Source organism: Streptomyces sp. C1-1 (genome assembly GCF_050214755.1).
Classification (GTDB): domain Bacteria; phylum Actinomycetota; class Actinomycetes; order Streptomycetales; family Streptomycetaceae; genus Streptomyces.
Genome location: NZ_CP189826.1, coordinates 7,550,787 through 7,662,006 on the forward strand (window position 1 = coordinate 7,550,787; position 111,220 = coordinate 7,662,006).

General features: G+C 70.9%; 109 protein-coding genes and 2 pseudogenes (2 of these 111 only partly in view). 64 read left to right on the forward strand and 47 right to left on the reverse strand.

Annotated elements, in window-relative coordinates; genetic code table 11:
- The 3 genes in view from ACQF4J_RS34250 to ACQF4J_RS34260 are tightly spaced (at most 39 nt apart) and all read right to left on the reverse strand, a layout consistent with a single transcriptional unit that may run on beyond the window.
- Positions 1 to 90 carry the beginning of an FtsX-like permease family protein gene (locus ACQF4J_RS34250; protein ID WP_427167571.1) on the reverse strand. Its footprint begins 2,235 nt before the window's first position, so the window shows 90 of its 2,325 coding nt (coding positions 1-90); the start codon lies at positions 88 to 90; its stop codon lies off the left edge, out of view.
- Positions 91 to 129: 39 nt separating this feature from the next.
- Positions 130 to 882, reverse strand: a complete 753-nt coding sequence (locus ACQF4J_RS34255; RefSeq protein ID WP_351561691.1) for an ABC transporter ATP-binding protein — start codon at positions 880 to 882, stop codon at positions 130 to 132.
- Positions 879 to 1,394, reverse strand: a complete 516-nt coding sequence (locus tag ACQF4J_RS34260; RefSeq protein ID WP_058926010.1) for a PadR family transcriptional regulator — start codon at positions 1,392 to 1,394, stop codon at positions 879 to 881. The genes ACQF4J_RS34255 and ACQF4J_RS34260 overlap by 4 nt, the downstream gene beginning before the upstream one ends.
- Before the next feature lie 122 nt (positions 1,395 to 1,516).
- On the opposite strand from ACQF4J_RS34260, the gene ACQF4J_RS34265 reads away from it, so the two are divergent.
- From ACQF4J_RS34265 to ACQF4J_RS34285, 5 genes are all read left to right on the forward strand, one after another.
- Complete coding sequence (locus tag ACQF4J_RS34265) at positions 1,517 to 2,788, forward strand: ABC transporter substrate-binding protein (protein WP_427167572.1); 1,272 nt, start codon at positions 1,517 to 1,519, stop codon at positions 2,786 to 2,788.
- Positions 2,789 to 2,952: 164 nt separating this feature from the next.
- Complete coding sequence (locus tag ACQF4J_RS34270; protein WP_351798547.1) at positions 2,953 to 4,563, forward strand: glycoside hydrolase family 13 protein; 1,611 nt, start codon at positions 2,953 to 2,955, stop codon at positions 4,561 to 4,563.
- Positions 4,564 to 4,626: 63 nt separating this feature from the next.
- The gene (locus ACQF4J_RS34275) at positions 4,627 to 5,952 is read left to right on the forward strand and encodes an ABC transporter substrate-binding protein (RefSeq protein WP_427167573.1); all 1,326 of its coding nucleotides are present in this window, start codon (positions 4,627 to 4,629) and stop codon (positions 5,950 to 5,952) included.
- A gap of 6 nt (positions 5,953 to 5,958) precedes the next feature.
- Complete coding sequence (locus ACQF4J_RS34280) at positions 5,959 to 7,320, forward strand: carbohydrate ABC transporter permease (protein WP_351561679.1); 1,362 nt, start codon at positions 5,959 to 5,961, stop codon at positions 7,318 to 7,320.
- Positions 7,317 to 8,156, forward strand: coding sequence for a carbohydrate ABC transporter permease (locus tag ACQF4J_RS34285; RefSeq protein WP_351798541.1), 840 nt, complete (start codon positions 7,317 to 7,319; stop codon positions 8,154 to 8,156). The genes ACQF4J_RS34280 and ACQF4J_RS34285 overlap by 4 nt, the downstream gene beginning before the upstream one ends.
- Before the next feature lie 38 nt (positions 8,157 to 8,194).
- Here ACQF4J_RS34285 and pgl read toward each other — a convergent pair whose 3' ends face one another.
- Genes pgl through tkt form a run of 5 tightly spaced genes read right to left on the reverse strand, consistent with a single transcriptional unit; the run spans position 8,195 to position 14,874 of the window.
- On the reverse strand, positions 8,195 to 8,977 hold the full coding sequence (pgl, locus tag ACQF4J_RS34290) for a 6-phosphogluconolactonase (protein WP_351561673.1): 783 nt from the start codon (positions 8,975 to 8,977) through the stop codon (positions 8,195 to 8,197).
- A complete protein-coding gene (gene opcA, locus ACQF4J_RS34295; RefSeq protein ID WP_351561670.1) occupies positions 8,974 to 10,095 on the reverse strand; it encodes a glucose-6-phosphate dehydrogenase assembly protein OpcA in 1,122 nt (373 codons plus the stop codon). Before opcA ends, pgl begins: the two co-directional genes overlap by 4 nt.
- Complete coding sequence (gene zwf / locus ACQF4J_RS34300; protein ID WP_351561667.1) at positions 10,092 to 11,630, reverse strand: glucose-6-phosphate dehydrogenase; 1,539 nt, start codon at positions 11,628 to 11,630, stop codon at positions 10,092 to 10,094. Before zwf ends, opcA begins: the two co-directional genes overlap by 4 nt.
- A gap of 4 nt (positions 11,631 to 11,634) precedes the next feature.
- Positions 11,635 to 12,753, reverse strand: a complete 1,119-nt coding sequence (gene tal / locus ACQF4J_RS34305) for a transaldolase (RefSeq protein ID WP_351561665.1) — start codon at positions 12,751 to 12,753, stop codon at positions 11,635 to 11,637.
- 33 nt (positions 12,754 to 12,786) lie between these two features.
- Positions 12,787 to 14,874 carry a transketolase gene (gene tkt, locus ACQF4J_RS34310; RefSeq protein WP_351798538.1) on the reverse strand — a complete coding sequence of 696 codons (2,088 nt, stop codon included), beginning with the start codon at positions 14,872 to 14,874 and terminating at the stop codon, positions 12,787 to 12,789.
- Positions 14,875 to 15,230: 356 nt separating this feature from the next.
- On the opposite strand from tkt, the gene ACQF4J_RS34315 reads away from it, so the two are divergent.
- The 3 genes from ACQF4J_RS34315 (at position 15,231) to ACQF4J_RS34325 (ending at position 17,821) form a co-directional block, all read left to right on the forward strand.
- Positions 15,231 to 16,184 carry a heme o synthase gene (locus tag ACQF4J_RS34315; protein ID WP_351561658.1) on the forward strand — a complete coding sequence of 318 codons (954 nt, stop codon included), beginning with the start codon at positions 15,231 to 15,233 and terminating at the stop codon, positions 16,182 to 16,184.
- 92 nt (positions 16,185 to 16,276) lie between these two features.
- Entirely contained in the window at positions 16,277 to 16,609 is a 333-nt protein-coding gene (locus tag ACQF4J_RS34320) for a hypothetical protein (protein ID WP_427167575.1), read from the forward strand.
- Between the two features lie 105 nt (positions 16,610 to 16,714).
- Complete coding sequence (locus ACQF4J_RS34325) at positions 16,715 to 17,821, forward strand: amidohydrolase family protein (protein WP_351584571.1); 1,107 nt, start codon at positions 16,715 to 16,717, stop codon at positions 17,819 to 17,821.
- Between the two features lie 10 nt (positions 17,822 to 17,831).
- Here the strand turns inward: ACQF4J_RS34325 and ACQF4J_RS34330 are convergent, their stop codons facing one another.
- From ACQF4J_RS34330 to ACQF4J_RS34345, 4 genes are all read right to left on the reverse strand, one after another.
- Entirely contained in the window at positions 17,832 to 18,842 is a 1,011-nt protein-coding gene (locus ACQF4J_RS34330; RefSeq protein WP_351584573.1) for a COX15/CtaA family protein, read from the reverse strand.
- A gap of 56 nt (positions 18,843 to 18,898) precedes the next feature.
- Positions 18,899 to 19,615 (reverse strand): ABC transporter permease, encoded by a 717-nt coding sequence (locus ACQF4J_RS34335; RefSeq protein ID WP_351584588.1) that lies wholly within the window; start codon positions 19,613 to 19,615, stop codon positions 18,899 to 18,901.
- Between the two features lie 148 nt (positions 19,616 to 19,763).
- Positions 19,764 to 20,687, reverse strand: a complete 924-nt coding sequence (locus tag ACQF4J_RS34340) for an ABC transporter ATP-binding protein (RefSeq protein WP_351584575.1) — start codon at positions 20,685 to 20,687, stop codon at positions 19,764 to 19,766.
- Positions 20,688 to 20,697: 10 nt separating this feature from the next.
- Positions 20,698 to 21,549, reverse strand: a complete 852-nt coding sequence (locus ACQF4J_RS34345; protein WP_427167576.1) for an aminoglycoside N(3)-acetyltransferase — start codon at positions 21,547 to 21,549, stop codon at positions 20,698 to 20,700.
- 159 nt (positions 21,550 to 21,708) lie between these two features.
- On the opposite strand from ACQF4J_RS34345, the gene ACQF4J_RS34350 reads away from it, so the two are divergent.
- Genes ACQF4J_RS34350 through ACQF4J_RS34385 form a run of 8 tightly spaced genes read left to right on the forward strand, consistent with a single transcriptional unit; the run spans position 21,709 to position 28,267 of the window.
- On the forward strand, positions 21,709 to 22,452 hold the full coding sequence (locus ACQF4J_RS34350; protein ID WP_351584579.1) for a helix-turn-helix transcriptional regulator: 744 nt from the start codon (positions 21,709 to 21,711) through the stop codon (positions 22,450 to 22,452).
- Complete coding sequence (sufB, locus tag ACQF4J_RS34355; RefSeq protein ID WP_351584581.1) at positions 22,449 to 23,873, forward strand: Fe-S cluster assembly protein SufB; 1,425 nt, start codon at positions 22,449 to 22,451, stop codon at positions 23,871 to 23,873. The genes ACQF4J_RS34350 and sufB overlap by 4 nt, the downstream gene beginning before the upstream one ends.
- Positions 23,874 to 23,930: 57 nt before the next feature.
- Positions 23,931 to 25,112 carry a Fe-S cluster assembly protein SufD gene (sufD, locus tag ACQF4J_RS34360; protein ID WP_351584583.1) on the forward strand — a complete coding sequence of 394 codons (1,182 nt, stop codon included), beginning with the start codon at positions 23,931 to 23,933 and terminating at the stop codon, positions 25,110 to 25,112.
- Positions 25,112 to 25,432: a non-heme iron oxygenase ferredoxin subunit gene (locus ACQF4J_RS34365; protein WP_058926031.1), complete on the forward strand. Its 321-nt coding sequence runs from the start codon at positions 25,112 to 25,114 to the stop codon at positions 25,430 to 25,432. Before sufD ends, ACQF4J_RS34365 begins: the two co-directional genes overlap by 1 nt.
- Positions 25,433 to 25,439: 7 nt before the next feature.
- A complete protein-coding gene (gene sufC, locus ACQF4J_RS34370; protein WP_351584585.1) occupies positions 25,440 to 26,204 on the forward strand; it encodes a Fe-S cluster assembly ATPase SufC in 765 nt (254 codons plus the stop codon).
- Entirely contained in the window at positions 26,201 to 27,457 is a 1,257-nt protein-coding gene (locus ACQF4J_RS34375; protein WP_427167577.1) for a cysteine desulfurase, read from the forward strand. The genes sufC and ACQF4J_RS34375 overlap by 4 nt, the downstream gene beginning before the upstream one ends.
- Positions 27,458 to 27,473: 16 nt before the next feature.
- Positions 27,474 to 27,938 carry a Fe-S cluster assembly sulfur transfer protein SufU gene (gene sufU, locus ACQF4J_RS34380; protein WP_272175543.1) on the forward strand — a complete coding sequence of 155 codons (465 nt, stop codon included), beginning with the start codon at positions 27,474 to 27,476 and terminating at the stop codon, positions 27,936 to 27,938.
- Positions 27,935 to 28,267, forward strand: a complete 333-nt coding sequence (locus ACQF4J_RS34385) for a metal-sulfur cluster assembly factor (protein WP_037743875.1) — start codon at positions 27,935 to 27,937, stop codon at positions 28,265 to 28,267. Before sufU ends, ACQF4J_RS34385 begins: the two co-directional genes overlap by 4 nt.
- Before the next feature lie 78 nt (positions 28,268 to 28,345).
- Here ACQF4J_RS34385 and ACQF4J_RS34390 read toward each other — a convergent pair whose 3' ends face one another.
- Positions 28,346 to 29,173 carry an AbfB domain-containing protein gene (locus ACQF4J_RS34390; RefSeq protein ID WP_351582408.1) on the reverse strand — a complete coding sequence of 276 codons (828 nt, stop codon included), beginning with the start codon at positions 29,171 to 29,173 and terminating at the stop codon, positions 28,346 to 28,348.
- A gap of 276 nt (positions 29,174 to 29,449) precedes the next feature.
- Here ACQF4J_RS34390 and ACQF4J_RS34395 point away from each other — a divergent pair, with 276 nt between their 5' ends.
- Positions 29,450 to 29,770 carry a DMT family transporter gene (locus ACQF4J_RS34395; RefSeq protein ID WP_351582406.1) on the forward strand — a complete coding sequence of 107 codons (321 nt, stop codon included), beginning with the start codon at positions 29,450 to 29,452 and terminating at the stop codon, positions 29,768 to 29,770.
- Positions 29,770 to 30,306 carry a TetR/AcrR family transcriptional regulator gene (locus ACQF4J_RS34400; protein WP_351582404.1) on the forward strand — a complete coding sequence of 179 codons (537 nt, stop codon included), beginning with the start codon at positions 29,770 to 29,772 and terminating at the stop codon, positions 30,304 to 30,306. Before ACQF4J_RS34395 ends, ACQF4J_RS34400 begins: the two co-directional genes overlap by 1 nt.
- Before the next feature lie 61 nt (positions 30,307 to 30,367).
- Here ACQF4J_RS34400 and ACQF4J_RS34405 read toward each other — a convergent pair whose 3' ends face one another.
- Entirely contained in the window at positions 30,368 to 31,249 is an 882-nt protein-coding gene (locus ACQF4J_RS34405) for a winged helix-turn-helix transcriptional regulator (protein ID WP_351582403.1), read from the reverse strand.
- Positions 31,250 to 31,377: 128 nt separating this feature from the next.
- Here ACQF4J_RS34405 and ACQF4J_RS34410 point away from each other — a divergent pair, with 128 nt between their 5' ends.
- The 3 genes from ACQF4J_RS34410 to ACQF4J_RS34420 all read left to right on the forward strand — a co-directional run bounded on the left by ACQF4J_RS34410 (position 31,378) and on the right by ACQF4J_RS34420 (position 34,822).
- Positions 31,378 to 32,598, forward strand: a complete 1,221-nt coding sequence (locus tag ACQF4J_RS34410; protein ID WP_427167578.1) for an MFS transporter — start codon at positions 31,378 to 31,380, stop codon at positions 32,596 to 32,598.
- A gap of 133 nt (positions 32,599 to 32,731) precedes the next feature.
- Positions 32,732 to 33,721 carry a 2,3,4,5-tetrahydropyridine-2,6-dicarboxylate N-succinyltransferase gene (gene dapD / locus ACQF4J_RS34415; protein WP_427167579.1) on the forward strand — a complete coding sequence of 330 codons (990 nt, stop codon included), beginning with the start codon at positions 32,732 to 32,734 and terminating at the stop codon, positions 33,719 to 33,721.
- Between the two features lie 102 nt (positions 33,722 to 33,823).
- Complete coding sequence (locus ACQF4J_RS34420; RefSeq protein WP_427167580.1) at positions 33,824 to 34,822, forward strand: DUF4365 domain-containing protein; 999 nt, start codon at positions 33,824 to 33,826, stop codon at positions 34,820 to 34,822.
- A gap of 22 nt (positions 34,823 to 34,844) precedes the next feature.
- Here the strand turns inward: ACQF4J_RS34420 and ACQF4J_RS34425 are convergent, their stop codons facing one another.
- Complete coding sequence (locus tag ACQF4J_RS34425; protein WP_351582395.1) at positions 34,845 to 35,348, reverse strand: hypothetical protein; 504 nt, start codon at positions 35,346 to 35,348, stop codon at positions 34,845 to 34,847.
- A gap of 137 nt (positions 35,349 to 35,485) precedes the next feature.
- Here ACQF4J_RS34425 and ACQF4J_RS34430 point away from each other — a divergent pair, with 137 nt between their 5' ends.
- Together ACQF4J_RS34430 and ACQF4J_RS34435 are read left to right on the forward strand one after the other, a co-directional pair.
- The gene (locus ACQF4J_RS34430) at positions 35,486 to 36,043 is read left to right on the forward strand and encodes a SigE family RNA polymerase sigma factor (RefSeq protein ID WP_351582415.1); all 558 of its coding nucleotides are present in this window, start codon (positions 35,486 to 35,488) and stop codon (positions 36,041 to 36,043) included.
- A complete protein-coding gene (locus ACQF4J_RS34435; RefSeq protein ID WP_351798521.1) occupies positions 36,040 to 37,266 on the forward strand; it encodes a WD40 repeat domain-containing protein in 1,227 nt (408 codons plus the stop codon). The genes ACQF4J_RS34430 and ACQF4J_RS34435 overlap by 4 nt, the downstream gene beginning before the upstream one ends.
- 13 nt (positions 37,267 to 37,279) lie before the next feature.
- On the opposite strand, the gene dapA is transcribed toward ACQF4J_RS34435, so the two are convergent.
- The gene (gene dapA, locus ACQF4J_RS34440; protein ID WP_427167581.1) at positions 37,280 to 38,182 is read right to left on the reverse strand and encodes a 4-hydroxy-tetrahydrodipicolinate synthase; all 903 of its coding nucleotides are present in this window, start codon (positions 38,180 to 38,182) and stop codon (positions 37,280 to 37,282) included.
- Between the two features lie 162 nt (positions 38,183 to 38,344).
- Here dapA and ACQF4J_RS34445 point away from each other — a divergent pair, with 162 nt between their 5' ends.
- From ACQF4J_RS34445 to ACQF4J_RS34460, 4 genes are all read left to right on the forward strand, one after another.
- On the forward strand, positions 38,345 to 38,476 hold the full coding sequence (locus ACQF4J_RS34445) for a hypothetical protein (RefSeq protein ID WP_267955905.1): 132 nt from the start codon (positions 38,345 to 38,347) through the stop codon (positions 38,474 to 38,476).
- On the forward strand, positions 38,473 to 39,168 hold the full coding sequence (locus ACQF4J_RS34450; protein ID WP_427167582.1) for a hypothetical protein: 696 nt from the start codon (positions 38,473 to 38,475) through the stop codon (positions 39,166 to 39,168). Before ACQF4J_RS34445 ends, ACQF4J_RS34450 begins: the two co-directional genes overlap by 4 nt.
- A 68-nt stretch (positions 39,169 to 39,236) precedes the next feature.
- The gene (locus ACQF4J_RS34455) at positions 39,237 to 39,656 is read left to right on the forward strand and encodes a phage holin family protein (protein ID WP_351582386.1); all 420 of its coding nucleotides are present in this window, start codon (positions 39,237 to 39,239) and stop codon (positions 39,654 to 39,656) included.
- Positions 39,653 to 40,147, forward strand: a complete 495-nt coding sequence (locus ACQF4J_RS34460) for a DUF3618 domain-containing protein (protein WP_351582382.1) — start codon at positions 39,653 to 39,655, stop codon at positions 40,145 to 40,147. The genes ACQF4J_RS34455 and ACQF4J_RS34460 overlap by 4 nt, the downstream gene beginning before the upstream one ends.
- Positions 40,148 to 40,306: 159 nt before the next feature.
- On the opposite strand, the pseudogene ACQF4J_RS34465 reads toward ACQF4J_RS34460, so the two are convergent.
- Positions 40,307 to 40,625: pseudogene (locus tag ACQF4J_RS34465) on the reverse strand (hypothetical protein); the annotation flags it as partial.
- A 61-nt stretch (positions 40,626 to 40,686) separates the two neighbouring features.
- Here ACQF4J_RS34465 and ACQF4J_RS34470 point away from each other — a divergent pair.
- Entirely contained in the window at positions 40,687 to 41,295 is a 609-nt protein-coding gene (locus ACQF4J_RS34470; protein ID WP_427167583.1) for an ArsR/SmtB family transcription factor, read from the forward strand.
- Between the two features lie 13 nt (positions 41,296 to 41,308).
- The gene (locus ACQF4J_RS34475) at positions 41,309 to 42,043 is read left to right on the forward strand and encodes an SRPBCC domain-containing protein (RefSeq protein WP_351582378.1); all 735 of its coding nucleotides are present in this window, start codon (positions 41,309 to 41,311) and stop codon (positions 42,041 to 42,043) included.
- Positions 42,044 to 42,056: 13 nt separating this feature from the next.
- Here the strand turns inward: ACQF4J_RS34475 and ACQF4J_RS34480 are convergent, their stop codons facing one another.
- The gene (locus ACQF4J_RS34480; protein WP_351582376.1) at positions 42,057 to 43,883 is read right to left on the reverse strand and encodes an endonuclease/exonuclease/phosphatase family protein; all 1,827 of its coding nucleotides are present in this window, start codon (positions 43,881 to 43,883) and stop codon (positions 42,057 to 42,059) included.
- Between the two features lie 277 nt (positions 43,884 to 44,160).
- Here ACQF4J_RS34480 and ACQF4J_RS34485 point away from each other — a divergent pair, with 277 nt between their 5' ends.
- Positions 44,161 to 45,588 (forward strand): hypothetical protein, encoded by a 1,428-nt coding sequence (locus tag ACQF4J_RS34485; protein ID WP_351798513.1) that lies wholly within the window; start codon positions 44,161 to 44,163, stop codon positions 45,586 to 45,588.
- A gap of 82 nt (positions 45,589 to 45,670) precedes the next feature.
- Here ACQF4J_RS34485 and ACQF4J_RS34490 read toward each other — a convergent pair whose 3' ends face one another.
- Genes ACQF4J_RS34490 through ACQF4J_RS34500 form a run of 3 tightly spaced genes read right to left on the reverse strand, consistent with a single transcriptional unit; the run spans position 45,671 to position 47,582 of the window.
- Positions 45,671 to 46,111: a hypothetical protein gene (locus ACQF4J_RS34490; RefSeq protein WP_351582372.1), complete on the reverse strand. Its 441-nt coding sequence runs from the start codon at positions 46,109 to 46,111 to the stop codon at positions 45,671 to 45,673.
- A 37-nt stretch (positions 46,112 to 46,148) separates the two neighbouring features.
- Entirely contained in the window at positions 46,149 to 47,303 is a 1,155-nt protein-coding gene (locus ACQF4J_RS34495) for a hypothetical protein (protein WP_351798511.1), read from the reverse strand.
- Positions 47,304 to 47,351: 48 nt separating this feature from the next.
- Positions 47,352 to 47,582 carry a hypothetical protein gene (locus ACQF4J_RS34500; protein ID WP_351582368.1) on the reverse strand — a complete coding sequence of 77 codons (231 nt, stop codon included), beginning with the start codon at positions 47,580 to 47,582 and terminating at the stop codon, positions 47,352 to 47,354.
- Between the two features lie 314 nt (positions 47,583 to 47,896).
- Between ACQF4J_RS34500 and ACQF4J_RS34505 the strand changes: the two genes are divergently transcribed.
- The 4 genes from ACQF4J_RS34505 to ACQF4J_RS34520 all read left to right on the forward strand — a co-directional run bounded on the left by ACQF4J_RS34505 (position 47,897) and on the right by ACQF4J_RS34520 (position 53,232).
- On the forward strand, positions 47,897 to 49,342 hold the full coding sequence (locus ACQF4J_RS34505) for an alkaline phosphatase PhoX (protein WP_351582366.1): 1,446 nt from the start codon (positions 47,897 to 47,899) through the stop codon (positions 49,340 to 49,342).
- 510 nt (positions 49,343 to 49,852) lie between these two features.
- Positions 49,853 to 51,430 carry a TROVE domain-containing protein gene (locus ACQF4J_RS34510; RefSeq protein WP_427167584.1) on the forward strand — a complete coding sequence of 526 codons (1,578 nt, stop codon included), beginning with the start codon at positions 49,853 to 49,855 and terminating at the stop codon, positions 51,428 to 51,430.
- Positions 51,431 to 51,532: 102 nt separating this feature from the next.
- Positions 51,533 to 52,186 (forward strand): GntR family transcriptional regulator, encoded by a 654-nt coding sequence (locus tag ACQF4J_RS34515; protein ID WP_351798506.1) that lies wholly within the window; start codon positions 51,533 to 51,535, stop codon positions 52,184 to 52,186.
- A gap of 29 nt (positions 52,187 to 52,215) precedes the next feature.
- The gene (locus ACQF4J_RS34520; RefSeq protein ID WP_427168655.1) at positions 52,216 to 53,232 is read left to right on the forward strand and encodes a 1-aminocyclopropane-1-carboxylate deaminase; all 1,017 of its coding nucleotides are present in this window, start codon (positions 52,216 to 52,218) and stop codon (positions 53,230 to 53,232) included.
- A gap of 15 nt (positions 53,233 to 53,247) precedes the next feature.
- Here the strand turns inward: ACQF4J_RS34520 and ACQF4J_RS34525 are convergent, their stop codons facing one another.
- From ACQF4J_RS34525 to ACQF4J_RS34560, 8 genes are all read right to left on the reverse strand, one after another.
- A complete protein-coding gene (locus ACQF4J_RS34525) occupies positions 53,248 to 53,340 on the reverse strand; it encodes a DUF6879 family protein (RefSeq protein ID WP_427168656.1) in 93 nt (30 codons plus the stop codon).
- A 133-nt stretch (positions 53,341 to 53,473) separates the two neighbouring features.
- A complete protein-coding gene (locus ACQF4J_RS34530; protein WP_351582410.1) occupies positions 53,474 to 54,643 on the reverse strand; it encodes a TerD family protein in 1,170 nt (389 codons plus the stop codon).
- 52 nt (positions 54,644 to 54,695) lie between these two features.
- Positions 54,696 to 55,685: a zinc-dependent alcohol dehydrogenase family protein gene (locus tag ACQF4J_RS34535; RefSeq protein WP_427167585.1), complete on the reverse strand. Its 990-nt coding sequence runs from the start codon at positions 55,683 to 55,685 to the stop codon at positions 54,696 to 54,698.
- Positions 55,682 to 56,530 carry a carbohydrate ABC transporter permease gene (locus ACQF4J_RS34540; protein WP_351582358.1) on the reverse strand — a complete coding sequence of 283 codons (849 nt, stop codon included), beginning with the start codon at positions 56,528 to 56,530 and terminating at the stop codon, positions 55,682 to 55,684. The genes ACQF4J_RS34535 and ACQF4J_RS34540 overlap by 4 nt, the downstream gene beginning before the upstream one ends.
- Entirely contained in the window at positions 56,527 to 57,465 is a 939-nt protein-coding gene (locus ACQF4J_RS34545; RefSeq protein WP_351582356.1) for a carbohydrate ABC transporter permease, read from the reverse strand. The genes ACQF4J_RS34540 and ACQF4J_RS34545 overlap by 4 nt, the downstream gene beginning before the upstream one ends.
- Positions 57,462 to 58,835, reverse strand: coding sequence for an ABC transporter substrate-binding protein (locus tag ACQF4J_RS34550; protein ID WP_351582354.1), 1,374 nt, complete (start codon positions 58,833 to 58,835; stop codon positions 57,462 to 57,464). The genes ACQF4J_RS34545 and ACQF4J_RS34550 overlap by 4 nt, the downstream gene beginning before the upstream one ends.
- Positions 58,836 to 58,912: 77 nt before the next feature.
- On the reverse strand, positions 58,913 to 59,692 hold the full coding sequence (locus ACQF4J_RS34555; protein ID WP_351582352.1) for a DeoR/GlpR family DNA-binding transcription regulator: 780 nt from the start codon (positions 59,690 to 59,692) through the stop codon (positions 58,913 to 58,915).
- A 274-nt stretch (positions 59,693 to 59,966) separates the two neighbouring features.
- Positions 59,967 to 60,776: an NAD-dependent epimerase/dehydratase family protein gene (locus tag ACQF4J_RS34560; protein ID WP_351569497.1), complete on the reverse strand. Its 810-nt coding sequence runs from the start codon at positions 60,774 to 60,776 to the stop codon at positions 59,967 to 59,969.
- Positions 60,777 to 61,019: 243 nt separating this feature from the next.
- Here ACQF4J_RS34560 and ACQF4J_RS34565 point away from each other — a divergent pair, with 243 nt between their 5' ends.
- Complete coding sequence (locus ACQF4J_RS34565) at positions 61,020 to 61,961, forward strand: 5-dehydro-4-deoxyglucarate dehydratase (RefSeq protein WP_351569500.1); 942 nt, start codon at positions 61,020 to 61,022, stop codon at positions 61,959 to 61,961.
- On the forward strand, positions 61,958 to 63,121 hold the full coding sequence (locus ACQF4J_RS34570; RefSeq protein ID WP_427167586.1) for a hypothetical protein: 1,164 nt from the start codon (positions 61,958 to 61,960) through the stop codon (positions 63,119 to 63,121). Before ACQF4J_RS34565 ends, ACQF4J_RS34570 begins: the two co-directional genes overlap by 4 nt.
- 330 nt (positions 63,122 to 63,451) lie before the next feature.
- On the opposite strand, the pseudogene ACQF4J_RS34575 reads toward ACQF4J_RS34570, so the two are convergent.
- Positions 63,452 to 63,701, reverse strand: a pseudogene (locus ACQF4J_RS34575) (MFS transporter); the annotation flags it as partial.
- A gap of 148 nt (positions 63,702 to 63,849) precedes the next feature.
- On the opposite strand from ACQF4J_RS34575, the gene ACQF4J_RS34580 reads away from it, so the two are divergent.
- The 16 genes from ACQF4J_RS34580 to ACQF4J_RS34655 all read left to right on the forward strand — a co-directional run bounded on the left by ACQF4J_RS34580 (position 63,850) and on the right by ACQF4J_RS34655 (position 81,656).
- A complete protein-coding gene (locus ACQF4J_RS34580) occupies positions 63,850 to 64,443 on the forward strand; it encodes a TIGR03086 family metal-binding protein (RefSeq protein WP_351798494.1) in 594 nt (197 codons plus the stop codon).
- A gap of 269 nt (positions 64,444 to 64,712) precedes the next feature.
- Entirely contained in the window at positions 64,713 to 65,387 is a 675-nt protein-coding gene (locus ACQF4J_RS34585; protein ID WP_351569509.1) for a GntR family transcriptional regulator, read from the forward strand.
- Positions 65,384 to 66,295 (forward strand): dihydrodipicolinate synthase family protein, encoded by a 912-nt coding sequence (locus ACQF4J_RS34590; RefSeq protein ID WP_351569512.1) that lies wholly within the window; start codon positions 65,384 to 65,386, stop codon positions 66,293 to 66,295. The genes ACQF4J_RS34585 and ACQF4J_RS34590 overlap by 4 nt, the downstream gene beginning before the upstream one ends.
- Positions 66,292 to 68,028 (forward strand): L-arabinonate dehydratase, encoded by a 1,737-nt coding sequence (araD, locus tag ACQF4J_RS34595; protein WP_351798492.1) that lies wholly within the window; start codon positions 66,292 to 66,294, stop codon positions 68,026 to 68,028. The genes ACQF4J_RS34590 and araD overlap by 4 nt, the downstream gene beginning before the upstream one ends.
- Positions 68,029 to 68,109: 81 nt before the next feature.
- Positions 68,110 to 69,045, forward strand: a complete 936-nt coding sequence (locus ACQF4J_RS34600; RefSeq protein ID WP_351569518.1) for a carbohydrate ABC transporter permease — start codon at positions 68,110 to 68,112, stop codon at positions 69,043 to 69,045.
- On the forward strand, positions 69,042 to 69,929 hold the full coding sequence (locus tag ACQF4J_RS34605) for a carbohydrate ABC transporter permease (RefSeq protein ID WP_351569521.1): 888 nt from the start codon (positions 69,042 to 69,044) through the stop codon (positions 69,927 to 69,929). The genes ACQF4J_RS34600 and ACQF4J_RS34605 overlap by 4 nt, the downstream gene beginning before the upstream one ends.
- Before the next feature lie 52 nt (positions 69,930 to 69,981).
- On the forward strand, positions 69,982 to 71,127 hold the full coding sequence (locus ACQF4J_RS34610; protein ID WP_351569524.1) for a Gfo/Idh/MocA family protein: 1,146 nt from the start codon (positions 69,982 to 69,984) through the stop codon (positions 71,125 to 71,127).
- Positions 71,127 to 71,972: a PmoA family protein gene (locus tag ACQF4J_RS34615; RefSeq protein ID WP_351569527.1), complete on the forward strand. Its 846-nt coding sequence runs from the start codon at positions 71,127 to 71,129 to the stop codon at positions 71,970 to 71,972. Before ACQF4J_RS34610 ends, ACQF4J_RS34615 begins: the two co-directional genes overlap by 1 nt.
- Entirely contained in the window at positions 71,969 to 73,471 is a 1,503-nt protein-coding gene (locus ACQF4J_RS34620) for a family 43 glycosylhydrolase (protein WP_427167587.1), read from the forward strand. Before ACQF4J_RS34615 ends, ACQF4J_RS34620 begins: the two co-directional genes overlap by 4 nt.
- A 243-nt stretch (positions 73,472 to 73,714) precedes the next feature.
- Positions 73,715 to 75,052: an ABC transporter substrate-binding protein gene (locus ACQF4J_RS34625; RefSeq protein ID WP_427167588.1), complete on the forward strand. Its 1,338-nt coding sequence runs from the start codon at positions 73,715 to 73,717 to the stop codon at positions 75,050 to 75,052.
- Between the two features lie 94 nt (positions 75,053 to 75,146).
- On the forward strand, positions 75,147 to 75,941 hold the full coding sequence (locus ACQF4J_RS34630) for a rhamnogalacturonan acetylesterase (RefSeq protein ID WP_351569541.1): 795 nt from the start codon (positions 75,147 to 75,149) through the stop codon (positions 75,939 to 75,941).
- A gap of 13 nt (positions 75,942 to 75,954) precedes the next feature.
- On the forward strand, positions 75,955 to 77,265 hold the full coding sequence (locus ACQF4J_RS34635; RefSeq protein WP_351798481.1) for a pectate lyase family protein: 1,311 nt from the start codon (positions 75,955 to 75,957) through the stop codon (positions 77,263 to 77,265).
- Between the two features lie 69 nt (positions 77,266 to 77,334).
- The gene (locus tag ACQF4J_RS34640) at positions 77,335 to 78,459 is read left to right on the forward strand and encodes a pectinesterase family protein (protein WP_427167589.1); all 1,125 of its coding nucleotides are present in this window, start codon (positions 77,335 to 77,337) and stop codon (positions 78,457 to 78,459) included.
- Position 78,460: 1 nt separating this feature from the next.
- Positions 78,461 to 79,483 carry a pectinesterase family protein gene (locus tag ACQF4J_RS34645; protein ID WP_427167590.1) on the forward strand — a complete coding sequence of 341 codons (1,023 nt, stop codon included), beginning with the start codon at positions 78,461 to 78,463 and terminating at the stop codon, positions 79,481 to 79,483.
- 153 nt (positions 79,484 to 79,636) lie between these two features.
- Complete coding sequence (locus ACQF4J_RS34650) at positions 79,637 to 80,749, forward strand: right-handed parallel beta-helix repeat-containing protein (RefSeq protein ID WP_427167591.1); 1,113 nt, start codon at positions 79,637 to 79,639, stop codon at positions 80,747 to 80,749.
- 109 nt (positions 80,750 to 80,858) lie between these two features.
- Positions 80,859 to 81,656, forward strand: coding sequence for an HAD family acid phosphatase (locus ACQF4J_RS34655; protein ID WP_427167592.1), 798 nt, complete (start codon positions 80,859 to 80,861; stop codon positions 81,654 to 81,656).
- Here the strand turns inward: ACQF4J_RS34655 and ACQF4J_RS34660 are convergent.
- The 3 genes from ACQF4J_RS34660 to ACQF4J_RS34670 form a co-directional block, all read right to left on the reverse strand.
- The gene (locus ACQF4J_RS34660; protein ID WP_427167593.1) at positions 81,649 to 83,850 is read right to left on the reverse strand and encodes a family 43 glycosylhydrolase; all 2,202 of its coding nucleotides are present in this window, start codon (positions 83,848 to 83,850) and stop codon (positions 81,649 to 81,651) included. The genes ACQF4J_RS34655 and ACQF4J_RS34660 overlap by 8 nt on opposite strands.
- 342 nt (positions 83,851 to 84,192) lie before the next feature.
- Positions 84,193 to 85,044 carry a hypothetical protein gene (locus ACQF4J_RS34665; RefSeq protein ID WP_351569559.1) on the reverse strand — a complete coding sequence of 284 codons (852 nt, stop codon included), beginning with the start codon at positions 85,042 to 85,044 and terminating at the stop codon, positions 84,193 to 84,195.
- Positions 85,041 to 85,607, reverse strand: a complete 567-nt coding sequence (locus ACQF4J_RS34670) for a SigE family RNA polymerase sigma factor (RefSeq protein WP_427167594.1) — start codon at positions 85,605 to 85,607, stop codon at positions 85,041 to 85,043. The genes ACQF4J_RS34665 and ACQF4J_RS34670 overlap by 4 nt, the downstream gene beginning before the upstream one ends.
- Before the next feature lie 231 nt (positions 85,608 to 85,838).
- On the opposite strand from ACQF4J_RS34670, the gene ACQF4J_RS34675 reads away from it, so the two are divergent.
- The gene (locus ACQF4J_RS34675; RefSeq protein ID WP_351798468.1) at positions 85,839 to 87,299 is read left to right on the forward strand and encodes an NCS2 family permease; all 1,461 of its coding nucleotides are present in this window, start codon (positions 85,839 to 85,841) and stop codon (positions 87,297 to 87,299) included.
- Positions 87,300 to 87,392: 93 nt separating this feature from the next.
- Here ACQF4J_RS34675 and ACQF4J_RS34680 read toward each other — a convergent pair whose 3' ends face one another.
- The 3 genes from ACQF4J_RS34680 to ACQF4J_RS34690 all read right to left on the reverse strand — a co-directional run bounded on the left by ACQF4J_RS34680 (position 87,393) and on the right by ACQF4J_RS34690 (position 90,178).
- Positions 87,393 to 88,841, reverse strand: a complete 1,449-nt coding sequence (locus tag ACQF4J_RS34680; protein WP_427167595.1) for a peptidoglycan D,D-transpeptidase FtsI family protein — start codon at positions 88,839 to 88,841, stop codon at positions 87,393 to 87,395.
- A gap of 74 nt (positions 88,842 to 88,915) precedes the next feature.
- Positions 88,916 to 89,386 carry a GNAT family N-acetyltransferase gene (locus tag ACQF4J_RS34685; protein WP_351569570.1) on the reverse strand — a complete coding sequence of 157 codons (471 nt, stop codon included), beginning with the start codon at positions 89,384 to 89,386 and terminating at the stop codon, positions 88,916 to 88,918.
- A gap of 18 nt (positions 89,387 to 89,404) precedes the next feature.
- Positions 89,405 to 90,178 (reverse strand): IclR family transcriptional regulator, encoded by a 774-nt coding sequence (locus tag ACQF4J_RS34690; protein WP_249836852.1) that lies wholly within the window; start codon positions 90,176 to 90,178, stop codon positions 89,405 to 89,407.
- A gap of 130 nt (positions 90,179 to 90,308) precedes the next feature.
- Here ACQF4J_RS34690 and ACQF4J_RS34695 point away from each other — a divergent pair, with 130 nt between their 5' ends.
- Positions 90,309 to 91,838, forward strand: a complete 1,530-nt coding sequence (locus ACQF4J_RS34695) for an aldehyde dehydrogenase (NADP(+)) (protein WP_351798463.1) — start codon at positions 90,309 to 90,311, stop codon at positions 91,836 to 91,838.
- 26 nt (positions 91,839 to 91,864) lie between these two features.
- Positions 91,865 to 92,473 (forward strand): DUF1349 domain-containing protein, encoded by a 609-nt coding sequence (locus tag ACQF4J_RS34700; RefSeq protein WP_351569576.1) that lies wholly within the window; start codon positions 91,865 to 91,867, stop codon positions 92,471 to 92,473.
- Positions 92,474 to 92,494: 21 nt separating this feature from the next.
- Here the strand turns inward: ACQF4J_RS34700 and ACQF4J_RS34705 are convergent, their stop codons facing one another.
- Positions 92,495 to 93,868: an MFS transporter gene (locus ACQF4J_RS34705; protein ID WP_427167598.1), complete on the reverse strand. Its 1,374-nt coding sequence runs from the start codon at positions 93,866 to 93,868 to the stop codon at positions 92,495 to 92,497.
- 70 nt (positions 93,869 to 93,938) lie between these two features.
- Between ACQF4J_RS34705 and ACQF4J_RS34710 the strand changes: the two genes are divergently transcribed.
- From ACQF4J_RS34710 to ACQF4J_RS34725, 4 genes are all read left to right on the forward strand, one after another.
- Positions 93,939 to 94,934, forward strand: a complete 996-nt coding sequence (locus ACQF4J_RS34710) for a GlxA family transcriptional regulator (RefSeq protein WP_351569582.1) — start codon at positions 93,939 to 93,941, stop codon at positions 94,932 to 94,934.
- Entirely contained in the window at positions 94,931 to 95,434 is a 504-nt protein-coding gene (locus tag ACQF4J_RS34715; protein ID WP_351569585.1) for a GNAT family N-acetyltransferase, read from the forward strand. Before ACQF4J_RS34710 ends, ACQF4J_RS34715 begins: the two co-directional genes overlap by 4 nt.
- Before the next feature lie 68 nt (positions 95,435 to 95,502).
- A complete protein-coding gene (locus ACQF4J_RS34720) occupies positions 95,503 to 96,219 on the forward strand; it encodes a DsbA family oxidoreductase (protein WP_351798455.1) in 717 nt (238 codons plus the stop codon).
- 95 nt (positions 96,220 to 96,314) lie between these two features.
- Positions 96,315 to 97,367 (forward strand): aminotransferase class V-fold PLP-dependent enzyme, encoded by a 1,053-nt coding sequence (locus tag ACQF4J_RS34725; protein ID WP_351569591.1) that lies wholly within the window; start codon positions 96,315 to 96,317, stop codon positions 97,365 to 97,367.
- 74 nt (positions 97,368 to 97,441) lie between these two features.
- Here ACQF4J_RS34725 and thpD read toward each other — a convergent pair whose 3' ends face one another.
- From thpD to ACQF4J_RS34755, 6 genes are all read right to left on the reverse strand, one after another.
- The gene (thpD, locus tag ACQF4J_RS34730; RefSeq protein WP_351569594.1) at positions 97,442 to 98,329 is read right to left on the reverse strand and encodes an ectoine hydroxylase; all 888 of its coding nucleotides are present in this window, start codon (positions 98,327 to 98,329) and stop codon (positions 97,442 to 97,444) included.
- A gap of 7 nt (positions 98,330 to 98,336) precedes the next feature.
- Entirely contained in the window at positions 98,337 to 98,741 is a 405-nt protein-coding gene (locus ACQF4J_RS34735; protein WP_200700469.1) for an ectoine synthase, read from the reverse strand.
- Positions 98,742 to 98,773: 32 nt separating this feature from the next.
- The gene (gene ectB / locus ACQF4J_RS34740; RefSeq protein WP_427167599.1) at positions 98,774 to 100,045 is read right to left on the reverse strand and encodes a diaminobutyrate--2-oxoglutarate transaminase; all 1,272 of its coding nucleotides are present in this window, start codon (positions 100,043 to 100,045) and stop codon (positions 98,774 to 98,776) included.
- A gap of 85 nt (positions 100,046 to 100,130) precedes the next feature.
- Complete coding sequence (gene ectA / locus ACQF4J_RS34745; RefSeq protein ID WP_351569601.1) at positions 100,131 to 100,646, reverse strand: diaminobutyrate acetyltransferase; 516 nt, start codon at positions 100,644 to 100,646, stop codon at positions 100,131 to 100,133.
- A 305-nt stretch (positions 100,647 to 100,951) separates the two neighbouring features.
- Positions 100,952 to 101,485, reverse strand: a complete 534-nt coding sequence (locus ACQF4J_RS34750) for a DinB family protein (protein WP_427167600.1) — start codon at positions 101,483 to 101,485, stop codon at positions 100,952 to 100,954.
- Positions 101,486 to 101,536: 51 nt separating this feature from the next.
- Positions 101,537 to 102,637 (reverse strand): pyridoxal-phosphate-dependent aminotransferase family protein, encoded by a 1,101-nt coding sequence (locus ACQF4J_RS34755; protein ID WP_427168657.1) that lies wholly within the window; start codon positions 102,635 to 102,637, stop codon positions 101,537 to 101,539.
- Positions 102,638 to 102,824: 187 nt separating this feature from the next.
- On the opposite strand from ACQF4J_RS34755, the gene ACQF4J_RS34760 reads away from it, so the two are divergent.
- The 5 genes from ACQF4J_RS34760 (at position 102,825) to ACQF4J_RS34780 (ending at position 107,290) form a co-directional block, all read left to right on the forward strand.
- Positions 102,825 to 103,676 (forward strand): transporter substrate-binding domain-containing protein, encoded by an 852-nt coding sequence (locus ACQF4J_RS34760; protein ID WP_351569607.1) that lies wholly within the window; start codon positions 102,825 to 102,827, stop codon positions 103,674 to 103,676.
- A complete protein-coding gene (locus ACQF4J_RS34765) occupies positions 103,673 to 104,506 on the forward strand; it encodes an amino acid ABC transporter permease (RefSeq protein WP_427167601.1) in 834 nt (277 codons plus the stop codon). Before ACQF4J_RS34760 ends, ACQF4J_RS34765 begins: the two co-directional genes overlap by 4 nt.
- Positions 104,503 to 105,312 carry an amino acid ABC transporter ATP-binding protein gene (locus tag ACQF4J_RS34770; RefSeq protein ID WP_351798444.1) on the forward strand — a complete coding sequence of 270 codons (810 nt, stop codon included), beginning with the start codon at positions 104,503 to 104,505 and terminating at the stop codon, positions 105,310 to 105,312. The genes ACQF4J_RS34765 and ACQF4J_RS34770 overlap by 4 nt, the downstream gene beginning before the upstream one ends.
- A gap of 70 nt (positions 105,313 to 105,382) precedes the next feature.
- Positions 105,383 to 106,174, forward strand: coding sequence for a PIG-L deacetylase family protein (locus ACQF4J_RS34775; protein WP_427167602.1), 792 nt, complete (start codon positions 105,383 to 105,385; stop codon positions 106,172 to 106,174).
- A gap of 24 nt (positions 106,175 to 106,198) precedes the next feature.
- Positions 106,199 to 107,290 (forward strand): amidohydrolase family protein, encoded by a 1,092-nt coding sequence (locus ACQF4J_RS34780; protein ID WP_427167603.1) that lies wholly within the window; start codon positions 106,199 to 106,201, stop codon positions 107,288 to 107,290.
- Positions 107,291 to 107,528: 238 nt separating this feature from the next.
- Here the strand turns inward: ACQF4J_RS34780 and cobC are convergent, their stop codons facing one another.
- The 4 genes in view from cobC to cobJ are tightly spaced (each overlapping or abutting the next) and all read right to left on the reverse strand, a layout consistent with a single transcriptional unit that may run on beyond the window.
- Positions 107,529 to 108,599: an Rv2231c family pyridoxal phosphate-dependent protein CobC gene (gene cobC, locus ACQF4J_RS34785; protein WP_427167604.1), complete on the reverse strand. Its 1,071-nt coding sequence runs from the start codon at positions 108,597 to 108,599 to the stop codon at positions 107,529 to 107,531.
- Positions 108,589 to 109,515, reverse strand: a complete 927-nt coding sequence (locus tag ACQF4J_RS34790) for a sirohydrochlorin chelatase (protein WP_351569624.1) — start codon at positions 109,513 to 109,515, stop codon at positions 108,589 to 108,591. The genes cobC and ACQF4J_RS34790 overlap by 11 nt, the downstream gene beginning before the upstream one ends.
- On the reverse strand, positions 109,512 to 110,102 hold the full coding sequence (locus ACQF4J_RS34795) for a precorrin-8X methylmutase (protein ID WP_351798430.1): 591 nt from the start codon (positions 110,100 to 110,102) through the stop codon (positions 109,512 to 109,514). Before ACQF4J_RS34795 ends, ACQF4J_RS34790 begins: the two co-directional genes overlap by 4 nt.
- On the reverse strand, positions 110,099 to 111,220 hold the 3' portion of the coding sequence (gene cobJ, locus ACQF4J_RS34800; protein WP_427167605.1) for a precorrin-3B C(17)-methyltransferase. The gene runs 561 nt beyond the window's last position; the window shows 1,122 of its 1,683 coding nt (coding positions 562-1,683); its start codon lies beyond the right edge, outside the window — the gene reads right to left on this strand; its stop codon occupies positions 110,099 to 110,101. The genes ACQF4J_RS34795 and cobJ overlap by 4 nt, the downstream gene beginning before the upstream one ends.

Genomic DNA, 111,220 nt, shown 5'->3' on the forward strand with positions numbered 1-111,220 from the left:
GACGATCCCGGCGGTGGCCAGAACCAGGAACAGCGCCTCGCCTCGGTGCGTGCGCAGATCGGAGTGTGCCCAGCGCAGGGTGGCTCGCATGCGGCTCAGTGCCTCCGGGGAGCGTCGTACGTCCGCATGTCAGTCCCTGAGCTCCAGTACCCCGGATATGCCGCTCTTGCCGGACTTCGGGGCGGCGTCCAGTTCCGCGTCGTCGGCTATGCGGCCGTCGAAGAAGGAGATCACGCGGTCCGCGGCGCTCGCCAGCCGCGCGTCATGGGTGACCAGCACGATCGTCTGGCCGCGTCCGTGGAAGCGGGACAGCAGCCGCATCACCTCGCGGGTGCCCTTGCTGTCGAGGCTGCCGGCGGGTTCGTCGGCGAGCAGCAGGGGAGGGTGGTTGACCAGGGCGCGGGCCAGCGCGACCCGCTGCTGCTCACCGCCGGACAGCTCGCCCGGCAGGCTGCGGTCCTTGCCGTCGAGGCCCAGCTCGGCCAGCAGTTCCTCCCGCTCGGCGCGCGCCCGCTTGGGCGGCACCCCGGCGAGCAGTGCGGGCAGCTCCACGTTGTCGGCGACGGACAGGTTCGAGACCAGGTTGAAGAACTGGAAGACGATCCCGATCCGCTTGCGGCGCTCCACCGCCCAGCGCGCCTCGCTCCAGGCGTCCGCGCACTTGCCGTCCAGCCAGATGCGGCCGCCGTCGGGCCGTTGCAGGCCGCCCAGCAGATGCAGCAGTGTCGACTTCCCGGCACCGGACGGGCCGGTGACGGCCACGAACTCGCCGGGGCGTACACACAGGTCGACCCCGCGCACGGCATGCGCCGGGGCACCCTCGCCGTAATGCGTCTTGACCAGGCCCTCGGCGCGCAGCACGGGAGCGGGACCGTCGCTCACTCCAGCTCCTCCAGCTCTTCCTGGCACCGCTCCAGCCAGTCGAGGTCGGCCTGCAGGTGCAGCATCGCGCCCTCGATCAGCAGATGGGCGACGCGGTTGTCCCGGTCTTCCGCGGCCGCCAGTTTCGACAGCTGCCGCATGGTGTTCAGATACTGGCGCCGCTGCTTGTTGATCAGCGCGATCCGGTCGGCGAGACCGGTCTGCGGAGCGAGTGCCAGCTTCATGAAGAACTCGTCCCGCACCCGCGGCTCGTCCTCGGGATCCTCGAACCAGACGCGCAGCGCCTGCCGCCCGGCTTCGGTGAGGTGGTAGACCTTTTTGTTGGGTCGGCTCGACTGCTCGACGTCCTCGCCCTCGATCAGGCCTTGCTTCTCGAGGCGGCCGAGGGTTACGTAGATCTGGCCGACGTTCGGCTGAGGGTACGCGGAGCCCAGCGTCTGCTCAAGGTGTTGCTTGAGCTCGTAGCCGTGGGCCGGGCCGCGCGCCAGGAGAGCCAGGAGGGGCAGGCGCACGTGTGCAGTCCTCCTGTCGGGTCAATGTGCTCCAGGCCCTAGTATCGCCCATACCTAACAGGTATACATGGCCTCTGACTCCGGGCGAAGACGCCCGGCGCCGGGTGTGCAAGGAGGAACCTATGCGGTGGATGCGTGCCGCGGGTAGGGGCCTCCTCGTTCTGGTCGTGGTCATGGCCGGTTACGTCGCCGCGGGCGCCCGGGACGAAGCGGGCCCGGCCGACGGCCGGGGGCCCCTGACCCTGGCCACCGCGGGCGACCTCACCGGCTATCTCCGTCCCCTTCTCCAGGGCTGGAACCGTACCCACCCCGGCGAGCGGGTCAGGCTCGTGGAACTCCCGGACTCCGCCGACGAGACCCACGCGCAGATGGTCACCGACCTGCGCGGCGGCGACCGCAGCCGGTTCGACGTCCTCAACATCGACGTCAACTGGACCTCGGAGTTCGCGGCCGCGGGCTGGATCCGTCCGCTGCCCCGCGACCGCTTCCCGCTCGGCACCTTCCTCAAGCCCGTCGAGAGCACGGCGACCTACGACGGTCACCTGTACGCCGTCCCGTACGTCACCAACGCCGGCCTGCTCCTGTACCGCAAGGACATCCTCGACAAGGAGGGTGTCCCGCCCCCGCGCACCTGGGCCGAACTGGAGCACGACGCCAGGACCATCGCGCCCAAGTACGGGCTCGACGGCTACGCGGGCCAGTTCCTGCCGTACGAGGGCCTGACGGTGAACGCGGCCGAGGCCGTCTACTCGGCGCACGGCACGATCCTCGGCGACGAGGGCGCGCGGGTCACCGTGGACTCGGCGGCCGCCAGGGAGGGGATCGGCTTCCTCGCACGCGGGGTCCGCGAGGGCTGGATCCCGAAGGCCGCGCTGACGTACAAGGAGGAGGAGTCCAAGCAGGCCTTCAAGAGCGGCAGGCTGCTCTTCCTGCGCAACTGGCCCTACGCCTACGTCCTCGCCTCGGCCAAGGGCTCCCCGGTCGCCGGGAAGATCGGCGCCGTGCCGCTGCCCGGCCCGGACGGCCCGGGGACGAGCGTCCTCGGCGGCTCCAACCTGGCCGTCAACACCCATGCGCGGCACCCCGACTCGGCCTCGCGTCTGATCGCCTATCTCACGAGCGAGCCCGTGCAGCGCCAGGTCCTCACCCGCGGCGCGCTGCCGCCCGTACGTGCCGCGCTGTACGAGGATCCCGATCTGATCCGGCGCTTTCCGTACCTCCCCACCCTGCGCAAGAGCGTGCTGTCGGCCATGCCGCGCCCCAAGAGCCCGCGTTACGACCAGGTCAGCCTGGTGGTGCAGGCGGTCGTCCAGGACGCGCTGACGGGGCACGAGACGCCCGCGGCGGCGGTGCGCCGGCTCGCGCGGGAGCTGGCCGCGATCCCCGGCCGCTAGTCACCTCCTCTTGCCTTTCCGGCCGATAGTTACTTGTTAGGTAACGCGCACATCTCATCTCTGTTCACTCTGTCCTGGTTCATCCATATTTTTCAGGCGAACTCGGCAGTAGCTTCTGTTCTTTTCGTTGACACCCGTGTGACGCACCTACATAACATGCATGCATGTTGAGTAAGTACCGCTGGTGGCGTGACGCGGTGATCTATCAGGTGTACGTCCGCAGCTTCCTGGACAGCACCGGCGACGGCGTCGGCGATCTCGCCGGGGTCAGGGCGGGGCTGCCGTACCTGAAGAAGCTGGGCGTCGACGGGATCTGGCTGAGCCCCTTCTTCCCGTCCCCGCAGCACGACCACGGCTACGACGTGGCCGACTACTGCGACGTCGACCCGCTCTTCGGCGACCTCGCCGAGTTCGACCTGCTGATGGCGGACGCCCGGCGGCTCGGCATCAGGGTGCTGCTCGACATCGTGCCCAACCACTGCTCCAGCGAGCACCCGTGGTTCCGCGAGGCGCTGGCGGCCGAGCCCGGCAGCGCGGCCCGCGCCCGCTTCCACTTCGCCGACGGCCGTGGCCCAGAGGGCGCCGAGCCGCCCAACAACTGGCACTCCATGTTCGGCGGCCCCGCCTGGACCAGGGTCGGCGACGGCCAGTGGTACCTGCACATGTTCGCCTCCGAGCAGCCCGACTGGAACTGGCGCGACCCCGAGGTCGGCGCCGAGTTCGACCGGGTGCTGCGCTTCTGGCTGGACCGGGGCGTCGACGGCTTCCGCATCGACGTGGCCGCGGGCCTCTTCAAGCACCCCGCCCTGCCCGACTCGGACGACCCCGAGGCCGACGCCCGCACCCGTGACTCGGTCAACCCGCTGGCCTGGAACCAGCCCGAGGTGCACGAGGTGTGGCGGCACTGGCGGTCGGTGTGCGAGGAGTACACCGCCCGGGACGGCCGCGAGCGGCTGCTGGTCGGCGAGGTGTCGGTGCCGACGGCCCGCGAGCACGCCCTGTACGTCCGGCCGGACGAGCTCCACCAGGCCTTCTTCTTCGACCTGCTCAGCGCCCCCTGGGACCCGGGCGCCTTCCGCAAGGTCATCTCCGAGGCCATGCAGGACATCGCCGGCACCGGCTCGACGGTCACCTGGGTCCTCAACAACCACGACCAGGTCCGCACCGTCACCCGCTACGGCGAACCCGCCACCGAGGGCAGCGGCCTCGGCGCCGCCCGCGCCCGCGCCGCCGCGCTGCTGATGCTGGCCCTGCCCGGAGCCGCGTACATCTACCAGGGCGAGGAGCTCGGTCTGCCCGAGGTCGTCGACCTGCCCGACGACGTGCTCACCGACCCGATCTTCCGGCGCACGGGCAGCCGGGCCCGCATCCGTGACGGCTGCCGGGTCCCGCTGCCGTGGTCCGGACAGGCCTCGCCCTTCGGCTTCACCTCCGGCGCCGAGAGCGCCCGCCCGTGGCTTCCGCAGCCCTCCTACTTCGCCGAGTACGCCACCGACCGCGCCCTCGCCGACACCCGCTCCTTCTGGCACCTGTACCGCGACGGCCTGCAACTGCGGGCGTCCCTGCCCCAGTTGGGCGAGGGCACCCTCCGCTGGCTGGACACCCCGCCCGGCGTCCTCGCCTTCGAGCGCGGCGACGGCCTGGTCTGCGCCGTCAACTTCGGTACGGCGCCCACCCCCGCGCCGGTCTCCGGCACCCCGCTGCTGTCCAGCGGCCCCTGCACGGCCGGCGTGCTGCCCGGCTCCACGGCCGCCTGGTGGCTCGGCGACCTCTGACCGGGCACGGCCCACCTCTACCTGACCGCTCGTCAGTTACCCACCCCTGAAGGGACATCAACGATGATGCGACGACGTACGACCCTGCTCACCGGCTGCACCGCCCTCGCCCTTGCCCTGGGCGCGACCGCCTGCGGAGGCGGCCCGGCCGCCGCGGGCGGCGGCGACAAGGCCCTCGGCGGCCAGACGGTCACCGTGGCCGGTGTGTGGACCGGCAGCGAGCAGAAGAACTTCCAGAAGGTCCTCGACGCGTTCAGCGCGAAGACCGGCGCCAAGACCCAGTTCATCTCCACCGGGGACAACGTCTCCACCGTCGTCGGCAGCAAGATCGAGGGCGGCAACGCGCCCGACGTGGTGATGGTCCCGCAGGTCGGCGTGTTGCAGCAGTTCGCCAAGAAGGGCTGGCTCACCCCGCTGTCGGCCACCACCGAGAAGGCGGTGGACGCCGGCTACGCCCCCGTCTGGAAGAAGTACGGCAGCGTCGACGGCCGCCTCTACGGCCTCTACTTCAAGGCCGCCCACAAGTCCACGGTCTGGTACAGCCCCGACGCCCTCGACCAGGCCGGCGTCAAGCCGCCGAAGACGTACGACGAGATGCTGAAGGCCGGCCGCACCGTCTCCGACTCGGGGCTCTCCGCGTTCTCGGTGGCCGGGGAGGATGGCTGGACCCTCACCGACTGGTTCGAGAACATCTACCTCTCCCAGGCCGGACCCGAGAAGTACGACGCCCTCGCCGCCCACAAGCTGAAGTGGACCGACGCCAGCGTCGTCAAGGCGCTCGGCACGCTGGGCAAGCTCTTCAAGGACAAGCGGCTGGTGGCCGGCGGCCAGAAGGAGGCCCTCAACACCGACTTCCCCGGCTCGGTGGAGAAGGTGTTCGGACCCAAGCCCGAGGCCGGCATGGTCTACGAGGGCGACTTCGTCGCCGGCGTCGCGCACGACCAGTTCGGCAAGACCATCGGCACCGACGCGAACTTCTTCCCCTTCCCCGCGGTCGACGGCGGCAAGGCGCCCGTCGTCAGCGGCGGCGACGCGGCCGTCGTGCTCAAGGACGGCAAGAACGCCAAGGCCGGCATGAAGCTCCTGGAGTACCTGGCCACCCCGGAGGCAGCGGCCGTGTGGGCGAAGGCGGGCGGCTTCCTGTCCCCGAACAGGAAGCTCGACCTCGCCCAGTACGGCGACGACGTCACCCGCGCCACCGCCAAGTCCCTCGTCGCGGCCGGGGACACGGTCCGCTTCGACATGTCCGACCAGGCACCGGCGGCCTTCGGCGGCACCAAGGGCGCCGGCGAGTGGAAGCTGCTGCAGGACTTCCTGCGCGACCCGTCCGACCCGAAGGGCACCGCGGCCCGCCTGGAGTCCGCGGCGGCCAAGGCCTACCAGGGCTGACGCGCCATGACCGCGACCCTGGTGAAAGAGACGAGCCCACCCGCCGCCGGCCTGGTCGAGCGCGCCCGGCGCTCCCGGCGGCGGGCCCGGATCGTCGCCCTGCTCTTCGTCTTCCCGGCGCTGCTCCTGCTCGGCGCGCTGGTCGTCTACCCGGTGCTGTTCTCGGTCGGCCGCAGCTTCTTCGACGCCTCCGGCACCCGCTTCGTCGGCGGCGACAACTACACCGAGATGTTCCGCGACCCGGCCACCCTCAAGGCCGTCCGCAACACGGCCATCTGGGTCGTGGTGGCCCCGGCGGTGCTGACCGGCCTCGGCCTGATCCTCGCCGTGCTGGTGGAGAAGGTGCGCTGGGCCACGGCCTTCAAACTGCTGCTGTTCATGCCGATGGCGGTGTCCTTCCTGGCCGCCGGCATCATCTTCCGCCTCGCCTACGACGAGGACCCGAACAAGGGCGTGCTGAACGCGGCCGTGGTCGGCGTGCACGACACCTTCGCGGGGACGTCGCACTACCCGACCGCACGGGCCCGCCCCGACCAGGGCCTGACGGCGGGCAAGGACGGCTCGTACCGCACGAGCGCGACCGCGAGGCCCGGCGACTCGGTCACCCTCGGGCTGGTCGGCGTCGCGCCCAAGGACCTGCCGGGCGGAGCCCGGCCCGCCTACCCGGCCGCCCACCGCGCGGCGGCCGCCGGCGAACTGCGCGGTGTCGTCTACCTGGACTTCACGCCCGGCGGAGGAGGCAGACCGGGGGCGGTCGACCGGCGGGAGAGCGGGCTGCCGGAGATGAAGGTCGAGGCGGTGCGGGACGACGGCGGGACCGCCGCTGCGACGACCACCGCGGCCGACGGCTCCTTCCGCTTCACCGGCCTCAAGTCGGGGGCGTACACGGTGAAGCTGCCGGCCTCGAACTTCGCCCCGCCCTACCAGGGCGTCTCCTGGCTCGGGCCGGCGCTCGTGACGCCGGCGATCATCGGGGCCTACGTGTGGATCTGGACGGGATTCGCGATGGTGCTGATCGGGGCGGGGCTCGCCACCCTGCCCCGGGACGCGCTGGAGGCGGCGCGGATGGACGGGGCCAACGAGTGGCAGATCTTCCGTCGCATCACCGTTCCGCTCCTCGCCCCCGTCCTCACCGTGGTCTTCGTGACGCTGCTGATCAACGTGATGAAGGTCTTCGACCTCGTCTACATCATCGCGCCCGGCGACGTGCAGGAGGACGCGACCGTGCTCGCCACGCAGATGTGGCTGGTGTCCTTCGGCGGCGGCAACAACCAGGGCCTGGGCAGTGCGCTGGGCGTCCTGCTCCTCCTCCTGGTCGTCCCCGCCATGGTCTTCAACGTCCGTCGATTCCGAAGGAGTCAGCGATGAACGCGGTGCGGCGCGGTCTGTCCAGCGGTCTGGTGCAGGCCTTCCTCGTCCTGATCGGCCTGGTGTGGCTGACACCGCTCGCGGGGCTGTTCATGTCCTCGCTGCGGTCGTCCGAGGACTCGGCGAGCAGCGGCTGGTGGACGGCGTTCACCCGTCCCGGCCAGCTGTCCTTCGACAACTACTCGGCGCTGCTGAAGAACGCGGGCATCACGCAGGCGTTCTGGAACACCGTGCTGATCTCGGTCCCGGCCACCGTCCTGGTCGTGGTCCTCGCGGCGCTCGCCGGATACGCCTTCGCCTGGCTGGACTTCCCCGGGCGCGAGGCCGTCTTCCTGGTCGTGGTGGCCCTGTTGGTGGTGCCGGTGCAGATCGGCCTGCTTCCGGTCGCCAAACTCTTCGGCGAACTGGGGCTGTTCGGCACCATCCCCGGCGTCGTCCTCTTCCACGTGGCGTACGGGCTGCCCTTCGCCGTCTTCCTGCTCCGCAACTACTTCGCCGAGATGCCGAAGGAGATGCTGGAGGCGGCCCGGATGGACGGCGGGAGCGAGTGGCGCATCTTCACCCGCCTGGTGTTGCCGGTCGGCCGCCCCGCGATCGCCTCGCTGGCCATCTTCCAGTTCCTGTGGGTGTGGAACGACATGCTGGTCGCCCTGCTGTTCGCGGACCCCTCGTCCCAGCCGTTGACCGTGGAACTCCAGTCCCAGATACGGCAGTTCGGCAGCAACATCGACGTCCTGGCGCCGGGCGCGTTCGTGTCGCTCGTGGTGCCGTTGGTGGTGTTCTTCGCCTTCCAGCGGCACTTCGTGCAGGGCGTGATGGCCGGGTCCGTGAAGTGAGGCGGTGGGGGCTCCCGCCGGCAGCCCCCACCGCGTGCTCACGGCGACGCCGGTGGGTACAGCGACCGCGGGAGCTGTGAGGCGGCCGCCGCGTCCAGCAGCCACAGCGTGCGCTGCCTGCCGCGCGCGCCCGCCGCCGGTGCCTGGATCTCGCCCGCGCCGGACAGGGCGATCGCCGCGGCCTCCGCCTTGTCCTCACCGGCCGCCAGCAGCCACACCTCGCGGGCCGCCCGGATCGCCGGCAGCGTCAGCGTCACCCGGGTCGGCGGCGGCTTCGGGGAGCCGTGGACGCCCACCACCGTGCGGTCCGTCTCCCGGACCGCCGGCAGCTCCGGGAACAGCGACGCCACATGCGTGTCCGGGCCGACGCCCAGCATCAGCACGTCGAAGGTGGGGACGGCGCCGTGGTTCTCCGGGCCCGCCGCTCGGGCCAGTTCCTCCGCGTAGCCCGCCGCCGCCGCGTCGACGTCGGAACCGAACGGGCCGTCCGACGCGGGCATGGCGTGCACGCGCTTCGGGTCCAGCGGGACCGCGTCCAGCAGGGCCTCGCGGGCCTGCGTGACATTGCGGTCCGGGTCGCCCTCGGGCAGGAAGCGCTCGTCTCCCCACCACAGGTCCAGCCGGCCCCAGTCGATCGCGTCCCGGGCCGGCGCGGCGGCGAGGGCGGCCAGCAGGCCGTTGCCGTTGCGGCCGCCCGTGAGGACCACCGACGCCGAGCCCCGGGAGGACTGCGCGTCCACGATCTTCGTGATCAGCCGGGCCGCGGCGGCCTGCGCCATCAGGTCCTTGTCGTGGTGCACGACCAGCTGCGGGGTGCTCACTTCGCGGCCGCCTTCTTCGACTCCTGCTTCACCGGCTCCTCCGCCGCCGCTTCCCGTGCGGGAGCTTTCGCAGACTCCTCGACGGGCGTTTCGACGGCGAGGGATTCCCCGGTGCCGGACTCGGGCTCTCCGGCGACATCGGCGACCGGCTCTCCTTTGGCAGCCGGTTCCCGAAAGGGAGCTGCCGACGCCGGCGCGTTCAGCCGCTCCACCCCGAACCGCAGAGCCGACGCGTACGTGTCGTCCGGGTCGAGCCGCCGCAGTTCCTCGGCGATCAGCTCGGCCGTCTCCCGCCGCTTCAGCGCAACCGCACGGTCCGGCTGGCCCTGGATGGAGAGGGTGGCGAGCGAACCGTCCGCCCGGTCCAGGACGATCGGCCCGCTGTCGGTGTGCATCCGCACCGCCGTCAGACCGGGCCCGCCGGACAGCGACCGCTTCACGGGCACGTCCAGCCGGTCCGCCAGCCACATCGCCAGCAGCTCGCAGCTCGGGTTGAACTCCTCGCCCTCCACCTCGACGGCCTCCACCTCACAGGTGACCTGGTCGAGAGCGGCGGCCAGCATCGAACGCCACGGCGTGATGCGGGTCCAGGACAGGTCGGTGTCGCCGGGCGTGTAGGTGTCGGCGCGGGCCGTCAGCTCCCGCACCGGCTGCTCGGCGGCATAGGTGTCGGTCACCCGGCGCTGGCCGAGGGCGCCCAGCGGGTCGCTGGCCGGGTCGAGCGGTGCGTTCACCGGCCACCACACGACGACGGGCGCGTCCGGCAGCAGCAGCGGCAGGACGACGGACTGCGCGTGGTCGGCGATCTCCCCGTACAGCCGCAGCACGACCGTCTCGCCGGTGCCCGCGTCCGCGCCCACCCGCACCTCGGCGTCCAGCCGGGACGACGTGCGGTCCCGGGGGGTGCGCGAGACGCGCTTGATGACCACGAGCGTGCGCGAGGGGTGCTCGCGCGAAGCGTCGTTCGCGGCCTTCAGCGCGTCGTACGCGTTCTCCTCGTCCGTCACGATGACCAGCGTCAGCACCATGCCGACGGCGGGCGTGCCGATGGCCCGCCGCCCCTGCACCAGCGCCTTGTTGACCTTGCCGGCCGTGGTGTCCGTGAGGTCTATCTTCATGGCCGGCGCCAGCTCCGTCCGTCTCGCTCGAGCATGTCGTCCGCCTCGACGGGACCCCAGGTGCCGGACGGGTACTGCGCGGGCTTGCCGTTCTTGTCCCAGTACTGCTCGATCGGATCGAGGATCTTCCAGGACAGCTCGACCTCCTCGGTGCGCGGGAAGAGGTTCGAGTCGCCCAGCAGCACGTCCAGGATCAGGCGCTCGTACGCCTCCGGGGAGGACTCGGTGAAGGACTCGCCGTAGGCGAAGTCCATCGACACGTCCCGGATCTCCATGGAGGTGCCCGGCACCTTCGAGCCGAAGCGGACCGTCACGCCCTCGTCCGGCTGGACGCGGATGACGATCGCGTTCTTGCCGAGCTCCTCCGTCGCCGTGTGGTCGAAGGGGGAGTGCGGCGCCCGCTGGAAGACGACCGCGATCTCGGTGACGCGACGGCCAAGACGCTTGCCGGTACGCAGGTAGAAGGGGACGCCCGCCCAGCGGCGGTTGTCGATCCCGAGCCTGATGGCGGCGTAGGTGTCGGTCTTGGAGTTGACGTCGATGCCCTCCTCCTGGAGGTAACCGACGGCCTTCTCGCCGCCCTGCCAGCCCGCCGCGTACTGCCCGCGCACGGTGTCCCGGCCCAGGTCCTTCGGCAGCCGCACGGCCCCGAGCACCTTGGTCTTCTCCGCGGCCAGCGCGTCCGCGTCGAAGGAGGCCGGCTCCTCCATGGCCGTCAGGGCCATGAGCTGCAGGAGGTGGTTCTGGATGACGTCACGTGCGGCGCCGATGCCGTCGTAGTAGCCGGCGCGGCCGCCGATGCCGATGTCCTCGGCCATCGTGATCTGCACGTGGTCCACGAAGGACCGGTTCCAGATCGGCTCGAACATCGTGTTGGCGAAGCGCAGCGCCAGGATGTTCTGGACGGTCTCCTTGCCCAGGTAGTGGTCGATGCGGAAGACCTGGTCCGGGGCGAAGACCTCGTGCACGACCTTGTTGAGCTCCTCGGCCGACTTCAGGTCGTGGCCGAAGGGCTTCTCAATGACCGCGCGCCGCCAGGAGCCGCCGGTCTGGTCCGCCAGACCGTGCTTCTTCAGCTGCTGGATGACCACCGGGAAGGAGCGCGGCGGCACCGACAGGTAGAAGGCGAAGTTGCCGCCCGTGCCCTGTGCCTTGTCGAGCTCCTCGATGGTGGAGCGCAGCCGCTCGAACGCGTCGTCGTCGTCGAAGGTGCCCTGGACGAAGCGCATCCCCTGGATGAGCTGCTGCCAGACCTCCTCGCGGAACGGTGTGCGGGCATGGGCCTTGACCGCGTCGTGGACCTCGGCGGCGAAGTCCTCGTTCTCCCACTCGCGGCGGGCGAAGCCCACCAGGGAGAAGCCCGGCGGGAGCAGACCCCGGTTGGCGAGGTCGTACACGGCGGGCATCAGCTTCTTGCGCGACAGGTCGCCCGTGACGCCGAAGATGACCAGGCCCGACGGCCCCGCGATACGCGGGAGCCGCCGGTCCGCGGGGTCACGAAGCGGGTTCGCTCCGGAACCGGAAAGAGGAGCCAAGGTCTCAGCCCTCCGCGGGTGCGAGGCGCTCCAGCTCCGCCTCGGTCGACTTCAGCAGGTCGTTCCAGGACGCCTCGAACTTCTCGACGCCCTCGTCCTCCAGCAGCTGCACGACCTCGTCGTACGAGATCCCGAGCTTCTCGACGGCGTCGATGTCGGCACGGGCCTGCTCGTACGTCCCGGCGATCGTGTTGCCGGTGATGGAGCCGCTCTCCTCGGTGGCGTGCAGGGTGGCCTCCGGCATGGTGTTCACCGTGTTCGGCGCCACCAGGTCGTCGACGTACAGGGTCGGCTTGTAGGCCTTGTCCTTCACGCCGGTGGAGGCCCACAGCGGGCGCTGCTTGCGGGCGCCCGCGTTCTCCAGCGCCTGCCAGCGGTCGGAGGAGAAGACCTCCTCGTAGGCCTGGTACGCCAGACGCGCGTTGGCGACGGCGGCCTTGCCGCGTACCGCCTTGGCCTCGTCGGTGCCCAGCGCGTCGAGCCGCTTGTCGATCTCGGTGTCCACACGGGAGACGAAGAAGGAAGCCACGGAGTGGATCTTCGACAGGTCCAGGCCGCGCTCCTTGGCCTTCTCCAGGCCGGACAGGTAGGCGTCCATGACCTTGCGGTAGCGCTCCAGGGAGAAGATCAGCGTGACGTTGACGCTGATGCCGAGGCCGATGGTCTCGGTGATCGCCGGGAGGCCCGCCTCGGTGGCCGGGATCTTGATGAGCGTGTTCGGCCGGTCCACCAGCCAGGCGAGCTGCTTGGCCTCGGCGACGGTGGCCTTGGTGTCGTGGGCGAGACGCGGGTCGACCTCGATCGACACGCGGCCGTCCTGGCCGTCGGTGGCGTCGAAGACCGGGCGCAGGATGTCGGCGGCGTCGCGGACGTCCGCCGTCGTGATCATGCGGATGGCCTCTTCGACGGTGACCTTGCGGGCGGCGAGGTCGGACAGCTGCTGGTCGTAGCCGTCGCCCTCGGAGATCGCCTTCTGGAAGATCGTCGGGTTGGTGGTGACGCCCACGACGTGCTGCTGGTCGATCAGCTCGGCGAGGTTGCCGGACGTGATCCGCTTGCGCGACAGGTCGTCCAGCCAGATCGCGACGCCTTCTTCGGAGAGGCGCTTGAGTGCGTCTGTCATGGAATTACATCTCCTACGTGTCGTATGTGGGCGTCAGCGCTGGGCGGCGGCGAGGGATTCCCGGGCCTGGGCGGCCACGTTCTCGGCGGTGAAGCCGTACTCCTGGAAGAGCACCTTGCCGTCGGCGGAGGCACCGAAGTGCTCCAGGGAAACGATGCGGCCGGCGTCCCCCACGTACTTGTGCCAGGTCAGACCGATACCGGCCTCGACCGCGACCCGCGCCTTCACGTGCGGCGGCAGAACGCTGTCCCGGTACCCCTGGTCCTGCTCCTCGAACCACTCCACGGACGGCATGGACACGACCCGCGTCGGCACCCCGTCGGCCTGCAGCGCCTCGCGCGCCCCGACCGCGACGTGCACCTCGGAACCGGTGGCGATCAGGATGACCTGCGCCTCGCCGCCCTCGGCCTCGAACAGGACGTAACCGCCCTTGGCGGCGTCGTCGTTGGGCTCGTACGTCGGCACGCCCTGACGCGTGAGCGCCAGTCCGTGCGGAGCGCCCTTGCCGTACTCCTTGGTGTAGCGCTTGAGGATCTCGCGCCAGGCGATCGCGGTCTCGTTGGCGTCGGCCGGACGCACGACGTTGAGGCCGGGGATGGCGCGCAGGGAGGCGAGGTGCTCGACCGGCTGGTGGGTCGGGCCGTCCTCGCCGAGGCCGATGGAGTCGTGCGTCCACACGTACGTCACCGGCAGGTGCATCAGGGCCGACAGGCGTACGGCGTTGCGCATGTAGTCGGAGAACACCAGGAAGGTGCCGCCGTAGACACGGGTGTTGCCGTGCAGGGTGATGCCGTTCATCTCCGCGGCCATGGAGTGCTCGCGGATGCCGAAGTGCAGGGTGCGGCCGTAGGGGCTCGCCTCCGGCAGCGGGTTGTCCGCCGGCAGGAAGGACGACGTCTTGTCGATGGTGGTGTTGTTGGAGCCGGCCAGGTCGGCCGAGCCGCCCCACAGCTCCGGGATCACCGCGCCGAGCGCCTGCAGCACCTTGCCGGAGGCGGCACGCGTCGCGACGCCCTTGCCGGGCTCGAAGACCGGGATCCTGTCCTCCCAGCCGGCCGGCAGCTCGCCCTTGCTGATGCGGTCGAAGTCGGCGGCCCGCTCGGCGTTGTTCTCACGCCACAGCTGGAACGACTTCTCCCACTCGGCCTTCGCCTCGCGGCCCCGCTCCAGCGCCTGCCGGGTGTGCTTGATGACGTCGTCGGAGACCTCGAAGGTCTTCTCCGGGTCGAAGCCCAGGACGCGCTTGGTGGCGGCCACCTCGTCGTCGCCGAGCGCCGAGCCGTGGGCGGCCTCGGTGTTCTGCGCGTTCGGGGCGGGCCAGGCGATGATCGAGCGCATCGCGATGAAGGACGGCCGGTCCGTGACCTGCTTGGCGGCCTCGATCGCGTTGTAGATGGCGTGCGGGTCCAGGTCGCCGTCCGGCTTCGGGGCGATCCGCTGCACGTGCCAGCCGTACGCCTCGTAGCGCTTGACGGTGTCCTCGGAGACGGCCGTCTCGGTGTCGCCCTCGATCGAGATGTGGTTGTCGTCCCACAGCAGGATCAGGTTGCCGAGCCTCTGGTGGCCGGCCAGCGAGGAGGCCTCGGCGGAGATGCCCTCCTGCAGACAGCCGTCACCGGCGATGCAGTAGACGAAGTGGTCGAAGGGGGACTCGCCCTGCGGGGTCTCCGGGTCGAACAGACCGCGCTCGTAGCGGGCGGCCATCGCCATGCCCACGGCGTTGGCGACACCCTGGCCCAGCGGGCCGGTCGTCGTCTCGACGCCCTTGGTGTGGCCGTACTCAGGGTGGCCGGGGGTCTTCGAGCCCCAGGTCCGGAAGGCCTTCAGGTCGTCCAGCTCCAGGCCGAAGCCGGCCAGGTAGAGCTGCGTGTAGAGGGTCAGGGACGAATGGCCGGCGGACAGCACGAAGCGGTCGCGGGCAACCCAGTCCGGGTCGGCCGGGTCATGCCGCATCACCTTCTGGAAGAGGGTGTAGGCGGCGGGGGCCAGGCTCATCGCCGTACCCGGATGGCCGTTGCCGACCTTCTGTACGGCGTCGGCGGCCAGGACGCGGGCGGTGTCGACCGCCCGCTGGTCCAACTCGGTCCACTCGAGGTCTGTGGTGGTCGGCTTGGTGCTCACCCTGAGTCAGGGCTCCTCTCCACATGTCACGCATGTCGAATGCCGGCGCACTGGACGCCCACCGGCCGTTGTCGAGCCTACCCCTGTAAGAACGTGCATTTTTTCGAGTCATTCCAGACTGCCGGGACTGCGCGGCATCCGCCTCCCGACTGGCCTGTACGGCATTCGGCAACTGAATACGCAGCCGCTCATCTGACTGCTCAATCGAGCTTGCGTACGACCTTCTGTGGGCCCCGTCCAACACGACCCCACCCCCGCGAAGGCCGGGGTATGGGCAACGTCTACAGTGGCGTGGTACGCGCGGGCCTTTACTCGTACTTCACACGGGGAAGGCTCGCTGGGATGTCTCTGTAGGGGTGTGCGTGACGGCCGTCGAATCCCGTCCAGCGGGGGTAATCGGTGCGAGCGAGAGCCCGCGTCACCGGCCGTTCGGGGCCCGTGTCAAGGCGTTCGTGGCGCTGACCAAGCCGCGGATCATCGAGCTCCTGCTCATCACCACCGTTCCGGTGATGTTCCTCGCCCAGCAGGGTGTACCGGACCTGACGCTGGTGCTGCTCACCTGCGTGGGCGGCTACCTCTCGGCGGGCGGCGCCAACGCGCTGAACATGTACATCGACCGCGACATCGACGCGCTGATGGACCGCACCTCGCAGCGCCCGCTGGTCACCGGCATGGTGAGCCCGCGCGAGTGCCTGGCCTTCGGCATCACCCTGGCGGTCGTCTCCACGCTGCTGTTCGGTCTCACCGTCAACTGGCTGTCGGCCTGGCTGTCCCTCGGCGCGCTCCTCTTCTACGTCGTCGTCTACACGATGATCCTCAAGCGCCGTACCTCGCAGAACATCGTGTGGGGCGGCATCGCGGGCTGCATGCCCGTGCTGATCGGCTGGTCGGCCGTGACCGACTCCCTCTCCTGGGCCCCGGTCGTCCTGTTCCTGGTGATCTTCTTCTGGACGCCGCCGCACTACTGGCCGCTGTCGATGAAGGTGAAGGACGACTACGCGCGCGTGGGCGTGCCGATGCTCCCGGTCATCGCCTCCAACAAGGTCGTCGCCAAGCAGATCGTGATCTACAGCTGGGTGATGGTGGCGGTCTCCCTGCTGCTGACCCCCCTCGGCTACACCGGCTGGTTCTACACCCTGGTCGCCCTGGCGGCGGGCGGCTGGTGGCTGTGGGAGGCACACGCGCTGCAGACCCGCGCGAAGGCGGAGACGACGGGCGCCAAGCTGAAGGAGATGCGCCTGTTCCACTGGTCCATCACCTATGTGTCGCTGCTGTTCGTGGCGATCGCGGTGGACCCCTTCCTGCGCTGACGCCCCTCGACCGCCCGACGGGCGGGGTGCGTGGTCAAGGCCACGCACCCCGCCCGTCGCCGTTTGATCTACTCGTCGGTAGCATCCTGGCCATGGCAGACACGCAGCAGGTTGACGCGAAGACCGAGCGCAAGGTGGCGAGGCTCGCCAAGCGGATCAGCGCCTTCTCCAAGGCGCACGGCGGAGCCGAGGGCCAGGTGGCCAACATCGGCGAGCGCGGCGCGCGCATCGTCCTCGTCGGCGAGGACGGCGGCTGGGGCGACCTGGTGGCGCCCTCCTACGAACTCGCCGAGAAGGCCGTCCAGAAGGCCGGCATCACCGTCCACGAGGACTTCGACGGGGAGTTCGCCGCGAAGGTGCGCACCGGGCGGTACGAGTGGACGCGGATGGCGGGGATCCAGCTGGGCGGCCCGGCGAACGCCTGACCCCTTCCGGCGATTTCGCACGGGGTGTGTCCCGCCAACACCTCATGACCGGTTCACCCGTTAGGACCTGTTAAGGAGCAACGGTCCAGTAGACGGAGAGCCCGGATGATCGAAACGCCGTCCCTCGTGGACCAGTACTGCCACGGCGTACTGAGAACCGAACTGGGCCTCGGCACCTTCGAGGCCCAGCTGGCCCGCACCGAGGGCCCGCCCGCTCCGGGCACCACGCTCTTCGACACCCAGACGGGTTTCGCCGTACGGCGCTGGTGCCCGCCCCTGCTGGGCATGGAACCGCACTGCCATCCCGCCCGCTACCTCGCCCGCCGTCGTGAACTCGGCGTGCTGGAGGCGGGCCGCAGACTCCTGCGCGGCAGCGGGATCACGACCTACCTGGTCGACACGGGCCTGCCCGGCGACCTCACCGGGCCGGACGAACTGGCCTCCGCGAGCGCGGCCGAGGCCCGTGAGATCGTCCGCCTGGAACTTCTGGCCGAGCAGGTCGCCGACACCTCCGGCACCGTCGAGTCCTTCCTCGCCAACCTCGCCGAGTCGGTGCACGGCGCCGCCGCGGGCGCGGTCGCCTTCACCTCGGTCGCCGGCACCCGCCACGGCCTGGCCCTGGCACCCGAGCCGCCGGGACCGGGGGAGGTGCGGGGCGCGGCGGCCCGCTGGCTGACCGGCCGCCGGGTCGGCGGCCAGCTGACCGACCCCGTCCTGCTGCGGCACCTGCTGTGGATCGCGGTCGCCTCCGGCCTGCCGCTCCAGCTCCACGCGGGGCTCGGCGAACCGGGCCAGCGCATCGACCGCACCGACCCCGTGCTGCTCACCGACTTCGTCCGTGCCACGGCCGGCCTCGGCACCGACCTGGTCCTGCTGCACGGCTACCCCTACCACCGGCACGCCGCCCACCTCGCGGGTGCCTTCCCGCACGTCTACGCCGACTCGGGCGCCGCCCTGGTGCGCACCGGCGCGCGCGCCGCGACCGTACTCGCCGAGATCCTGGAACTGGCCCCCTTCGGCAAGATCCTCTTCTCCAGCGGGGCGCACGGCCTGCCCGAACTGCACGTGGTGGGCGCCCGGCTGTTCCGGGAGGCGCTCGGACGGGTGCTGGGCCGCTGGGTGGCCGAGGGGGCGTGGTCGCTGGCGGACGCGCAGCGGGTCGCGGGGCTGGTGGCGGCGGGGAACGCCCGGCGGGTGTACGGGCTGGAGTGAGCCGTACGGCCTACGCGCGCGTGCCGATCGTCATCTCGGCCGAGGGCCCCGGCAGGTCGGCCACGACCTCCGGCCGCTCGCGCAGCGCCAGCAGCACCCGCAGCACGCCGATCCACACCAGGCAGGAGCCGAACATGTGCAGGCCGACCAGGGCCTCGGGGAGCTTGGTGAAGTACTGGACGTAACCGATGACGCCCTGGGCGAGCAGGATCACGAAGAGCTCGCGGGTGCGGGCGAGGGGGGCGGCGGGCGCGTCGACCGCCTTGAGCACGAACCACAGGGCGAACGTCAGCGTGACCACGATCCAGGCCAGTACGGCGTGCAGCTTGCTGACCGTCTCCCAGTCCAGCGGCATCCGCTCGACCTCGCGGGAGTCACCGGCGTGCGGGCCCGCGCCGGTGACCACCGTGCCGACCGCGATGAGCAGTGTGGCGGCCAGCACCAGGAACCACACCATCTGCTGCACGGGCTTGCCGACCAGCGGCCGGGGCGTCCCGTCGCCCTCGCGGGTGCGCTGCCACATGACGGTGGCCACGGCGATCAGGGCGGAGGAGAGCAGGAAGTGCGCCGCGACCGTGTACGGGTTGAGGCCGACCAGCACCACGATGCCGCCCAGGATCGCGTTGCCCATCACGATCCAGAACTGTGCCCAGCCCAGCCGGGTCAGACTGCGCCGGTACGGCTTCTCCGAGCGCGCGGCGACGATCGCCCAGCCGACGGCCGCGCAGAGCACGTAGGTCAGCATGCGGTTGCCGAACTCGATGATGCCGTGGAAGCCCATCGCGCTGGTCGTGGTGAGCGAGTCGGCGGTGCACTTCGGCCAGGTCGGGCAGCCGAGCCCGGAACCGGTGAGGCGTACCGCGCCGCCGGTGACCACGATGACCACCGACATGACGAGCGCGGAGAGGGCCGCCCGCCGAACCGTCCGGGGTGTCGGGGTCCAGCGTGCGGCGATGAAGGCGAGCGGGTTGCGCACGGCCGCGAGGGCGTCGGCGCGGGTCACGTTTGGCACGGGCACCATCGTAGGCCGCCGCTTGTGCACGCTTTCACGAGGGTCCATGACCGCTCACTTCCCTGCTACTCCCAGCGGAAGAACTTCCCCGCCGCGGCCAGCCCCACGACCGCCCACACGGCCAGGATCCCCAGGTCGCCCCACGGCATGCCGGCGCCGTGCTGCAGCACGTCCCGCAGGCCGTCCGACAGGGCCGAGATCGGCAGCAGGCCCAGGACGTCCTGCGCTCCCTGCGGGAACTTGTCCAGCGGCACGATCACCCCGCCGCCCACGAGCAGCAGCAGGAAGACCAGGTTGGCGGCGGCCAGGGTCGCCTCGGCCTTCAGGGTGCCCGCCATGAGGAGGCCCAGCCCCGAGAAGGCCGCCGTGCCCAGGACGAGCAGAAGGGCGACCGCGAGCGGGTTCCCGTGCGGGGACCAGCCGAGGGTGACGGCGATCACCGTCAGCAGGATCACCTGCAGGACCTCCGTGACCAGCACCGACGCCGTCTTCGCCGTCATCAGGCCCCAGCGGGGGAGCGGGGAGGAGGCGAGGCGCTTGAGGACGCCGTAGCGGCGCTCGAAGCCCGTGGCGATCGCCTGGCCGGTGAAGGCCGTGGACATCACCGCCAGCGCGAGGATGCCGGGGGTGAGGAAGTCGACGGCCTCGCCCGCGCCCGTGTCCACGATGTCCACCGAGCTGAACAGGACCAGCAGCAGGGTCGGGATCACGACCGTCAGCAGCAGCTGCTCGCCGTTGCGCAGCAGCATCTTCGTCTCCAGCGCCGCCTGCGCCGCGATCATGCGGGGCAGGGGGGCCGCGCCCGGCTTCGGTGTGTAGACACCGGTGCCCACGGTCGTCACGAGCGCAGCTCCTTGCCGGTGAGTTCCAGGCTGTGTCTTCCCTGGGGACAACCCCCGGACCCCCGGCAGGTCCCTGTGCGACCCGGAATCATGCGCGCAACTCCTTGCCCGTGAGCTCCAAGAAAACGTCTTCGAGGGTGTGCCGTTCCACCGAGATCCTGTCCGGCATCACGCCGTGCTGCGCGCACCAGGACGCCACCGTCGCGAGCAGCTGCGGGTCGACCTTGCCGACGACCCGGTACGAGCCCGGCGTCAGCTCGGCGGCCGAGCAGTCCGCCGGGAGCGCCTTGAGCAGCGACCCCACGTCGAGGCCGGGGCGGCCGACGAAGCGCAGGGTGTTCTCCGCCCCGCCCCGGCACAGCTCCTCGGGGGAGCCGTGGGCGATGACCCGGCCCGCGTCGATGATCGCGACGTCGTCGGCGAGCTGCTCGGCCTCCTCCATGTAGTGCGTGGTGAGGATCACCGAGACGCCGTCGGCGCGCAGGTCGCGGACCAGGTCCCAGGTGGCGTGCCGGGCCTGCGGGTCGAGGCCGGCCGTGGGCTCGTCGAGGAACACCAGCTCGGGGCGGCCGACCACCGCCATCGCGAGGGCCAGGCGCTGCTGCTGGCCGCCGGAGAGGCGGCGGTAGGCCGTACGGCCGCAGGAGCCGAGGCCGAGGCGATCGATCAGGGCGTCCACGTCCAGCGGGTTCGCGTGCAGCTTCGCCACGTGCCGGAGCATCTCGTCGGCCCGCGCGCCCGAGTACACGCCTCCGGACTGGAGCATCACCCCGATGCGGGGGTGCAGTTCACGGGACTGGCGCACCGGGTCGAGGCCGAGGACGCGCACCGTGCCGGAGTCCGGTCTGCGGTATCCCTCGCAGGTCTCGACCGTCGTCGTCTTGCCCGCGCCGTTCGGACCGAGTACGGCGGTCACGCCCGCCTGGGCCACCAGGTCGAGGCCGTCCACGGCGGTTTTCGTGCCGTACCGCTTCACCAGGGCCTGAACCTGGACCACGGGCTCACTTCGCATGGGCCCGAGTCTAGGTACGGGGCGAGTGGCTCCGACGGGCGGGTGCGGGATCTGCACCCGTCGCCATCTCCTCCTCGCGTGAGCGGTGCAGCGGCAGCCACCGCTCGGCGTACGCCACCGCGTCCGCCACGGGGAACAGCCGCACGTCGGCCGCGCCCGCCTTTCCCCGTACGACCTGACGGTCCCGTTCGAAGTCGTGGCCCAGCTCGTCGAAGCGGGCCGAGGTGATCGACACCTCGATCACCGTCTCCCAGCCGCCGCCCGGCACGGGACGGCCCACGCCGACGAGCGGCGAGGGGATGCGGTACTCGGCCAGGTGGAAGCTCGTGCACGACGCGTAGCCGGCGCCCAGGAGAAGCACCCGGGCGCCCGTCTCCTCCAGCCTGGCCAGTGGGCTGTCCTCGCCCAGCCGGCAGTCCGTCGCGTGCCCGTCGACGATCCGCGCCGCGTCCGGGCCGACGGCGGCGAAGGACGTCTGGGGGTGCGCGCTGCGCAGGGCCCCCGGCCAGGTGCGCAAGGTCTCCGGGACGACGCCGACCCCGCGCGTGGGGGTGACCAGGGGGTCGTACGCGGGCATCGTGGCCCGGATCCGCGCCCACCACTCCTCGGGCACCGGCGGGCTGTTCCACAGCGCCGGGTCGGAGATGTCGCCGGTCTGGGTGGGGACGACGATCGTGCCGTCCGGGCCGACCGCGTCCAGCAGGGCCCGGACCACCGCGACGGCTCCTCCGCAGACCCAGCCGAGACTGCTCAGGGAGGAGTGCACGAGGAGGGTCTCACCGCTCTGGACGCCGAGCCGGCGCAGCTGTGCGGCCAGTGTGTCGCGCGTGACAAGTGGGCCGGTCGGAGGGGGTGTCGCCATGGTCGGGAGTCTTACCCACGGGTCCGCCGGATGCCACCTGTTTGATCGATCAAAGATCGTTTTCGCAGGTCGGATTAGGTGAGCCTAAGTGACGCAGGGCACCGTCCGGTGGCCGGACGCCGCTTGCCCGGTCCTGAGGAATTACGCAACAATGGCGTTGTGAAAAACGTCGGCGAAGCTCGGGAGACCCCCACGGGGACCCCTCAGGAGGAGCTCGCGACCGGTGAGCGCTCGACGCGCAACCGCGTCGCGCGGTCCATCCTGGACCACGGGCCGTCGACCGTCACCGAGCTGGCCGGCCGGCTGGGCCTGACCCCGGCCGCCGTACGACGGCATCTGGACGCGCTGGTCGCCGACGACGTCGTCGAGGCGCGGGAGCAGCGGGTGTACGGCACACGCACGCGCGGCCGTCCCGCCAAGGTGTTCGCGCTCACCGACTGCGGCCGCGACGCCTTCGACCAGTCGTACGACAAGCTCGCCGCGGACGCCCTGCGCTTCATCCAGGAGCGGTTCGGCGGGGACGAGGCGGTCGTCGCCTTCGCACGCGCGAGGATCGCCGAGCAGGCCGACGCCTACCGCAGGGCGATCGAGGCCGCCGCCCCCGAAGAGCGCACGGAAGCCCTGGCCAGGGCCCTGAGCGCGGACGGGTACGCTGCTACGGCGCGCAGCGCACCGGTCGGCGAGCAGCTGTGCCAGCACCACTGCCCCGTCGCCCATGTCGCGGAAAAGTTCCCGCAGCTATGCGAGGCGGAGACCGAGATCTTCTCCCAGCTGCTGGGTACCCACGTCCAGCGACTGGCGACCATCGCGCACGGCGACGGCGTCTGCACGACGTTCATCCCAAAGATTTCCGAGATCACTCACAACGCATCTGCAAGCACGGCCGGGAGGAACCCCGCATGACTCTCCCCATCGAGGAGACTGCCCACCCCGAGCTCGAGGGGCTGGGTAAGTACGAATACGGCTGGGCCGACTCCGACGAGGCCGGTGCCTCTGCCAAGCGCGGTCTGGGCGAGGACGTCGTCCGGGACATCTCCGCCAAGAAGAACGAGCCGGAGTGGATGACCAAGCTCCGTCTCAAGGGGCTGCGCCTGTTCGAGAAGAAGCCCATGCCGAACTGGGGCTCGGACCTGTCGGGCATCGACTTCGACAACATCAAGTACTTCGTGCGTTCCACGGAGAAGCAGGCGGAGTCCTGGGAGGACCTGCCCGAGGACATCAAGAACACGTACGACAAGCTCGGCATCCCCGAGGCGGAGAAGCAGCGCCTCGTCGCCGGTGTCGCCGCCCAGTACGAGTCGGAGGTCGTCTACCACCAGATCCGCGAGGACCTGGAGGAGCAGGGCGTCATCTTCCTGGACACCGACACCGCGCTCAAGGAGCACCCGGAGCTCTTCAAGGAGTACTTCGGCACGGTCATCCCGGTCGGCGACAACAAGTTCGCGTCGCTGAACACCGCGGTGTGGTCCGGCGGCTCCTTCATCTACGTCCCGCCGGGCGTCCACGTGGAGATCCCGCTCCAGGCCTACTTCCGCATCAACACGGAGAACATGGGCCAGTTCGAGCGGACCCTGATCATCGTCGACGAGGGCGCCTACGTGCACTACGTCGAGGGCTGCACCGCCCCGATCTACAAGTCGGACTCGCTGCACTCCGCGGTCGTCGAGATCATCGTCAAGAAGAACGCCCGCTGCCGCTACACGACCATCCAGAACTGGTCGAACAACGTCTACAACCTGGTCACCAAGCGCGCCGTCGCCTACGAGGGCGCCACCATGGAGTGGATCGACGGCAACATCGGCTCCAAGGTGACGATGAAGTACCCGGCCGTCTACCTGATGGGCGAGCACGCCAAGGGCGAGACCCTGTCCATCGCCTTCGCGGGCGAGGGCCAGCACCAGGACGCCGGCTCCAAGATGGTCCACATGGCGCCGAACACCTCCTCCAACATCGTCTCCAAGTCGGTGGCGCGCGGCGGCGGCCGTACCTCCTACCGCGGTCTGGTCGAGATCGGCGAGGGCGCCCACGGCTCCAAGTCGAACGTGCTGTGCGACGCGCTGCTCGTCGACACCATCTCCCGCTCCGACACGTACCCCTACGTGGACGTCCGCGAGGACGACGTGTCCATGGGCCACGAGGCGACCGTCTCCAAGGTCTCCGAGGACCAGCTCTTCTACCTGATGAGCCGCGGCCTCAGCGAGTTCGAGGCGATGGCGATGATCGTGCGCGGCTTCGTCGAGCCCATCGCGAAGGAGCTGCCCATGGAGTACGCGCTGGAACTCAACCGGCTGATCGAGCTTCAGATGGAAGGCGCGGTCGGCTGACGCCCACCGCTGTCACCATCAAGCCACTCACGTAAGAAAGCGAGCAGACCGACAGCCATGGCTGAGGTTCAGAACATCCCGGTGGGCAGCACGACCGCCGGCCAGATCGCGGTGGCCGCCGAGTCGACCGTCGCCACGCGCATGAGCGCGCCCCCCTCCTTCGACGTGGCGGACTTCCCGGTCCCGCACGGCCGCGAGGAGGAGTGGCGGTTCACCCCGCTGGAGCGCCTGCGCGGCCTGCACGACGGCACCGCCGTCGCCACCGGCGAGGGCGTGAAGGTCGCGGTCGAGGCCCCCGAGGGCGTCACCGTCGAGACCGTCGACCGCGGCGACGCCCGGATCGGCAAGGCCGGCACCCCGGTGGACCGCATCGCCGCCCAGGCGTACTCGGCGTTCGAGAAGGCCGGCGTGGTCACCGTCCCCAAGGAGACGGTGCTCACCGAGCCCATCCGCATCGCCGTGCACGGCGAGGGCGGGGTCGCCTACGGCCACCAGGTCGTCGAGCTCGGAGCCTTCGCCGAGGCCGTCGTCGTCATCGACCACACCGGTGACGCCGTGCTCGCCGCCAACGTCGACTACATCCTGGGCGACGGCGCCAAGCTGACCGTCGTCTCCGTCCAGGACTGGGACGACAAGGCCGTCCACGTCGGCCAGCACAACGCGCTGATCGGCCGCGACGCCACCTTCAAGTCCTTCGTGGTCACCTTCGGCGGCGACCTCGTACGCCTGCACCCGCGCGTCGCCTACGCGGGCCCCGGCGGCGAGGCCGAACTGTTCGGCCTCTACTTCACCGACGCCGGCCAGCACCAGGAGCACCGCCTCCTCGTCGACCACAACACCCCGCACTGCAAGTCGAACGTCGCCTACAAGGGCGCGCTCCAGGGCGAGGGCGCCCACGCGGTGTGGATCGGCGATGTGCTCATCGAGGCCAAGGCCGAGGGCACGGACACGTACGAGATGAACCGCAACCTGGTGCTGACCGACGGCGCCCGCGTCGACTCGGTGCCGAACCTCGAGATCGAGACCGGCGAGATCGTCGGCGCCGGCCACGCCTCCGCCACCGGCCGCTTCGACGACGAGCAGCTCTTCTACCTGATGGCCCGCGGCATCCCCGCCGACGAGGCCCGTCGCCTGGTGGTCCGCGGCTTCTTCGCCGAGCTGGTCCAGCAGATCGGCGTCGACGACATCCAGGCGCGACTGCTGGAGAAGATCGACGAGGAGCTGGAGGCGTCGGTCTGATGTCAGCGTTCGTACGCGCCTGTGGGCTGAGCGAGCTGGAGGAGGACACCCCGAAGCGGGTGGAACTCGACGGCACGCCGGTCTCGGTCGTCAAGACCGAGGGCGAGGTGTTCGCGATCCACGACATCTGCTCGCACGCGAACGTCTCCCTCTCCGAGGGCGAGGTGGAGGACTGCCAGATCGAGTGCTGGCTGCACGGCTCCAGCTTCGACCTCCGTACCGGCAAGCCGTCCGGCCTCCCCGCGACGCGCCCCGTCCCCGTATACCCCGTAAAGATCGAAGGGGACGACGTTCTCGTCTCCCTCAACCAGGAGTCCTGAGGCACCCATGGCAACGCTTGAAATCCGAGACCTGCGCGTCACCGTCGAGGCCGACAACGCCACGAAGGAGATCCTCAAGGGCGTCGACCTGACCGTGAAGCAGGGCGAGACGCACGCCATCATGGGCCCCAACGGCTCCGGCAAGTCGACCCTCGCCTACTCCCTCGCGGGCCACCCGAAGTACACGATCACCGGCGGCACCGTCACCCTCGACGGCGAGGACGTCCTGGAGATGTCCGTCGACGAGCGCGCCCGGGCCGGCCTGTTCCTGGCGATGCAGTACCCGGTCGAGGTCCCCGGCGTCTCGGTCTCCAACTTCCTGCGCACCTCCGCCACCGCGATCCGCGGCGAGGCCCCCAAGCTGCGCACCTGGGTGAAGGAGGTCAAGGAGGCCATGGAGCGCCTGCACATGGACTCCTCCTTCGCCGAGCGCAACGTCAACGAGGGCTTCTCCGGCGGTGAGAAGAAGCGCCACGAGATCCTCCAGCTCGAACTGCTCAAGCCGAAGATCGCGATCCTCGACGAGACGGACTCCGGCCTGGACGTCGACGCGCTCCGGGTCGTCTCCGAGGGCGTCAACCGCGTCCGCGAGTCCGGCGAGGTCGGCACCCTGCTGATCACGCACTACACGCGCATCCTGCGCTACATCAAGCCCGACTTCGTCCACGTCTTCTCCGGCGGTCGCATCGTCGAGTCCGGCGGCGCCGAGCTCGCCGACAAGCTGGAGAACGAGGGCTACGAGGTTTACACGAAGGGTGGCGTATCCGCGTGACACAGCTGCCGGGCCTCCTCGACACCGAGGCGATCCGCAAGGACTTCCCCATCCTGGACCGTCAGGTCCACGACGGGCAGAAGCTCGTGTACCTGGACAACGCGGCGACCTCGCAGAAGCCGCGCCAGGTGCTGGACGCCCTCTCCGAGTACTACGAGCGCTACAACGCCAACGTCCACCGCGGTGTGCATGTGCTCGCCGAGGAGGCCACGGCGTTGTACGAGGGCGCGCGCGACAAGGTCGCCGCGTTCATCAACGCGCCGAGCCGCGACGAGGTGATCTTCACCAAGAACGCCTCCGAGTCGCTCAACCTCGTGGCGAACATGCTGGGCTGGGCCGACGAGCCCTACCGCGTGGACCACGAGACCGAGATCGTCATCACGGAGATGGAGCACCACTCCAACATCGTGCCGTGGCAGCTGCTCGCGCAGCGCACGGGCGCGAAGCTGAAGTGGTTCGGCCTGACCGACGACGGCCGCCTCGACCTGTCCAACATCGACGAGATCATCACCGAGAAGACGAAGATCGTCTCCTTCGTGCTGGTGTCGAACATCCTGGGCACGGTCAACCCGGTCGAGACGATCATCCGGCGTGCGCAGGAGGTCGGTGCCCTCGTCTGCATCGACGCCTCGCAGGCCGCCCCGCACATGCCGGTCGACGTGCAGGCCCTGCAGGCCGACTTCGTGGCCTTCACCGGCCACAAGATGTGCGGCCCGACCGGCATCGGCGTGCTCTGGGGCCGCCAGGAGCTGCTGGAGGACCTGCCTCCGTTCCTGGGCGGCGGCGAGATGATCGAGACGGTGTCGATGCACTCCTCGACCTACGCCCCGGCGCCGCACAAGTTCGAGGCGGGCACCCCGCCGATCGCGCAGGCCGTGGGCCTGGGCGCGGCGATCGACTACCTCGACGCGATCGGCATGGACAAGATCCTCGCCCATGAGCACGCGCTGACCGAGTACGCCGTCAAGCGGCTGGCGGAGGTCCCCGACCTCAGGATCATCGGCCCGACCACGGCCGAGGACCGGGGCGCGGCGATCTCCTTCACGCTCGGCGACATCCACCCGCACGACGTGGGTCAGGTACTGGACGAGCAGGGCATCGCGGTCCGCGTGGGACACCACTGCGCCCGCCCCGTCTGCCTCCGGTACGGAATTCCCGCGACCACGCGAGCGTCGTTCTATCTGTACTCCACGCCGGCCGAGATCGACGCACTGGTCGAGGGGCTGGAGCACGTACTGAACTTCTTCGGCTGATGGGACGAGCGATCGCATGAAGCTGGACTCGATGTACCAGGAAGTCATCCTGGACCACTACAAGCACCCGCACGGGCGTGGTCTGAGGGACGGCGACGCCGAGGTGCACCACGTGAACCCGACGTGCGGCGACGAGATCACCCTTCGCGTGAAGTACGACGGCGAGCGGATCGAGGACGTCTCGTACGAGGGCCAGGGCTGTTCGATCAGCCAGGCCTCCGCCTCGGTGCTGAACGAACTGCTGGTCGGCAAGGACCTGACGGACGCGCAGAAGATCCAGGAGACCTTCCTGGAGCTGATGCAGTCCAAGGGCCGGATCGAGCCGGACGACGCGATGGAGGAGGTGCTGGAGGACGCGGTCGCGTTCGCCGGCGTCTCCAAGTACCCGGCGCGGGTCAAGTGCGCCCTCCTCAGCTGGATGGCGTGGAAGGACGCGACGGCCCAGGCGCTGGGCGCCGACGCCGAAAGGAAGACGGCATGAGCGAGACCGTTGAGATGAAGCCGGCCTCGGAGGAGGAACTCCGCGAGGCGCTGTACGACGTCGTCGACCCCGAGCTGGGCATCGACGTCGTCAATCTCGGCCTGATCTACGGCATCCACATCGACGACGCGAACATCGCGACGATCGACATGACCCTGACGTCGGCGGCCTGCCCGCTGACGGACGTCATCGAGGACCAGGCCAAGTCCGCCACGGACGGCCTCGTCAACGAGCTGCGCATCAACTGGGTCTGGATGCCGCCGTGGGGCCCGGACAAGATCACGGACGACGGGCGGGAGCAGTTGCGGGCGCTCGGCTTCAACGTCTGAGACCTCCCCCGGACAGCAAGCGGCGGCACCCTTCGCGGGTGCCGCCGCTTCGTGCTGTGGTGCCGCCGCTGCGCCGTGTCAGGCCACGCCGCCCACCAGCCGGAACGCCGAATCCGAGAGATAGAGCGAGCTGTTCTGGAACGGATCGAGCTTCAGCTGGAAGTTCTGGTGGCGCAGGAAGCGGCCCGGGTAGTTGACCGACTCCAGCATGACCGCGCCCGAGTAGGCGGAGGCGCGGGGGCAGAAGGTCGCGTCCTGCCGGAACACGGCCGAGCCGTCGTTCGGTTCGTCGCGCAGCAGGAAGTTGCGGTGGCGCAGGTAGCTGCCGTCGTGCGTGGCGAACGAGTAACAGGAGCTGTCGGCCAGGCCCTTGACCAGTTTGAACGTGGAGTCTTGACGGGACTCCGAGCCGCCGAGGGGGTCGAGCTTCACGTAGTCGCCGCTCACGTGCCAGTAGCGGTCGGGGTAGTTGACCGAGTCGACGGACCGCCAGCTGACCGACGGCTTCGGCTTGGAGGGTGAACTCGCGTGCGAGCCGGGGGACTTGGGGGGCTTGGTGCTCCGCGCCGCGGACGGTGAGCCGTTCTCCTGGGGCTCGGGGGAGGTGCTGGGATGCGTCGACGACATGCCGCTCTTGCCGCCCGGCGGTGCCGCGTTCTTGACGGAGGGTGAGGCGAAGGAGATCAGGCCGGGGACGGTCTCGGTGGACGACGGGTCCTGCGACGCCTTCGAGGCACGGTCGGCGCCCGTGTCCATGACGGCCACCGCCATCACGCAGGTGATGACGGTGGCTATGGCGAGCCCGCCGGCCAGCCACAGTCTTCGGGTGCCCGGCGCGCGGGACGTGTCGGGGGCCCAGCCGTTCTCCCAGGGTTCGCGAGAGGGCTCGGGCGTGAATTCTGGCATGCGCAGTTCCTCCAGCGGCGCCCATGGCGGCGGCCGGGGGTGTGAGGGTGGGGTGATTGAGCGGTGAAACACTAGTGGAGCCAGGGCGAGTTGGGGGAGATGTTTCGGCAAGCGATTTCCGCGAATGTTCAACGTCCCTGGAAAAACCTGCTTACGGGATAGTGAAGCGCCTCCCGTCGCGCACGGGACTTCACAGCCCCTCCTCGGCGCCTTCCCGGTCTCGCCGCGACTCCTCCTTGTGTACGCCCGTACGCATTGTTGTGTACGCTCGTACACATGGGATACCTGTTGCTCGGCGCGGCCATCGCCGCCGAGGTCGGCGCCACGACCGCCATGAAGTTCAGCGAAGGCTTCAGCCGGCTCGTGCCGTCGCTGGTGACCGTGGTCGGATACGTCGTCTCCTTCGTCCTGCTCGCGCAGACCCTTAAGGCCATCTCCGTCGGCACGGCCTATGCCATCTGGTCGGGCGTCGGCACCGCGGCCATCGCCACCATCGGCCTGTTCTTCTTCGGTGAGGGGATGACGGCGACCAAGGCCGCTGGGATGGCCCTGATCATCGTCGGAGTGGTGGTGCTCAACCTCGGGGGCGCGCACTGATGCCCCGCCGCTACGATCCCGACCGGCGCCAGCGGATCATCGACGCCGCGATCCGGGTGGTCGCGGACAAGGGCCTCGCCGGGCTGACCCACCGCACGGTCGCCGCCGAGGCCGACGTGCCGCTCGGTTCGACGACGTACCACTTCAAGACCCTGGACGAGCTGATGGTCGCCGCACTGCGCCAGGCCGACGAGGGCTTCGCCAAGGCCGTCGCCTCCCGCGGCGGCCTGACGGCCCCGGGCGGCGACCTGGCCGCCGAACTCGCCGGCCTGCTCGGCGACTGGCTCGCGGGCGAACGCACCGGCGTCGAGCTGGAGTACGAGCTCTACCTCGCCGCCCTGCGCCGCCCCGCCCTGCGCCCCGTCGTCGCCGAGCAGATGACGGCCCTCGCCGACCGCCTCGCCCGCCGCACGGACCCCGTCACGGCCCGCGCCCTGGTCGCGCTCATGGACGGCATCTGCCTGCAGGTGCTGCTGACGGGGACGCCGTACGACGAGGGGTACGCGCGCGAGGTGCTGGCGCGGATGATTCCCTGACACGTGGGCTTCCTCCGGAGACCGTGAACCCGCCGGGTTCCTCCGGGAACCGTGCACTCATTCACGCCCTGTCCCCGCGTACCGCCGCGAGGGCCGCCGTGACGCTCCCCGCGATGTCCGTCACCGGATACAGCACCTCGCGCACCACGCGCTCGCGGTCCACGACCAGCGTGAGCCGCTTCAGCCGGCCGGCTCCCGCGGCACGGAACGTCGGCAGCCGCAGCGCGGCGACCAGCGACAGCTCGGAGTCCGACAGCAGCGGAAAGCGCAGCCCCTCCTTCTCGGCGAACGCCCGCTGCTCGTCCGGGCGTTGGGTGGAGACCCCGTGCACGGCGGCGCCTGCCGCGGTGAACTCCGCCAGCCGGTCGCGGTAGGTGCAGGACTCCAGGGTGCAGCCGGCCGTGCCGGGGATGTCCGTCCAGCCCGGCGGATAGGAGTCGGCGCGGGCGTAGGCACCGGGAAAGCAGTAGAGGACGGTGTACGGGCTGTCGGCGGCGACGGGATCGCGCAACTCGCCCCGGTCGTCGAGGAGCCGGAGCTCGGGCACCCGCGTGCCCACCAGTTCGTGCACCCGCCGCGCCTCCGCCGAGGCCTCCTCGGCCGTGGCCGTCGTGCTCCCGTCGCCCAGGACCCAGGTGTCGCCCCAGTCCTGGAGCGCGACCAGGACGGGAAGCAGGGCCCGCCCGCGCGGGGTGAGGCGGTACTCGTACCGCGGCGGGTGCTCCTGGTAAGGCACGCGGGTCAGCACGTCCGCCTCGACGAGGAGGCGCAGCCGCTCGGTCAACACCTTGCGGGACACGCCGAGTTCGGCCCGCAGGGCGTCGAAGCGATGCACTCCGCGGGCCGTGTCCCGCACGATCAGCAGGGTCCACCAGTCGCCGACGACGTCCAGGGCCTGGGCGATGGCGCAGGTGGCGTCCTCGAGGCTCGTCCTGCGGGCCATGGTCTGCCGTCCCTTCGTGCACAGGTCGTCGTTGACCTGAGGCTGTCATGCGTCCATAGTAAGTTCCCAAAAGGAACTGACTTGGCTGTCGGCCGGTGACGGGGGAACGGGTGCGAGGTCTGCGAGAGGTGCCGAGGCCGGTCTGGCTGCTGGCCTGCGGGACGTTCGTGAACATGGTCGTGAGCGTGAGCTTCGCCTTCACGTTCCTGTACCTGACCGGGCCGCGCGGGCTGGACGCGGGCGCGGCGGGACTGCTGAGCGGCATCGCGGGGACCGGGCTCGTCGCGGGCAACTTCACGGGCGGCTGGTACGGCGACCGGTTCGGCCATCGCCGCGTCCTGCTCGCGGCGGCCGCGGCCTCCGGCCTGCTGCTGGCCGCCGTGCCACTGCTGCCGACGGCCGCGCTGTTCGCCGCGCTGCCGACGGCCCAGTACGTGTCCGGGGTCCAGCGTGCCGCGGCGTCCGCCCTGGTCGCGGCCGTCGTGCCGGGCGGAGCGCGGCGGCAGGCGTTCGCGGTGATGCGGGCCGCGTCCAACGGGGGGTTCACGCTCGGACCGCTGCTCGGGGCCCTGGTCGCGACCCGCTTCTCCTACGACTGGCTGTACCTGGCGGAGGGGCTCGCAAGCCTGGCACTGGCACTCTGGACGGCCCGGGTGGTGCCCCCGTCGGCGGTCTCGGCCGGCCGGCCGCCGGCCCACGGTGAACGGCGGGGCGGGGTGTGGGCGGCGCTCCGGGCGCGGCCGGCGGTGCTGGTGCTGCTGCCGGCGATCGTCATCATCGACGTCGTGTACCGGCAGCAGTACTCCACCTTCCCCGTCTTCCTGGCCGACCACGGGATGGACGCGCGGGTGTACGGGGCACTGCTCGCCGTCAACGGGGGCCTGCTGCTGTGCCTGGAACTGCCGGTGGCGCTGGCGCTCAGGCGGCGGTCGCCGCTGCGGATCGTGGGGACCGGCCTGCTGCTGGTCGCCGCGGGATACGGCGCGCTGCTGCTCGGGGCGGGCGTCGGTACGGCCGTGGTGATGATGGCGGCGCTGACGCTCGGCGAGGCGCTGTACAAGACCACCGCCACGGCGTACGTCGCCGACCAGGCGCCGGAGCATGTGCTCGGGCGGTTCCAGTCGCTGTACGCGGGTGCGTCGATCAGCGGGGTGGTGCTGGCGGCACCGCTGGGCGGGGCGGTGTACGAGGCGGCGCCGGGGCTGTTGTGGCCGCTGTGCGCGGGCCTGGGGGCGATGGCCGGCGGGGCGGTCCTGCTGGCCGCGGGTTCGCGCGCCTCCCGCACCCCGCCCGACGCCACACCACCGGAACCCCGGACGACCCGCCCGCCCGCGGTGAGCGCTCCCTGAAGTCGGACCGACGCGAGCCGTCGGCGATGCGGCACAGGGGTGGGATGGCCGGTCGGTCGAGTGGGGCGTTCGGCACCTGAGATGTCGGGGCGCTGGTTGGCCTGGGCGCCCCTCGGGCGGTTAGGTTGCCCTCATGACCGACACGACTGCTCCTCGTACGACCGGCGCCGCGGCCGCCGGGCTTGCCACGATCGCCGCCGACGGCACCGTCCTCGACACCTGGTTCCCCGCGCCCGAGCTGACCGCCGAGCCCGGCCCGTCCGGGACCGAGCGGCTGACCGCGCAGCAGGCCGTCGAACTGCTGGGCGAGGGCGCGGCGAAGGCGATCGGCCCGGACGCCCGGCGCGGCGTCGAGGTGGTCGCGGTCCGTACGGTCATCTCCTCGCTGGACGAGAAGCCGATCGACGCGCACGACGTCTACCTGCGCCTCCACCTCCTGTCGCACCGGCTCGTCAGGCCGCACGGCCAGAACCTGGACGGCATCTTCGGCTTCCTCGCCAACGTCGCCTGGACCTCCCTCGGCCCCGTCGCCGTCGAGGGCGTGGAGAAGGTGCGGCTCAACGCCCGTGCCGAGGGCCTGCACCTGCAGGTGACCTCGATCGACAAGTTCCCGCGCATGACCGACTACGTGGCCCCCAAGGGTGTCCGGATCGCCGACGCCGACCGCGTCCGCCTCGGCGCCCACCTCGCCGAGGGCACCACCGTCATGCACGAGGGCTTCGTCAACTTCAACGCCGGCACCCTCGGCACCTCCATGGTCGAGGGCCGCATCTCGGCGGGCGTCGTCATCGGCGACGGCTCCGACATCGGCGGCGGCGCCTCCACCATGGGCACCCTCTCCGGCGGCGGCAACGTCATCATCTCCGTCGGCGAGCGCTGCCTCATCGGCGCCGAGGCCGGCGTCGGCATCGCGCTCGGCGACGAGTGCGTGGTCGAGGCGGGGCTGTACATCACCGCCGGCACCCGCGTCACCATGCCCGACGGCCAGATCGTCAAGGCGCGTGAACTCTCCGGCGCCTCCAACATCCTCTTCCGCCGCAACTCGGTCACCGGCACGGTCGAGGCCCGCCCGAACAACGCGGTCTGGGGCGGCCTGAACGAGATCCTGCACAGCCACAACTGACCATCGGCGACCGTGCACCACGGTCGCCCACATGGACAACGCCCTTCGGCGGCCGAGGACGGCCCGGAAGGGCGTTCGTGTGAGAAGGACTGAACTGAACGCATGGCCCACAGGAAGCGCCGCAACTTCCGGCATGTGATGGAAGAGGACTCGGGTGCCCTCCTGCGCTCCGACCTGCCCAGGGAGTGGGTGATCCACGAGTACGCGCCCGACTACGGAATCGACGGAACCGTCGAGATCTTCGAGCCCGTCGGCGACGACGGCGAGAGTTTCGAGACCCTCGGCGAGCACATCTTCTTCCAGCTGAAGTCGATCAACAAGAGCAACGTGGTCTCCAGGGTCGCGGTCGAGCGGTCCAACCCGCTGCTGGCCCGGACGGCACCGAACGGCCCGCGGGACGCGGCCCGGCGGGACTCCGTGCGCTTCGACGTCCTCACGTACGACATGGAGGTCGACGAGTTCCTCACCGTCGAGGCCATGGGGGCCAGTGTCGCGGTGGTCCTCTTCCTCGTGCCGCTGGACCGGGGCGAGGTCTACGCCGTCAGCCTCACCGACTACATCGACAGGGTCCTCGACTTCGAGGACCCGGACTGGCGCGGCAAGTCGACGAAGCGGATGTACGTCCCGCTGGTCAACCGCGTGCCGACTCCGCCGGCCATGACGCTGCTCAGGCAGTACGGGAAGCGGGCCAAGCTGATGCACCTGTTCAACATGGCGGTGTACCAGTCGAATGCCCTGGAATGGTTCACCGGCGGAGAGGACGAGTTCACGGCGCTGACCGGCCGCTTCGTCGACCGCCTGCTCGCTCTCGACGTCTGGAACGAGAACAGCTGGTCGATCCTCCAGCGCTACCACGACACGCTCCTCGGCTATCGGGAGCTGCTCGCCGGAGACGAGAGCCCCGCCGACAGCCTCGGAGCCGGACGGGACACGGACATCCGGTTCACCTGGCGCGGGCTCGCCGCCCTCGGCGTGACCTACGAGGACCTCGTCCGCGAGTGGGGCCTGCCCACCTTCAACGGGATCATGAACCTCTCGCTGCCCGACTTCGGCCCCGAGTACGGTGCCATGATCGAGCACACGCCCGCTCCCGAGGGATGACGGCGCGGCCGCGCGGTCGCCGTCAGGTCCGCAGCCCCGCCGCGAACCTCCCCAGTGCCGTGAAGTCCTCCTCGCGCAGGCCGACGCGCGGGTCGACGTGGTGCAGCAGCGCGGCGCCCGGGTGGGCGCGGCCCACGTACTCCTCGTCCGCCCGGCTCTGTTCGTCGTCCACCCAGGCGAACGGGCGCCCGGCGGCGTACGCCACGATCGCCTCCGTCTTCCAGTGGACCCCGTCGGGGCGCAGGGCGAACAGGCCCGCGCCGAAGTCGACGTACGGCAGCTCGGGCAGCCCCACGACGGGGGCGATCCAGCGGTTGGCCGCATCCATCCACGTGGTGGCCCAGCACAGTTCGTAGTCGAGGGCGAGAAGGGCCTCGCCGTGCCCGGGGTTCAGATACACGGGCAGGGCCCGGCCGGGCTGGAGGGCGACGACGATCGTCGTGTAGCCCTCGGGACGCCCGTACGGCTGGGCCGCCCACGGGTTGAGGGGACCGTCGACGTCGAGGAACAGCAGTGGACGGCGCACACGGACAACGTACGGCAGATCCCGGCGCGACCGGCGGAGAATCTTCCGGAGCGCAGGCATAGCTCCCGGCGGCCGGACGCGTCACAAGGGGCACAGGGGCGGACGACCGGTCCGCCCGGGGGAAGGCGAAGGTGACGATGGATGCCGAGGCGCAGGACAGCTTCCGGGAGTTCGTGGAACACCGGTCGTCCGCGCTGCTGAAGACGGCGGTGCTGCTGAGCGGAGGCGACCGGCACGCCGCCGAGGACCTCCTGCAGAACGCGCTGATCAAGGCCGCGGGGCGGTGGCGCCGGATCGAGGAACCGGAGGCGTACGTACGGCAGGTCCTCTACCGGCAGCAGATCAGTCGCTGGCGGCTGAAGTGGCGCAGACGGGAGCTGACGGTCGCCGAACCACCGGACACCGGGGCCGGCCGGGACGGCGCCGCCGACGCCGACCTGCGGCTGCTGATGCGCGGCGCGCTCGCCCGTCTCACCGCCCGGCAGCGCACCGTCCTGGTACTGCGTTACTTCGAGGACCTGCCGGAGGCCGACGTGGCCCGCATCCTCGGCTGCTCGGTGGGCACCGTACGGTCCACCACCCACCGCTCGCTCGCCCGGCTGCGCGCCCTCGCGCCGGAGCTGGCCGCGCTCGGCCCGCCGGACGCCGCGGAAGCGCCGTCCCGTGACTACTCACCCGTGGAGGTGCGTCCGTGAACGTCGAGGAACTGCTGCGCGACTCCCTGCGCGAACTGGCCGCCGAACAGCCGCCTGCGGGAGGCGGGTTCGGCGATCGGGTGCTGGCCGTCCGCCGGCGCCGCCGCGCCCGCAGGCTCGCGTCCGTCGCCGCGGCCACGGCCGCCGTGGTCGCCGTCGCGGTCGGGGTGCCGCTGCTGGAGTCCGGCAAGAGCGACGTGCGTCCGTCGGGCGTCGTGCAGAAGGACGGCATCACCGGTCACCCGGACCAGTCGCCGCCGCGCGAGCTGGTCGCGGCCGGGAACGCGGTACTGGCCGCGTACTACACGGTCCGCAACCAGCCGAAGACCGAGCACACAGCCGTCCAGGAGCGCACCTACCGGCTGCTCGACCCGAGGACCGGGAGGTACGAGAAGGACACCCGGTGGTCGATCGTCGCCATCGCCCCGGGACTGAGGACCGCCGCCGTGCTGGAGCGGAACCTTCCCGCCCAGCGGATCGGTCTGCTCGATCTCGCCACGGGCAGGGTGGAGCGGTGGATCCCGGTCGCGCACGGGGTCGGCGGGCTCGCGTTCTCGTACGACGGGCGCAGGCTCGTGGCCACGACGTACGACGCGAATCCCGATCTGCGCACCAAGGTGAAGGTACGCAACAGCAAGAACCAGGAGGTGTGGGACTGGATGTCCGGGTTCGGCGACTCCAGCCGGTCCGGTTTCTACGACCTCGACGTGCTGTCCGGCAAGGGTGCCTGGACGCCGGTCGCGTTCGACCGCAACACCAACTCCCGCCAGGACTTCGCGTTCAGCCGCGCCGGCGACCTGATGTACGCGCAGGTCATCGGCGGCCGGGACGGCATGCAGCAGTTCTACGACCACCAGGGCGCCAAGGTCGCCGCCCCGGCGGACGAGAGGTACCTGCGCTCGGACGTCCCCGCCAGGCTGTCCCCGAACGGCCGGCTCGCCGCCCTCGGCCTGACCAAGGAGGTGTCGCCCGGGAAGTCGTACTCCTCGATCCGTGACCCCCGCACCGGCAAGGAGATCACCAAGATCCGCGGCGCCCAGCTGCTCGCCTGGGCCGACGACAGGCGGCTCGTCGCCTGGGAGCGGGTGACGACCCTGGACGAGCCGTACCGGGCGCGGCTGGTGCTGGTCACTCTCGGCAGCGACAGGGTCGTACCCCTGAGCGGAGCCCGCGACGACCACTACGACCAGCAGGAGTGGGAGCCCGTCTTCGCCCGGCGCTGACCCAACCACCGGTTCAGCCGTCGATCAGCTCCCGGTACGCCGCCAGCAGCCCGTCGACCGCCTCGCGGCCGGCGGGCCGCAGCGGGGCGCGGACCGGGCCCGCGGGCAGGCCGAGTTCGCCCAGGAGGGCCTTGGCGGTGACCGCGCCGGGCAGGCCCGCCGACATCATCGACTCGATGAGCGGCGTCGCGCGTTGCTGGAGGCGGGCGGACACGGGGGTGTCGCCCGCCTCGAACGCGTCCAGGACCGCGCGGAGCCGGTCGGGGACGACGTTGGCGACCGTGCTGATGTAACCGGCGCCGCCCACCGCGTACAGCGCGAGGTTGTGCTCGTCGCAGCCCGCGTAGTACGCCAGGTCCGTGCGGGCCAGTACCTTCTGGGCGGCGAGGAAGTCGTAGGAGCAGTCCTTGACCGCCACGATCCGCGGGTGCTCGGCGAGCCGGAGCATCGTGTCCGGCTCGATACGGGTGCCGGTGCGGCCCGGGATGTCGTAGAGGACGACCGGCAGTCCCGAGGCGTCGGCGACCGTCCGGAAGTGTTCCTCCAGCGCGTCCTGCGGAGGCCTGCTGTAGTACGGGCTGACCACCAGCACGCCGTCGGCGCCCGCCTTCTCGGCCTCCAGCGCGAGCTCCACGGTGTGCCGCGTGTCGAAGGTGCCGACCCCCGCCACGATCGACGCCCGGCCGCCCACCGCCTCCCGCACCGCCTCGACGAGCGCCGCCTTCTCGGCGTCCGTGGTGGTCGGCGACTCGCCCGTCGTACCGGAAAGCACCAGGCCGTCGCAGCCGAGGGAGACCAGACGGTCGGCGAGCAGCTGGGCCCCGCCGAGGTCGAGCGCGCCGCCCTCGGTGAACGGCGTGATCATGGCGCAGAGGGCGCGGCCGAAGGGCGGGGCGGAGCGTGCGGTGGTCGTCATGGCATCAGTCTTCGACAGAACGACAGTGAAGCTCCACTTAAATCTTCTACGAGATATGGATAAGGCTTCCTACGTCGTTCGGCTTTTGGGCCCTATGTCCATCCCGGCCCTCTTGAGTCACCATGGCAGGACGGTGACAGAGCGCTGGTCATGGGAGGCGTCATGAAGCTCGGCAAGGCACTGGCGACCGGAGTCGCGGAGGAACGGCCGCAGATCCATGAGGAAGAGCCCGAACTGCCCGAGGAGATCACCGAGGAACTGAAGGCCCCCGAAGAGGTCCCGGCCGCCCGATGAGACTGCGGCTTCCGGAGGAACGCCCGACGGAGCCGCCGACCGGATACAAGATCGCCCACCCGGTGCTGTCCCAGGACGGCACCCGGGCCGGGTTCACCGGTGTGTCGCTGGGCGGCGCGCTGCCGTACGGAGTCCTGGCCGACGCCTCCTGCGTCTACGGACTGCGGCACGGCGCACCGCACCGCCGCTGCGACTGCGGCTTCCACTGCGTGCACGACCGTACGACGGCCGAGGCACTGCTGTGCACGGCCGAGCACCGGACCGCCGTCCTGCTCGAGGTGGTGGTCCTCGGCCGCTACATCCGTTTCGAGCGCGGCTTCCGCTACGCCCGTCAGCGGGTGCGCACCGCCACGGTGGGCCCCTGTGCCTGCGGCGCCGTCGCGGTGGCCCTGGCCGACGCGGGCCGGGGGCGCCCCGGCTGGCGCGTCCTCGCCCCCTCCTGCGCGGGCTGCGTCCGCGGCCGTACGTCCGTCTCGCTCGCCGCGTTCGCCCGGCTGGCCGGAGAGGGCCTGCGCGTCGTCGCCGGAGCCGAGGGCGCCCGGCGGACGGCCGGGACCGGTCCGTCCGTCGACCACCTCGGCGTGCCCGAACTGGTCGCGGAGGCGGCGCTGTTGCAGGCCCGCCTGGACTGGTTCCAGACCCAGCTGGCCAGGCTCGGCGAGCCCGGCGGCCGCGGCGGGCGACAGGGGTAGCCGGGGACGGGACGGGTACCCGCAGTGTTCCGAACGTTTCGAACAAAGGGACACGAGAGGAGGCGACCGTGACCGGGACCATGCAGCCCGGGCCGGTGCGCGACGACCACCGCTCCGTGGGTGAACTCGTCAACCAGGCCACCGAACAGCTCTCCCGGCTCCTTCGACAGGAAGTGGCCCTCGCCAAGGAAGAGCTCGCCGCCAAGGGCCGGCGCGCCGGACGTGGTGGCGGACTGCTCGGGGCGGCCGGCGCGTTCGCCTACGCCGGCCTGCTCGCCGCGGCCGGAACGGCGATCGCCGCTCTCTCGCTGGTGCTGTCCGTGTGGGCCGCGGCGCTCATCGTCACCGCGCTGCTGTTCGTGATCGCCGCCGTCCTCGGTGCGACGGGCCGCGCCCAGCTGCGCAAGGCCACACCGCCCACGCCGGAGGAGGCCTTCGGCAGCGTCAAGGCCGATGTCGAGGAGATCAAGGAAAGGGCACACCGATGACGGACAAGGCGGCCGGGGATACGGGCGTCGAGGGGCCCGAGCAGCTGCGGCGGCAGATCGAGCAGACCCGCAGTGAGCTCGGCGACACGGTCGAGGAGTTGGCAGGCAAGATGGATGTCAAGGGCCGCGCACAGGCACGCGCGGCGGACCTCAGGGACAAGGCGGGCGCGATGACCGTGCAGCTGCGCAGCACGGCGGCCCAGGCGGGTCACACCGTGCAGGAGCGGGCCACGAAGGCGGGCCACAAGGTCCAGGACACGGCCACCAGGGCCGGTCACCAGGCCCACGACCGGGCCCTGAAGGCGGGCCACACCGCCCAGGACAGGACGACGCGGACCCGGCACACCCTGGAGGACAGGGCCGAACACGACATGCCGTGGCCGGCCGGCCCCGTAGTGAAGGCGGCGGTGCGCAACCCGCGACCGGCGCTGCTCATCGGCGCGGCTGTGCTGGCGATCGCGGTGGTGTCGTGGAGGTACCCCAAGAAGTAGCCGGCAGTGCGAGGCAGCCGGCACAGGAATACGACGGCCGGACTCCGGACGGGCTCTGAAGCCGCCCGGCGTCCGGCCGGTTCCTTTCAGGGCCGCACCGGTCCGGCGTCCGGCCGGTTCCTTTCGGGCCGTACCGGTCCGGCGTCCGGCCGGTTCCATTCAGGGCCGCACCGGCGGCTCGGCGGCGGTCGTGGTCCGCGCCGTGGCCCGCAGCGACGCCCGCAGCTTCGGCGGCCACTTCCGGGTGTCGCGGGGCTCGACGTACGGCTCCTGGGCCGGCGACTGCCCATGGAACGCGGCCCGCTCGCGGGACAGCTCCGCGTCGAACTCCAGCCCCAGCAGGATCGCCAGGTTCGACAGCCACAGCCACACCAGGACACAGCCACAGCCACACCAGGCACACGATGGCTCCGGACAGGGTGCCGTACGTCCTGTAATTCCCGCCCCGAACGGCCGAGTTGATGTGAGCCGTGATCCAGGGCCCCACCGAACACCCGAATCGTCTGGACAAAAAAAGTTTTCGGTGAGACGGTGGGGGCATGCTGGACGTCACCGTGATCGAGGACCCCGAGGCCGCCGCCGTGTCCCTGGACCCCATACGGGCCCGGCTGCTCGCCGAGCTGGCCGCCGGGCCCGCCTCGGCGGCCATGCTCGCCGGCCAGGTCGGGCTGCCGCGGCAGAAGGTGAACTACCACCTCAAGGCGCTGGAGCGGCACGGCCTGGTCGAGCTGGCCGGCGAGCGCCGCAAGGGAAACGTCACCGAGCGGCTGATGCGGGCGACCGCGGCGTCGTACGTCATCTCGCCGCTCGCCCTCGCCGCCGTGCAGCCGGACCCGGACCGTTTCCGCGACCAGCTCTCCGCACGCTGGCTGCTGGCCCTCGGCGCCCGGCTGGTGCGCGACGTCGGATCGTTGATCACCGGTGCGGCCAAGGCCCGCAAACGGCTGGCCACCTACGCCCTGGACGGCGAGGTGCGCTTCGCCTCGGCCGCCGAACGGGCCGCGTTCATCGAGGAGTTGACGGCCGGGGTCAGTGCCCTGATCCGCAAGTACGACGCCCCGGACGCCGAGGGCGGCCGTGACCACCGGATCGTCGTGGCCGTCCACCCCACGCTCAAGCAGACCGAGCCGCCACAGGCATCGCAGTAGTCAGGAGACCGCCATGTCCAAAGAGTTCGAGATCGCCCGGGAGTTCGAGGTCGACGCCACTCCCGAGGAGGTGTGGGAGGCGGTCACCACCGGCACCGGAGGATATCTGTGGCCGATGGACCCGCCGGAGCCCAAGGTCGGCGGCACGGGGCCCTTCGGGTCCACGGTCACCGCCTGGGACCCGCCGCACCGGTACACCAACCGCGTCGCGGACGTCGAGGGCATCGCCGAGCAGACGATGAACCAGCTCGACTACACGATCGAACCCCGCGACGAGGGACGCCGGGCCTGGGTGCGGTACGTGCACAGCGGCATCTTCGTCGACGACTGGGACAACCAGTACGACGGCGCCGCCAAGCACACCGACTTCTATCTGCACACCCTGCGCGAGTACCTGGTCCACTTCGCGCCCCGGCCGGCCGCGTTCGCCACCTTCGACGGGCCCGAGGCCTCGAAGGCCGCCGACGCCCTGGCCGTCGTCGGACGGGCGCTCGGCGTCGGCGAGGACGTCACGGCCGGCACCCGGGTGACGGTCCACGGGCCGGACGACTTCGACGCCGTGGTCGACTTCCGCAACCCGTACTTCATCGGGCTGCGCACCGACCGGGGCCTGACCCGCGTCTTCGGCCGCAACCACTGGGGCCACCCGGTCGGCATCTCGCTGCACGACTTCACCCCGGGCACCGACATCAAGGAGTGCGAGAGCGCCTGGCAGGGCTGGCTGAACGGCGTGTTCGACCAGCCCTGACCGGGCGGGGGAGTCACGGACGGAAGCGCAGCACCTGCGGGTCGTGGTCGCTGATCTGGTCGTGGAACTCCGAGTTGATGTGCACGGAGTCGTAGTCCAGGTCGCAGCCGCGGCGGATCGACGGGCTGACCAGGATCTGGTCCAGGACCTGCTGGTTGCCCTGGTAGTCGTAGGTGTAACGCTCGCTCTTCGGCAGGGACTTGATCGCCGACCACAGCTCGCCGTCGCCCTCGAGGATCTGGGCGGTGCCGGAGAAGTCGAAGTCGTTCATGTCGCCGAGCGCGATGACGTCCGCGTTCTTCTGGACGTCGAGGATGCTCTTGACGAACGCGTTGACCAGCGTCGCCTGCGCGTGGCGCTGGGTCTCCGAACTGCGCGTCGGAGGCTGGTACTGCGAGGTCAGGCCCTGGTCGCCGCCCTTGGAGTTGAGGTGGTTGGCGATCACGAAGACCGTGCGGCCGCGGAAGACGAACTCGCCGGCCAGCGGCTTGCGGCTGGACTTCCAGGCGTCGTTCGTCGGCTCGACGCGGCCGGGGGAGGCCGTCAGCTGCGCCTTGCCGTGCACCTTGGTGACACCGACGGCCGTCGTGGAGTCGCCGCCCGCGCGGTCCGTGAAGGACACCCGCTCCGGGTTGAACAGGAACACCTGGCGGATGTTGCCGCCGGGCTCGCCGCCGTCCTGGTCGTTGACCGGGTCGATCGAGCGCCAGTCGTACTTCGGGCCGCCCGCCGCGACGATCGCGTCGATCAGCTTGTTCACGGTCGCGCTCGCGTCGACGACACCGTCGTCCGTCGCGCCGTCGTTGTCCTGGATCTCCTCCAGGGACACGATGTCGGGCGACTGCAGGTTGTTCACGATCGCGGCGGCGTGCGCGGCGAACGTGGCGTCGGACGGGTCGAGGTTCTCGACGTTGTACGTCGCCACCGCCAGCTCGCCCCGCGACTGCTTGCGGGTGGTCTCGCGCTGCAGCCCGCCGCTCTTCAGCGTGCCCAACTGGCTCGCGACCAGGGTGTAGCCGCCGAACTGGTTGTAGTCCATCGGGCCGGTCGTGGTGCCGGTCAGGGTGTCGCCGACGTTCGCCACCGGGAAGTCGGCGGTCGCGCCCAGCGACTGGATCTGCAGCCGGCCGGTGTTCTGGGAGTCGTAGGAGCCGTAGAGCGCGCCGCCGCGGCGGGTGCGGTTCTCGTGCGGCTTCACCGTGACCCACAGCTCGCTGTAGGGGTCGGTGGCGGTGACCACGCGGGCGTCGGCGACCTGGACGTTCATGCCCTCGAGGGACTCGTAGTAGTCCAGGGCGTACTTCGACGGCTCCAGCGGCAGGCCGTTGACCGAGCCGTTCGCGGCGCTGTCGCCGGCCGGGGTGTACTCACCTGGCACCGACTTCGCGTCGATCACCGTGGGCGCCGGGACCGCGTTGCCGGTGGAGACGGTGGTGACCGTCGGCTTGGTGATCTCGGTGACCGACTGGTTGCCGGACGAGGCACCGCCCGGGACGTACTCCGAGACCGTGCCGGAGACCGTCACCGAGTCGCCGACCGCGACCTTCGGCGTGGAGCTGGTGAAGACGAAGACGCCCTCGCTGGTGGCCGGGTCGCCGTCCGGGGTGGGGTCCTGGATCCAGAAACCTCTGGAGGAGCCGTAGGTGCGCGTGCCCGTGACGATGCCGGGCACGTCGGCCACCTTCTGGCCTGCGTACGGGGATATTCGGGTCGTGCCCTGGACGTCGTGGATGCGCACGGAGTCGGCGTGCGCCGGCGAGGTCAGGGCGACGGCGGACGCCGCGGAGCACACGGCGGCGACGGTGAGCGCGGCGAGACGCGCGGAAGACTTGCTCGGCAACGGAATCCCTCCGGGGATGTTCGTGAGTGCCGGGACGAGGGTGGTCTGTGGGGGGAGAGTGACGCGCGTAGAAACCAGTGAACAGTTGTCCCCCGACTTTCTACGCGCGTCAATCTCCTGCCTGCTCCGGCCAGTTGTCAAGGTTTCGGCCATGTACGGGCGCCGACGAGGAGATGAACCGGGCGGCATGGGTGGATATCCGTCTAGGCTGAGCCACTGAGTCGTACGTCGTCCAGGTGGTCGTACGGTCCAGAGGCGCCCGAGGAGAACCGAGCCGATGTCAGACAGCTCCCCCCTGCCGCCCGTGCGGCTGCACCCCGAAGCGGAGCTGGCGCGAGACGCGCTGTCCACGCCCCTGCTGTCCCGGGCCGCGAGGCTGGCCCGCTGGGCCGGTCCGGACACCCGAGTCGACGCCGGGGGAGAACTCGTCGACGAGCAACTGCCGGCCGCCGCCGAGGTGCTGGGACTGACCGGGGACGACGCCGCGGCCGACGCGAGTGAGGCCTGGCGGGCCGCCGTGGACACCGGTCTTGTGGAGATCGTCGACGAGGACGCGGGCACCGTCACGGCCGGACAGGAGCTGACCCTGCTCACCGCCGGCTCCCCGCACGACGTGCTCGCCGTGTGGCAGGGCGCGCTGGAGACGGTGCTCGCCGACGCCAGTGTCCCGGACATCGAGGGCCTGGAGGAGGCCCTGGCCGAGGACGGCGAACTCGACCTCTCCGGGGTGGAGTGGGACCCGGAGGCGGAGGCCGAGTTCCTCGACGGCGTCCTCGGCAACCTCTACCTGCTCACCGTCAGCGAGGACGGCCCCGGCGACGCGCCCGTGCCGCTGCCGGCGCTCGCCGCGTCGATGATCGTGCCCTCCGACATGGGGGAGCCCACCAACGACGTCCTGGAACAGGTCTCCGACGCGATGATGCGGCTGGACGACCAGTTCCGGCTGCTGGAGCCGGTCGGGCTCGTCGAGTACCAGCCCGTCGACGAGGCGCTGATGGCCGACGCAGACGAGGAGCCCGCCGCACCGGTCGACGACACGGACGTCTCCCGCTACGGCATGGTGCGGCTGACCCCGCTCGGGCTGTACGGGCTGCGCGCGCGGCTGCTGGAGGCCGGGTTCACCGCCCCGGCCGTGGGCGACCTCGCCGACAAGGGGGCCGACGCGTTGCTGGACGGCACGGCGACGTTCCCCGCGGGCGCCGCGCAGGCCGAGACCGAGCAGTGGCTCGCCCGGCGTGAACCCCTCGCCGCGGCACGGGAGTTGCTGGCGGCGGCCCGCGGCGCGGACCCCGGCGCCCCCTTGCGGCGGCTGCGCTGCCAGCAGGCGCTGTCCCTGGTCGGCGTCGAGGCCGAACCCGCTCTGCGCGAGGTCCTCGACGACGCCGAACTGGGCGGGCTGGCCCGCGTGTGGCTGGCCGAGCGGGGCGTGCCCGACGTGCCGGCCCCCTCGGAGGCGATGATCTTCTGGCTCACCATCGACACGGTCGCCGCACAGCTCGCCGCCGAGGGCAACTCCGAGGAACTGCGCGAGCTCGTCCAGGGACTGGCCGCACAGCACGGCGAGTTCTTCGCCACGGCGTGGCGGGTGGACCACCCGGCCACCGCCGACGTCCTGGAGGCGATGGGCCGGCTGCACCCGGACAAGCGGGTGGCCAAGGAGGCACGCAAGGCGGCCTTCAAGGCGCGGTCGCAGCAGGGCGGTTGAGCATGCGGCCGTCCGGAGCGCGTCGACGTCGGTGACGGCCGTGGCCCCCGCCCCCGGCGGGGGCCACGGACTGTCCCGGCCTTCAGCAGTGATAGACCGTCGTGTGCTTGAACGACGACGTCGCCCCGTTGAAGCCGTACGTGCCCCGGTAGGCCGGCGGGTTCTGGAACTCGCCCACGACGGTGACCGTCGCGGTGTTGTCGTGGCGTGTGGCGTCCAGGCGGATGCTCTCACCCATGAAGCCGCCCGTGATGTTCCACGGCGGCCCGGAGATGGTGCCCGTGATCTGGCCGCCCGTGATGACGTACGGGTAGGTGTTGGGGTTGTACCTCACCTCCAGCTCCCAGGTGACCGTCGCCCCGTTGTGCAGCTCGAGCTTCGCCGTCGCGGCCACCGCCTCCGGCGACACCCCCGCCTGCGGGGCGAACGCCTCGTCGCGGGTCTTGACCTCGGCGCCCTGCGCGTTGTGGAAGCGGTGCTCCACGTTCTGCGCGCCCTTCTGCCTGCGTGCCTGTGTGGTCATGGGAACGGGCCTCCCCTCGTGCGGAATCGGATGACCGTCAGGCCAGCTGTTCGGCGATCTCGACGCGCAGCAGCGCGCGGACGTTCTCGATGTGGTTGGCGATCGTGACGACCGAGGACCCCGCGAAGAGCAGGCCCAACGCCACGTTGTCGAGCGAGGTGACCAGTGAGCCCGAGTCACCGCCCGCCGAGATGTTCGTGGTGAGGATCTGGTCCTTGAAGCGGGCGGTGCCCGCCGTGCCGTAGTTGACGTCGATCGTCGCGTCGATCGCGATGATCCGGCCGAAGCTGATGTTGGTCGTCCGCCCGGTCTTCTTCACCAGGTCGCCGACCGCCACATTGGCCTTGCGCCGCCAGGCCCGCGGCGCCCCGCTGAAGTACTGCTCACGGGTGGCGTCCTGGAACTCCACCGCCCCCAGCGCGCAGTCCACCACGTTGTTGTGCCGCTCCAGCGGAATCTGCGGGGCGAACTGGATGGTGATGAAGCGGTCCAGGGTCGCGATCCGGTCGGCGGGGTCCGTGCCGCCGTCGAACACACCGGGCTGCACGATCGCGCTGCCCGACTGGGCCCGGTTGGAGTCGGCCAGGACATGGTTGTTGGACAGGACGTAGAACTTCGCCGGCACGCCCAGACCGGCGCCCGGCGGGTCGATCGTCGCACCCGGCAGGAAGTCGTACACCACCGTGCCCAGCGTGCCCGCCGTCACCCGCACGTTGCCGATCGAGAAGCCCGAAGGGCACGGTCGCATACGGCGCTTGAGGATCTGCGGCTCGAACACACCGGCCGCCAAGGGTTCTTCCAGCATCGGCTGCGACAGGCGCGCCAACTGCTCCTGGATCCCGTCCTCGGCGCCGTAGGACAGCTCCCGCCGGGACCCCGGCGAGCGCTGCTGCTGCCGCTGCGCGGCCACATGGCCGACCGCCACCACGTCCGTGGGCGTGCCGTCGTCCATCCGGTACGGGATCACGTCCCGCTCCGGCAGCATCGACTCCGGCACTTTCTGCGTCACGAACACCAACACGGCCTCCTGGCCGGTCGGCTCACCCCCGCTCCACTTCACGCCGTGGCCGAAGCCGACGACGTTCGACAGCGGCTGCTCGCGGCGCAGGAAGTCCGACAGCGCCTGCTGCCGGGAGGAGTCGCTGAGCTGTCCGCCGGTCGGTCCTCGCATCAGTTCGGGCTGGCTCGTCACGGCCAGACCACCTTCTTCCCCGGTCTCACCGTGGTTCCGGAACCCCGGCTACTCCTGCGCCGACACCTCGCCGATCGCGAGCACGCGCACGGGTACACCGTCGAGTTCGTCCGGAACCACGTCCTCGTCCCTGAGCCGGTCCCTGGGCACCTTGCGGGTCACGAAGACGACGATGACGTCCCGACCCGTGGCCTCGTCCCTCCCGGTCCCGACCCCCGTCACATTGGGCAGGCCCATCAGCCGGCCCTCATGGAGGCTGCGCGCACGACGTGCGTCCACTTCGGCTCGCCTCCCCCGGGTTCTCCAGGCATGAGGGTGTCTATTGCCCCGAACACCGCCGGTCAAGGTGGTCTGCGGTAAATCATGGGATTGGGGAAGTTTATCGCCGGTCGACCTTGTTTACGAAGATTCGTCCGACCAATTACCCGGGCACGAGGGACTTTTGCTTCCCGTGGGCCGCCGCGTACGGATTCATGGAACTGCGTCCGGTGGCGTCGCCCGGTGTTCAACTCCCGTTCAGGCGTGGGCGGGACGGTGTCGCCGACCCGAGGTCCGCCACCCTCCACGGCACGCCCACCGTCACAGGAGACACCATGTCGCTCACCCGCAGGGACTTCGCCAGGAAATCCGCGATCACCGGTGCCGGTGTCGCGCTGGCGGGCAGCGTCGGCGCCCTCGCCACCGCCCCCAACGCCCTCGCGTCCACCGACACCGAGACCGCCGAGGAAGGCGCGGCGCACGGACACGGCGGCGTCGGCTACGGCCCGCTGGTCTCCGACCCCCACGGCATCCTCGCCCTGCCCGCCGGCTTCACGTACCGGATCATCACCTACAGCGGCCGGACCAAGCTGGAGTCGGGTGAGTTCACCCCGTCCAACCACGACGGCACCTCCACCTTCGACGGTCCCCGCGGCGCGACCCTCCTCGTCAACAACCACGAGCTCAAGGGCCCGCGTTCGAGCTGGAAGTACCCCGTCCCGCTCACCGAGGGCCTGGTCTACGACCCCGCCGCCTCCGGCGGCTGCACGGTCGTAGAGGTCCGCCGCGACCACGTCGCCGAGTGGGTCGGCATCGCCGGCACCTCCACCAACTGCGCGGGCGGCAACACGCCTTGGGGCACCTGGCTGACCTGCGAGGAGACCGAGGACAAGGCCGGCCAGAACGGCATGACCAAGGACCACGGCTACGTCTTCGAGGTCGACCCCGCCGACCGCCGGGCCAACCGGAACCCCAAGCCCGTCAAGGCGCTGGGCCGTTACGCCCATGAGGCCGTCGTCGTCGACCCCAAGCGCGGCCACCTCTACCTCACCGAGGACGCCTCCGGCCCCAACGGCCTGCTCTACCGCTGGACCCCGCCCGCCGGCTTCCGCCACGGCCGCGGCAGGCTGCGCACCCTCGCCGACGACGCCGGCGTCCTCCAGGCCTTCAAGTGCTTCGACTCCGGCGGCAGGTTCGTCGACGACCTCTCCCGCGCCACGAAAATCGGCACGGTCTACGGCGTCGACTGGGTGGACGTACCCGACCGCGACGCGAGGACCACCTCGGTCCGCAAGCAGTTCACCGAAGGACAGGTCACCCGCGCCCGCAAGCTGGAGGGCATGTGGTGGGGCGACGGCGGCACCTACATCGTCTCCTCCTACGCCCGTGACGAGAGCCCCGTCCAGCACGACGGCGCGGTCTGGTTCTACGACCCCAAGCGCCGCACCCTGACCCTCAAGGTCCTGCTCGGCGTCAACCCCGACCCGTCGAAGGAAGGCCGCTTCGACGGCCCCGACAACATCACCGTCTCCCCGTACGGCGGCCTCGTCATCGCCGAGGACGGCGAGGGCCTGCAGCACCTGTTCGGCGCCACCGACAGCGGCCGCACCTACCCCATCGCCCGCAACGAACTGAACATCGGCACCGAGGAGGAGCCGGAGTACAGCGAGTTCACCGGCGTCACCTTCTCGCCCGACGGCGCCACCCTGTTCGCCAACATCCAGGAACCGGGCATCATGCTCGCGATCACGGGGCCCTGGAAGCGCCAGAAGCGCGGCTGAAATCCCTTCATGAATTAATTCGTTCGCTCGTCCCGCGACTCCCCTCCTACAGTGATGAACGTCCAGGTGCGAAGGCAGGACCTACTTCCACTGATAATGGGGCGGTCGCGGGTTCGAGTCCCGCCACCGGTACAACGCGCCGGTGTAGCTCAGGGGTTGGAGCACCTACGTCGGTTCCGCCGACCTTGTTCTCTGGACACCACAACTTCATGCACCTCCCGGTGCGCAGGCTGCGGCTACTTCCCTTTCTCAGAGAATCAGTGCCGCCGCCGACCTTGATCTCGGGAGGCGCAGCTCATGGTGGGTGCCCGGTGCGAAGGCAGCGGATACTTCAGGGACCTGGTGCTCCACGCGAGCGTGCGGGTTCGAATCCCGTCGCCGGCCGAGGGCCGGCGTGGCGGAAATGGAAGACGCGCCAGGTGATAAGGCCGTCGCCGATTTCCGACCTCGGGCACCCTCCTTCTGCCGCGCCTCCCTTCGGAACGGAACCAGAATTCGGGGGAATTCCTCATGGCGCGATTCAACACCAAGGGCGCGAAGGCGCAGCCCACTTCGCGTGTCACCTCCACGGGCCGAGTGCTCCGCACCTACGAGGGCGGCCGCGGCCGGGAGCGGGACGCGCGCTCCGAGCTCTTCCTCGCGGTCGCGAACTTCGTGTCGCAGCAGACCTTCTACGAGACCGGTGCCGACCGTGACGACCGCTTCGCGCGGCTCGTCCGCCGGCTCGCCGTCGAGGACCCGGCGTGGACCGCGGGGCTCCTCGGCTGGCTGCGCGGTGAGGGAAACCTCCGTACCGCCTCCGTGGTGGGTGCCGCCGAGTACGTGAAGGCGCGCCTCGACGCGGGCGCCACCGACGGCCCGTCCAACCGCCAGGTCGTGGCCTCCGTACTGCGGCGCCCGGACGAGCCCGGCGAGCTGCTCGGCTACTGGACGGCGGTGTACGGCCGCAGCATTCCCAAGCCCGTCAAGCGCGGTGTCGCCGACGCCGTACGACGTCTCTACAGCGGCAAGTCGCTGCTGAAGTACGACACCGCGTCCAAGGGCTACCGCTTCGGCGACATCCTCAACCTGGTGCACGCGGCGCCCGACCCGGACAAGCCGTGGCAGGGCGCGCTGTTCCAGTACGCCCTCGACCGCCGGCACAACCCGGACACGGCGGTGCCGCCCGCGTCCGACCGTGTCCTGACCGCGCACCGCGAGTTGATGGCGCTGCCGGTGGCCGAGCGGCGCGCGGTGGTCACCGCACCCGACGGCGCCGAGCGGCTGGCCGCGGCCGGCATCACGTGGGAGGCGCTGGCGGGCTGGCTGCAGGGCCCCATGGACAAGGCGGCGTGGGAGGCAGTGATCCCGTCGATGGGCCCGATGGCGCTGGTGCGCAACCTGCGCAACTTCGACCAGGCCGGTGTGTCCGACGAGGTCGCGGCCCGGGTGGCGGCGAAGATCAGCGACCCGGCGGAGGTCGCGCGCTCGCGGCAGTTCCCCTTCCGGTACCTCGCCGCGTACCAGCACGCGCCCTCGCTGCGCTGGTCGTACCCGCTGGAGCAGGCGCTCGGCCACTCGCTGGCCAACGTGCCCGCGCTGCCGGGCCGCACGCTGGTCCTCGTCGACCGTTCGGGTTCGATGTGGGCGCGGCTGTCGGACCGCTCCGAGCTGAACCGGGCGGACGCGGCGGCGATCTTCGGCACCGCGCTCGCGCTGCGGGCGGAGAAGGCGGACCTGGTCCAGTTCGGCACCACGAGCCGTCGGCTGTCCTTCCGCAAGGGCGAGTCGGTGCTGAAGATCCTGGAGCGCTTCGGCGACCTGGGCGGCACCGACACCACCGGGGCGGTCCGGGCCCACTACCGGGGCCAGGACCGGGTGCTGATCGTCACCGACGAGCAGTACGCCTTCAGTCACTACGGCGACCCGACCGAGCAGGTCCCGGCGAACGTGCCGGTCTACACCTGGAACCTGGCCGGGTACCGGGCGGGCCACGGCCCGTCGGGCAAGGCGAACCGGCACACCTTCGGTGGCCTGAGCGACGCGGCCTTCCGTATGGTGCCGCTGCTCGAGGCGGCCCGGGACGCCGACTGGCCCTGGGCCGCCTGAGCCACCAGGCCGCCTGAGCCACCCGATCGTGGCCCGCACTTCTACGGGGGGTGCGGGCCACACCCTTGCCCTCCGACTGGACTGACATCTAACATTTCAGTTGTGGAAGCCATACAGCCGATCGGCCGCACCCTCCTCAGGGACCGCGCCTACGAGGCCATCCGGGACGCCATCGTGAGCGGGGAGATCGAGCCCGGCGCCGTCGTGCGGGACGCCGAGCTCGCCGAGCGGCTCGGGCTGTCCCGGGCCCCGGTGCGCGAGGCGTTCTCACGGCTGGTGGACGAGGGGCTGCTGGAGAGCAAGCCGCAGAGCTACACGCGGGTCACCCCGTTGGTCGCCGCCGACGTCCGGGACGCCGCCGCCGTGGTCGGCGCCATGCACGAGCTGGTCACCCGGACGGCCGTGCCCCGTCTCTTCGCCGCCGACGTCCAGGCGATGCGCACGGCCAACGAACGGTTCGCCGCGGCCGTCGGCGCGGGCGACGTCGACGGCGCCCTGGCGGCCGACGACGCCCTGCACGACGTCCTGGTCCGCGTCGCCGGCAACCGTGCGGCGGCCGCCACCATCATCCGCTACACCCCTCTCGTCCGCCGCCTCGAACGCCGCCGCTTCGGTGAGAGCACCTGTCGTTCGGCCGGACTGCACGAGCAGCTGATCGAGACCTGCGCGTCCGGTGACGCGGAGGCGGCGGTGCGTGTCACCGCCGAGATCTGGCGCAGCCTCGCCGACCTCGTCGATCTCACCGACGGCGACTGATCCCGACCCCTCCGGGAGGACCCGTGTCCGTGTCCCTTTCCTCGTACGACCGTTACCCCCTCCTCTTCGGCCCCTCCCCGGTGCACCCCCTGGAGCGCCTCACCGCCCACCTCGGCGGCGCCTCCCTCTGGGCCAAGCGCGAGGACTGCAACTCCGGGATCGCCTACGGCGGCAACAAGACCCGCAAGCTGGAGTACCTGGTCGCCGACGCGCTCGCGCAGGGCTGCGACACGTTGGTGTCGATCGGCGGCGTGCAGTCCAACCACACCCGCCAGGTGGCCGCCGTGGCCGCCCGTGCCGGGCTCAAGTGCGTGCTGATCCAGGAGAGTTGGGTGGACTGGCCCGACTCCGTCTACGACAAGGTCGGCAACATCCTCCTCAGCCGCCTCGCCGGGGCCGACGTCCGCCTGGTCAGGGCCGGCTTCGGCATCGGCTTCAAGGAGAGCTGGGAGCAGGCGCTCAGGGAGGTCGAGGAGGCGGGCGGGAAACCGTACGCCATTCCGGCCGGCGCCTCCGACCATCCCCTCGGCGGCCTCGGCTTCGCCGGCTGGGCCCACGAGGTGGCCGAGCAGGAACGGCAACTGGGCGTCTTCTTCGACACGGTGGTCGTCTGCTCGGTGACCGGCTCGACCCAGGCGGGCATGGTCGCCGGTTTCGCCGCCCTGGAGCAGGCCGGGGGGCGCCCCCGCCGGGTGATCGGCATCGACGCCTCGGCCAAGCCGGCCACCACCCGGGAACAGATCGCCAGGATCGCCCGCAACACGGCCCAACTAATCGGTGTCAAAAGGGAGTTGACGGGCCCGGACATCGAGCTGGACGAGCGATACCACGCGGGGACGTACGGCATCCCCGACGACACCACCCTGGAGGCGATGCGCCTGGCGGCCCGCACGGAGGGCATGATCACCGACCCCGTCTACGAGGGCAAGTCCATGGCAGGCATGATCGACCTGGTCTCCCGCGCCGAGATCACCCCCGACTCCACGGTCCTCTACGCCCACCTGGGCGGCCAACCGGCCCTGAACGCCTACAGCGCGCTGTTCTGACGGGGCCGCCCGGCCTCACCACACCGCTTCGTTCTTGACCCGGAGGAGGCTCAACTTCCATTGGATGTACGGCACGACGGGCCGCTCGACGACGCGGACCCGGTGCAGCGATCAGCCGCAGGGATTCGCCCTCGGCGACGGGCAGCGAGTCCGGCGTGGGAACACCTTTCGGTTCGGGGCGGGGACGGTGCCGCCTCGGCGGTGAAGGTGGCTGAGGCGGCAGCAGTCGTGTCCGGCCCTGTCACAGAGCCTCGGCCGAAGGCTTCACCATCCCCCGTACCGTGCGGGCCTTCACGAAGGTGCCCATGGCTGTCATTTCCCATTCGCCGGAGTACTGGCGGATGAGCTTGGCCATCATCACGCCCGTCTGGGGTTCGGCGTTGGTGAGGTCGAAGCGGACCAGTTCCTCGCCGGTGGTGGCGTCCAGGAGGCGGCAGTACGCCTTGGCGACCTCGGTGAACTTCTGGCCGGAGAAGGAGTTGACCGTGAAGACGAGGCCGGTGGCCTCCTGGGGGATGCGGCCGAGGTCGACCGCGATCACCTCGTCGTCGCCGCCGCCCTCGCCGGTGAGGTTGTCGCCGGAGTGCTTGATCGCGCCGTTCAGGATCGACAGCTTGCCGAAGTAGCAGCTGTCGATGTGGTTGCGCTGCGGGCCGTAGGCGATGACCGACGCGTCCAGGTCGATGTCCTTGCCGCGGTACGCGGGCTCCCAGCCGAGGCCCATCTTGACCTGGGAGAGCAGCGGGCTGCCGTTCTTGACCAGGGAGACGGTCTGGTTCTTCTGCAGGCTGACCCGGCCCTTGTCGAGGTTGATCTTCCCGGTGCCGGGCGCCGGGGCGGGCGGCGCGGCCGGGGGAGGCGGGGCCGCCGCCGGCTGCGGGGCGGACACGGGTGAGGCGGCGGGCGCGGGCGCGGTCGGTTCCTCCACCGTGACGCCGAAGTCGGTGGCGATGCCCGCCAGCCCGTTGGCGTACCCCTGGCCGACGGCGCGGGCCTTCCACTGGCCGTTGCGCAGATAGATCTCGACGACCACCAGGGCCGTCTCGGTGCCGAGCTGCGGGGGCGTGAACGTCGCCAGGACCGCGCCGCTGTCGGCGTCCCGGACGGTGGCCGTCGGCTCGATGCCCTGGAAGGTCTGGCCCGCGGCGTCGGGGCTCGCGGTGACGACGATCTTCTCGATGCCGGGCGGGACGGCGGCGGTGTCGACGGTGATCGCGTCCGGGGACGTACCGCCGCCGGACCGGTACGTCACGCCCGGTCCGGCCGGCTGGTTGTAGAAGATGAAGTCGTCGTCGGAGCGCACCTTGCCGTCTCCGGTGAGCAGCAGGCCCGACACGTCGAGCCGCACGGGGGCGGCGACGTCCACCGCCACGCGTGAGACGGTCAGAGGGATGTTCGAGCCCGGGGTCATAGCTGTCATGCCGGGTGAACGAACGGACCCGCTTTACCGTTCCCTTAAACTTCTACGGCACCACGACGATCTTCCGCCCCACTCCGGCGGCGAACTGCTCCAGCGCCTGCGGGTACCGCTCCAGGGGGATGCGGTCGCTGATGAAGACGTCGGGGTCGAGGACGCCGTTCGCGAACAGTTCCGCCGCCCGCTCGAAGCTGTGCAGGACCGCCATGGAGCCGGTGATCGTGATCTCCTGGTTGTAGATCCGGTAGGGGTCGATCGTCACCCGGGTCGCGTAGTCCGCCACCCCGAACTGCAGGAACGTCCCGGCCTTGGCCACCCGTTCCAGGCCGTCCTGGATCGCCGCCGCGTTGCCCGTCGCGTCGATCACCAGGTCCCAGCCCTGCGGGCGGTCCAGCTCGTCCGGGTTCGCGGCGGACGCCGAGACCCCGAGGCGCCGCGCGGTTTCCAGCCGCTCCGCGTTCAGGTCGACCACGTCGACGCTCGCCGCGCCGGTCCGCTTGGCGAGCTCCAGCATCATCAGGCCCATCGTGCCCGAGCCGTAGATCAGGACGTGCGCGCCCAGGCGCGAGCGCAGGACGTCGTAGCCGCGGATCGCGCAGGACAGCGGCTCGACCAGGGCGGCGTCCTGGGTGCGCACGTGTTCGGGCAGCTTCACGCAGTTCGCGACCGGAGCGACGGCGCACTGGGCCGCGCCGCCCCCCGTGGTGACGCCGATGGCGGCCCACCGCTCGCAGAGGTTGCTGTGGCCCGTACGGCAGTACCGGCACTCGTGGCAGTACAGCGAGGGGTCGACCGCCACCCGGTCGCCGATCGCGATCTCGGTGACCTGGGTGCCGACGCCGACGACCTCGCCCGCGAACTCGTGCCCCGGCACGATCGGCAGCTTGGGCGCGAACTCGCCCTGGAGGATGTGCAGGTCGGTGCCGCACAGGCCGCAGGCGGCGACCTCCACGACGACGTCGCGGGCGCCGGGTGCCGGGTCCGGGACCTCGGTGACGACGGCGCGGCCCACGGACTCGATGACGGCGGCCTTCATTTCACGGCTCCAAGCGACAGGCCCTGGACCAGCTTGTCCTGGGCGGCGAACCCCGCGGCGAGCACCGGCAGGGAGATGACGAGCGACGCGGCGCACACCTTTGCCAGGAACAGGCCCTGGCTGGTGATGAACCCGGTCAGGAAGACGGGGGCGGTCTCCGCGACGACGCCCGTCAGGACCCGGGCGAACAACAACTCGTTCCAGCTGAAGATGAAGCAGATCAGGGCGGTTGCCGCGATGCCCGGAAGCGCGATGGGGGCGACCACGCGCGCGAGGATCGTCGGCAGCCGTGCGCCGTCGATCTGCGCGGCCTCGATCACCGCCACCGGGACCTCGGCCAGGAACGACTGCATCATCCACACCGCGATCGGCAGGTTCATGGCGGTGTAGAGCAGGACCAGCAGCCAGATGTTGTCCAGCAGTCCGGCGTTCTTGGCGAACAGGTAGATCGGCAGCAGGCCCGCCACCGCGGGCATCATCTTCGTCGACAGGAAGAAGAACAGGACGTCCGTCCACTTCTTCACCGGCCGCACGGACAGCGCGTACGCGGCCGGCAGGGCGAGGAGCAGCACGCAGAGCGTCGACGCCACCGACGCCACGGTCGAGTTGATCAGCGCCGGCCAGGGGCTCGCCCCGCCGCCGGTGCCGAAGAACTCGCGGTAGCCGTCCAGGGTGAGGGAGGCCGCGAAGGACGGCGGGTTGGTGGCCGCGTCCGACTCGGAGTGGAAGGACGTCAGCGCCATCCACGCGATGGGCAGGAAGAACGCGATCCCGACCAGCCAGGCCAGCAGCCCCAGGCCGGCTCCCCGGCGGCGCGGGCGGGTTCGTACGGCGACGGTGCTCATGCGCGGGACACCTCCTCGCGGAACAGGGACGACACCACGCGCAGCGCGAAGGTGGCGATGACGATCGAGCCGATGACCACCAGGACGCCCGCGGCGGAGGCGAGGCCGTTCTCGTGGGCCTGGTAGAAGCTCTGGTAGACGGTGTAGGGGAGGTTGGCGGTGCCCAGGCCGCCGGACGTGATCGTGAAGACGGCGTCGAAGTTCTGGACGATGTAGATCGAGCCGAGGAGCGCGCCGAGTTCGAGGTAGCGGCGCAGGTGCGGCAGCGTCAGATGGCGGAAGATCTGCCAGTCGCTCGCGCCGTCGACCCGGGCCGCCTCGATCTGCTGGTGGTCGCGGCTCTGCAGGCCGGCCAGCAGGATCAGCATCATGAACGGCGTCCACTGCCACACCAGGGAGGCCTCCACCGCCATCAGCGGGGTGCTGGAGATCCAGTCCGGCTGGGGGCCGCCCACATAGTGCAACAGCCCGTTGAACAGGCCGTATTCGGGGTTGTAGAGCACATGCTTCCACAACAGGGCCGCCGCCACCGGGACCACCAGGAAGGGGGCGATCAGCAGGGTGCGGACCACCCCGCGGCCCTTGAACCTGCGGTCCAGCAGCAGGGCCAGCAGCAGGCCAAGGACCAGGCTGACCAGGACCACGGTGACGGTCAGCAGGACGGTCGTCCACACCGAGTGGCGCAGGTCCGCGTCGGTCAGGACCTGCCGGTAGTTGTCGAGGCCGGTGAAATGACGGGCCTTGGGGTAGAGGGCGTTCCAGTCGAAGAACGAGATCACCAGCGTGGCCACGAAGGGGAGCTGGGTCACCGCGATCATGAACACCAGCGCGGGCAGCAGCGGGGCGCGGGTGGCCCAGGCGCGCAGCCGGGTGGAGGGGGCGCCCTGGGCGCGTACGGGAGTTGCGGCGATCGGGGCCGTTGTCGTCGCGGTCATCGTCCCTCGTACTCCTTCGAGATCTTCTCGGCGAGCTGCTGGGACCTCTTCAGCGCCGAGTCGACGGACTGGCGTCCGGCGATGGCGGCGCTGATCTCCTGGGAGACCTTGGTGCCGAGATCGGTGAACTCGGGGATGCCGACGAACTGGATGCCGGGCGCCGGGCGCGGCTGCACCCCCGGGTCCTCGGGCCTGGCGCCCTCGATGGCCTCCTTGGTCATCTCCTGGAAGGCGGCGGCCGACTTGACGTACTCGGCGTTGGTGTAGGTCGAGGCGCGTTTGCCGGCGGGCACATTGGGCCAGCCGCTGGTCTCGCCGACCAGTTGCTCGTAGCCCTTGCCGGACGCCCAGGACACGAACTTCCAGGCCTTGTCGGGGTTGCGGGAGGCCTTCTGGATGCCCCAGGCCCAGGTGTAGAGCCAGCCGGAGTCGGCGGTCTTCTCCACGGGGGCGGGCGCGTAGCCGAGCTTGCCCTTCACGGGGGAGCCCTCGGCCTCCAGGGACCCGGCCGCGGACGTGGCGTCGTACCACATGGCGACCTTGCCCTGGGTCATGTTGTTCAGGCACTCGGCGAAGCCGGACTGGGCGGCGCCGGACTCGCCGTGCCGGCGTACGAGATCGACGTAGAACCTGGTCGCCTTCTCGAAGGCGGGGGAGTCGAGCCGGGCCTTCCAGTCCTTGGTGAACCAGGTGCCGCCGAAGGTGTTGACGACCGTGGTGAGCGGTGCCATCACTTCGCCCCAGCCGGGCAGTCCGCGCAGGCAGATGCCCTTCATGCCGGGCTTCGCGCCGTCCGCCTTCGCGGCGAGGTCGGCCACCTGCGTCCAGGTGGGGTGGGCGGGCATGGTGAGGCCCTTCGCCGCGAAGACGTCCTTGCGGTACATCAGGAACGACGACTCGCCGTAGAAGGGCTGCCCGTAGAGCTTGCCGTCGTCGGCCGTCAGGGACTGGCGCATCGGCTTGAGGACGTCCTGCTCGTCGTAGGAGGCGTCCTTGGCCACGTACGAGTCCATCTCGCGCAGCCAGCCGTTCTTGGCGTAGATGGGGATCTCGTAGTTGGAGAGCGTCGCCACGTCGTACTGGCCGGCCTGGTTGGCGAAGTCCTGGCTGATCTTGTCGCGGACGTCGTTCTCCGGCAGGACGGTGAAGTTGACCTTGATGCCGGTCTCCGCGGTGAAATGCGCCTTGGTCAGCTTCTGCAGCTCCACCATCTGCGGGTTGTTGACCATCAGGACGTTGATGGAGTCGCCGCCGGAACCGGACCCGCCCGCCCCGGCCCAACAGCCGGAGAGCAGCGGGGCGAGCAGCGTCCCTGCGGCGGCCAGGGCGAGCGTGGCTCGCGGTGGCCGTCGTCGGCTCGGGGTTCGCATGGATCGCTCCTGGACATAGGGGGTATAAAGGGCGCCGCTCGACACGGCGTTCCCTGGTGTCGCGCGAGGTCGGACAGTCAGACGCGGATGACCTGTGGTCCCAGCAGGGAGTACCGGTGGGCCTCGGCGGACGGCAGCAGGGTGCTGGTGACGATCGTCTCCAGCGCGCCGATCTCCGCGAACCGGCAGAAGCTGACCGCGCCGAACTTGGTGTGCACGCCGGCGAACACGGTGCGGCGCGCGGCCCGCATCGCCTGCGCCTTGACCTCGCTGACGGCCGGGTCGGGGGTGGTCAGGCCGTGTTCGCGCGAGATGCCGTTGGCGCCGATGTAGGCCAGGTCGAGGACGAAGCCGGCCAGCATCTTCGTCGTCCAGTGGTCGACGGTCGCCAGTGTGCCGGGGCGGACCCGGCCCCCGAGCAGCAGGACGGAGGTGTTCTCCGCCTCCGCGAGGGCGCCGGCGACGGGCAGGGACGCCGTGACGACGGTGAGCGCCCGGTCCCTCGGCAGCGCCTCGGCGATGAGCTGCGGGGTGAAGCCCTCGTCGACGAAGACCGTCTCGGCGTCCCCGAGCAGCTCGGCCGCGGCGGCCGCGATCCTGCGCTTCTCGGGCACATGGCTGGTGGCGCGGAACGCGAGCGTCGTCTCGAAACCGGCGCTCTCCACGGGATAGGCCCCGCCATGGGTGCGGCGGATCAGGCCGTGGTCCTCCAGGGCGCGCAGGTCCCGTCGTACGGTCTCCTTGGCCACGCCCAGCTGCGCGGCGAGCGCCGTGACGTCGACCGAGCCGGTGGCGCGCGCGGCGAGCACGATCTCGCGCTGGCGCTCCTCCGCCGTCCTCGCGGTGTTCGCCGTCATCGCCGTCACCTGCTTCCCTGCCGTGCCCGCGGGCTGCCCGTTCGGGCCCGGTGGGACCCATGCAGGAAGTTCTACAGCCGGTGTTCGGCGCTGACCAGGCCTGTTGCGGGCCCGATGCTGCCCGTGTATGCCCGTTCACGCAAACGGAGCGTCCGCCTCGGACCTGCGCGGCTGCGCACGCGCGCGTGGGAGCGGGCAGAGTCCGTGCCCGAATACGGCGGCGGGCGGGCCCGTTCGGTGCCCGCCCGCCGCGCGAACGATCTGATCCGGCCGGTCAGTAGGGCCAGATCGGCGGGTCGCTGACGAAGGCGCCGCCCAGGTACGCGTGCGCGATGTTGCCCTGCTCCAGCTCGCCCTGTTCGGCGATCAGCTTCTCCGCGAACTCCTCGGAGTCGTCCTGCGGCTCGTAGCCGAGCGCCCGAGCGGTCGACAGGTCCCACCACAGGCGGGTGTTGGCGGAGGAGCCGTAGACGACCGTGTGCCCGACGTTCTCGGCGGACAGGGCCGCGTGGAAGAGGCGGGCGCCGTCGGCCGGGCTCATCCACACCGACAGCATGCGCACGCTGGTCGGCTCCGGGAAGCAGGAGCCGATGCGGACCGACACCGTCTGAAGGCCGTACTTGTCCCAGTACAGCTGCGCGAGGTCCTCGCCGAAGCACTTGGACAGGCCGTAGAAGGTGTCCGGGCGGCGCGGGGTGTCGATCGGGATCAACGGGTCGTCGCCCTGCGGGCGCGGGGTGAAGCCGACCGCGTGGTTGGAGGAGGCGAACACGATCCGGGCCACGCCCTCCTCGCGGGCGGCCTCGTACAGGTTGTAGGTGCCCTCGATGTTCGCCTTCAGGATCTTCTCGAACGGGGCTTCCAGGGAGATGCCGGCGAGGTGGATGATCGCGTCGACGCCCCGGACGGCCTCGCGCAGGGCCGCACGGTCGGAGAGGTCGGCGGTGACCGCGTCGGGGTCGCCCTCGATCGGGCGTGCGTCGAGGAGGCGCAGTTCGTAGCCGAAGGCCGGGAGCAGGTTCCGCATCAGGGTGCCGACCCCACCGGCGGCGCCGGTGAGCAGAACGGTGCGGGGAGCGGGCATCCTCGGTCTCCTTGAGGCACATGTATGGACGGTATTCACATTCATGGACACGCTAGGGAGCTGTGCCGTGCTCCGTCAAGTGTCCCGCGGGGCCGCCCTCTTCACCTCTTTTCCAGTGACTTTCGGTCGGTCTCCTGCCGAATCGCGCGCTTGACCGGCCCGGAGAGGGCTCCTTAGGGTGGCGGTGTTCAGAAATATAGACGCCGATCACAAGAACGTACGCGCCTGTCTCAGGGAGAGCCCGTGACGCCTGCCCCCCTCGCCGCTCGCCTCAGCATCCCCAGCGGGCCGCTGTTCTTCCCGGTCACCGCCTACGGCCCGGACGGCTCCCTCGACCTCGACGCCTGCCGCACCCATGTGCGCCGGGGCGTCGAGGCCGGGGCCGCCGCAGTGTTCGCCTGCTGCGGCACCGGCGAGTTCCACGCGCTCACGCCGGAGGAGTTCCAGGCGTGCGTACGGGCGGCGGTCGAGGAGACGGCGGGACGGGTACCGGTCGTCGCCGGCGCCGGGTACGGCACCGCGCTCGCCGTGCGCTACGCGCGCCTGGCCGAGGCCGCCGGCGCCGACGGGCTGCTCGCCATGCCGCCGTACCTGGTGGTCGCCGGGCAGGAGGGACTGCTGCGGCACTACCGCGAGGTGGCCGCCGCGACCACCCTGCCGGTCATCGTCTACCAGCGCGACAACGCCGTGTTCACCCCCGCGACCGTGGTCGAACTGGCCCGCACGGACGGGATCATCGGCTTCAAGGACGGCCTCGGCGACCTCGACCTGATGCAGCGCGTCGTCAGCGCCGTCCGCACCGAGACGTCCGGCGACTTCCTCTACTTCAACGGCCTGCCGACCGCCGAGCAGACCCAGCTCGCCTACCGCGCCATCGGCGTCCCGCTGTACTCCTCCGCCGTGTTCTGCTTCGCCCCCGAGCTCGCCCTCGCCTTCCACGCGGCCCTGAACTCCGGCGACGACACCACCGTCCACCGGCTCCTCGACGGCTTTTACCGCCCCTTCGTCGAACTGCGCGCCCAGGGCCGCGGATACGCCGTGTCCCTGGTCAAGGCCGGCGTACGACTGCGCGGACTGGCCGTCGGGGAGGTCCGCCCGCCGCTGCACGAGCCGACCGAGGACCATGTGAAGCAACTGGCCCAGCTGATCGAGCGCGGCTACGCGCTGCTGGAGGAAGGCAAGTGAAGGCGTCGACTTTCGTCTATCCCTGGGACGTCAACGGAGACCCCGAGGCCGCGCGGCGCATCGCCGGTCTCGGGGTGGGGCAGGTGACGCTGGCCGCCGCCTACCACTCCACGCGCGCCCTGACCCCCCGCCACCCGCGCCACCGCATCGTCACCGCCCAGCACGCCGCCGTGCTCTACCCCGCGGACGCGCGCTGGGAGGGGCGTCAGTTGCGCCCCTGCGCGGCAGGCGACTGGGCCCCCGGCGACGCCTACGGGGAAGCCGCGGCGGCTCTCGCGGACGCCGGCCTGGAGGTGCACACCTGGGTCGTCCTCGCCCACAACTCCCGCATGGGCGCCGAGCACCCCGACACCTCCGTCGTCAACGCCTACGGCGACCGCTACCCCTGGGCTCCCTGCATCGCCCAGCCAGCCACGCGCGCGTACCTGACCGACCTCGCGGCCGAGGCGGCCGTACGGCCCGGGGCGCGGGGCACCGAGCTGGAGTCGCTCGGCTGGTACGGCCTGCAGCACCTGCACGCCCACGACAAGACCGGCGCGGTCGGCCTCGGGGACGCCGGGTACTACCTGATGGCCCTCTGCTTCTGCCCCACCTGCCGGACGGGGTACGGCGCGCAGGGCCTCGACCCCGACGAACTGGCGGCCGCCGTACGCGACGCGCTGGAGCCGCTGTGGCGGGGCGCACCCGACGACGGGGGCTGGGCCGGGGTGGAGAAACTGCTCGGCGAGGAGAAGGCGGCCGCCACGCGCGCGTGGCGCGACGAGACCGCCCGCACGCTCCAGGAGACGGCCGTACGGGCGGTGCGCGAGGCCGCCCCCGACGGCTTCCAGGTGCTGCTGCACGCCGACCCGACGACCTACCGCGTCGGCGCCAACCCGGGCGTCGACCCCGCGCACATCCTCACGGTCGCGGACGGCGTGGTCGTGCCCTGCGCGGGCGGCCCCGGCCTGCTGACGCCGTTCGCCGAACAGGGCCGCGAGGACGCCGTCGTCGCCGCCAACCTCCCCGTGGTCGCGGGCATGGGCGGCAGCCCGGGAACGCTGGCCGCGGACGCGGCGGCGGCCCGCGAGCGCGGCGCCACCGAACTCCGGCTCTATCACGCCGGGTTGGCGTCGGACGACGACCTGGAGGCGGTGCGCTCGGCCCTGGGGTCCCGCTGACGCGGTGACCCCGCCGTCGCCAGGAGTCCCGCGCCCAGGGCGAGCAACAGCGGCCGGAATCCGATGCGTTCGACCGGCCCCGCGCCGAGGGCGAGACGAGCACGTCAGGGGCGTACATCAGGGTGCCGGCGGTCGCGGTGACCGGCCCGAGCAGCGCGTCCGGCGTCCCACGCCCAGGGCGAGCAACAGCGGCCGCAATCCGATGCGTTCGACCGGCCCCGCGCCGAGGGCGAGGCCGAGCACGTCAGGGGCGCACATCAGGGTGTCGGCGGTCGCGGTGACCCGCCCGAGCGGCGCGTCCGGCGTCCCACGCTGTACGGCGGTCATCGCGGCGATCAGCAGGGGCTTGCGGCGCATCCGGTCGGCCGGCGTGCCCAGCGCCGGGCCGGCCGGGGCGGGCGCCCACAGAGCGAGCATGCACGAGGCGGCGAGGCCGTCCGAACCGGTGAGGTCCTTCACCCACACCCCGGAGGCCAGCCACAGCGCGGAGGTGCCGAAACCGGACCAGCAGGGCGGCCGGACACAGTCGCGCACCGCAGTCCCGCACCACGCGCACCAGCGGCCAGGTCGACGTCGTCATGCCTGCTCATCGTGGGCCCAAGGCGGGGGCGCCGGGATCGGGCATGCGCCTTACGGACGCGGATGCGAGGGACCCCGCCGGCACCGGGCGATGAGTTTCGGGGGCCGTGCCGGTCTGCCTCTCAGGACACGACTGTGAGGAGCGGTGAATGACCGACACGAAGCTGGACCTCGGACCACAGGCACGCATCATCGCGCGGCTCGCGGAGGGCGTACGGGACGAGCAGCTGGCGGCGCCCACGCCCTGCCCCGGCTCCGCGGTGCGCAACATGCTGGGCCACGTCCTGCACCTGTCCGTCGCCTTCCGCGACGCGGCCCGCAAGGACCTGGGCGCCACGACCGACGGCAACCCGGGCGCCGCCGCCCCGGACCTCCCCCCGGGGTGGCGCGAGGAACTGCCCAAGGCCCTCGACGAACTGGCCGACGCCTGGCGCGACCCGGCGGCCTGGACCGGCATGACCAGGGCGGGCGGAGTGGACCTGCCCGGCGAGGTCGCCGCCGCCGTCGCCGTCGACGAACTGGTCATCCACGGCTGGGACCTGGCCCGCGCCACCGGCCTGCCGTACACCCCCGACCCGGCCGCGCTGCGGATGTCGCACGACTTCCTGTTCGCCGCGGCCGAGGACCCGAGCAGGGGCGGCGGCATCTTCGGCCCCGTCGTACCGGTCCCCGCGGACGCGCCGCTGCTCGACCGGGCGGTGGGCTTGAGCGGACGGGATCCGGGCTGGACGGCTCAGCCGTGATGCCGGGTGCGGGTGGTTCGTGGCCGGTCGCGCAGTTCCCCGCGCCCCTGGGCCGGTGACGGTCCCGCAACACCCGGGGGCGCGGGGAACTGCGCGACCGGCCCACCACCACCCGCACCCGACGCACTCACCCTGCCCCGGCAACCTCAACTTCCCCTGCCGGAAGCATTGACGAAATCTTCGCCCTCTCCTACCTTCAACGCGTCGTACTTCGTACGTCATATATGAGACGCGATACGCGAGATCAGATACGCCATCGAGAGGGCCGCATGACCTCTGTGCCCACGCCGATCCCGTCCCGCACGCAGTACGTGCTGGACGCGATCAAACACCGCATCCTCACCGGGCAGTTGACGCCGGGACAGGCTCTGGTCGAGACCGAGCTCGCCGCGCAGTTCGGGGTGTCCAAGACCCCCGTGCGGGAGGCGCTCAAGACGCTCGCCGGTACCGGGCTGGTCGTGATGAGCCAGTACAAGGGCGTCACGGTGCGCATGGTGGACGCGGACATGGCGCGCGAGGTCTACGACGTACGGCTGCTCCTGGAGCCCGAGGCGCTGAAGCGCGCCGTGCGCCGCGGAGCCTCCCTGAACGCCGCGCGTGACGCCCTCACCAGAGCCGACGCGGCGACCGACACCGCCGAACGGTCCCTCGCGAACCGCGAGTTCCACCGCGCCCTCTACCTTCCCTGCGGCAATCCGCTGCTCGGCCGGATGCTCGACGAGGTCCGCGACCAGGCCGCCCTGGTCTCCGCGGTCGCCTGGGCGGCCTCGCCCTCCTGGGAGCGGGAGGCCGGCGAGCACCGGGAGATCCTGCGGCTCGCCCTGGACGGCGACGCCGAGGGTGCCGCGCGCGCCCTGCACGACCACATCGCGTCGTTCGTGCGGCGGGCGTTCCCGCAGGCCGCGGAACTGCCCCCGGCCACCGACGAGGAAGGTCAGGAATGAGCAGCGTGACGTTCGAGACCCAGCGGGCGGCCCTGGCCGACGTGGTGGCGATCCCGGTGACCCCGTTCGCCGAGGACGGCTCCGTCGACACCGTCGCCCACCGGGCCCTGCTGCGTCGGCTGCTCGACGGTGGCGTCCGCATCCTCACCCCCAACGGCAACACCGGCGAGTTCTACGCCCTCACCCCCGAGGAGCGCCGCCTGGTCACCGAGCTGACGGTCGACGAGGCGGGCGCCGGTGCCGCGATCCTCGTCGGTGTCGGCCACGACGTGCCCACCGCGATCGCCACCGCACGGCACGCCCGCGAACTCGGCGCCCAGATGGTGATGGTCCACCAGCCCGTCCACCCCTACGTCTCCCAGGCCGGCTGGGTCGACTACCACCGCGCCATCGCCGAGGCCGTTCCCGAGCTGGGTGTCGTGCCGTACATCCGCAACGCCCAGCTGTCCGGCGCCCGTCTCGCCCAGCTCGGCGAGGCCTGCCCGAACGTCATCGGCGTCAAGTACGCCGTCCCCGACGCCGCCAAGTTCGCCGCCTTCGCACGGGACGCGGGGCTCGACCGCTTCGTCTGGGTGGCCGGACTCGCCGAGCCGTACGCGCCGTCCTACTTCTCCGCGGGCGCCACCGGCTTCACCTCCGGCCTGGTCAACGTCGCACCCTCCGTCTCGCTGAACATGATCGAGGCGCTGCGGTCCGGCGACTACCCGGCCGCCATGAAGGTCTGGGAGCAGATCCGCCGCTTCGAGGAACTGCGCGCCGCGCACGGCTCCGCCAACAACGTCACCGTCGTCAAGGAGGCCCTCGCCTCCCTCGGCCTGTGCCGCCGGGACGTCCGGCCGCCGAGCCGGACGCTGCCCGAGGACGAGCGCGCCGAGGTCGCCGCGATAGCCGCCGGGTGGTCGATATGACCGGCGACGAGCGCATGAGCCCGGAGGAACTGCGCAGCCACCAGTGGTACGGCACCGAGGGCCAGTTGCGCACCTGGTCGCACAACGCCCGGATGCGCCAGCTCGGTTACGAGGCGGAGGAGTACCGGGGCCGCCCGGTGATCGCCGTCCTGAACACCTGGTCCGACATCAACCCCTGCCACGTCCATCTGCGCGAGCGCGCCGAGGCGGTCAAGCGGGGCGTGTGGCAGGCCGGCGGCTTCCCGCTGGAGTTCCCGGTCGCCACGCTCTCCGAGACCTACCAGAAGCCGACCCCGATGCTCTACCGCAACCTGCTCGCGATGGAGACCGAGGAACTGCTGCGGTCGTATCCGGTCGACGCGGCGGTGCTGCTCGGCGGCTGCGACAAGTCGACGCCGGCGCTGCTGATGGGCGCGGCCTCGGCCGACGTGCCGTCGCTCTTCGTGCCCGCCGGGCCGATGCTGCCCGGGCACTGGCGCGGTGAGACCCTCGGGTCCGGCACCGACATGTGGAAGTACTGGGACGAGCACCGCGCCGGCAACCTGACCGACTGCGAACTGCGCGAACTCCAGGGCGGGTTGGCGCGCTCCCCCGGTCACTGCATGACCATGGGGACCGCGTCCACGATGACCGCGGCCGCGGAGGCCCTCGGCATGACCCTGCCGGGCGCCTCCTCGATCCCGGCCGTCGACTCCGGGCACGAGCGGATGGCCGCCGCCTCCGGACGCCGTGCCGTGGAGCTGGCCTGGACCGGGCTGAAGCCGTCGCGGATCCTCACCCGCGAGGCCTTCGAGGACGCCGTCACCACGGTGCTCGGGCTCGGCGGCTCCACCAACGCCGTCATCCACCTGATCGCCATGGCAGGCCGGGCGGGCGTCAAGCTGACGCTGGACGACTTCGACCGCATCGCGCGCACCGTGCCGGTGCTGGCGAACGTCCGGCCCGGCGGCCGGACGTACCTCATGGAGGACTTCCACTTCGCCGGCGGCCTGCCCGCCTTCCTCTCCCGGATCACCGACCTGCTGCACCTGGACCGGCCGACCGTCAACGGCACCCTGGGCAAACAGCTGGAGGGCGCCGTCGTCCACGACGACGACGTCATCCGCACCCGCGAGAACCCGGTCGCCCCCGAGGGCGGTGTCGCGGTCCTGCGCGGCAACCTCTGTCCCGACGGCGCCGTCATCAAGCACATCGCCGCCGAGAAGCACCTGCTGAAGCACACCGGTCCCGCGGTCGTCTTCGACGACTACAAGACCATGCAACGCACCATCGACGACCCCGAGCTGCACATCACCGCCGACACCGTGCTGGTGCTGCGCAACTCGGGGCCCAAGGGCGGCCCCGGCATGCCCGAGTACGGCATGCTGCCCATCCCCGACCACCTGCTCAAGCAGGGCGTGCGGGACATGGTGCGGATCTCCGACGCCCGGATGAGCGGCACGAGTTACGGCGCGTGCGTCCTGCACGTGGCGCCCGAGTCGTACGTCGGAGGACCGCTGGCCCTCGTCCGCACCGGCGACCCGATCACCCTGGACGTCGAGGCCCGGACCCTGCAACTCAACGTCGAAGACACGGAGTTGGAGCGCAGAAGGGCGGAGTGGACGCCGCCGCCCACCCGTTACGAGCGCGGCTACGGCGCGCTCTACAACGAGCAGATCACCCAGGCGGACACCGGCTGCGACTTCGAGTTCCTGGCAAGGCCGGGCAAGGTGCAGGACCCGTACGCGGGCTGACCGGAGCACAGCACGACAAGGCACACCCCTGCACAAAGAGAAAGCGCTTCCCGTGCGACGTACTGAGAACGGAGAACAGTCATGGCCCAAGCCGCAGCCGTGGCGAAACCGCCCGCGCCACCCCGGCGGCGCCGTGCCTCCGCCACGCCCCGCAGGCTCCCGTACCTGCTGATCGCACCGGCGGCCCTGCTGATGCTGGGCTTCATCGCCTACCCCGTCATCAGCGTCTTCTACTACAGCCTGCAGAACTACAACCCCACCAAGCCGTGGCGGAACGGCTACGCGGGCTTCGACAACTTCGTCCAGATCTTCACCAAGGACACCCAGTTCTGGGACACGCTGACCTTCAGCGCGAAGTGGGTCGTCGTCGAGGTCGGTCTGCAACTGCTCTTCGGTCTCGCGCTCGCGCTGATCGTCAACCAGACCTTCGTGGGCCGCGCGCTGGGGCGTGCGCTGGTCTTCTCCCCGTGGGCCGTCTCCGGCGTGCTGACCTCCGCGATCTGGGTGCTGCTCTACAACTCCCAGACGGGAATCACCCGTTACCTCGCGGACATGGGCGTCGGCTCCTACGGCACCAGCTGGCTGTCGGACACCTCGACCGTCTTCCCCGCGGCGATCGTCGCCGACCTGTGGCGAGGCGTCCCCTTCTTCGCCATCCTCATCCTCGCCGACCTCCAGTCCGTCTCGAAGGACCTGTACGAGGCCGCCGAGGTCGACGGCGCGAGCCGCATCAAGCAGTTCTGGCACATCACCCTGCCCCACCTGAAGGACGCGATCGTCCTGTCGACGCTGCTGCGCGCGGTGTGGGAGTTCAACAACGTCGACCTGCTCTACACCCTCACGGGCGGCGGACCGGCCGGCGAGACCACGACCCTGCCCCTCTACATCGCCAACACCAGCGTGGACGCCCACAACTTCGGCTACGCGTCCGCCCTGACCACGGTGGCGTTCGTGATCCTGCTCTTCTGCTCGATCGTCTACCTGCGGCTGAGCAAGTTCGGAGGCGACCAGAAATGATCACCGAGATCGCCCCCGCGCCGGAGCGCGTGTCCGCCGAGCCCGACCGCCGGCCGCGCGGAAGGCGCCGCGCCTGGGACGAGGTGCCCCGCCGGCACATCTACCTCCCGCTCTGCGTCTACCTGCTCTTCACCCTGATCCCCTTCTACTGGATCCTCCTCTTCGCCCTGCGCCCGGCCGGCTCCACCTCGCTCGTGCCCTGGCCCATGACCTTCGACCACTTCGAGAAGGTCTGGAACGAGCGGGCGTTCGGCACCTACTTCCAGAACAGCGTCCTCGTCGGCATCGCGACCCTCGTGATGACGACCCTGGTCGCCCTGGCCGGCGGATACGCCCTCGCCCGGTTCGACTTCAAGGTCAAGAAGGGCTTCATGCTGGCCCTGCTGTGCACGCAGTTCGTGCCGGGCGCCCTGCTGCTGGTCCCGCTCTTCGAGATCTTCGCCAACCTGCGGATGATCAACTCGCTCGTCAGTGTCATCATCGCCGAGACCGTCTTCCAGCTGCCCCTGTCGATGATCCTGATCAGCGGCTTCATCCGGAACGTGCCCTACTCGCTGGAGGAGGCCGCCTGGGTCGACGGCTGCAACCGCTTCACCGCCTTCCGCATCGTCGTCCTGCCGCTGCTGCGGCCCGGGTTGATCGCCGTCGGTTCCTTCGCCTTCGTGCACGCCTGGAACCACTTCCTGTTCGCCCTGATGTTCCTGTCCGACCAGGGCAAGCAGACCATCCCGGTCGGCCTCAACACGCTGATGAGCGCGGACAGTGTCGACCTCGGCGCGCTCGCCGCGGGCGGCATCATCGCGGCCGTACCCGTCGTGATCGTCTTCGCCTTCATCCAGAAGTGGCTGATCACCGGCTTCAGCGCGGGGGCGGTGAAGGGATGAGGGCTCGTCCGATGCCTACCCTGCACGCACGAACCAGCGCAGGGAGGATCCCATGAGCACCGTAGACATCGTCCTGGCGGGCGCGCGCGGCCACGGCCGCTGGCACCTCGACAACATCCGGCGGCTCCAGGACAAGGGCATCGTCCGGCTGGCGGGCATCTGCGAGCTGACCCCGCTGGGCGCCGACGAGATCCCCGACGGCCTCGGCACCCCCGAGCAGTCCGCCGACTTCGGCGCCCTCCTCGACTCCACCGGCGCCCGGATCGCGGTGATCTGCACGCCGATTCCGACGCACACGGACCTGGCGCTGACCGCCGCAGGCAAGGGCGTGCACGTACTGCTGGAGAAGCCGCCCGCGCCGTCGTACGCCGAGTACCGCCGGATGGCCGACGGCATCGCCGCGGCCGGGGTCGCCTGCCAGATCGGGTTCCAGTCGCTGGGCTCGCACGCCGTGCCGGCGATCCGCGAGATGATCGCCGAGGGCGCCGTCGGCGAGATCGTAGGGATCGGCGGGGCCGGCGCCTGGGCGCGCGCGGAGTCGTACTACCGGCGGGCGCCCTGGGCCGGGAAGCGGCGGCTGAACGGCATCGACGTCATCGACGGCGTGCTGACCAACCCGCTCGCCCACGCCGTCGCCACCGGCCTCGCACTGAACGGCTCCTCGCGCGCCGAGGACGTCACCGGCGTCGAGCTGGAGCTGCTGCGCGCCAACGACATCGAGTCCGACGACACCTCCTGCGTCCGCGTCTCCACCGCGCAGGGCCGCCGGGTCACCGTCGCCGCGACCCTGTGCGCCGAGCACCCCGGCGAGCCGTACGTCCTGATCCACGGCACCCGCGGCCGGATCACCTTCTGGTACAAGCAGGACCGCGTCCTGCTCCAGCGCGCCGACCACGGCCCCGAGGAGTACGAGTACGGCCGCACCGACCTGCTGGAGAACCTGGTCGACCACCTCACCGACGGCGACGACCTGCTGGTCACCCCGGACGCGACGGGCGCCTTCATGAAGGTCGTCGAGGCGATCCGGCTGGCCCCCGACCCCGCCCCCCTGCCGGCCACGGCCTGGCAGCCGCTCCCCGACGAGGAGCGCCGGGTCGTGCCCGGCATCGACGCCCTGGTCGCGGCCGCCGCCGACACCCTCGCCCTCTACTCCGAACTCGGCGCCGGCTGGGCCCCACCGAAAGAGGTGAGCACCTGATGACGACCAACGACTCCCCGGTCCTGCGCGTTTCGGGCCGCCCGGTCGGCCGCTACGTCACCCGGCCGGAACTGGCGGCCAGGCTCTCCCCGCGCCCCTATCTGCACCCCGTCACCACCCTGGCCGGCACGGCGGTCACCGAGCTCAGCCCCGCCGACCACACCCACCACCTCGGCGTCGGTGTCGCCGTTCCCGACGTCGAGGGGCACAACTTCTGGGGCGGCCGGACATACGTCCGTGACCAGGGCCCCACCGAGCTGGACAACCACGGCGCCCAGCGCCACGTCTCCTTCCAGCTGCGCGACCCCGACGGCTTCATGGAGGAGCTGCGCTGGGTGGCGTCCGGGGCGGAGCTGCTGCGCGAGCGCCGTACGGTGGCCGCCACCGAACTCACCCACGCCGCCTGGGCGTTGGACTTCACCTTCTCCCTCACCAACGTCACCTCGGGCCTGCTCTCCATCGGCAGCCCGGCCACCAACGGCCGCCCGGGCGCCGCGTACGGCGGCTTCTTCTGGCGGGCCCGCAAGGAGCGGGACGCCCCGCACGTCTTCACCCCCGACCGCGAGGGCGAGCCGGCTGTGCACGGCAGCCGCGCCGACTGGCTCGCCCTCGCGGGATCCACCTGGACCCTCGTCCTCGCCGGTGCCACGGACACCACGCGCCGCGACCCGTGGTTCGTGCGCACCGCCGAATACCCGGGCGTGGGCTCGTCGTTGGCGTCCGAGGAGCGGCTCCCGATCGAGCCCGGCGACACCGTCGTACGACGTGTCGTCACCGTCGTCGCCGACGGGCGGCTGGGCCGGGACGAGGCGGCGGCGCTGGTCCGCAAGGCGGTGAGCCGGTGAGGACGTACACCAACCCCGTCCTGAACGCGGACTGGTCCGACCCGGACGTCGTGCGCGTCGGCGACGACTTCTACCTCACCGCCTCCAGCTTCGGCCGCGCCCCGGGCCTGCCCCTGCTGCACTCACGCGACCTGGTCAACTGGACACTGGTCGGCCACGCCCTCGAACGCCTGGAACCCGAGGCCGAGTTCAGGACGCCGCGGCACGACTGCGGTGTGTGGGCACCGGCGTTCAGGTACCACGACGAACGCTTCTGGATCTTCTGGGGCGACCCGGACCAGGGCATCTTCCAGGTCAACGCCCCGACGGTGCGCGGCCCCTGGACCCGGCCGCACCTGGTCAAGGCCGGGAGGGGCCTCATCGACCCCTGCCCGCTGTGGGACGAGGAGACGGGTGACGCGTACCTGGTGCACGCCTGGGCCAAGTCCCGTTCCGGGGTGAAGAACCGCCTCACCGGCCACCGGATGCACCCCGACGGCACCGAGGTCCTCGACGAGGGCAAGCTGATCGTCGACGGGGACCGGATACCGGGATGGTTCACCCTGGAGGGCCCCAAGCTCTACAAGCACGACGGCTGGTTCTGGATCCTGGCTCCCGCGGGCGGGGTGGAGACCGGCTGGCAGGGCGCCTTCCGCTCGCGCGGCTTCTTCGGGCCGTACGAGGAGCGGATCGTCTTGGAGCAGCGGGACACCGACGTCAACGGGCCGCACCAGGGCGGCTGGGTACGCACCCGGACCGGCGAGCACTGGTTCCTCCACTTCCAGCAGCGGGGCGCGTACGGCCGGGTCGTCCACCTGCAGCCGATGCGCTGGGGGAGCGACGGCTGGCCGCTGATCGGCGACGACGGCGCCCCCGTCGCCGTGCACGAGGCACCCGGTCTGCCGCCGCAGCCGCCCGCGGCGCCCGCCACCGACGACGACTTCCCCGGCGGGCGGTTCGGCCGTCAGTGGAGCTGGACCGCAAACCCCCGGGACGGCTGGGCCACCCAGCACTCGGGCGACGGCCTGCGGCTGTCCTGCCTCCGCTCGGCCGACGCCCACGACCTGCGCAGACTCCCGAACGTCCTCACCCAGCGGCTGCCGGGCACCCCCTCGGCCGTCGAGGTGGACCTGACCCTGCACAGCGAGGAGCCGGGGGCCCGGGCGGGGCTCGCGGTGCTCGGGGACGCGTTCGGCTGGATCGGGCTGCAGCGGGGCAGCGACGGGGCGGTGCACGTGGTGCACCGGTTCGCCGAGGCCGTCGCCGAGGCAGAACGGGACGCGGACCATCCGCGGCTCGCACCCGGGGGACGCGTGCGGCTGCGGATCGAGATCGGGGCGGGCGCGCGCTGCCGCTTCCTCTACGACACCGGTCGGGGCCCGCGTCCGTCCGGACCCGTCTTCGCCGCCACCCCATGGCGCTGGGTCGGCGCCCTGCTGGGGCTGTTCGCCGTCGCGCCCGCCGGAACGGGACACGCCGGCGCGGCAACCTTCACGCACCTCAGGATCCACTCCTTGTAACTCGCCGTACTGCCGCACCGCTGCACTGCTGCACTGCCGCAACGCAACGCAACGCACAGCACTGCCGCAACGCACCGCACCGCACAGCACTGCCGCACCGCACCGCACCGCATTCGTACGCCTGTCGGGAGCCGCCATGACGCATCTCCGTAGCAAGCGCTTACCAGAGGCGGGTGCCGCTTCGACCCGCACGACCCCTTCAACCTCATATCTCCGTTGGAACCAGAAGAAGAGAGCCGGCCAATGAAGACCAGCATCCGCAGAAACAGGCGCGTCGCCGTCGCCGTCGCCCTGGGCTCCGTACTCGCCCTGACCGCCACCGCCTGCGGCGACGACGGCAGCGGCAGCGCGGGGGACAAGGGCAACGAGGGCTCCGGCAAGGGGGAGATCACCTTCTGGGACAACAACGGCGGTGTCCGCACCGACATCTGGAAGCAGATCATCTCCGACTTCGAGAAGAAGTACCCCGACATCAAGGTCGACTACGTCGGCATCCCCGCCGCGAGCGCCCAGTCGAAGTACGACACCGCCATCCAGGGCGGCGGCCTGCCCGACGTCGGCGGCGTGGGCACCGCGATGCTCGCCGAGGTGGCCGTCCAGGGCGCGCTGGAGCCGCTGGACAGCCGACTGGCGAAGAGCTCGCTGAACGGCAGGCTCAGCCAGAACCTGGTCCAGAGCAGCAAGGCGGCGGGCGGCGGCGACCAGCTGTACCAGATCCCTACGTCGTCGAACAACGGCACTCTGTGGTACCGGACCGACCTGTTCGACAAGGCAGGCCTGGACGCGCCGACGACGTGGGACAAGTTCTACACGGCGGCCGACAAGCTCACGAACAAGGGCAAGAACCAGTTCGGGTTCACCATCCGCGGCGGCGAGGGGTCCATCGCCCCGGCGCTGGACGCGGCGTACAGCCAGAGCGGCATCACCTCGTTCTGGAACGGCGACAAGACGACGGTCAACGACCCCAAGAACGTCGCCGCGCTGGAGAAGTACGTCGCCCTGTACAAGAAGGACACCCCGTCCGCCGACGTCAACAACGACTTCACGAAGATGGTCGCCCAGTGGGACAGCGGCACCATCGGCATGCTGAGCCACAATCTCGGCTCGTACCAGGACCATCTGAAGGCGCTGGGTGCGGACAAGTTCCGGGGCCTGCCGAATCCGACGCAGGCCGACGGCACGCGCGTGCAGATATCCAACCCGGTCGACGGGCTGAGCCTGTTCAAGTCCAGCAAGAACAAGGCGGCCGCCTGGAAGTTCGTCGAGTTCGCCCTGTCGCACGAGGAGAACTCGAAGTTCAACCAGTCCGCCGGGCAGATCCCGGCGAACACCGACGCCGCCAAGGATGCGTGGATCCAGAAGGCCGAGCCCACGAAGCTGGCGGCCGAGGCCCTGAACGGCGCCGGCACGAAGATCGTGCAGCTGCCGTACTACCTGCCGGACTGGAACACGATCTCCAAGGCCGACAACGAGCCGAACTTCCAGAAGGTGCTGCTCGGGAAGATGACCGCGAAGGACTTCCTGAACACGCTGGCCGACCAGCTGAACAAGGCTCAGGCGGACTGGAAGCAGAACCACTGAGTTCGGGTGGTGTCGGGGCGGTGGGGGACTGCGGGTCCGCTGTGGCCGGTTGCGCAGTTCCCCGCGCCCCCCAACGTCAGAAAGGTGCACGGTCTTGTCAGTCACCCGTAGACAGGTCACCGCGGCGACGCTCGCCGCGCTCCCCCTCGCCTTCGCGGCCGGCGCCACCGCTCACGCCACCCCTCAGCGGCAGCGCACCCTCTACATCGCCGGTGATTCCACCGCCGCTCAGAAATACGCCGACGCGGCCCCCGAGACGGGGTGGGGAATGGCGCTCCCCTTCTTTCTGCGAAAGGACGTCGTCGTCTCCAATCAGGCCGTGAACGGGCGCAGTTCGAAGAGTTTCGTGGACGAGGGACGACTCGACGCCCTTCTCGGCACGATACGGCCGCACGATCTGCTGGTCGTCCAGTTCGCGCACAACGACGAGAAGAGCGAGGACCCCACCCGGTACACCGAGCCCTGGACGACGTACCAGGACCATCTGCGGCTGTACATCGAGGGCGCCCGTGCCCACGGCGCCCGCCCTGTGCTCGCCACCCCCGTCGAGCGGCGCCGCTTCGACGCGGACGGCAACGCCGTGCCCACCCACGGCGACTACCCGGCGGCGATGCGGGCGCTCGCCCGACAGGAGCGGGTGGCGCTGCTCGACGTCGAGGCGCTGTCGCTGGCGCTGTGGCAGTCGCTCGGGGTCGAGGCGACGAAGACGTACTTCAACTGGACCGACACCGAGCAGGACAACACGCACTTCAACCCGCCGGGGGCCATCGCCGTGGCCCGGCTCGTGGCGCAGGAGCTGCTGCGCACCCGGGTGCTGGCCCGGCACGACGTCATCCGGCTGCACGAGTCCATCCCCACCTCGTGGATCACCTGGCCACCCGCAAGCTGAGGAGAACCGCACCGTGCGTACACAGAAATGTCATGGACGTGTCACAGCGGCCGTGGTGGGTTGCACCGCCCTCGTGCTGGCGGTCACCGGGACCGCCCAGGCCGCCCACCGGACCGCACCGGACCGGCAGGTGCTGCCCGCGAACGACGGCTGGGCCGCCGCGGGCACCGGCACCACCGGTGGCGCCGCCGCCGACGCCGCGCACGTCCACACCGTCACCGACTGGGCCGGCTTCAAGGCCGCCCTGGCCGACGGCGGCAGCGCGCCGAAGATCATCAAGGTGAAGGGCACCATCGACGCGGACGGGCCCGGATGCGCCTCCTTCGAGGTGCCGGGGTACGACTTCGACACCTACCTGAAGACGTACGACCCCGCCGTCTGGGGGCGCGACAAGAACCTGGACGGTGAGCCGGACGCCAGCCCCGAGGGCCTGCGCCGAGCCTCACAGGCCGACCAGGACGCCTACATCAAGGCGAACGTCCCGGCCAACACCACCATCGTCGGCATCGGCAAGGACGCCGGCTTCAAGGGTGCCAGCCTGCAGATCAAGGGCGTCGACAATGTCATCGTCCGCAACCTCAGCCTGGAGAGCCCCCTCGACTGCTTCCCGCAGTGGGACCCCACCGACACCGCCGACGGCAACTGGAACTCCGAGTACGACAGCGCGGTGGTCTACGGCTCCACCCATGTGTGGATGGACCACAACACCTTCACCGACGGCGACCACCCGGACAGCACGCTGCCGTACTACTACGGCCGGATCTTCGAACAGCACGACGGCGAGCTCGACATCGTCAAGGGCGCCGACTACGTCACCGCCTCCTGGAACGTCTTCGAGGACCACGACAAGACGATCCTCATCGGCAACAGCGACAGCGCCTCGACGGCCGCGGTGGACCGGGGACACCTGAAGGTCACCTTCCACCACAACCTGTTCTCGAATCTCGTCGAGCGCGCGCCCCGGGTGCGGTTCGGCCAAGTGGACTCCTACAACAACCACTTCGTCGCGGGCGACGGCTACTCCTACAGCTACGGCATCGGTATGGAGTCCCAACTCGTCGCCGAGCACAACGCGTTCACGCTGCCCGACGGGGCCAAGGCCGGTTCGATCCTGAAGAAGTGGAAGGAGGCGCCGCTGACCGCCGACGACAACTACGTCAACGGTGAGCTCACCGACCTGATCGCCGTCCACAACGCCCAGGTGCCCACGGAAGTGCTCCGGTCCGGCGCCGGATGGACGCCCACCCTGCGCACGAAGGTCGACGCGGCCAAGGCCGTCCCCGGGATCGTCGACCACTGCGCCGGCGCGGGCAAGCTGCGCTGACGCCCCGGGCCGGGGCGTACGACGCCCCGGCCCCCTCTCCCCAGAGCCGCACTGCGAAGGACCACTGGTATGCCCTCGCCGCAACTCCCCCTGTCCAGAAGGGGCTTCCTGCTCGCCGGTGCCGGGGTGGTCGCCGCGCTCGCCCTCGGCACCGCCCCCGCGCGAGCCGCCGAGCGGGCCTGCCCCTTCGGCCGCTACGGTTCGCCGGACCGCCGCCTGACCTCGCGGACCCTGTACGTCGACCCGCACGGACGGGGCGACTTCACCTCCGTCCAGGCCGCCGTGACCGCCGCGACCGGCAGCGGCCGGACGCTGGTCATCGCGCCCGGGACGTACCGGGAGACCGTCCTCCTCGACGCCACCCGCACCGAGGCCACCTGGCTCGGCGCCTCGGAGGACCCCCGGGACGTCGTGATCGTCTACGACCACGCCAACGGCACCCCCAAGCCCGGCGGCGGCACCTACGGCACCACGGGATCCGCCACCACCACCGTTCAGGCCGACGGATTCACCGCCCGCTGGATCACCTTCGCCAACGACTGGCTGCGCGCCGACCACCCGGACATCACCGGCACCCAGGCGGTCGCCATCAAGGTGCAGGGCGACCGGAGTTCGTTCACCCACTGCCGCTTCCTCGGCCACCAGGACACCCTCTACGCCGACTCGATGGCCCTGACCGTCTTCGCCCGCCAGTACTACGCGCACTGCTACGTCGAGGGCGACGTCGACTTCGTCTTCGGTCGGGCCACGGCCGTCTACGACCGCTGCCACTTCCGCACCCTGAACCGCACCGACCTGGCGGCCGCCCCCTACGGCTTCGTCTTCGCGCCCTCCACGGCGGTCGCCAATCCGCGCGGCTACCTGGTGACCGGCAGCCGGGTGAGCAGCGCGGCCCCGGACGCCTCCTACAAGCTGGCCCGGCCCTGGGTGCCCGGCTCCGACACCACCGCCCGCCCGATGCTCACCGTCCGCGACACCCACCTCGGCCCCGGCATCGACGCGGTCGCGCCCTACACCAACATGTCGGACACCTACCCGTGGCAGAACCAGCGGTTCGCCGAGTACCGCGACACCGGTCCAGGCGCCGTCGTCAGCGTGCCCGCCAACCGCCCCCAACTCACCGACGAACAGGCCGCGTCGGCGACCCGAGAGGTCTACCTCGGCGACTGGACGCCCTGGAAGGAGGGCCGCTGAGATGCGCCGGCGCACCCTTCTGACCGGCATCGCCGCCGGCCTCGTGACCGCCGGCACCGCACCCGCCTTCGCGGTCGGCCACCGCACCCTGCACGTCCGCCCCGGCGACAGCGTCCAGGCGGCCGTCGACGCGGCGGACGGCCCCGGCGGGACGATCGTCGTGCACCCGGGGACGTACCGCGAGGTCGTCGCCGTCCCTGCGGACAAGGCGGATCTGACGATCCGCGGCGCCACCGGCGACCCGCGCGACACCGTCATCGTCTACGACAACGCCAACGGCACCAGGAAACCCGACGGCACGACCTACGGCACCGCGGGCTCCGCCACCTTCACCTCGGCGGCCCCCGGTCTGACCGTCCGCGACCTCACCCTCGCCAACGACTGGCTGCGCGCCGACCACCCCGACATCACCGGCACCCAGGCGGTGGCGGCGTACACCTGCGGCGACCGCACCCACTTCGACAACGTCCGGCTGCTCGCCCACCAGGACACCCTCTTCGTCGACACGACCGCGCTGGACGCCTTCGACCGGCAGTACTTCTCCCGCTGCCACATCGAGGGCGACGTCGACTTCGTCTTCGGGCGGGCGACGGCGGTGTTCGAGCACTGCCACTTCCACACGCTGCCACGGGACGTCGCCTTCACCCCCAAGGGCATGGTCTTCGCCCCGTCCACCGCCCGCGCCAACCCGCACGGCATCCTCGCCGTCCGCTCCCGGATCACCTCCGGCGCGGAGGACGGGGCGTACAAGCTGGCACGGCCCTGGGTGCCGTCGTACGAGACGACCGCCTGGCCGTCCCTGGTCGTCCGGGACACCTGGATCGGGCCCGGGATCGATCCGGTCGCCCCCTACACCAACATGCGCGACGCCTATCCCTGGCAGTCCATGCGCTTCCACGAGTACGCGGACTCCGGCCCCGGCGCGGTGATCACGGTGCCGGAGAACCGGCCCCAGCTCACCCCGGAAGAGGCCCGCACGCACACCAGGCGGACCTACCTCGGCGACTGGTGTCCCGGTGCGTAGGGTCGCGGAGGCCGCGCGAGCATCGCCGCCCCCACTGAGACCTGGCCGGGCCTCGGCCACGGCTTCACGCAGCCCATGCAGGACGAGGTCTTCGACTGGCTCGACGCCGTCCTGTGAACCGTCCCCCACCCGCACGAGAAAGGACCGCTCTCCATGTCTCGTCGTACCGCACTCGCCACCTTCACCGCCCTCGCCCTGGGCACGGGCCTCGCCGTCCTGCCCGGTCAGGCGCAGGCCGCCACGGTGGTCGTCGGCAACTCCACCGACCTGTCCAACGCCATCAAGAACGCCACCGCCGGCACGGTCATCCAGGTCCGCGGCGGCACCTACTACCCGACGGCAACCCTCCAGTCCACGGCCAACGGCACCTCCTCGTCGCCGGTCACGCTCACCGCGTACGGCTCGGAGACCGTGAAGATCGACGGCTCGTCCCTTCCCTCCGGCTCCTGGATCTTCAAGCTGACCGCCGACTACTGGAACGTCTCCGACATCACCTTCCAGAACTCCCCGGACAGCGCGGTCGTCTGCCAGTCCTGCACCGGGACCAACTGGAACAACGTCAAGACCATCAACGGCGGCGACTCCGGCTTCACCCTCACCGGCGACGGCACGGTCAACAACACCGTGAAGAACCTGGACAGTTGCGGCAACTACGACGCTGCCACCCACGGGCAGAACGCCGACGGCGTCGCCATCAAGTTCGGCTCCGGCACCGGCAACCTCGTCACCGGGGCGCGCCTTTACAACAATTCGGACGACGGCATCGACCTCTGGTCGTTCTCCTCGCCGGTCACCATCGAGCACACCTGGTCCTTCGGCAACGGCAGGAACCGCTGGGGCGACAGCGCCTTCGAGGGCAACGGCAACGGCTACAAGCTGGGCGGCAACGGCCCCACGGTCGCCCACGTCGTCAACAACTCCGCCGCCTGGGACAACGCCGGCAACGGCTTCACCGAGAACTCCAACACCGGCGCGATCGTCATCAACCGCACCACGGCCTACGCCAACGCCAAGTGGGGCTACTACTTCGCCACCGGTGCGGCGAAGCTGGGCAAGAACCTGGCCGTGAGCAACGCGGGCGGCTCGGTGAGCAAGGGCTCCTCGGTCACCTCGGCCGGCAACAACTGGGACTCCGGGATCTCCACCCCGGCCTTCAAGTCCACGGACGCGACGAGCGTCTACAACGCCCGCCAGTCCGACGGCTCCCTGCCCACGACGACCTTCCTGACGACGGGCAGCTCCACCATCGGAGCGACGATGAACTGATCCGGAGCCTTCCCGTCCGGGGCGCTTGACCCGTTTTTTGCCTCCGATCGAGGTATCGATCGGGCAACGGGGCTCGCGCCCACGGGGGTGACGCGCGTAGAAACCTGTCATGCATAAGCCACTGCGTATCGCGGCGATCGCCGCAGCGTGTGCCCTCTCCGGCGGCGCCCTCTACGGCGCCGGTGCGGCGACGGCCGGACAGTCCACGGCCAACTCCACCCACGAGCCCTACAACATCGGGCTCCTGGTGAAGGACATCGACACCTACTACGGCACCACGGCGGACGCCAACGGCGTGTACCAGGCGTCCCCGGACAGCCCGTACGCCCAGGACCTGGCGCACGTCGATGCCGCCGCCCACAAGTACATCGACCAGGCGGCCCGCAAGGCCCACCACCGCGGCGAGAAGCCGGCCGTCGTCTTCGACATCGACGACACGCTGCTGCTCAGCCTCGACTACGAGAAGCGCTACAACTACACGTACAACTCGACCACTTGGGCCGACTACGTGAACAAGGCGGACCGCCCGGGCGTCTTCGGCAGCGCCGAGCTGGTCCGCTACGCCGAGTCCAAGGGCGTCGAGGTCTTCTACAACTCCGGTCTGAGCGAGGCCCAGCGCTCCGCCGCCGTCGAGAACCTGAAGAAGATCGGCGCCGATGTGAACCTCGACGCCGACCACATGTTCCTCAAGGACAAGGCCAACCCGCCGGCCTACCTGTCCTCCTGCGCCACGCCCGGCACCTGGACCTGCACGACCGTGCAGTACAAGTCCGGTACGCGCGAGCACATCGAGGACGACCTCGGCTACGACATCGTCGCCAACTTCGGCGACCAGTACTCGGACCTGGACGGCGGTCACGCCGACCGCACGTACAAGCTGCCGAACCCGACGTACTTCGTCAGCTAGTCCGTACGGGCCTGATCGACTCCAGGGTCGGCACGACCGGCTGAAGGGTACCGTCCGCGGCGAACCACAGCCGGTCGACGGTCGTCTCCCGGTGCATGCCGTCACCGCCGGGCCTTCCCGGACCGTCGAGGGCGAACCGGTGGTAGACGATGTACCAGTCGTCGGTGCCGGGCACGTTCACCACGGAGTGGTGGCCGGTGCCCACGATCCCGTGGTCGGGACGCTTCGACAGGATCGTCCCCCGCTCGGTCCACGGGCCGAGCGGGGAGGGTCCCGTCGCATAGGCGACGTGGTAGTTTTCGCTGCGGGTGTCGTCCTCGGACCACATGAAGTAGTACGTGCCCTTGCGCTTGACCACGAAGGACCCCTCGCGGAAGCCGGCCGGGGTGATGTCCTTCACCTTCGCCGGGTCGTACGACGTCATGTCGTCGTTCAGCGGGACCACGTACCCGTGCCCGTTGCCCCAGTAGAGATACGACGTCCCGTCGTCGTCCGTGAAGACGGCCGGGTCGATCATCTGGCCCCCCAGTGAACCGCCCTTCGCCACAAGGGGTTTGCCGAGCGCGTCCTTGAACGGGCCGGCCGGGGAGTCGGCTACCGCTACGCCGATCTGCTGCTCGGCGCAGAAGTAGAGGTAGTACTTGCCGTCGCGCTCGGCGATCGCGGGCGCCCACGCGTACTTGTCCGCCCAGGAGACGTCGGGGCCGAGGTTCAGGACGACGCCGTGGTCCTTCCAGTGGACCAGGTCGCGTGACGAGTACGCCTTGAAACTGGTGCTGCCCCAGCCCTGGTTGCCGTCCGTCGTCGGATAGATCCAGTACCGGCCGTCCAGGTAGGCCACGTCCGGGTCGGCGTTGAGGCCGGGCAGGATCGGGCTGCGGGTGCGGACGGCCTCGACCGTCCAGGTGCGGCGCGTGCCGTCGGCGGCGGTCACGGTGTACGTCTGCGGGGTGCGCAAGTCGCGGTGCGTACCGGACTCGGGAGTGATGGTCGCGCCCTGGGCGACGGCGATCCTCGGCGCGAGGTGCGCGAGGTCGGCGTCGGGCTCCATGGGCAGGACGACCTTCGACGCGCTGTCGGTGACGACGGCGTACCCCCTCTGGCCCTTCGCCGTGGCGTCCATGACCGAGGTGGGGGTGCTCGGGTAGGCGGCCAGCAGCCGGTCGTACTCCGCCTGCGTCACCGGCATGACCGTGCCGTGCCTCGGACTCGCCGGCAGCTGGTAGTCCTTCGACATCGTCCACTTGCCCGAGTCGAGGTCGGTGGTCTCGAACGGGACGTAGCCGCGCTCGCCGTACTCGTCGATGAACAGGTACCACTTCTTCTCGGTGTTGGACCGGAAGACCGTCGGCCCCTCGCCGCGGGCGATCGAGCCGCTGCCGATGCAGTCGGAGACGAAGTCGTACGTGGCCGACGTCAGGCTCGTCGACTTCTCCGCGGTGATGAACTTCGAGCAGGGGGAGTCGGAGGACGGGTTCCGCTCGTCCTTGGTGTAGCGGTAGTACGTGCCCTTGTACTTGATCACCGTCGAGTCGATCACCGAGTAGCCCGGGTCGTCCCAGACCTTCGGCGCGCTGAAGGTGCGGAAGTCCCTGGTGGTCGCGTACATCATGCGGTTGTACTGGTCGCCGGTGTGTTCGGGGTCGTCGTCGGCGTACAGCTTCGACGCCCAGAAGACGACGTACTCGCCGAGTGAGTCGTCCCAGTAGGCCTCCGGCGCCCAGGTGTTGCCCGCGTTGCCGGGGGCCACCTGCACCAGCCGCTGGTCGGTCCAGTGGACCAGGTCGGTGGACTCCCAGATCATGATCGACTTGCTGCCGTGCCGCTGGACCTGGTCCCAGCTGCCGCTGCTGTTCTTGTACATCCGCAGGTCGGTGGCGATCAGGTAGAACTTGTCGCCCTCGGGGGAGCGGATGACGAACGGGTCGCGCAGACCCTTCTCGCCGATCGTCGAGGTCAGGACGGGCTTGCCCTGGTTCAACTCACGCCAGTGCAGCGGGTCGTCGCCCCGGCTGAGGGCGTAACGGATCTGTTCGCCGTCGGCGGCGCCCTCGCCCGTGAAGTAGGCGAAGAGATAGCCGGCGTACCTGGGGTGTTTCACGGGCGGGGCTCCTGAGTGGGCGGTACCGGGCGGTGCGGCGAACAGGCCGAGGAGGAGGGCGAGGCAGACGACGAGCACGGCTCTGGGGCGCATCGGCGATCCTGTCGGAGTGTGGGGGTTTCTGTTGGGTGTTGCGCGCCCTTGGAGTGTTCCGAGTGCGAAACAGCACGTCAACAGGGAAGGGCGGGACAGGACGCCGACGAAACTTTCGGTGAACCGGCCCCCGGACGGACGAACGCCCCGCCGGTCGTCACCGGCGGGGCGTTCCTGTCGCCGACGAGGGGGGCTCTGTCGGCTGCTGCTGACCGAGGGGGGCTCAGGTCAGCAGGTCCCTTGGGGACGTCATACCGTCGGACGTCCGTCTTCACGCATTACTAGGGACGTCTGATCCCAAGGTGAGGTTGTGTCACGGCGGGAAACCGTGACGCGAGGGCGTCACGATTCGCCCCCGCCGCTCGTGTGTGCCGCGAAGTCGCCGCCCACCGCGCGCTGTTCGCCGTCCGCCGTCGCCCGGGCCGTGTAGCCGTCGTCCTTGGCGTCCCGGCCGCCGCGCTCGTGGTTGTACTGACCGGCGAACACCCACTCGCCCTTGGGGACCGTACGGCCCGCCTTGAGCGTCCAGGTGTACACCAGGTAGCCGTTCCGCTCGCCGACGGTGAGATCGAAGTCCTGTTCCGGCAGCGAGCGCCAGGCGCCCGTGTTGCTCACTCCACCGGTCTGCGCGATCTTCAACTGCACGGTGAGGGCCGTGAGTTGGGTGCTTGTCCTGAGGGTGATGTTGCTCTGCGCCCAGAAGTCGTTGCTGTGCGGGTCCACCGCGCCGTCCGACCACAGCGGGCCGTCGCTCCCGCCGCCGGCGGACGGCAGCACGGTGACGGAGGCGGAGGGCTTCGTCGGAGACGGGGTGCCGCTCGGCCGATGGGTGCCCGGCGTTCGGCTCGGGGCCGGTTCCACCGGCGGTACGGGCGCCCGGCTCGTCGCGTCCGGCGACGGCGTGGGCGTCGGGGACACCGCGACCGTCTGCTGCTGCGGGGGAGTGTCGTCCTTCACCGCGGACGCCACCGCGTACCCGCCGACCGCGAGCATGCCCGCGACCGCCGTCGTGGCGCCCACCACGCGCACCCAGCCCCACACCGGCGGCCGCGTCGCCCGGTGCCCGGCACGGTCGGCCTCGGGGCTCATGCCCCGTTCGATCCTGGCCAGCATGCGGGCCCGGTCCGGCTTGTGCGCCTCGGCCGCCTCGTGCAGCCGGGCGCGCAGCTCGTCGTGCACGTCCTGCTGCCTCATCGCGCCGTTCCTCCGGTCTCGCTGCCGCGCGCCATCGCCGCGTGCACCTTCTGTGGGCCGCCCCGGGAGTCGAGGATCTTCTGCAGTTCGGCCATCCCCTTGGACGTCTGGGACTTCACCGTACCCACGGAAACACCCAGGGCGAGCGCGGTGTCCTTCTCCGACAGGTCGAACGCGTGCCGGAGCACCACGCACGCCCGTTTCCGGAACGGCAGCCTGCGCAGGGCCTCCTGGACGTCGACGACGCCCGCTATGTCGGGGTTCTCCGTCCTCTCCTCGTGCTGCGACCAGAACAGCGACACGCGCCGGCGTTCGCGGACGGCGCTGCGGACGCGGGTGCGGGCGAGATTGGCGACGACTCCGCGGGCGTAGGCGACCGGGTGGTCCGCGGCGCGTACCCGGTCCCAGCGGTGCCACAGGGCGAGCAGTGCGTCAGCCGCCAGGTCGTCGGCGGCTTCCGCCTCGCCGGTCAGCAGGTGGGCGAGACGGGAGAGTTCGGCGTAGTGCCGCTCGAAGAAGGCATGGAACTCCACGGAGGCTGCGTCGTCGACGACAGTGCCCACGGGCGACCTCTCTGTGCGTGTCATGTGACTGACATGTGATCATCCGGCGTGCCCGGGTCGAGATCCGGAAGCGTAGCAGCGATCGACCAACCGCTCTCGTACGGGTCTTCGAACACGGTGTGACGGGTCGGTCGATTCCGTAACACGGAGAAAACCTGAAACGCGTTCGACGCGGGAACAATCCAGCCAGCATCCGCACCCGTCCGATCAGGTACCGAGGAGCACCCGCCCATGTCCGACACGAAGGACCCCCAGCAGGCCGCCGGCCGGCCAACCACCGCGCCACCAGCGGCGAACGGCGTCGACCGGTTCTTCCGGATCTCCGAGCGGGGATCCGGCTTCGGCCGGGAGATACGCGGCGGCTTCGCCACGTTCTTCACCATGGCCTACATCCTTGTCCTGAATCCCATCATCCTCGGCAGCGCGAAGGACAAGTTCGGCCATCAGCTCGACACCGGCCAACTCGTCACCGCCACCGCTCTGGTGGCCTGCGTGATGACGATCATCATGGGCGTCGGCGGCAACCTCCCGCTCGCCATCGCGGCGGGCCTCGGCCTCAACGCCGTCGTGGCCTTCCAGTTGGCTCCGCTCATGAGCTGGCCCGACGCGATGGGTCTGGTCGTCCTCGAAGGCATCCTGATCTGCGTCCTGGTCCTCACCGGGCTCCGGGAAGCGATCATGAACGCGATCCCGCATCAGCTGAAGCAGGCCATCGGCGTCGGTATCGGCCTGTTCATCGCCTTCATCGGCTTCGTCGACGCCGGGTTCGTCAGCCGGATCCCGGACGCCGCGAACACCACCGTGCCGGTGCAGCTGGGCGCCGTCGGGCGGCTCACCGGCTGGCCCGTGCTGGTCTTCTGTCTCGGTGTGCTGCTCACCATCGCGCTGCTCGCGCGCAAGGTGAAGGGCGCGATCCTGATCAGCATCGTCACCATGACGGTCGTCGCGATCGTCATCAACGCCATCGCCGACGTCAAGAGCTGGGGCCTGACCACCCCGAAGCTGCCCGACAAGATCGTCGCCGCCCCCGACTTCGGGCTGATCGGCCACTTCAGCCTCTTCGGCGGCTTCGCGAAGGCCGGCATCCTCACCGCCGTACTGCTGGTCTTCACCCTGATCCTGTCGGACTTCTTCGACGCCATGGGCACCATCGTCGGCATCAGCGCGGAGGCCGGACTGCTGGACGACAGGGGGCAGGTGCCGGGGATCGGGCGCGTGCTGTTCATCGACGGCGCGGCGGCCGTGGCCGGCGGCCTGGGCTCGGCGTCCTCCAACACCGCCTACATCGAGTCGGCGGCCGGCGTCGGCGAGGGGGCGCGCACCGGGTTCGCGAACCTGATCACCGGCGGCCTGTTCGGACTGGCGCTCTTCCTCACGCCGCTGCTGACCATCGTTCCGCTGCAGGCCGCGGCGCCCGCGCTGATCGCGGTCGGCTTCCTGATGATGACCCACGTCAAGCACATCGACTGGGACCGGTACGAGATCGCCATCCCTGCGTTCCTGACCATCGCCGTGATGCCCTTCACCTACTCCATCACCGACGGCATCGGCGCGGGCTTCCTCGCCTACGTCCTCATCAAGGCCGTGCTGGGCAAGGTGCGGGACGTGCACTGGCTGCTGTGGGGCGTGTCGGCACTGTTCCTGGTGTACTTCGCGATCGATCCGGTGGAGCAGGTCCTCGGGGTGAAGTGAGGGACGCTGCGCGGCCAGGTGCGACTCCGTCGTGGCTGGCCGCGCCCGCGCGGCGGAGCCGCATATCAGCACAGCCCCGCGCCCCTGGGCGCTTCAGTCAAGGGCCGCCTTCATCATCGCCCTGGCCACCGGGGCGGCCAGACCGTTACCGCTCACCTCCGAGCGCGCCGCGTTCGACTGTTCGACCACGACGGCGACGGCGACCTCCTTGCCGCCGGCCTTGCCGTAGGACGTGAACCAGGCGTACGGCGTCTGGCTGTTGTTCTCGCCGTGCTGGGCCGTGCCCGTCTTGCCGCCGACCGTCACGCCGGAGATCTGCGCGTTGGTGCCGGTGCCCTTCTCCACGACCGTCTGCATGGCCGACTGCAGCTGCTCGGCGGTCGAGGAGCTGACGATCTCCTTGGTGCCCGCGTCGTCGTCGTAGTTCTTCAGCACGTCGCCGCCGCCGTCGGTGATCTGCGAGACCATGTGCGGCGAGACCAGCTTGCCGCCGTTGGCGATCGCGGCGGACACCATCGCCATCTGCAGCGGGGTCGCGGTGACGTCGTACTGGCCGATGCCGGTCAGGGCGGTGGAGGACTCGTTCATGTCGGAGGGGTAGACGCTGGTGTACGCCCGCACCGGCACGTCCTGGCTGTCGTCGTCGAAGCCGAACTTCTCGGCCATCGCCCGCACCTTGTCCTGGCCCAGCTTCACGGCCATCTTGGCGAAGACGTTGTTGCAGGAGTACTCCAGCGCGGTGCGGATCGAGGCGTTCTCGCACGGCGCGTTCGGGTTCTCGTTGGACAGCTTGCGGGTGGTGCCCGGCAGTGTGTACGGGTCGGGGCTGTCGGTCCTCTGGTCCACGGACGAGTACAGGCCGTCCTCCAGCGCGGCCGCCGCCACGACCAGCTTGAACGTCGAACCCGGCGGCAGCGGCTGGCGCAGCGCACGGTTGGTCAGCGGCTTGTCCGGGTCGGCGTTGAGCTTCTTCCAGGCCGTCCCCGCCGTGTTGGCGTCCGTCAGGGACGTCGGGTCGTACGACGGCGTGGAGACGACCGCGAGGATCTTCCCCGTCTTCGGGTCGATCGCGACGGCCGCGCCCTTCTTGGCACCGAGCGCGTCGTACGCCGCCTTCTGCACGTCCGGGTCGATCGTCGTGACCACGTCGCCCGGCTGGGCGCGCTTGTCGGTGACCGTGTCCATCACGGTCTTCAGACGGTTGTCCGTGCCGTTGAGCAGGTCCTGGTAGATGCCCTCCAGCTGGGTGGGGGCGTACGCCTGCGAGGCGTAGCCCGTCACCGCCGCGTACAGCTCGCCGTCCTTGTAGGTGCGCTTGTACGCCAGGTCGCCGCTCTTCGTCCGTGCCGAACCGGTGACCGAGTGTCCGGCCACGATGATGTTGCCGAGCGGCTCCGCGTACGTCTCGATCACGTTGCGCCGGTTGTACTTGTCGTCCGCTAGGGCCCTGCCGTCGTAGTACTGCACCCAGGTCGCCCTGACCAGCAGGGCGAACACGAGCAGCAGCACGAAGACGGAGGTCCGCCTGATCGTCTTGTTCATCGCGGTCGTGAAGACGAGCGGGAAGGGGTGGAGCGTTCCCTTCCCGCCGATTTCTCATCGGGCGCTCATGAACCTCACGCCTCCAGCGTGAGCACGACCTCGTCGATCTCCTCGCCCCGCGCGTTCGCGAACCCCGTGGCCCGCGCCGTCAGCCGGAACCCGCACTTCTCCAGCACCCGCCGTGAGGCGGCGTTGTCCGCCGCGGCCCGCGCGTACATCGGCCGCTCCGGCACCTCGGCCAGCAGCGCCCGCAGCGCGGCCGTGGCCACGCCCCGCCCCCAGTACGCCCGGTCCACCCAGTAGGTGACCTCGCGCTCACCCGGATCCCCGTACACCGCCGCGCTGCCCACCACGTCCCCGTCCAGCAGGACCGTGCGCAGCACGGCCCCGCCGGCCCGGATCCGTTTCCAGTGGGCGTCGAAGGCGTCCCGGTCGGCGGGATCCTTCGGGGTGAAGGCGGCCATGTACAGGGCCTCGGGGTCGTTCATCTGCCGAAAGAAGACGGGCAGATCACTGTCGTGCACTTCGCGCAGTACGACGTCCATGAGCCAAGAGGCTAGGGGTCACAGCCGCCGGGTTGCCAGGGTGAGGCGGTCGCGGGCGTCGAACAGGGCGTCCTTGACCAGCTGTTCGTGTGCCGGTGTCAGCCGGGCCACCGGCACCGAGCAGCTGATCGCGTCGCGCGCGGGCGTGCGGTAGGGGATGGCGACGCCGAAGCAGCGCAGGCCCAGCGTGTTCTCCTCGCGGTCGACCGCGAAGCCCTGCTCGCGCACCTGGTGCAGCTCCTCGATGAGCTTCTCCCGGTCGGTGATCGTGTTCTCGGTCAGGGCGGGGAGCGTCTCGGGGAGCATCTTGCGGACCTGCTCGTCGGAGTAGGTGGCGAGGATCGCCTTGCCGAGCGAGGTCGAGTGCGCCGGGAGGCGGCGGCCGACGCGGGTGAAGGGGCGCAGGTAGTGCTGGGACTGCCGGGTGGCGAGGTACACGACGTTCGTGCCGTCCAGCCGCGCCAGGTGGATGGTCTCGGTGGTGTCGTCCGAGAGGCGGTCCAGCGTCGGGCGGGCCGCGGCGACCACCTCGTCGCCGTCGATGTAGGAGGTGCCCACCAGCAGCGCCCGCACCCCGATGCCGTACCGCGTGCCCGTCGCGTCGGTCTCCACCCAGCCCAGCTCCACCAGCGTGCGCAGCAGCATGTAGAGGCTGGACTTGGGATATCCGACGGCCTCCTGGACCGATGCGAGGGAGTGCATGCCGGGGCTGCCGGCGAAGTACTCGAGCAATTCAACGGTTCGCACCGCGGACTTGACCTGCGCCCCGCCGCCTGTCTCGGCTGCCGACATCGCCCTTGACCCCTTCGTTGGACGAGAAACCGAAGTTATAGTCTCCAACAGCATATTCATCATCAGAGACAGCGTTCAGTATATCGAACGACCCTGGTGAATGACCCTGATACACCTGGAGGGATCCGCGGTGGCAGCAGCACCAGTCTGGAGTGTCGACCCCCGAACCGGGAAGCAGCGTGAACAGGTTGCGGTGGAGGCCACAGCCCAGGAGGTCGACGCCACCGTGCGCGCCGCCCACGCGGCACGCGCCTCCCTCGCCGACCGCGCCGTCCGCGCGGCCTTCCTGCGCACCGCCGCGGAGCAGTTGGAGGCGGCCAGGGACGGGCTGGTCGAGACCGCCGACGCCGAGACCGCGCTCGGCCCGGTCCGGCTCACCGGCGAGCTCGCCCGCACCTGCTTCCAGCTGCGGGCCTTCGCCGACATCGTCGACGAGGGCGCCTTCCTCGACGTGATCATCAACCACCCCGACGACACCGCGACGCCCCCGATCCCGGACCTGCGCCGCTACAAGGTGCCGCTCGGCGTGGTGGCCGTCTACTCGGCCTCCAACTTCCCGTTCGCCTTCTCCGTCGCCGGCGGCGACACCGCGAGCGCGCTCGGCGCGGGCTGCCCGGTCGTCGTCAAGGCCCACCCCGACCACCCGGCCCTGTCCGAGCTGGTCGCCAAGGTGCTGCGCCGGGCGGCCGCCGCGCACGGCATCCCCGAGGGCGTCGTCGGCCTGGTGCACGGCTTCGAGGCGGGCATCGAGCTGGTCAGGCACCCGCTGGTCTCGGCGGCCGGTTTCACCGGCTCGGTCAAGGGCGGCCGCGCCCTGTTCGACGCCGCGGCCGCGCGGCCGGTGCCGATCCCCTTCCACGGCGAACTGGGCTCGCTGAACCCCGTCGTCGTCACGGAGGCCGCGGCCGCCGAGCGCGCGGAGGCCATCGGCGCGGGCCTGGCCGGTTCCATGACCCTGGGCGTCGGGCAGTTCTGCGTGAAGCCCGGCCTGGTGCTGGCCCCGGCGAGCGCGGCGGGCGACCGCTTCCTGAAGTCGCTGACCGACGCCGTGAGCGACACCGACGCCGGGGTGCTCCTCGACCACCGCATGCGCGACAACTTCATTGCCGGGGTCGCCGAGCGCGCCGGGCTGCCGGACGTGGAGTCGCCGGTGACGCCCGGGTCGGGCGGCGAGCACACGGTGAGCGCGGGCTTCCTGACCGTCGCGGCCGACAAGCTGACCGAGGAGGGCGCCTACGACCTGCTCCTGGAGGAGTGCTTCGGCCCGGTGACGGTCGTCGTCCGCTACGACGACGACGCCCAGGTCCGGACCGTGCTCTCGCGGCTGCCCGGCAACCTCACGGCGACGGTCCACCTGTCGGCCGAGGAGGCCGCGGGCGAGGGGCGCGGCGCGGAGATCCTGGCGGAGCTGACGCCGCTGGCCGGCCGCGTGCTGGTCAACGGCTGGCCGACGGGCGTCGCCGTGGCGCCGGCGCAGCACCACGGCGGCCCGTACCCGGCGACGACGTCGACCTCGACGTCCGTCGGCGGTACGGCCATCGAGCGGTGGATGCGGCCGGTGGTGTACCAGGGGGCGCCCGAGGCGCTGCTTCCCCCCGAGCTGCGGGACGACAACCCGCTCGGTCTGCCGCGTCGTTACAACGGCCGACTGGAACGGTGAGCGGGCCCACCTGACACAATCGCCGGATGGACGTCGAACTTCCCGAACTCCCCTTCGCCCTGCGCACATACGGGCCCGAGGGCAACTGGTCCTACGAGGACGGTGTGCTCACCGGCTGGGCCGGACCCCGGCAGGACCGGTTCGTGCCGCCCACCGGGGAGGCGCTGCAACCCGCCTCCGACGCCCCGCGGCTGCTGGGCTGGCCCGAGGGTGACTTCCAGCTGATCGCCCGCGTGACGGTCGGCTTCGCGGGGGCGTTCGACGCGGGGGTCCTCTACGTCCATGTCGGCGAGCGGGCCTGGGCCAAGCTGTGCCTGGAGTACTCCCCGGACGTGCCCACCGTCTGCACGGTGGTCACCCGGGGCCACTCCGACGACGCCAACTCCTTCACCGTCGACGGCAGTTCGGTGTGGCTGCGGATCAGCCGCACCGGCCGCGCCTTCGCCTTCCACGCCTCCCGCGACGGCGAGCGCTGGACCTTCGTCCGCCTGTTCACCCTGGGCGGGGAGAAGGAGACGGACGCGGCCCTGGTCGGCTTCATGACCCAGTCCCCGATGGGCGAGGGCTGCGTGGTCACCTACGACCACATAGAGTTCCGCCCCCACTGGCCGGCGGACCTGAGGGACGGCACCTGACAACGCCCTTTCCCCTCACACTCACCGCAACCGCGAGGTAGCCGCCCCCGTCAGCACGAGCGCCCCCGCACTGATCAGCAACGCAACCCGCATCCCCGCCGCGAACCCACTCCCCACCAGCGACCCGAACACCGCGATCCCCAACCCCCCGGCCACCTGCCGGGCGGCGTTCAGCATCCCCGCCGCGAGCCCCGCCCGCTCCACCGGCACCGCGTCCATCATCGCCGCCGTCAGCGGCGGCACCGTCAGCGCGCACCCCAGTGCCAGCGGCACGAGCAGCACGGCCGTGACAACGGACGAGGTGCCGGCGTCGACGTACAGCAGGGCGAGCAGCCCCGCGACGGCGAGCGCCTGCCCCACCAGCATCGGCACCCTCGCCGCGTACCGCCCCGCGAGCTTGCCCGCGATCACGTTGGTCACCGCGATCAGGCCGGTCATGGGCAGGAACGCCAGCCCGGCCCGCAGTGCGGACAGCCCCTGTACCTGCTGGAAGAAGAGCGAGAAGACGAACACCACGCTGTAGAAGGCGACGCTGACCGCCGACCCCGCCGCGACCGCCACGGCCACCGTCCGCTCGCGGAACAGGCCGAGCGGGACCACCGGGTGCGGGCTGCGCGCCTCGATCCGGAGGAACGCGACGCCCGCGAGCAGCGCCACCGCGAGGGCCGCCAGGCCCGCGGTGCCCCCTTCGATCACCGCGAAGGTCACACCCGTGAGCGCCACCACCGCCGTGGCCTGCCCCGGCAGGTCCAGCGGGGCCGGCCGGCGCTCGGAGCGCGGGGCCCGGACGAGCAGCGCCAGGATCAGCGCACCCACCGGCAGGTTGACGAAGAAGATCCCGCGCCAGTCCCACGCCGTGGTCAGCAGGCCGCCCATCACCGGTCCCAGCGCCACCGCCGCCGAACCGCCCGCGGCCCACGTCGCCACCGCCCGGGCCCGCCGCGCCGGCTCGGGGAACGCCTGCCGCACCAGCGCCAGCGAGGCGGGCAGCACCACCGCGGCCGCCATGCCCTGCACCACCCGGGCGCCGATCAGGGCCGGCAGGTTCGGCGCCAGGCCGCAGGCCATGGAGGCGAGCGTGAAGACGCCGGTCCCCAGCGCGAACGCGCGGCTCGCTCCAGAGCGGTCCGCGAAGGCCCCGGTGGACAGCATCAGCGCGGCGAAGGGCAGGGTGTAGGCGTCGACCACCCATTGGGAGCCGGCCATCCCGCCGCCGAGGGAGGAGCCGATCGCGGGCAGGGCCACGTTGACCACGGACGCGTCGAGGCAGATCAGCGCGAAGCCGAGAAGGGCGGCGGTGAGGGTGAGCGAGGGTGAGGACTTCCTGGCCTCTGTCGTCAACTCGCCCACGGCGAGGGCGAGTTCGTCGCCCTCGAGGGTTCGGTTCGTCGTCATGTGTCCATGCTCCGGATCTTCGGCGTCGTACAGTAGTGGCCTGAACGACAGGGAACCGGAGGTTCTGGCCATGCCCCAGCCGCTCGCCCCGCACCGCATCGCCGTGATCGCGCCCTCGCCCGTGTCGATGTTCAACCTCGCCATCCCCGAGATGCTGTTCGGCAAGGTCGAGGTGGACGGGCGGCCCGGCTACGAGGTGATCATCTGCGCCGCCGAGCCGGGCCCGGTGCCCACGAGCGGTGGGCTCGACCTGTACGTCCGCCGCGGCCTCGACGCCACCCGGGAGGCGGACACGGTGGTCGTCGCCGGCACCGGCGCGCCGTACGAGCCGGACCCGCGGATCGTGGCGGCCGTCAAGGAGGCGGCCGCCGACGGCAAACGTGTCGCCTCCCTGTGCACCGGCGCCTTCCAGCTCGCCGAGGCGGGCCTTTTGACGGGCCGCAGGGCGACGACGTACTGGGCGCACGCCGAGGAACTGCGCAGGCGCTACCCGCAGGTCGACCTCCAGGGCGACGTCCTCTACGTCCAGGACGGCCCGTACGTCACCTCCTCCGGCTACGCCGCCGGCATCGACCTGTGCCTGCACGTCATCCGCACCGACTACGGCGCCGCCGTCGCCAACGAGGTCGCCCGTCGCGCCCTCGTCGCGCCCGTACGGCCCGGCGGCCAGACGCAGTTCACGCACACCCCGCTGCCTCCGGAGCGCGGCAACGCCTGTGCCGACACCCGGGGCTGGGCCATGCGCAACCTCGACAAGCCCCTCACCCTCACCGACCTGGCCCGGCACGCGGGCGTCTCGGTACGGACCCTCACCCGCCGCTTCCATGCCGAGAGCGGCGTCAGCCCGCTGCAATGGCTGCTCCACCAGCGCATCGAGCGCGCCAAGGAGCTGCTGGAGACCACCACCCTTGCCATGGACCAGGTGGCCCGCGCCAGCGGCCTGGGGACCGCCGACTCGCTGCGCGCCCACGTCGTCCGCCGCACCGGTCTGACGCCGAGCGCGTACCGGACGCAGTTCAGCCGCCTGGGAACCGTGCCTTCCGCGGACACGTCCTCCGCTGCATGATCAGTGACCGAGTCATGGGCACCCGGGTGATCCGCACGGTGCTGCCCGCCGAGACCGAGGCCGTCACCGCCCTGCACGCGCGCGCCCGGGCGACCTACTACCCGGACGGCGTCCCCGAGGACGGCACCGACTGGCTCGCCGCCTGGCACGGAGCCATCACGCGGCCGGACGGTCAGGTGCTGTGCCTCGTCGAGCAGGGCCGCATCGTCGCCGTCGCCTCCTTCCGCACCCCGCCGGACGCCTCCTCGGAAACGGTCAAGCTGTACCAGTTCCACGTCGACCCCGACGCCTGGCGCCGTGGCGTCGGTACGGCCCTGCACGCCGCCTGTGCCGAACAGTGGCAGGCCGACGGCAGGCGCGTCGCCGTCCTCGACGTGCACGTCGACAACCACCGTGCCCAGGCCTTCTACGCCCGCCAGGGCTGGGTCGCGGACCCCGGGCACCCGCCGGCCGAGGGGGACCACCACCTGTTCCTGCGGTACGCGGTGACAGGGGAATGATCCCGGCTGCTTGAATGTTCACCCACTCGGCGGAGGTGCCCTCCGTACCCGTACGAGCTGGAGAGAACATGAAGGTCGAGATCTGGTCGGACATAGCGTGCCCCTGGTGCTACGTGGGCAAGGCGCGCTTCGAGAAGGCGCTCGCCGCCTTCCCGCACCGCGACCGGGTCGAGGTGGTGCACCGCTCCTTCGAACTGGACCCGGGCCGCGCCAAGGGCGACGTCCAGCCGGTGATCACCATGCTCACCAAGAAGTACGGCATGAGCGAGGCCCAGGCACAGGCCGGCGAGGAGAACCTGGGCGCCCAGGCCGCGGCCGAGGGTCTGGAGTACCGCACCCGGGACCGCGACCACGGCAACACCTTCGACATGCACCGCCTGCTGCACCTCGCCAAGGAGCGGGGCCGGCAGGACGAGCTGATCCAGGTCCTGTACCAGGCGAACTTCGCCGAGGAGCGCTCCGTGTTCTCCGAGGGCGACGAGCGGCTGGTCGAACTCGCCGTCGCCGCCGGGCTGGAGGCCGAGGACGCCCGCAAGGTCCTCGCCGACCCCACCGCCTACGCCGACGACGTCCGCGCCGACGAGCGCGAAGCCGCCGAGCTCGGCGCCAACGGCGTCCCCTTCTTCGTCCTCGACCGCAAGTACGGCGTCTCCGGCGCCCAGCCCGCCGAGGTCTTCGCCCAGGCGCTGACCCAGGCCTGGGGCGAGCGCCCCCCGTTGCAGCTGCTCGACCAGGGCGACGCGGACGCCTGCGGCCCCGACGGATGCGCGGTACCGCAGCACTGAAGACGCAGGTCGGGGCCCATCCATAAGCACTGCTTAGGGAAACCACGCAGAAATCGGCAATGGACTATGAGTTCCCCGGGGCCCAGAGTGGACCCATGGAGACCTTCGAGAGCCTCGTCCGCGCCGAGTTCGCCCCGGAGAGCACCTACCTCAACACCGCCAGCAACAGCCTGCTGCCCGCCCGCACCGTGACCGCCCTGCACCGGGCGGCGCTGCTGCGGGCCGAGGGCCGCCCGCTGACCCCGCTGCACGAGGACGTGGAGGCCTGCCGGGCCGGCTACGCCCGGCTCGCGGGTGTCCCCGCCACCCGGGTGGCGGTGGGCGCCTCCGTCGCCGCGCACACCGGTGTGATCGCCGCCTCGCTGCCGGCCGGTGCCGAGGTCCTCACCGCCGAGGGCGACTTCACCTCCGTACTCAACCCCTTCCACGTCCGCGGCGACCTCAAGGTCCGCTCGGTGCCGCTGGAGGGGATCGCGGAGGCCGTGCGCCCCGGCACCGCGCTGGTCGCCGTCAGCGCCGCGCAGTCCGCGGACGGGCGCGTCGCCGACCTGCCCGCCCTGCGCGAGGCCGCCCGCGCCCACGGAGCGCGTACCTACGTCGACTTCTCGCAGGCCGCCGGCTGGCTGCCGATGGACGCGGACGCCCACGACTTCAGCGCCACCGTCTCCTTCAAGTGGCTGCTCGGCCCGCACGGCGCGGCCTTCCTCGTCGTACCGGAGGACTTCGGCGGGCTGACCCCGGTGCTCGCCGGCTGGGTCGCGGGCGAGCGGCCGTGGGAGAGCTGTTACGGCCCGGTCGCCGAACTCGCCCACTCCGCACGGCGGTTCGACCTCACCCCGGCCCTCTTCACCTTCGCCGGACTGCGCCGCTCGCTCGAGCTGATCGAGGAACTCGGCGTGGCCGCCGTCCACGCGCACGACGTGGCCCTCGCCGACCGGTTCCGCGACGGGCTCGCGAGCCTCGGGCACGAGCCCGTCCCCGCGCCGGGCTCGGCGATCGTCTCGGTCCCCGGACTCGGCGGCCGCCAGCCCGCGCTGAGCCGGGCCGGCATCGAGGTGTCCGACCGCGCCGGCCATCTGCGCGCCTCCTTCCACCTCTACAACACGGCCGCGGACGTGGACCGCCTGCTGGACGCGCTGTCCGCCTGAGGAACGCCGACGGACACGACCGGGCCGGGGCCTCCCGTCCCACGTGGAGGCCCCGGCCCGGTGCTTTCAGCGGGTCACTTCACCGCAGTGAAGTCCCGGGCCCCGATGAACTCCGGGCGCCGGATGGGTGCCGCGAACGGCTCCACCGCCTTGTTCTCCACGCTGTTGAAGACGATGAAGACGTTGCTGCGCGGGAACGGCGTGATGTTGTCGCCGGAGCCGTGCATGCAGTTGCAGTCGAACCAGGTCGCCGAACCGGCCCTGCCCGTGAAGAGCTTGATGCCGTACTCGCCCGCCATCTTGGTCAGCGCCTCGTCCGAGGGCGTGCCCGCGTCCTGCATCTGCAGCGACTTCTTGTAGTTGTCCTCGGGCGTGGCGCCGGCGCAGCCCAGGAACGTCCGGTGCGAGCCGGGCATGATCATCAGCCCGCCGTTGGTGTCGTAGTTCTCGGTCAGCGCGATCGAGACGGACACCGTCCGCATGTTCGGCAGACCGTCCTCGGCGTGCCAGGTCTCGAAGTCCGAGTGCCAGTAGAACCCGCTGGCCCCGAAACCGGGCTTGACGTTGATCCGCGACTGGTGGACGTACACGTCCGAGCCGAGGATCTGCCGGGCCCGGCCGACGACCCGCTCGTCGCGCACCAGCTTCGCGAACACCTCGCTGATCCGGTGCACCTCGAAGACCGAGCGGATCTCCTTGGACTTCGGCTCGACGATCGACCGCTCGTCGGCCCGGATCTCCGGGTCGGTGACGAGCCGCTCCAACTCACGCTGGTAGACGCCCACTTCGTCCGGGGCGATGAGCTGGTCGACGGCGAGGAAGCCGTCCCGCTCGAACGACTGCAGATCGCCGGACGAGATCGGACCCGGTGTGTCGGGGGCGCCCCACACGACGGGGTCCTGGCGCGGGATCGACACCTCGGTGGTGCCGCGGGTGGGGTAGAGATCGGTGACGGTGGTCATGGGGTTCTCACACCTCCTCGGGTTCGGTGAGCAGCGGGTAGACGCCGTTCTCGTCGTGGTCCTCCCGGCCGGTGACGGGCGGGTTGAAGACACAGATGCAGTGGAAGTCCTCCTTGACCTTGAGCGTGTGCCGCTCGTGGCCGTTGAGGAGGTACATGGTGCCGGGCGTGATGTGGTAGGTCTGCCCGGTCTCGCGGTCGGTCAGCTCGGCGTCGCCCCGGGTGCAGACGACGGCCTCGATGTGGTTGGCGTACCACATGTGGGTCTCCGTGCCCGCGTAGAGGATGGTCTCGTGCACCGAGAAGCCGACCCTCTCCTTGGCCAGGACGATGCGCTTGCTCTCCCAGGTGCCGGACGCGGATTTCACATGCCGGTCGGTGCCTTCGATCTCCTTGAACGAACGGACGATCACTGTGCTGCACTTCTCCTTTTTCGGCGGGTTTCTCAGTGGGTCTCGCGTACGGACCGGGCGAGGACGCTCAGCCCCTCGTCGAGCTCGTCGGCCGTGACCGTCAGGGCCGGGAGCAGCTTGACGACCTCGCTCTCCGGGCCCGACGTCTCGATGAGCAGGCCGAGTTCGAAGGCGCGCCGCGCGACCCGGTTCGCGCGCTCCTTGTCGTGGAACTCCATGCCCCACACGAGCCCGCGGCCGCGGTACTCCTTGAGGTCGGCGCGGTTCTCCTCGGTGATGGCGGCCAGGGCCCGCTCCACCTGCTCGCCGCGCGTGCGGGTCTGCTTCTCCATCGCCGAGCCGTCCGCCCAGTACGCCTCCAGCGCGGCGGTGGCCGTGACGAAGGCCGGGTTGTTGCCGCGGAAGGTGCCGTTGTGCTCGCCCGGCTCCCAGATGTCCAGCTCCGGCTTGAACAGGCACAACGACATGGGCAGTCCGTAGCCGCTGATGGACTTGGAGACGGTCACGATGTCGGGCGTGATGCCGGCCTCCTCGAAGGAGAAGAACGCACCGGTGCGGCCGCAGCCCATCTGGATGTCGTCGACGATGAGCAGCATGTCCTGCCGCTCGCACAGGTCGGCGAGCGCGCGCAGCCACTCGGGGCGGGCCACGTTGATGCCGCCCTCGCCCTGCACGGTCTCCACGATCACCGCGGCGGGCTTGTTCAGACCGGAGCCCTGGTCCTCCAGCAGCCGCTCGAACCACAGGAAGTCCGGGACCTTGCCCTCGAAGTAGTTGTCGAACGGCATGGGCGTGCCGTGGACCAGCGGGATGCCGGCGCCGGCCCGCTTGAAGGCGTTGCCGGTGACGGCGAGGGAGCCGAGCGACATGCCGTGGAAGGCGTTGGTGAACGACACGATGGCCTCGCGCCCCTTCACCTTACGGGCGAGTTTCAGCGCCGACTCGACGGCGTTGGTGCCCGTGGGACCGGGGAACATGACCTTGTACGGCAGGTCGCGCGGGCGCAGCACCAGGTCCTGGAAGGTCTGCAGGAAGGACCGCTTGGCGGTGGTCGACATGTCGAGCCCGTGCGTGACGCCGTCCCGCTCCAGGTAGTCGATCAACGCCCGTTTCAGGACCGGGTTGTTGTGGCCGTAGTTGAGCGAACCGGCGCCGGCGAAGAAGTCCAGGTACTCGTGGCCGTCCTCGTCGTACATACGGCTGCCGTGCGCACGGTCGAAGACGGTGGGCCAGCCGCGGCAGTAGCTGCGCACCTCGGACTCGAGGGTCTCGAAGACGCTGAGGTCGGGCTGGGTGATGGTCACGACGAATCGCTCCTCGTTGCGTGGGGGAGTGCGTGGGGTCGTCAGGTGCGAGTGAGGGGGTGGGGGGTGTGGGCGGCCGGCGGCGTCAGAGGGAGAGCGGGCCGATGCGGTACAGGACTTCGGGGTCGTGCGGGCCGTCGGGGAACAGGCCGGTGTCGAACAGCACCTCGCGTTCCACCCCGGCGCCGTGCCGCTCGGCGAACGAGGTGAACAGGCGCTCGGAGGCGGTGTTGCCGGGCGTGATGGTGGTCTCGATCGCGGTGATCCGGTGTTCGCCGGAGCACCGGGCGACGAGCCCGTCCAGCAGCGCGGCGGCGAGTCCCCTCCCGCGCTGGGCCTCGTCCACCGCCACCTGCCAGATCAGCAGGGTGCGCGGACGGTCCGGCCGGACGTAGCCGGTGACGAAGCCGACGGCCTCGCCGTGCTCGTCGCGCGCCACGGCCGAGGTGGCGGCGAAGTCGCGGCACCACAGCAGATAGCTGTACGACGAGTTGAGGTCGAGCACCTTCGAGTCGCGCGCTATCCGCCACAGCGCGGCACCGTCCCTCACCGAGGGACGGTCGATTTGCAACTGTGCTGAGTCTGCTTGTGCGGCAGTCATGCGAATTGAACTTACCGAGAGGAATTCAAAAATGCATGGCCGATCAGGGTTACGTGTGCGCGGTGCGTGTGTTATCACGCGGGCGCGAGTCAATCCCGCGCCCAGGTCGAAAGAGCCCGTTTTGAGCGGTAAATACCGCACAAAACGGGCCGCTTGTGTAACGCGTCACAACCGTGTAACCCTCACGAGATCTGCGCGAATTACCCCCGCCGGCGTTCGCGAAATCTTTGCGTTTAGGACCGGCGAGAGCGGGCAGAAGAAAACGGGAAGCTACCCGGAAAAACTATAGAGTAATTATGCCGAATTCAGGCGCCGGTAACTCCGTCGATACGCTCGCGAAGGATATCCGCGTGTCCGTTGTGCCGGGCGTACTCCTCGATCATGTGGATGAGCACCCACCGCAGGCTCACCTCGGTGCCGGCCATCGGACCGTCGGCCAGACGCCCGGTCTGGTCGAGCGGCCGCCCGGCGCACAGCTCCCGTCCCCTGGCGATCTCCCGGCGCCAGGTGTCCAGCGCCTCCTGCAAACCCCGCGCGGGATCCAGCCCGTATCCGCTCTCGTTCCCCTCCCCGTACACCGGCGGCACGTCCAGCCCCGCCACCGTCCGCTGGAACCAGTTCCGCTCCACCTCGGCCATGTGCTGCACCAGCCCGAGCAGCGTGAGCACCGACGGCTCGGCCGCGGCGGTCCGCACCTGGGCGTCGTCCAGTTCCTTGCACTTCAGCTCCAGCGTGGCGCGATGGAAGTCGAGCCAGCTGTCGAGCATGGGGCGTTCGTCGCCGGTGAGACGGGGGACGGCGCGGCCGTCGGGAAGGGTGGGGTGCGTATCGGTGGTCATGCGGGCAGCATGGCACGCGGGTCCGACAGCGAGGTGCTGTTCCGGCCGCGGTCAGCGCCAGGCGTCCTGCGCCGCCCGGCGCGCCCCCTCCAGGTCCACTGCCAGCCCCTTCTCCGCGAGCGCGGCCCCCAGCGCCGCCAGGCACCCCTGCACGGCCTCCACCGTCGCGTCGGCGCCGTAGTGGTTGACCCGGATCATCTCCTTGGCCAACGCGCCCCCGCCCGCGGCCAGCGGCAGCGCCGGGTCCGCCGCCAGGGTCCGGGCCACCAGCTCCGAGGCCACCACTCCGGCCGGCGTCCTGAGCGTCGTGGCCACGGGCGCCGCCTCCCGCGCCTGGTGGACGTACGGTTCCAGACCTCCGCCCAGGGCCACCGCCGCGGCCCGGGTGGCCGCGGCCGCCGCGCGGTGCCGGCCCATCACCGCGTCCAGTCCCTGCGCCTCGATCCGCTCGACGCAGGCCTCCAGCGCGAGCATCTCCAACTGCGCCGGAGCGTGCGGCAGCACCTTCCGACCGCCGTCGAGCCACCGCTCCTTCCAGTCCAGCAGGGAGAGGTAGGACCGGCGCGGCGCCCCCGGGTTCGCCGCCATCCGCGCCCACGCCCGCGCGCTCACCGACACCGCCGACACCCCGGCCGGGCCGCCCATCGCCTTCTGTGCCCCGATCACGCACAGGTCCACGCCCCACGCGTCCACCAGCACCGGCTCGGCCGCGACGGAGGCGACCGCGTCCAGGTAGAACAGCGCGCCCCGCTCCCGTACCACCTCGCCGATCTCCGCGACCGGGTTGGTGTTGCCGGTCGCCGCCTCCGCGTGCACCAGGGAGACGAAGTCGATCTCCGGGTGCTCGGCGAAGGCCTCCCGGATCTGCCCGGCGCTCACCGCCGTGTGGAACGGCACCGCCAGGTCGATCACCGTCGCCCCGCAGTCCCGCAGCCAGTTCCCGAACGTCTGCCCGTACGGCCCGGTGATCACGTTCAGGGCGGTGTTCCCGGGGCCCACCGTCCCGCGGATCGCCCCTTCCAGCGGCAGCAACGCCTCGCCCTGCATGATCACGACGTCGTGCTCGGTGCCGAGCAGCCGGGCCACCCGGTCCTCGACGGAGGCGAAGTGCGCGGCGCTCAGCGGAGGAAGATCGAGGAAGGGGTGGGTCACGGCGGTGCTCTCTTCGCTCACGAGTGGTCGGCTCAGTCGAGGGTATCCGCCCCTCGTGACCCTCCCGTGGACTCCTGCCGCTTGCGACTTCTTAGGCCGGGCAGCCTCATGACCATCGGTTTGGTTTGAGAGACCCAAACTTCTCCTTATAATCGGAACCCACAGTTCCCACACAGGAGGCCACCCCGTGACAACGTTCTCCGGGCGCCGGACCCGCGTCCTGGCCGCCACCACCGCCACGGCCGGGCTGGTGCTCGTGGCCGCCTGCACGTCCAGCGGCAACGGCGGCAGCGGCAGCAAGACCGCCGCCGGCGGGGTCCAGCTCGTCAAGGCCGGTCAGCTCACCACCTGCACCCATCTGCCCTACCCGCCGTTCCAGTCGGAGATCGACGGCAAGGTGCAGGGCTTCGACGTGTCGATGATCGACCTCGTCGCCAAGGACCTCGGGGTGAAGCAGCAGATCCTCGACACGCCCTTCGAGAACTTCAAGACCGGCGCCTTCCTCAACTCCGGCGAGTGCGACCTGGCGGCGGCCGGCATGACCATCACCGCCGAGCGCAAGAAGAACGTCGACTTCTCCGACCCCTACTTCGACGCCACCCAGGCCCTGCTCGTCGACAAGAACAGCGGCATCACCTCGCTCGCCGACGCGAAGGCGAAGAAGGTCAAGCTCGGCGCCCAGGCGCAGACCACCGGCGAGGACTACGCCAAGAAGCAGGGCTTCGACCCGGTCTCCTTCGAGTCCTCCGACGCCGTCCTCAACGGTCTGCGCACCGGCCAGGTCAAGGCCGTCGTCATCGACTACCCGGTCGTTCAGGGCTGGCTGAAGGACAAGGCCAACGCGAACGCCTTCAAGCTCGCCGGCCAGATCAACACCGGTGAGCAGTACGGCTTCACGGTGAAGAAGGGCAACACCAAGCTCCTCGCCGCCGTCAACAAGGCGATCAAGAACGCGAAGGCCGACGGCACGTACAAGAAGCTGTACGAGAAGTGGATCGGTCCCTACGACGCCGCCGCGGCCTCCCCGTCCGCCTCATGACCGCCACCGACGTACCGCTCCAGCCGAAGAAGAAGGGGCTGACCCGGCGTCAGAAGCGCAGCCTGTCGCGGGGAGTCCAGTACGTCGTCTTCGTCGCCGCCGTGATCGCCTTCGCGGTCTCGGCGGACTGGGGGCGGCTGAAGAACCAGTTCGCGCAGGGCAGCATCGCCAAGCAGATGTTCCCGGACGTCATCACGCTGGCGTTGAAGAACACCGTGCTGTACACGCTGTCCGGGTTCGTGGTGGGGCTGGCGCTGGGCATGGTCATCGCCCTGATGCGGCTGTCCTCCGTGGGGCCGTACCGGTGGCTCGCCGGCGTCTACATCGAGATCTTCCGCGGTCTGCCGGCGCTGCTGATCTTCATCTTCATCGGGGTCGCCGTCCCGCTCGCCTTCCCGGGCACGGAGATCGTCGGTGGCACCTACGGGAAGGTGGCCCTGGCGCTCGGCCTGGTCGCCGCCGCCTACATGGCGGAGACCATCCGCGCCGGCATCCAGGCGGTGCCCAAGGGGCAGATGGAGGCGGCCCGTTCACTGGGCTTCTCGCCCGCCCGCGCGATGGTCTCGATCATCGTTCCGCAGGCGTTCCGCATCATCCTCCCGCCGCTGACCAACGAACTCGTCCTCCTCTTCAAGGACTCCTCGCTGGTGCTGTTCCTCGGCGTCACCCTGGAGGAGCGCGAACTGTCCAAGTACGGCCGCGACCTGGCCAGTACGACCGCCAACTCCACGCCCATCCTCGTCGCCGGCCTGTGCTACCTGCTGGTGACCATCCCGCTCGGCTTCGTCGTGCGCCGTATGGAGGCGAAGGCCCAGGAGGCCGTCAAATGAGCGAGCAGCTTCCCGCGGACGCTCCGGAGATCGACGTCCGGGGCCTGCACAAGTCGTTCGGCGACAACGAGGTGCTGCGCGGTATCGACCTCCAGATCCGGCAGGGCGAGGTCGTGTGCGTCATCGGCCCCTCCGGCTCCGGCAAGTCGACGCTGCTGCGGTGCGTGAACCTCCTGGAGGAGCCGACCAAGGGGCAGGTCTTCGTCGGCGGCACCGAACTCACCGATCCGGACGTCGACATCGACGCCGTACGCCGTCGTATCGGCATGGTCTTCCAGCAGTTCAACCTCTTCCCGCACCTGACGGTCACCGAGAACCTCACGCTGCCCCAGCGCCGGGTGCTGCGCCGGGACAAGGCGGCGGCCGCGAAGATCGCCGCCGAGAACCTGGAGCGGGTGGGACTGTCGGAGAAGGCGGACGCCTACCCCGCCTCCCTCTCCGGCGGGCAGCAGCAGCGGGTGGCGATCGCCCGCTCGCTGTCCATGGGGCCCGAGGTGATGCTCTTCGACGAGCCGACGTCGGCGCTCGACCCGGAGCTGGTCGGCGACGTCCTCGCGGTGATGCGCATGCTCGCCGACGAGGGCATGACCATGATGGTCGTCACCCACGAGATGACGTTCGCCCGCGAGGTCGCCGACCGGGTCGTCTTCATGGACGGCGGGGTGATCGTCGAGGACGGCAGCCCCGGACAGGTCATCGGCGCCCCGCGCCACGAGCGCACCCGCCACTTCCTCTCCCGGCTGCTCGATCCCGCGATGGCACAGGTGGAGGAGGAGACCTCGGACCAGGTGGGCGACAGCGGCTGACACGGGCGTACGAAACGGGGACATACATTCCCCTGTCGCTCACATGGCCGCAACCGCCATCATTCGGGCCATGACGACTCACGACGAGCCCACCGGCTTCGGCCCCGGCGCGCCCCTGGCCGCGCTGCCGGAGGACTGGGTGCGCTGCCTGGCCGTGGCCGCCCACCCGGACGACATCGAGTACGGGACGGCGTCGGCCGTGGCCCGCTGGACCGCGCAGGGCAAGCGGGTGACGTATCTGCTGGCCACGCGCGGCGAGGCGGGCATCGACGGACTCCATCCCGACCAGGCGGGGCCGCTGCGCGAGGCGGAGGAGCGCGCCGGAGCCCGCGAAGTGGGCGTGGAGACGGTCGAGTTCCTCGACCACCGGGACGGGACCGTCGAGTACGGCCCGGCCCTGCGCCGCGACATCGTGCGGGCGATCCGCCGCCACCGGCCCGAGGCGCTGGTCACGGGCGCCCGTACCGTGCGCATGATCGGCGGCCTGGTCAACCAGGCCGACCACCGCGCGGTGGGCCTCGCGGCGCTCGACGCGGCCCGGGACGCGGGCAACCGGTGGATCTTCCCCGAACTCGCCGACGAGGGCCTCGAACCCTGGGGTGGCGTGCGCTTCGTGTGCTTCGCCGGCGCCGAGCGGCCCAGCCACGGCGTGGACGTCTCCGGCGAGCCGCTGGAGCGGGGCATCGCCTCCCTGGCCGCCCACGCCGAGTACACCAAGGGGCTCGGCGCGGCGGGCTTCGAACCCCGGCCCTTCCTGACCTGGGCGGCCCGCCAGGGCGGCCCCGCGCTCGGCGTCGAGGCCGCCGTCCTGTTCGACGTGTACCCCCTGGCCTTCGAGGGACCGCCGCCGTGGGAACGGTGACGGACAGGTTTTAAGGTGCGGGGCATGAGCGAACACGCGGTGCTGCACGTGAAGGGCCGGATCCTGGCCGGGGCCGAGGACGTCCGGGACGAACTCTGGGTGATCGACGGCCGGATCTCCTACGACCGTCCCGCGGGCGCCCGCGACGTGAGGACCGTCGACGGCTGGGCCCTGCCCGGCCTGGTCGACGCCCACTGCCATGTCGGGCTCGGCCCGCACGGCCCGGTCCCCGAGGACGTGGCCGAGAAGCAGGCGCTGACCGACCGGGACGCGGGCACCCTGCTCATCCGCGACGCCGGCTCCCCCTCGGACACCCGCTGGGTCGACGACCGCGAGGACCTGCCGAAGATCGTCCGGGCCGGCCGGCACATCGCCCGCACCGGCCGATACATGCGCGGCTACGCCCACGAGATCGAGCCGGAGGACCTGGTCGAGTACGTCGCCCGGGAAGCCCGGCGCGGCGACGGCTGGGTCAAGCTGGTCGGGGACTGGATCGACCGCGGCCTCGGCGACCTGGCGCCCAGCTGGCCGCGGGACGCCGTCGAGGCCGCCATCGCCGAGGCCCACCGGCTCGGCGCCCGCGTCACCGCGCACTGCTTCGCCGAGAACTCCCTGCGGGACCTGGTCGAGGCCGGCATCGACTGCGTCGAGCACGCCACCGGACTGACCGACGACCTGATCCCGCTCTTCGTCGAGCGCGGCGTCGCCATCGTCCCCACCCTCGTCAACATCGCCACCTTCCCCGAGCTCGCGGCCGGCGGCGAGCGGAAGTACCCCGAGTGGGCCGCGCACATGCGCCGCCTGCACGAGCGCCGCTACGACACCGTGCGTGGCGCCTACGACGCCGGGATCCCGGTGTTCGTCGGCACCGACGCGGGCGGTCACCTCGCCCACGGGCTGGTGGCGGGCGAGGTCGCCGAGCTGGTCACCGCCGGCATCCCCGCCGTCGAGGCCCTGTCGGCCACCACCTGGGGCGCGCGGAAGTGGCTCGGGCGGCCGGGGCTGGAGGAGGGCGCGGCGGCCGACCTCGTGGTGTACGAGGACGATCCGCGGGCCGACGTACGAGTGCTGGCGGCACCGCGGCGGATCGTGCTGAACGGGCGGATCGTCGGCTGAAGCGTGGAACGCCTGTGCCCTGAGATTCGAAAACGGCCCACGAAGCACGGCCGTCGGTGACGGCGGCCGTGCCCGTGGGGCTCGGTGGGTGGCCGGCGTGATTGCGCACCGTGGCCCGGTCTCGCAGCACCGGTCGCGGCCGCTCCTCGCCGGGCTCGCCGGAGGCGACCCGCCGGGGCGTTGCCCACAACGGGCCCGTGCGGCACGGCCGTCGGGGTGTCGGCCGTGTCCGTGGGGCTCAGGGACCCGCCAGCGCCATCGCCCGGTCCAGGGCCTGCAGGAAGGAGTTGACCGTGGCACGGTCCCGCACGGCCAGCCGCAGCCACTCCTCGCCGAGCCCCGGGAAGGTGTCCCCCCGGCGCACGGCATAGCCGAGGTCCCGCAGATGCCTGCGGACGGCTCCCGCCCTCGGCAGCCGGACGAGGACGAAGGGACCCTCGGCGGGCTCCGCCACCCGCAGCCCGTCCGCGGCGAACTCGCGCAGTCCCGCCACGAGATGGGCCCGGTCGGCGGCGATCCGGTGCGCCGCGTGCGCGGCCTCCGCGAGGGCCTGCGAGCCCACGCAGGCCTCCGCGGCGGCCAGCGCCGGGGTGGAGACCGGCCACAGCGGCTGAGCCCGCTCCAGGTCGGCGATCGTCTCCGGGGCGGCGAGGACGTAGCCGATGCGCAACCCGGCCAGACCCCAGGTCTTGGTGAGGCTGCGCAGGACGACGAGACCGGGCACGTCCGTCCGGCCCGCCAGCGCCTCCCGCTCGCCCGGCACCGCGTCCATGAACGCCTCGTCCACCACCAGAGTCCGCCCGGGGCGCGCGAGTGCGGCGACGGAGGCGGCGGGGTGGAGGACCGACGTCGGGTTCGTCGGGTTGCCGATCACCACCAGGTCGGCGTCCTCGGGGACGGCCGCCGCGTCGAGCCGGAAGCCGTCCTCCTCGCGCAGCAGCACCCGGTCCACCGTGTGCCCGGCGTCCCGCAGCGCCGCCTCCGGCTCGGTGAACTGCGGGTGCACCACCACCGGCCGGCGCACCTTCAGGGCGCGCGCCAGCAGCACGAACGCCTCCGCGGCGCCCGCGGTGAGCAGCACGCGCTCCACCGGCAGCCCGTGCCGTGCCGCCACCGCTGCCCGCGCGGCCCGCCCGTCGGGGTAGGCCGCGAGCGAGCCGAGCGACCCGGCGATCCGCTCCCGCAGCCAGGCCGGCGGCGTGTCCGCGCGGACGTTGACGGCGAGGTCGACCAGCGCGGCGCCGCCGTCCCGTACCTCGGCGTCGCCGTGGTGCCGCAGATCGTGCCCGGCGCCGTCCTCAGTGCGCATGGGCGTGACCGCCGTGATGGTGCCCGTGGTGGTGATGGTGGCCGTCGTCGTCGGGGTGGAAGTGCGGCTGCTGCGGCTGACCGACCTTGTCCTCGAAACCGGGCAGCGCGATGCGGTACACGCACGAGTCGCAGTTCATGCGCAGATCGCCCCGCACGGCCTCCCGGTACCGCTCCATGACGAGGTCGAGGAGCTCCGGCTCCGGGCCGATGACCTCGGCCGACCGCACCTCGATCTCCGGGTGCGCGGCCGCCCAGCCCTCGGTCTGCTCCTTCACCCGGTCCGGAAGGATGCCGGTGAACAGGAAGTAGGGCAGCACGACGATCCTGCGCGCCCCGAGCTTCAGGCACCGGTCGAGGCCGCTGGGCACGTCCGGCGCCGCCAGCGACACGAACGCCGTCTCCACGCCCGCGTACCCGCGCCCCTCCCACAGCAGCCGGGCCGCCTTGTGCACCTCGGCGTTGGCGTCGGGGTCCGTGGAGCCGCGGCCGACCAGCAGCACGGTCACGTCGGCCCGGTCCTCGGGGGTGCGGGGGCCCCCGCCCAGCGCCTCGTCCAGCCGCCGCTCCAGGACCGACAGCAGCGCGGGGTGCGGGCCCAGGGGGCGGCCGTAGGTGTACGAGATCCCCGGGTGCCGTTCCTTCTCCCGGGACAGCGCCGCCGGGATGTCCCCCTTGGCGTGGCCGGCGGACACCAGCATCAGCGGGACGGCGGCGAACCGGCGCACGCCCCGCTCCACCAGTTCGGCGACCGCGTCGCCCAGCGGCGGCGGCGACAGCTCGATGAAGCCGCCCGCGACGGGCAGTTCGGGGTGGCGGCGGCCGAGCTCCCGCACGAAGTCGCGGAACGCCTCGGCCCCGGCCTCGTCCCGGGTGCCGTGACCGGCGATGAGCAGGGCGGGCGGCGGGGTGGTCACGATGTCTCCTCGGACGGTGAAGTGGGGTGGTACAGCAGGGCGTTGAGCGCGGCGGAGGCGACCGCCGAACCGCCCTTCTCGGACACGTTGCTCACGGCGGGCAGCCCGCTCTCGCGCAGCGCGGCCTTGGACTCGACCGCGCCGACGAAGCCGACGGGCAGTCCGATGACGAGCGCCGGGTCGGCGTCCAGGGTCAGCAGCTCCTCCAGCGCGGTCGGCGCGTTGCCGATCACCCAGATCGCGCCCGGGCCGACCTGCTCGTGGGCGAGCCGGATCGCGTGTGCCGAGCGGGTCAGCCCCGGACCGGCGACGGCGTCCCGGAGCCGGCAGACGGTCTCGCGCCGGGTGATCCCGGCGGCCACCATCTCGACGTCGACGACCACCGGCGCACCGGCGTGCAGCGTGGCGTGCGCCCTCGCCAACTCGCCCTCGTCCATGACGAGATCGGTGGCGTAGTCGAGGTCGGCGGCCGAGTGGACGACCCGCTCGACCACGGCCCGGGTCAGCGGCGGGAAGTGCGAGGTGTCCAGGCGGGCGCGCAGCCGCCGGTAGGACTCCACCTCGATCGGGTGGATCACACGGTTCACTTCGGCTCCTCCTGCCAGCGGTAGCCGCGCGGCGTCACCATGCGCCCGGCGATCTCGCGGGTCGCCGTGTTGCCCACGGTCACGACCGTCATCATGTCGACCGTCGCCGGGTCCAGGTCGGCCAGTGTCGTCACCCGGGCGGACTCGTCCGGGCGGGAGGCGTTGCGTACGACACCGACCGGCGTCGCCGGCTCGCGGTGCCCGGCGAGGATCGCCAGCGCCTTCGGCAGCTGCCAGTCCCGGCCCCGCGAGCGCGGGTTGTAGAACGTGACCACGAGGTCCGCCTCGGCCGCCGCGCGCACCCGCCGCTCGATGACCTCCCAGGGGGTGTGCAGGTCGGAGAGGCTGATGGACACATGGTCGTGGCCGAGGGGCGCCCCGAGGAGCGCCCCGGCCGCGAGCGCGGCGGTGACACCGGGCACGCCGACCACGTCGATGTCGTCGGACGCCTCGGCCAGCGCGGGCGAGGCCATGGCGTACACGCCGGCGTCCCCACTGCCGATCAGCGCCACGGCCTGCCCCTTACGGGCCTCCGCGACCGCGGTACGGGCGCGCTCCTCCTCGGCGCCCAGCCCCGACTCCAGGATCCGGGTGCCGGGCCGCAGCAGGTCGCGGATCTGGTCGACGTACTGGTCGAGGCCGACCAGCACGGAGGCGCGCCGCAGTTCGGCCTCGGCACGCGGGGTGAGCAGGTCACGGGCGCCGGGGCCGAGCCCCACGACCGCGAGCCGGCCGCGCGCGGGGCGCCGTACGACCGCACAGGTCGCCATCGCCGGACTGGCCGCGGACTTGCGCTTGGGGACGAGGAGTTCGCCTCCTCGCACGAGGGCCGCCGCCTCGGCGACCGACGGGGTGCCGACCGCCGCGAGGGGGGCCGCGGACGGGTTGGGCACGTCGACCGCCGCCAACTCCTCGGCGGAGTACGTCACCAGGGGCACGCCCAGCCGCTCGGCCGCCCGCACGATCCCCGGCTCGTCGGCCTTGGCGTCGACGGTGGCCAGTTCGGCGAGCGAGGCGGGGGACAGGCCCGCGTCCCGCAGGGCGCCCTCGACCAGCTCCAGTACCTCCTCGACCGGCGCCCCCCTGGAGGCGCCGACGCCGACGACGAGGGAGGGCGG

Excerpts from the sequence above, each read along its gene's own strand:
- sufD (WP_351584583.1), top strand. The coding sequence starts at position 23,931 with ATGGCTGAGGTTCAGAACATCCCGGTGGGCAGCACGACCGCCGGCCAG.
- ACQF4J_RS34385 (WP_037743875.1), top strand. The coding sequence starts at position 27,935 with ATGAGCGAGACCGTTGAGATGAAGCCGGCCTCGGAGGAGGAACTCCGC.
- ACQF4J_RS34650 (WP_427167591.1), top strand. The coding sequence starts at position 79,637 with ATGTCTCGTCGTACCGCACTCGCCACCTTCACCGCCCTCGCCCTGGGC.
- ACQF4J_RS34685 (WP_351569570.1), bottom strand. The coding sequence starts at position 89,386 with ATGGACGTCGTACTGCGCGAAGTGCACGACAGTGATCTGCCCGTCTTC.
- ACQF4J_RS34550 (WP_351582354.1), bottom strand. The coding sequence starts at position 58,835 with ATGCGAACCCCGAGCCGACGACGGCCACCGCGAGCCACGCTCGCCCTG.
- ACQF4J_RS34580 (WP_351798494.1), top strand. The coding sequence starts at position 63,850 with ATGACCGACACGAAGCTGGACCTCGGACCACAGGCACGCATCATCGCG.
- ACQF4J_RS34765 (WP_427167601.1), top strand. The coding sequence starts at position 103,673 with ATGACCGCCACCGACGTACCGCTCCAGCCGAAGAAGAAGGGGCTGACC.
- ACQF4J_RS34725 (WP_351569591.1), top strand. The coding sequence starts at position 96,315 with ATGGAGACCTTCGAGAGCCTCGTCCGCGCCGAGTTCGCCCCGGAGAGC.
- ACQF4J_RS34340 (WP_351584575.1), bottom strand. The coding sequence starts at position 20,687 with ATGCGAAGTGAGCCCGTGGTCCAGGTTCAGGCCCTGGTGAAGCGGTAC.
- dapD (WP_427167579.1), top strand. The coding sequence starts at position 32,732 with ATGACCGACACGACTGCTCCTCGTACGACCGGCGCCGCGGCCGCCGGG.
- ACQF4J_RS34535 (WP_427167585.1), bottom strand. The coding sequence starts at position 55,685 with ATGAAGGCCGCCGTCATCGAGTCCGTGGGCCGCGCCGTCGTCACCGAG.
- ACQF4J_RS34625 (WP_427167588.1), top strand. The coding sequence starts at position 73,715 with ATGAAGACCAGCATCCGCAGAAACAGGCGCGTCGCCGTCGCCGTCGCC.
- ACQF4J_RS34705 (WP_427167598.1), bottom strand. The coding sequence starts at position 93,868 with ATGACGACGAACCGAACCCTCGAGGGCGACGAACTCGCCCTCGCCGTG.
- ACQF4J_RS34605 (WP_351569521.1), top strand. The coding sequence starts at position 69,042 with ATGATCACCGAGATCGCCCCCGCGCCGGAGCGCGTGTCCGCCGAGCCC.
- ACQF4J_RS34780 (WP_427167603.1), top strand. The coding sequence starts at position 106,199 with ATGAGCGAACACGCGGTGCTGCACGTGAAGGGCCGGATCCTGGCCGGG.
- ACQF4J_RS34645 (WP_427167590.1), top strand. The coding sequence starts at position 78,461 with ATGCGCCGGCGCACCCTTCTGACCGGCATCGCCGCCGGCCTCGTGACC.
- dapA (WP_427167581.1), bottom strand. The coding sequence starts at position 38,182 with ATGACGACCACCGCACGCTCCGCCCCGCCCTTCGGCCGCGCCCTCTGC.
- ACQF4J_RS34600 (WP_351569518.1), top strand. The coding sequence starts at position 68,110 with ATGGCCCAAGCCGCAGCCGTGGCGAAACCGCCCGCGCCACCCCGGCGG.
- ACQF4J_RS34775 (WP_427167602.1), top strand. The coding sequence starts at position 105,383 with ATGACGACTCACGACGAGCCCACCGGCTTCGGCCCCGGCGCGCCCCTG.
- ACQF4J_RS34540 (WP_351582358.1), bottom strand. The coding sequence starts at position 56,530 with ATGAGCACCGTCGCCGTACGAACCCGCCCGCGCCGCCGGGGAGCCGGC.
- ACQF4J_RS34490 (WP_351582372.1), bottom strand. The coding sequence starts at position 46,111 with ATGACCACACAGGCACGCAGGCAGAAGGGCGCGCAGAACGTGGAGCAC.
- ACQF4J_RS34750 (WP_427167600.1), bottom strand. The coding sequence starts at position 101,485 with ATGACCACCGATACGCACCCCACCCTTCCCGACGGCCGCGCCGTCCCC.
- tal (WP_351561665.1), bottom strand. The coding sequence starts at position 12,753 with ATGACAGACGCACTCAAGCGCCTCTCCGAAGAAGGCGTCGCGATCTGG.
- sufB (WP_351584581.1), top strand. The coding sequence starts at position 22,449 with ATGACTCTCCCCATCGAGGAGACTGCCCACCCCGAGCTCGAGGGGCTG.
- ACQF4J_RS34720 (WP_351798455.1), top strand. The coding sequence starts at position 95,503 with ATGAAGGTCGAGATCTGGTCGGACATAGCGTGCCCCTGGTGCTACGTG.
- ACQF4J_RS34710 (WP_351569582.1), top strand. The coding sequence starts at position 93,939 with ATGCCCCAGCCGCTCGCCCCGCACCGCATCGCCGTGATCGCGCCCTCG.
- ACQF4J_RS34450 (WP_427167582.1), top strand. The coding sequence starts at position 38,473 with ATGAGACTGCGGCTTCCGGAGGAACGCCCGACGGAGCCGCCGACCGGA.
- ACQF4J_RS34545 (WP_351582356.1), bottom strand. The coding sequence starts at position 57,465 with ATGACCGCGACGACAACGGCCCCGATCGCCGCAACTCCCGTACGCGCC.
- ACQF4J_RS34555 (WP_351582352.1), bottom strand. The coding sequence starts at position 59,692 with ATGACGGCGAACACCGCGAGGACGGCGGAGGAGCGCCAGCGCGAGATC.
- ACQF4J_RS34420 (WP_427167580.1), top strand. The coding sequence starts at position 33,824 with ATGGCCCACAGGAAGCGCCGCAACTTCCGGCATGTGATGGAAGAGGAC.
- ACQF4J_RS34270 (WP_351798547.1), top strand. The coding sequence starts at position 2,953 with ATGTTGAGTAAGTACCGCTGGTGGCGTGACGCGGTGATCTATCAGGTG.
- ACQF4J_RS34335 (WP_351584588.1), bottom strand. The coding sequence starts at position 19,615 with ATGATCGCGGCGCAGGCGGCGCTGGAGACGAAGATGCTGCTGCGCAAC.
- ACQF4J_RS34330 (WP_351584573.1), bottom strand. The coding sequence starts at position 18,842 with ATGGTGCCCGTGCCAAACGTGACCCGCGCCGACGCCCTCGCGGCCGTG.
- ACQF4J_RS34325 (WP_351584571.1), top strand. The coding sequence starts at position 16,715 with ATGATCGAAACGCCGTCCCTCGTGGACCAGTACTGCCACGGCGTACTG.
- ACQF4J_RS34430 (WP_351582415.1), top strand. The coding sequence starts at position 35,486 with ATGGATGCCGAGGCGCAGGACAGCTTCCGGGAGTTCGTGGAACACCGG.
- ACQF4J_RS34320 (WP_427167575.1), top strand. The coding sequence starts at position 16,277 with ATGGCAGACACGCAGCAGGTTGACGCGAAGACCGAGCGCAAGGTGGCG.
- ACQF4J_RS34390 (WP_351582408.1), bottom strand. The coding sequence starts at position 29,173 with ATGCCAGAATTCACGCCCGAGCCCTCTCGCGAACCCTGGGAGAACGGC.
- ACQF4J_RS34510 (WP_427167584.1), top strand. The coding sequence starts at position 49,853 with ATGGCGCGATTCAACACCAAGGGCGCGAAGGCGCAGCCCACTTCGCGT.
- ACQF4J_RS34395 (WP_351582406.1), top strand. The coding sequence starts at position 29,450 with ATGGGATACCTGTTGCTCGGCGCGGCCATCGCCGCCGAGGTCGGCGCC.
- ACQF4J_RS34585 (WP_351569509.1), top strand. The coding sequence starts at position 64,713 with ATGACCTCTGTGCCCACGCCGATCCCGTCCCGCACGCAGTACGTGCTG.
- ACQF4J_RS34615 (WP_351569527.1), top strand. The coding sequence starts at position 71,127 with ATGACGACCAACGACTCCCCGGTCCTGCGCGTTTCGGGCCGCCCGGTC.
- opcA (WP_351561670.1), bottom strand. The coding sequence starts at position 10,095 with ATGAAGATAGACCTCACGGACACCACGGCCGGCAAGGTCAACAAGGCG.
- ACQF4J_RS34560 (WP_351569497.1), bottom strand. The coding sequence starts at position 60,776 with ATGCCCGCTCCCCGCACCGTTCTGCTCACCGGCGCCGCCGGTGGGGTC.
- ACQF4J_RS34770 (WP_351798444.1), top strand. The coding sequence starts at position 104,503 with ATGAGCGAGCAGCTTCCCGCGGACGCTCCGGAGATCGACGTCCGGGGC.
- ACQF4J_RS34285 (WP_351798541.1), top strand. The coding sequence starts at position 7,317 with ATGAACGCGGTGCGGCGCGGTCTGTCCAGCGGTCTGGTGCAGGCCTTC.
- araD (WP_351798492.1), top strand. The coding sequence starts at position 66,292 with ATGACCGGCGACGAGCGCATGAGCCCGGAGGAACTGCGCAGCCACCAG.
- ACQF4J_RS34715 (WP_351569585.1), top strand. The coding sequence starts at position 94,931 with ATGATCAGTGACCGAGTCATGGGCACCCGGGTGATCCGCACGGTGCTG.
- ACQF4J_RS34610 (WP_351569524.1), top strand. The coding sequence starts at position 69,982 with ATGAGCACCGTAGACATCGTCCTGGCGGGCGCGCGCGGCCACGGCCGC.
- ACQF4J_RS34680 (WP_427167595.1), bottom strand. The coding sequence starts at position 88,841 with ATGAACAAGACGATCAGGCGGACCTCCGTCTTCGTGCTGCTGCTCGTG.
- ACQF4J_RS34665 (WP_351569559.1), bottom strand. The coding sequence starts at position 85,044 with ATGAGGCAGCAGGACGTGCACGACGAGCTGCGCGCCCGGCTGCACGAG.
- ACQF4J_RS34460 (WP_351582382.1), top strand. The coding sequence starts at position 39,653 with ATGACGGACAAGGCGGCCGGGGATACGGGCGTCGAGGGGCCCGAGCAG.
- ACQF4J_RS34470 (WP_427167583.1), top strand. The coding sequence starts at position 40,687 with ATGCTGGACGTCACCGTGATCGAGGACCCCGAGGCCGCCGCCGTGTCC.
- ACQF4J_RS34640 (WP_427167589.1), top strand. The coding sequence starts at position 77,335 with ATGCCCTCGCCGCAACTCCCCCTGTCCAGAAGGGGCTTCCTGCTCGCC.
- ACQF4J_RS34400 (WP_351582404.1), top strand. The coding sequence starts at position 29,770 with ATGCCCCGCCGCTACGATCCCGACCGGCGCCAGCGGATCATCGACGCC.
- ACQF4J_RS34505 (WP_351582366.1), top strand. The coding sequence starts at position 47,897 with ATGTCGCTCACCCGCAGGGACTTCGCCAGGAAATCCGCGATCACCGGT.
- ACQF4J_RS34280 (WP_351561679.1), top strand. The coding sequence starts at position 5,959 with ATGACCGCGACCCTGGTGAAAGAGACGAGCCCACCCGCCGCCGGCCTG.
- ACQF4J_RS34700 (WP_351569576.1), top strand. The coding sequence starts at position 91,865 with ATGGACGTCGAACTTCCCGAACTCCCCTTCGCCCTGCGCACATACGGG.
- ACQF4J_RS34265 (WP_427167572.1), top strand. The coding sequence starts at position 1,517 with ATGCGGTGGATGCGTGCCGCGGGTAGGGGCCTCCTCGTTCTGGTCGTG.
- ACQF4J_RS34445 (WP_267955905.1), top strand. The coding sequence starts at position 38,345 with ATGAAGCTCGGCAAGGCACTGGCGACCGGAGTCGCGGAGGAACGGCCG.
- ACQF4J_RS34345 (WP_427167576.1), bottom strand. The coding sequence starts at position 21,549 with ATGGCGACACCCCCTCCGACCGGCCCACTTGTCACGCGCGACACACTG.
- cobC (WP_427167604.1), bottom strand. The coding sequence starts at position 108,599 with ATGCGCACTGAGGACGGCGCCGGGCACGATCTGCGGCACCACGGCGAC.
- ACQF4J_RS34675 (WP_351798468.1), top strand. The coding sequence starts at position 85,839 with ATGTCCGACACGAAGGACCCCCAGCAGGCCGCCGGCCGGCCAACCACC.
- ACQF4J_RS34530 (WP_351582410.1), bottom strand. The coding sequence starts at position 54,643 with ATGACCCCGGGCTCGAACATCCCTCTGACCGTCTCACGCGTGGCGGTG.
- ACQF4J_RS34275 (WP_427167573.1), top strand. The coding sequence starts at position 4,627 with ATGATGCGACGACGTACGACCCTGCTCACCGGCTGCACCGCCCTCGCC.
- ACQF4J_RS34590 (WP_351569512.1), top strand. The coding sequence starts at position 65,384 with ATGAGCAGCGTGACGTTCGAGACCCAGCGGGCGGCCCTGGCCGACGTG.
- ACQF4J_RS34475 (WP_351582378.1), top strand. The coding sequence starts at position 41,309 with ATGTCCAAAGAGTTCGAGATCGCCCGGGAGTTCGAGGTCGACGCCACT.
- ACQF4J_RS34365 (WP_058926031.1), top strand. The coding sequence starts at position 25,112 with ATGTCAGCGTTCGTACGCGCCTGTGGGCTGAGCGAGCTGGAGGAGGAC.
- ACQF4J_RS34690 (WP_249836852.1), bottom strand. The coding sequence starts at position 90,178 with ATGTCGGCAGCCGAGACAGGCGGCGGGGCGCAGGTCAAGTCCGCGGTG.
- ACQF4J_RS34405 (WP_351582403.1), bottom strand. The coding sequence starts at position 31,249 with ATGGCCCGCAGGACGAGCCTCGAGGACGCCACCTGCGCCATCGCCCAG.
- sufU (WP_272175543.1), top strand. The coding sequence starts at position 27,474 with ATGAAGCTGGACTCGATGTACCAGGAAGTCATCCTGGACCACTACAAG.
- ectA (WP_351569601.1), bottom strand. The coding sequence starts at position 100,646 with ATGACTGCCGCACAAGCAGACTCAGCACAGTTGCAAATCGACCGTCCC.
- ACQF4J_RS34660 (WP_427167593.1), bottom strand. The coding sequence starts at position 83,850 with ATGCGCCCCAGAGCCGTGCTCGTCGTCTGCCTCGCCCTCCTCCTCGGC.
- thpD (WP_351569594.1), bottom strand. The coding sequence starts at position 98,329 with ATGACCACCGTCACCGATCTCTACCCCACCCGCGGCACCACCGAGGTG.
- ACQF4J_RS34655 (WP_427167592.1), top strand. The coding sequence starts at position 80,859 with ATGCATAAGCCACTGCGTATCGCGGCGATCGCCGCAGCGTGTGCCCTC.
- sufC (WP_351584585.1), top strand. The coding sequence starts at position 25,440 with ATGGCAACGCTTGAAATCCGAGACCTGCGCGTCACCGTCGAGGCCGAC.
- ACQF4J_RS34485 (WP_351798513.1), top strand. The coding sequence starts at position 44,161 with ATGTCAGACAGCTCCCCCCTGCCGCCCGTGCGGCTGCACCCCGAAGCG.